Origin of the sequence: Burkholderia sp. MS455, from assembly GCF_016899445.1 — a bacterium.
Taxonomy (GTDB): Bacteria; Pseudomonadota; Gammaproteobacteria; order Burkholderiales; family Burkholderiaceae; genus Burkholderia; species Burkholderia pyrrocinia_C.
In genome coordinates this window covers 459622-574964 of the sequence record NZ_CP041777.1, presented here as the reverse complement: position 1 = coordinate 574964, position 115343 = coordinate 459622, and the positions used below count along the sequence as shown (strand labels likewise).

Sequence of the window (115343 nt, the reverse complement as noted above, 5' to 3'; positions counted from 1 at the left end):
GAGCGCGGCCAACGCGCCGAGCAGGCGGCGCCGTGCCGGCGACATGCAGCAGGTGCAATTCAACATGGTGTCTCCCACGAGATATCGATTTTTTCGGGGCGTGCGGCTCAGCCGCGTTGCGTCATGCCCATTTCGCAGGCGACGAGCTGCGTGTCGAACTGCTCGCGTTCTCGTTGCGCACGGGCCGAGCGGTCGGTGACGGAGAACAGGACGACGCCGGCGAATGCCGCCGCCATCGAGAACAGCGCCGGATATTCGTACGGATAGACCGCATGCGCATGACCGAGCACCTGGACCCAGACGGTCGGGCTCAGCACGGTGAGCGTCACGGCGGTGGCGAGCCCGGTCAGGCCGCCCAGCACCGCGCCGCGCGTCGTCAGGCCGCGCCAGTAGATCGAGAGCAGCAGCACGGGAAAGTTCGAGCTTGCCGCGATCGAGAACGTGAGGCTGACGATGAACGCGATGTTCTGCTTTTCGAACGCGATGCCGAGCAGGATCGCGAGCACGCCGAGCACCAGGGTCGTCCCGCGCGCCACGCGCATTTCCTCTTGATCCGAAGCGCGGCCGCGACGCAGCACGTTCGCATACAGGTCGTGCGAGATCGCCGACGAACCCGCGAGCGTCAGTCCGGCGACCACGGCCAGGATGGTCGAGAATGCGACCGCGCAGATGAAGCCGAGGAACACGTCGCCGCCGACCGCATGCGCGAGATGAATCGCCACCATGTTCGCGCCGCCCGCGATGGCGCCGGATGCGTCGCGGTACTGCGGGTCCGACGCGACGAGCGCGATGGTGCCGAAGCCGATGATGACGATCAGCACATAGCCGGCGCCGACGATGCCGGTCGCATAGAGGATGCTCTTGCGGGCCGCGTTGACGTCGCCGACCGTGAAGAAGCGCATCAGGATGTGCGGCAGGCCTGCCGTACCGAAGATCAGCGCGAGACCGAGCGACACGGCCGAGACCGGATCGGATACCAGGCCGCCGGGGCGCATGATCGCCGCATGTTTCGGATGCACGAGAATCGCCTGCGCGAACAGCGCATCGAGGCTGAAGCCGAAACGGCCCAGCACCATGATCGCCATGAAGGCCGCGCCGGCGAGCAGCAGCGCGGCCTTGATGATCTGGATCCAGGTCGTCGCCAGCATCCCGCCGAAGAACACGTAGACGACCATCAGCACGCCGACGATCAGCACCGCGACCGTGTAGTTCAGGCCGAACAGCAGCTCGACCAGCTTGCCCGCGCCGACCATCTGCGACACGAGGTACAGCAGCACGATGACGATCGAGCTCGACGCCGCGAACGCGCGGATCGGCCGTTGCCGGAGGCGATAGGACACGACGTCGGCGAGCGTGTACCTGCCGAGGTTGCGCAGCGGCTCGGCGATTAGGAACAGGATGATCGGCCAGCTCGCGAGAAAGCCGACCGAATAGATCAGGCCGTCGTAGCCGCTCGTGAACACCAGCGCGGAGATGCCGAGCAGCGACGCCGCCGACATGTAGTCGCCGGCGATCGCCCAGCCGTTCTGGAACGCGGTGATCTTGCCGCCCGCGGCGTAGTGGTCGGCCACGCTGTTGTTCTTGCGCGCGGCCCAGCGCGTGATGAAAAGCGTCGACGCGACGAACAGCAGGAACATGCCGATCGCGACCGGATTGTGCCCGTGCGCCAGCGCCGCCGCGGGGCCGGCCGCGAACGCCGGTGCCGGGCCGACGGCGGCGACGGCGGCGATCGATGCGATGAGCAGGCGTTTCATTGATCGCCTCCGTGACGAATCGACGCGACGATCGTGTCGTGCACCAAATTGGCCCGATACACGTAGAGCGCGACCAGCGCGAACGTGACGACGAACATGCCGAAACCGACCGGGATGCCCCACGGGGTAGGCCGGCCCTGCACGATCGGCTGTCCGAGCAGCGTCGGCGAAAACGCCAGCGTGAGGATGAACGCGAAATAGAGGGCGAGCATGACGAGCGTCAGCGACCAGGCGAACAGCCTTCTGCGCCTGACGAGATCGCGAAAGCGGGCATCGCGCAGCAGCGGGTGCGTGGCCTGTGCCGGCGCGTCCAGGTCGGATGCGGTGCCGGCGGCAGCCGGAATCGGGTGGTTCACGGTGTCTCCTTCTGGTTTGGGTATCCGGGCCGGGCAACGGGCGCCGCGCGTCTCGCACGCGGCGCCCGCCCGCGCTCAGAAATGCGGCGGAACGGCGGTTTCCCGCATCACGACTTCCGGCGTGCGATAGCGTTCGGCCATTGCGCGCTCGGTGTCGTCCTTCAGTTGCGCCTGCATGTAGGCGCCGAGATGGCGCGCGTGCTGCACGATCGCGGCACCGAACGCGGTGCGCGTTTCGCTGTATTCGCACAGTGCGTCGAGCGGGTCGGTGCGCGTGGCGAGTGCCGTGACAAGCGCGAGCGCATCGCCGGCGGCTTTCGTGACGCCCATCCCGCAATGCGGCCGCGCGACGAACGCGGCGTCGCCGAGCAGCGCGATCCGGCCGAACGCCATGTTCGGCACTTCGAGGTCGTAGATCGGCTGGAACAGCGGTTGCGTCGCACGCGCCACAACCTCGGCGAACTGCGGCGCAAGCAGCGCGTGCGCCGCGTCTTCCATGTCGTCGAGGACGTCGCGGCGGATCAGCGTCGGCGGAATGCCGCCCGCCCACAGCTTGCCGGTCTCGTCGGTCAGCAGGTTCGGCAGGTCGGTGTCTTCGCGGGTCGCGCGATACCAGACGAAGTTGTAGCGGCGTTCGCCCGGCTTCGTGCTGTTGCCCTGGCCGGCGACCGGATAGCCGAGGATCTGCTCGTGCGGCGGCAGCCCGAACGCGAATTTGCCGAACAGCGTCGCGTGGGTCGCGTCCGACAGGCCGGCTTCGTCGACCAGCCCGCGCCAGGCGACGTAGCCCGCGTACTGCAACCGTGCGTCCGGCAGGAATTTATCGCGGATCGCGGAGCGGAATCCGTCGGCCGCGATCACGAGATCGGCGTGCACGACCGAGCCGTCGGACAGCGTGACCGATGCGCGATCAGGCCCGTCCGCGACATCTGCGACGACGGCGCCCGAGTGGTAATGCTGGTCGGGCAGTGCCGCGCGAAGCACGTGGTACATCTTGCTCCACGCGGTCAGCGTCTGCGGCAGCCCGCGTTCCGACGCCACGGTGCCGTCCCTGGCCAGCGTGATGCGCGATTCGACCTTCACGCCGATCGATTCGTCGATGCGCACGCCCGCCGCGAGCATCACGTCGAACAGTTCCGGATGCGTGACGATGCCGGCGCCGCGGCCCGAGAGCGCCTCGGGCACGCGTTCGAACACGTCCACGTCCCAGCCATTGCGCAGCAGGAGATTCGCGGCGAACAGGCCGCCCAGCGAGCCGCCGATGATGGCGGCCTTGCGGTTCGTCGAAGTGCTGTCGTTCATGTCAGTCTCCGTGGGGGGCGCCGGCCGATCCGGCCGCGGCGGGAAGCGCCAGGCCGGCGACCTCGGCGGCAGGGTAGTTGAGCTCGATCGTCACGCCGGACGGATCCTCGATGAAGACCTGGTGCAGCCCGAGGCTCGGCACCGTGCGGTCGCGCCACGCGATGCCTTGCGCGCGCAGCGTGTTCCACATCGCTTCGACGCCGGTCGCGAGGAACGCGATGTGGTCGACGGTGCCGGTGCCCGTCGTGGGCAGGTCCTTGTCGCCGAGATAGGCCGCGAGCCCGTCGGGGTTGGCCGGATCGACGCCGATGATGTGGACCGTGCCGTAATCGGCTTCGTCGCCGCCCTTGTAGAGCCATGCGCCGGGAAAGTCGAACGGCGGCCGGTAGCCGCGCTTGAAGCCGAGCACACGTTCGTAGAAGCGACACGATTTCTCGAGATCGAGCGTGCGGATCGAGTAGTGCGCGAGTCTGGATACGGGCATGGGAGACTCCTTGTTTATCGATAGATAAGTTATCGTTCGATAAACTATAGCCGAAAAGATCGGCATGACAAAGGCGCGATCGAACGGTGTTAACCCGCGGTCCGGAAAGGTGCCGGATCGATGTCGGCAGGTGGGGGCGACGGGCGGCCCGTCGTGGGACACGGGCGCGCGCGGGCGCCGGATCCCGGCGCGCGGCGCGTTACGACGCGATCTCGCCGGCCATCACGTCGTCCGCATAACACCAGACCCAGCGCTCGCCGGGTTCGATCGAACGCGCGAGCGGGTGGCCGGTTTCATGAAAATGCCGGCTGGCGTGGCGATTCGGCGACGAGTCGCAACAGCCGACGTGCCCGCATGTCAGGCACAGGCGCAAATGCACCCACTGGCTGCCGGACTTCACGCATTCCTCGCAGTAGTCCTTGTCGGTGGTCAGGATGCGCGCTTCGCCGAGATGGGTGCAGGTCGTGGTCATCTTCCGCTCCGATGCCGGCGCCGGAGATCGCTCGCAGCGCGGCCGGCGCGAAGCTGCAAGCGGGGTTGGATACGGTGCATTGTGGACGGTCGTGTCGCGCGCGGACCTTAATTCTTATTAAGCATGTCAACCCGGGCGGCAAGCGGACGTACAGTCGCAAGTGCGCCCGGCGCGAGGTCCGGGCGAGATCCGACACGACGGTCACCGGGAGACGTTCATGACTCAGCCGCAGCATGTCAAGGTAATCGGTTTGCCGAACAGCAAGGAGGCCTACGCAATCCGCGACTTCCTGAAGCGCGGCGTGATCGAGTACGAATGGTGCGAGTTGACGTCCGACACCGATTGCGCGCGCGAGCTGGGCATCGCGCCGCTGCGCGATATCCGCTTGCCGGTCGTCATCTTTCCGGACGGCTCGCGCATCTACCAGCCGACGCTGCCGGAGATTGCCGCGAAGCTCGGCTGGGTTGCACGGCCGCGCTTCATCGAGTACGACGTATCGATTTACGGCGCCGGTCCCGCCGGCCTGTCGGCGGCCGTCTACGCGGCGTCGGAAGGGCTGCGCGCCGTCGTGATCGAACGCGATGCGATCGGCGGGCAGGCGGGAACGAGTTCGCTGATCGAGAATTACATGGGGTTCCCGGAGGGCATTCCGGGCGCCGAGCTGGCCGAGCGCGCGCGCCGGCAGGCGGTCAAGTTCGGCGTCGAGCTGCTGATGATGCGCGAGGGCGTGCACGCGACGTTCGTCGACGGCAAGATTCGCGTCGACCTGGCCGACGGCTCGATCCTGACCGCACGCTCGAACATCTGCGCGACCGGGATCGAATACCGCAGTCTCGGCCTGCCCGACGAACGGAAGTTTCTCAACGCCGGCCTGTTCTACGGCGCGGGATCGAGCGAAGCGCCGATGTGCGAAGGCAAGCACGTGTTCATCGTCGGCGGCGGCAATTCGGCGGGCCAGGCCGCGATGAACTTCGCGCGGCACGCGCGCGAAGTCACGATGATCGTCAGGGGCGCGTCGCTGGCAGCGACGCTGTCGCGCTACCTGATCGACCGGATCGAGCGCACGCCGAACGTGACGGTGCGGTACGGCACGACCGTCGATGCGCTGCACGGCGACGGCCGGCTCGAAGCGATCGTGCTGCGTTCGGAAGACGGCGCGCGCGACGTGCTGCCGGCCACGCACCTGTTCGTCTGCATCGGCGGTGCGCCGAACACCGATTGGGCCCGGGATACGAACATCATTCGCAATCCGGGCGGTTATCTGGTGACCGGCAGCGACCTGTACGACTGCCCGGCATTCGAGCGCGTGTGGCCGCTCGAGCGCCGGCCCTACTATCTGGAAACGAGCGTGCCCGGCTCGTTCGCGGCGGGCGACGTGCGGTCGGGTTCGGTCAAGCGGGTGGCGTCGGCGGTCGGCGAAGGGGCGATGGCCGTGACGTTCGTGCACCGGTTCCTCGGCGAAGACGCGCATCGGCCGAGCGGCACCCGAGCCTGAGCCGAGCCCGAGCCTGAGCCGAGCCCGAGCCCGAGCCGCGCGCCGGTTCCGCCGCGCGCTCGACCCGTGCGTCAGCGTGCCGTCGAAATCGGCAGCCGGAACGTCAGCACGGTGCCGTTCCCGTCGCGCATGGCGGCTTCGAGCGTGCCGCCATGCGCTTCGACGATCGAGCGGCAGATCGCCAGGCCCATCCCCATGCCGTGCGATTTCGTCGTGAAGAACGGATCGAAGATCCGGTTCGCGATGTCGGCATCGATGCCGGCGCCGCGGTCGGCAACGGAGACGACCGCGTAATCGTCGCCGACCTGCGACGCGATCTCGAGTTCGCGCGCCGCGGCCAGTCCGTCCATCGCGTCGAGCGCGTTGGTGACCAGGTTCAGGATCACCTGCTGGAGCTGCGTGCGATCCGCCATCACGCGGATGTCGCTGCAATGCAGGTCGACGCGCAGCGCGACCTGCTTCGCGTCGATTTCGGTCGCGGTGAGATGCAGCATGTCGCGAATCAGGTCGTCGATCGCGAGCGGCGCCAGCGCGGGCGGTGCCTGGCGTGCGAGCGATCGCAGCGCGCGGACGATGTCGGCCGCCCGCACGCCGGACGCACGGATGTCCTCGAGGCTCGCGAGCGCTTCGCCGAGATCGGGCTGCGCGCCGCGCAGCCAGCGCATGCACGCGCCGACGCTCGACACGATGCTCGTCAGCGGCTGATTGATCTCGTGCGCGATCGATGCGGCCAGTTCTCCCATCACCGTCATGTGCGCGGTGCGCGCGAGCTCGGTCCGTGCATGCCGCAGCGCGGCCTCGGTCTCGAGCCGGCGCGTGTTTTCGTCGATCAGTTCCGCATAGAGCCGCGCGGATTCGAGCGCATTGGCCGCCTGCGGCGCGAGCACTTCCAGCATCGCGATGCGCCGCGGCGAAAACACGCCGTTGGACAATGCATTCTCGAGATACAGCACGCCGATCAGCGCACCCTGCTTCAACAGCGGCAGGCAGAACAGCGAGCGCGTCGGGTGCGCGCGCAGGCTGTCGGCGTGGTCGGGAACGCCCTCGCGCTGCGCGTTCGCGAGCACGACCGGCTTGCGGGTCCGGGCGACGGTGTTCAGGATCGACAGCGGGACATCCTGCTCGGTGGGTTCGCTGCGGGCAATGTCGACGATCACGTCGCTGCCGACTGTCCGCGCGGCGGCCTCGATCGTCAGCCGGTCGTGCCGGGCGAGCAGCAGCAGGCCATAACGCGCGCCGGCATACACGATCATGTTGCGCATCAGCGTCTGGATCAGGCGCTCCAGCACGATTTCCTCGGACAGCGAATGGGCCGCGCGCATCGCGAGCGAGAAATCGAGATCTTCGCGCGCGGGCATGGCCGGGCCGCCCGGCGACGGGTCCATCACGAGGAACGGATGCTGCGCTTCCAGCGCCTGCGCCTTGCCGGCCGCACCCCAGCGCCGGTAGCACGCATGGGCGAGCCGCAGCTGATGGCGGGCGGGGCCGGCGAGCCCGAGCGACGTGGCGTGATGCGCGGCCAGTTCGTGCGCGAGCGCCTGTTCGTGCACGAAACCGTGTTCCGCCGCGAGGCTGGCCGAGGCCTCGTACTGCTGCATCGCGACGATATGTTCGCCGCGCACGCGTGCGAATTCGGCATCGATCAGCGCGAGCTTGTTGCGGAACGTGCCCGGGTTGCGTTCGCTCCACGCGGCGAAGCGGGCGCGTTGCGGCGCATGGCGTTCGAGCAGCCGCTCGGGCGGCGTGGCGCCGCGGTCGCTCGCGATGCCGGCCAGCACGCCGAACAGGTGGAAGTCGGACAGCATGATGTGCGCGGGAGTGGACCACGCGCTCGATGCGGCTGCGTCGAGCGCCGCGCGCGCCGCGTCCGCGTCGCCGAAAATGAAGGCCGCCTGGCCGGCGAGCACGTCGGTCCAGAACTGCAGGACCGACATCGGCGTCTTCGTCGACGCACGGGCACGCCAGGTGCCGATCGGCCGGTGGTAGCCGAGCTGCAGCGCATCGACGAATTCCGACTGGGTGGAAACGAGGTCGACGATGTCGTCGTAACGCGCACCGCGTGCGATCTGCAGCAGCGGATCGATCTCGTCGCGGATCGCCGGCAGTGCTTCGCCCATCGCGAGCAGATCGCTGACGATGTGGTTGCAGCTGTAGCACATCCAGCGCAGCTCGGCGCTCGCATTGCCCGCCGCCTTCGCATCGCGCGCGCGCTCGAGCGCGTACGACAGCGGCCGGGTCCAGACGCTCACCTGGTCGAGCGCGATCAGCGTCGCGGAGCGGTAGCGCTCGAAGCCGTGGCGATCGACTAGCGCGAGCGCGACCTTCGCGAATTCGAGGCCGTCCTCATACGCGTCGTGATGCCCGGCAATGCTGACGCCGTACCACGCGAGCCCCTGCACCGACGCGGCGGTGACGCCGTGGCGCAGGGTCAGCCGGACCATCGTCGCGAAATGCAGCAGCATCAGCCCGCCGCTCGGATAGAACATCGCGGCTTCGAGTGCGGTCAGCAGCGCCATCTCGGCTTCGACGCGCGTGTCCGTCATCACGGGCAGGTCGACGAGTTCGCCGATGGCGCGGCCATCGAGCGCATCGCGCACGGCGTTGCACGCCGCGGCGAGATCGGCCTCGACCGGCTCGGCCGGCAGTACGACGCCGAGCAGCGCGAGCCCGGCCAGCGCGACGTCGACGGCCTGCCGGTAGCGCGACTCCACCGTGAGCTGCGCGGCCTTCAGCCGGTGGGCCTCGGCGCGATCGGCCGGCGTGCGCGTCCGCGCCATGAGCTCGTCGATCGCATCGGATGCCTGCGCGGTTTCGCCGGTCGCGAGCAGCAGGCCGCTGCGCAGGATGCCGATCCGGCTCGCGAGACCGTAGTGTTGCGACCATGCGTGAGGACCGAGCAGCGATTGCGCGGTCGCGAGAAACGACAGCGCGCGATCGCGCGCGGCGACGATCGCCGCGGCCTCGGCAGCCGCGACCAGGGCATCCGCGAAGGCGAGTGCCAGCGCGCCGTCGAGCGGTGCGGTTTTCGCCTGCTCGATCTGGGCGGCGAGTTCCAGCCGGGATTCGGTCGACTGCGCGTCCGCGCGCCCGAGCATCGCGGCGGCGATCCGGGCATGGCACAGCGCGCGCTCCGCCCGCCCGACGACCGCGTAGATGGCCTCGAGGATGCGGTCGTGAACGAAGCGCCAGCGGTTGCCGGAGAGCGACACGAGGCCCGCCTGGCGCGCGGGGTCCAGCCAGAAGCGGAGTTCGGCCCACGTCTTGCCGGCGGCGGCGCACAACAGCGCGTCGTCCGCGTCGGTGCCGATACAGGCCAGCAGCGACAGCAGCGTTCTCGATTCGTGCGGCAGCCGCTGCATCCGGATCGCGAGCAGGCTCACGACATTCTCGGTCGGGCGGCGGGCGTCGATGTCGGCCGCATCCCATTGCCACGTTTGTCGCACCGGGTCGTAGCCGAGGAGCCGCTCGTCGATCAGCGTGCGCAGCAACTGCTGGATGTGGAACGGATTGCCGCCCGTCCTGCGGTGAACGATGTCGCCGAGCCCGGACAGCCGGTCCGGCGCCTCGCCGAGCAGGCCGGCCAGCATGCGCGTGACGTCGGGTGCGTCGAGCGGCGCCAGCGTCAGGGCCGACAGGCGGGTGGGGTCGAGCTGGCGCAGGAAGCGGCGGAATGCCGGCGGGTGGTCGTGCTGCGGCCCGCTTCGATAACCGGCAACGACGCAGATATTGGCCGGCGGATCGACGGCGATCGACGCGAGAAACGCGAGCGTCGCGTCGTCGGCCCACTGGATGTCGTCCAGCGCCATGACGAGCGGTTCGGCCGGTGCCGCGAACGCACGGAACGCATTCACGACGATCTGGTATAGGTGAAATTCCGGAATCGCACCGGTATGGTCGAACGCGACGGGCTCGACATCGAGCAACCACCCGATCTCCGGGAAGATGCCTGACAGCAGGTTGGCCTGCCGGCCCACGCAGTCGCGCAGCCGCGCGGCAATCGCCGCGATTTCGTCGTCGCGCCTGGCCAGCGCGCTGCCGAACAGCGCGCGCAGGGCCTGCAGCACGGGCGCGTAGGGCCGCGCGGGCTGGAACTGATCGACCTTCGCCGACGTGCACCAGGCCGTGCGCGACGCCGCCCGCGCATGGCGCATGAAGTCCTCGGCCAGCGCGGTCTTGCCGACGCCGGCCGGCCCGTCGATCAGCACGATGGCCGTCTCGCCGGTTTGCGATACGGCCGCCAGCACCGCCTCGAGCCGGCGGGATTCGGCTTCACGGCCGACCAGCAGGTCGGGCGCGTGCAACCCGGCGAGCGGATCGCTGCCGCCGAGCGCGAACGGCTCGACGCGGCCTGCCGCCAGCCAGTCGCGCCGGATACGTTCGAGATCGTGCTGCACCGCTTCGCAGGACGGGTAGCGATCGGCGGGCTCCTTGGCGATCAGTTTCAGGATCAGGTCGTTCAGGATCGCAGGCAGGTCGTCGCGAAAGGTCGTGGCCGGCGACGGCTGCATCGCGACGTGCGCGTGGATCCATTCGGACGTCGACGTGGCCTTGTAAGGCATCGCGCCCGTCAGCAGGCGGAACAGCGTGATGCCGAACGCGTACAGGTCGGAGCGCTCGTCGACGCATGAGCCTTCGGATACTTCGGGCGCCGCGTAGGCGGCGAAATCCGTGCGCATCGCACTTGCCGCGGCGCGTTCCGTCCGACGATTCCACGCATGGGCGAACGAGCGGAGCATGACCGTACCGTCCGGCGCGATGGCGAAACTGGCCGGTTGCAGATCGCCATGCAGCCAGCCGCGCCGATGAAGCTGCCCGAGCGTGCGCGTGGCCTGGATCGCGGCGTCGAGAAAGACGTCGAGCGGCAGCCGCCCGTCCGCCAGCGTGTCGAACGCACGCACGTCCGGGCGAGGATAGACGAGCACCGGGCCGTCCGCGGCGCGGATCAGCGCAACCGGCATGATCGCCCACGCCGGTTCCAGCGCTTCGTTCAATGCGTATTCGTGCTCGAATTGCCGGCAGCGCTGGTCGGATTCCCACCCGGTCTGGCACGCGGACCATACGCGCCGCGTCCCGGCGTCGGTGAGGTCGAACCAGAGCACGTCGCCCGAACGGACCGCATTCGACATGCGGGTGCGCGCCAGCCAGTCGGCATCCATTCGCTTCGTGTCGTCCGAGTCTCGCAAGGGTTGGTTCACGGTGGGGTCAGGCTGGGTGAGCAGGGCGAAACCGGCGCGTAAAACCGGGGCGGCCGGGCTGGGTTGCGCGCGTCTGGGCGGCGCCGTGCATTGTCCGCCAGCCTGAGGAAATTTGCAGTACCCCCCGGCACACGCCGTTCCCGACGACCGGGCAGGCCGGTACCCGACTAAACCTATAGATAATGGTCGGCGCGCCTGTCGCGCCATACCATGGGTTCAGGCCTTCCGACACGCATCGCTGCGACTGGGCGGCCGGGACAGAGGGCGTCGCCTCGCGAGGCGGCGCAAGGTGCGGAGCAGCATAAGCGAGTGCGGATCATGTACACGTTCGGGCGGGTGACGGTTTCCCTTGAGTGCCGCGAAGTCTGCGTCGACGGGCAGCCCCGGTATATCGGCGCCCGGGCATTCGAGATTCTCGAGCTGCTGGTGAAGGCGGCCGGCAGGCTCGTGTCGAAGGACGAGATCATGCAAGCCGTGTGGCCGAACACGATCGTGGTCGAGAACAACATCCAGGTGCACATCTCGACGCTGCGCAAGCTGTTCGGCGGCAAGCACGGGTGGATACGGACCGAATCGGGCCGCGGTTATCGGCTCGCTCCGCCGGTCGACCCGGACCACGCCGAGCGCCTGCCGGCCGGATTCGAGCCGGCAGGCGGCGTCCGTGCGGGCGCGGTGCCGCGCAAATGTCCGCTGATCGGCCGGGAGCAGGAAGCGGCCGAGTTGCACGTGCTGCTCGAGCGAGAGGCGCTCGTCACGCTGGTCGGCCCCGGCGGCGTCGGCAAGACGCATCTCGCGCTGGATGTCGCCACGGCCTGGTCGGCGGTGCGCGGCATCGAGATGGTCCGGATCGATCTCGCCGGCTGGCAGGGCGACGCGACGGTGGCGTCGGCGGTGCTGGACGCGCTCGACCTGCCGGGCAGCCCCGGCGCCGAACCCGCCGACGTCGTGCGTGCGATCGGCGAGCAGCGCGTCATGCTGGTGCTCGACAATGCCGAGCAGCACGTCGACGATCTGGCGGACCTCTGCGAAGCGATCGCGGAGGCGAATGCCGGCGCGACACTCGTCGTGACCAGCCGCGAACCCTTGCGTGTCGCGGGCGAACGCGTTTATCGCGTCGGCCCGCTGCCGGCGCCGCCGGCCGGCGCGAACGACGGCGAGATCGTCGCGTGCGGCGCCGTCCGCATGTTTCTGGCGCGGGCTCGCGCGATGGGCACCGACATGCCCGCGGACACGAAGACGCTGGACGCGATCGCGACCATCTGCCGCCGCCTGAGCGGCCTGCCGCTCGCGCTCGAGCTCGGCGCGGCCCGGGTCGCGTTGCTCGGGATCCAGGGGCTGGCAGCCGATCTCGACAAGTCCGTCCTGTCATTGTCCGGCGGCCTGCGTACGGCCCATCCGCGCCAGCAGACCCTCAGGGCCACGATCGAATGGAGCTATCGGCTGCTCGACGATGCGGAGCGCACCGTGCTGTGCCGCATCGCGGTGTTTCCGGATGCGTTCCGGCTCGATGCGGCGTGCGCGCTGGCTGCCTGCGACGAACTGGGCGCCGCCCGGGTGCTCGACTGCCTGGCCAGTCTTGCATCGAAATCGCTGCTGGTCGTTCATTCGGTCGGGCTCTCGAAGCGCTATTCGCTGCTGGAGGTCGTGCGCGCGTATGCGCTCGAGAAGCTGGCGGAGTCGGGCGAGGCCGGCCGCGTCCATGCCCGGTGTGCGTCCTTCGTCGGCGAGGAACGCGCGGATACACTGCCGCCGACGCCGGCAGCGCCCGCGCAACCGCTGCTGGTGGCAGGACCGTGGGCATGACACACGGGTTGTGCGGGCGTCGCGCGCGGCGGTGACGCCTGTCGATGCGGCGCAAGCCGCGTCGCGATGTTCTGGATTGACAAAATTCTCAGGTTCTCATTTCATGGCCATTGTTTGCATCATCGATGACGATGCGTCGGTCCGTAAGAGTCTTGCCAGCTTGCTGAAATCGGCTGGCCATACCGCACTGCCATTCGCGTCGGGCGAGGAATTCCTCGCGGCCGGCCCGCTGGACGGCGCGGCTTGCGTACTGGTCGATCTGAAGATGAAGGGTATGAGCGGTCTCGACGTTCAACGCCTGCTGGTTCAGCGCAAGGCGACGCTTCCGGTCATCTTGATGTCGGCGCACGGCGACGACGAGTCGGTGCGCCGCGCGCTCGCGCAAGGCGCGGTCGCGTTCCTGCGCAAGCCGTTTCCATCGGACGATATGCTCAACCTGATCGATCAGGTCGCATCCGGCGCGCCTCCCGTGTGAGCGGCGGCCCGTCGACCGGCCGCGCCGCATGAGGCGTGGCGGTTCCGCTCGGCTTTTTCTTAGTTTATCATTCGATAATGAAGCGGATGCATACACAGGGAATGCAATGACGAGCACGCTGGACATGACGTCGACCGGCAACCGGGGCGCGGGCGATTCCGCGCCGATCGTCTATGTGGTCGACGACGACGAAACGCTGCGGCGCGCGTTGAGCGCACTGTTGCGTTCGGCGGGGTTTCGCGTCGAGACGTTCGCGTCGTCGCGGGCTTTTCTCGCGTTCGAGCGGCCCGACGTGCCGAGCTGCCTGATTCTCGACGTGCGTCTTGTCGACGAGAGCGGGCTGGCCGTTCAGGAGGAAGCGGTGCGTGCGGGCCTGAACGTGCCGATCCTGTTCATGACCGGTTACGGCGACGTGGCCACGACGGTCAAGGCGATGAAGGGCGGCGCGCTCGACTTCCTGACGAAGCCGTTCGACGACGAAGCGATGCTCGATGCCGTCGGCCATGCGCTGGCCCGCGACGGCGAGCGCCTCGCGCGCGAGCGCGCGCTGGACGCGGTGCGCCAGGCCTATGCGTCGTTGACGCCGCGCGAACGCGAAGTGATGAGCCAGGTGGTCGCGGGCCTGATGAACAAGCAGATCGCGGCGAATCTCGGCCTGCAGGAAATCACGGTGAAGGTGCATCGGGCCCAGGTGATGAAGAAGATGCAGGTTCGCACGCTGCCGGATCTCGTGCGGCAAGCCGAAGCGCTGGGCGTGCGCCCGGCCGGCGCACGCGACTGAGCGGGCGTGCCGGCGCGTTCGACGTAACGGCGCCGGCTTCGGCGGGCAGGGCCGCGATGACGCGGGCGACGGCGTTCATGCGGCCACTTCGCTGTCGGCATCCGCGGCGTGCGTGACGACGTGCGCGTCGCGCCGTGCTGCCGGCCGGGCGTCGGGGCTGCCGTCGAACGCGGCGACGAGATGTTCGGCAAGCGTTCTGATGCGCACGGGCAGGTTCCGGCGCGAGTGATAGAGCAGCGACGCGCCGAGGTCGCCGACCTGCCAGTCGGGCAGCAGGCGAACGAGTTCGCCGTCGCGCTCGAGCGGCCGCGCGAGATGCTCCGGAAGCACGGCGAAGCCGGTGCCGCGCGTCGTCGCGAGAATCAGCGTATCGAGGCAGTTCGAGCGGATCGCGCCGGCCAGCCGTATCTCGGCGGTCGCGCCGGTACGCCGGTGCCGCAGCGGCCATGCAGAACCGCCGCTACCCGGTTTGCTGCCGTGCGCATCCATGCGTTCGAGCGCCTGCGGCGTGTCCGCTGCGCCGCCTGCGGCCCGATACCGCGGGCTTGCGTAAAGGCCCATCGGGATGCGCCCGAGGCCCCGCTCGACGCACGTCAGACTCGACGTTCGTTCGGTGACGATCGACAGATCCGTTGCGCCGCTCAGGGCCGCGCTCGGGTGATCGACCCAGTCGACGCGGATTCGCACGAGCGGATGCTGCCGATTGAACTCGGCCAGGACGGGCACCAGGCGATCTACGCCGAACAGGTTCGAGACCTCGATCGAGATATCGCCTTGCATCTCGCTTGCATTGGCGTGACAGCATACGGAAAAGTGCTCGTACTGCTGCAGCAACGCGAGCGCCTGCTCGAGCACGTCCTGACCCACGCGCGTCAGCGTCACTTTGCGCGTCGTGCGGTGAAACAGCAGCACGCCGAGCGACGTCTCGAGGCACCGGATCGCGCGGCTGATGCAGGGGACGCCGAGCCGGTGGGCCTCGGCGGCTTTCGTGAAGCTGCCTTGTTCGGCAACCGTCTTGAGTATCTCGAGTGTTTTCAGGCGATCCATGACAGGTCTCGCTTCCGTGGATTCGTATGTGACCAATCTATGCGGCACACCGGTACCGGGCAACACAAAAAACGTTAGGTAAGCTTAAGAGCGATATGAAAATACGTGAGACCGTTTGAACGGAGGCCGGGGGCGCGTTGATGTTTTTTTCAGAACCGGTCCGCGCGATTCGCGACGTCCGCCGGTCTCGCCGCAGGCGGCGTCCACCCGCCGCCCAGCGCGCGCACGAGATTGACGGTCGCGATCGCGAGTGCCTGGCGGCTATGAATCAGCTGGCGTCGCGCATTCAGTGCGTCCCGGTCCGCGTCGATGACCTCGAGATAACTGACGTAGCCGTGCCCGTAACGGCTCAGCGACAATCGCGCCGCCGCTTCGGTGGCGCGCGCCGCGCTGTCGTAGCGAACGATCCGCTCTTTCTGCGCGGCGATGTCGTTGAGTGCGTCCTGAACCTCGCGCAGCGCGCCCAGCGCGGTCGCGCGATAGTTCGCGTCGGCGAGTTCCGCGCCTGCCTTCGCGGCGGCCACCGCGGCTTCGCGCTTGCCGCCGTCGAATACCGTTTCGGCCACGCTCGCGCCGAGGCCCCATAGCGAACTGTTGCGGTCGAGAAACGTGCCGAGGTCGCGGCTGGCGAACCCGCCCTGGGCGGTCAGCGTCAAGGTCGGAAGCCACGCGGTGCGGGCGACGCCGATTTCGAGCGATGCCGCGTCGACGCGGCGCGCCGCCGCATAGACGTCCGGCCGTTGCGCGAGCAGCGCGGACGGCAGGCCGGGCGGCACCTCCGGCACGCGCATGGCGGAGGCGGTCGGCGCGACCGAGAATGCGCTCGGCGAGACGCCGGTCAGCACGGCGAGCGCGTCGACGAGGTTTTCGCGCAGCCGCCGGCTGTCCGCGAGATCGGCGCGAGCCGTATCGAGATCGGCCGCCGCGCGCAGCGCGTCGAGATCGCTTGCCGCGCCGGCCCGCACGCGCGCGGCGATCACGTCGAGTGCGGTGCGTCGCAGTTCGATCGCGCGGGCCAGCGTCGCGAGATCCTGCTCGACGAAATGGAGCGTCAGGTAATCGCTCGCGACGTCGGTCGCGACGCGCAGGCGAACGGCCGCGCGATCCGCGTCTGCCTGCAGCACGTTCTGCCGGCCGATCTCCGCATCGCCGCGCAGGCGCCCCCACAGATCGACTTCATAGCTGGCGTTGAACGGCACCGACCAGTTGTGCATCGTGCGTTTCGGCAACGCGTTGTCGACCGTGCCGGATACGCGCGAGCGGCTGAACGACGGATCGACGCCGACGGTCGGCGCCAGTGCGGCTTCGCGCACGCCGAGCAGCGCCTGCGCCTGGTCGACGCGCGCCGCGGCGGCGCGGATGTCGTGGTTGCCGGCGAGCGCGGCATCGACGAGCGCGACGAGCGGCGGAGCGCCGAACGATGCGGGCCATTCGACGAGCGACGGTGCGGGTTCGTCGGGCCCGTCCGCATGGCGAAACCGGTCGGCTCCGACCGCGACGGGGGCGAGCGGCTGCGGCGCGATCGTGCACGCGCTCAGCAGGCCGGCGGCGAGCAGGGCGGCGATGCGGGTCATGGCTGTGTGCGGCCGCGTTGCAGCGAGACGACGACCGACAGGCCGGGCCGAATGCGCGGTTCGGCCGAGGCCGGGCCGTCCAGCAGGATCTTGACCGGCACCCGCTGCGTGACCTTCGTGAAGTTGCCGGTCGCGTTGTCGGGCGGCAACAGCGCAAATTGCCCGCCGGTCGCGGGCGACAGGCTGTCGACGTGCCCGCTGAAGGTCCGGTCCGGCAGCGCGTCGAAGCGCAACTGCACGACGTCGCCGGCGCGAACGTGCCGGAGCTGGGTTTCGCGGAAGTTCGCGACCACCCACGGGTGCGGTTCGACGAGCGTGAGCAGCGCCTGGCCGGGCGCGACATGCTCGCCGGTCTCGACGGTCTTCTTGCCGACGTAGCCGTCCGACGGCGCCACGACGGTCGTGTACTGGCGCTGGAGCTCCGCATCGCGCAACTCGGCGTCGTTCTGGTTCGACACGGCATCGGCGGCCTGCCGCGCGGCCTGCGCGCTGCGCCGCTGCGCGTCGGCCGCCTCGATGCGTGCGCGGGCGGACTTGCGCGCCGCGTTGGCGGCGTCGAATTCCTGCTGCGACAATCCGCGCGGGGTTTCGCGGGTCAGTTCGCGTGCCCGTGCGTAGTCGAGCTCGGCCTTTTCGGCGTCGGCATGCGCCGACACGAGCGTCGCTTCCGCTTGCTCGACCAGCGCCTTCGCGCGGCTCGCATCGGAGCGCGCCTGCGCGACGCGGGCCCGCTGCAGCGCGACGCGCACGTCGAAATCGCGAGGGTCGAGCCGCACGAGCGGGTCGCCCGCGTGCACGAACTGGTTGTCGTTCACCAGCACGCGCTCGACCGTGCCGGCCACGCGCGGCGAGATCACGTGCAGGTGGCCCGTCACGTACGCGTCGTCGGTGCCGCGATCATGCGCGTCGAATTCATAGACCAGCAGCGCGACGAGCAACAGCGCGCATCCGGCGATCGACACGATCGGCCATTTGCGCGAGCGCGCGGCGGAAGTGGGCGGCGTGTCCGGCGGGTTCGTGGTCACGATCGGGATACTCCATCGAAAAGACAGGGTTTGTCGCATCGCGCTATGCTTGCGCGAGCTTTTTGTGCGGGAGCCGCTCGACGATGAACACCACGTTCGCCCCCGGTGGCGCGACACCGGGGCCGGCCGCAGCGCCGGCCTCCGACATACCGACGTTTCGTTCGATCGCCGCGATCGCGGCCGTGCTGCTCGGCGCGATCATCGCGACCTTGACGTCGCGCATCACGTCGCTCGGGCTCGCCGACATACGCGGTGCGCTCGGCGTCGGGTTCGACGAGGGCGCGTGGATCAACACCGCGTTCATCGCGTCGCAGATGTTCGTCGGGCCGCTCGCGATCGCGGCGGCCTTCGTGTTCGGCACGCGTCGCGTGCTGCTGGCGGGCGCCGCGGTATTTCTGGTCGTCGAAAGCGTGCTGCCGCTGTGCACGAACTTCGGCACGTTCATCGTGTTCCAGAGCCTGGCCGGTTTCGCGTCCGGCGTGTTCGTGCCGCTGACCGTCGGGTTCGTCGTCCGCACGCTGCCGCCGCGGCTGATTCCGTTCGGCATCGCCGCGTATGCGATGAACCTCGAGATGTCGCTCAACCTGTCGGCGACGCTCGAAGGGTGGTACAGCGAACACCTGAGCTGGCGCTGGCTGTTCTGGCAGAACGCATTGCTGACCGTGCCGTTCATCGTCTGCCTGATGCTGTCGCTGTCCACCGAGCCGATCAAGCGCATCGCGTCCGGTATCGATACGCGCGGCATGCTGCTCGGCGCCGGCGGGTTCGCGTGCCTGTGCATCGCGCTCGATCAGGGCGAGCGGCTGTTCTGGTTCCAGTCGCCGCTGATCGTCGCGCTGCTGTGCATCGGCATCGTGATGGTGGCCGCGTTCCTGATCCACGAACTGACGTCGCGACGGGCCGGGCTCGATCTCGGCTACCTCGCGTTGCCCAACGTCGCGTTGCTGATCCTGCTCGTCGGCCTCGTGCGCTTTACCGTGCTCAACACGAGCTTCATTCCGTCGGCGTTTCTCGCGAGCACCTACGGGCTTCGACCGCTGCAGATCGGCGATACGCTGCGCTGGATCGCGATGCCGCAGCTGCTGTTCGCGCCGTGCGTGGCGTGGCTGCTGCAACGCGTCGATCCGCGCCGGCTGATCGTGGCCGGCTTCGCGATGGTGGCGGTCGCGTTCGCGCTCGGCGCGCGCCTCACGCCCGTCTGGGCCGAACCCGATTTCATCCCGTCGCAGCTGCTGCAGGCGCTGGGGCAGACGATGGCGCTCACGTCGGTCGTGTTCTTTTTCGGCAAGCACGCGACGGCCGAGCATGTACTGACGTTCGGCGCCGTCGTGCAGACGACGCGCCTGCTGAGCGGGCAGCTCGGCACGACGTCGATCGCGGTGATCCAGCGCATCATGGAGGCTACCCATTCGAATCTCGTCGGTCTGCATGTCACGCTGTCGGATCCGCAAACGCTGGAGCGCCTGCGGGCCGGCGCGGCGTTGCTCGTGTCGCACGGCGCGACCTTCGCGACCGGCGACCAGGCGGCTTATGCGCTGCTCGACCGGGCGGTTCGCATCCAGGCGACCACGCTCGCGCTGGCCGACAATTTTCGTGTCGCGACGGCTTTCGCGGTCGCGGGGGTGTTGATCGGCTTGCTGCTCAGGCCGGCGCGTGCGTCGTGAGCGTGCGGCGCCGGATCGGCGGATATGCCGCATCGACGATCCTGGCGATCGCGCCCGCCGCAACGCAACGGCGGCGACCTGAAAAATCCTGAAACGTGCTGAAGGGCGCGCCGGCCTGAAGGCCGGGCGGCCGGGCGCGCCGTGCCGCGATGCTTACGCCTTCAGGAACGCGAGCAGTTCGGCATTGATCCGGTCGGCATCGACGACGCACATCCCGTGCGCGCCGCCGGGGATCACCTTGAGTTGCGCGTGCTTCACGATCTTCGCGGACAGGCGGGCCGAATCATCGATCGGCACGATCTGGTCGTCGTCGCCGTGCAGGATCAGCGTCGGGACGTCGATCTTCTTCAGGTCTTCGGTGTAGTCGACCTCGGAGAATTCCTTGACGCACAGATACTGGCCATAGACACCGCCCATCATGCCCTGCGCCCAGAATGCGTCGATCGTGCCCTGCGACACCTTGGCGTCCGGACGGTTGAAGCCGAAGAACGGCACGGCGAGATCCTTGTAGAACTGCGAGCGGTTCTCGGCGACGTTCTTGCGGATCCCGTCGAATACGTCCATCGGCAGGCCGCCGGGATTGGACGCCGATTTCACCATCTGCGGCGGCACGGCGCCGATCAGCACGGCCTTCGACACGCGCTTCGTGCCGTGGCGCCCGATGCAGTGCGCGACTTCGCCGCCGCCGGTGGAATGGCCGACGAGCGTGGCTTCGCGCAGGTCGAGCGCATCCATCAGCGCCGCCAGATCGTCGGCATACGTGTCCATGTCGTTGCCGTGCGACGGCTGGCTCGAGCGGCCGTGACCGCGGCGATCGTGCGCGATCACGCGATAGCCGTGCTGCACGAGGAACAGCATCTGCGGGTCCCACGCGTCTGCGCACAGCGGCCAGCCGTGCGAGAAGACGACCGGGCGGCCGCTGCCCCAGTCCTTGAAGTAAATCTGCGTACCGTCTTTGGTGGTGATCGTGTTCATCGCATGAGCTCCTTGATGGGCGGAAGCGGCGTGTTTGGGGGCGGCAGCGGCGGCAGCAGCCGGCAGCGCGGCGGCTGCAACGGCGGTCGCGCCGGCAAGCAGCATGTCTCGGCGACGCGCCGAGGGAACGGCGTCGATATCTGCTGGACGCATTGGGACTCCTTGAACGTGCGGTGGAACGATGCCGCGTTGGATGGATGGTGCGGACCTGCCCGCATGCGGCAATCGCGCCGGCAGCCGGCGTGGGTTCGCGGTCGCGGGCCGGCAGGCGCGCAAGTGTTAGCGAACGAACGCCGACAGGAGCCTATCGCGGGGTCATGCAGCCTGTACTGAAATCGCGCTGAATTTTCATGAAGGCGGTCGCGGCGCAAGCCGCGCGAACGCACCGGCCAGAAAAATTAAGCCCGGAATCAAGACTCTTCAGCGGCGGCTCGCTATTGTCAGCATCAGGTCATCCCGTCGCGGGTCTTGCCAGTTCGTGCCGGCGGATGACGACCGCATTGCGGGCGGGTGCGATACATCCGCGCCCTTTGCCACTTGCCTGGGTACGCCGCCATGGACGAATTCAATCGCTGGGAACACGTGATGACGCTGCTCGACCCGTCGCCGGCTGCGAGCCGCTGTGCGCCGTCGCATCTTCGCGACCCGGAACCCGTACGCCGTTGCCATCGCGACGATGCGCCGCCCGCGTCGAGCGGCGGCGTGCGCCGCCGTTGCGCGATCGTCGCCGCCGAGCGGCAGACCGATTCGTCGGTGTTGATATCGTGGAGCGATCCGACCCGCTGCCGCTACGACGAGCAGCGCTGGATCAGCGCAAAATCCCGCGCCCTCGGCCGTTGCGCGCTGACCGGCATCACGATTCATACCGGCGATGCAATCTACAAGCCGCAGTGGCGCGGAGCGAAGCGCCCGGCGAACTACCGGGAGGTGATCCTCGCGTCCGAACTGGACCGGTTCATCGTCAGGCTGTCCCGTTCATGACACGGAACGGCGCACCCAATCCGTCGGCCACGTTCTGGCCGCCGCCGCATTTTCATTGCTGAGGAATCTTCATGAGCACGTTCACGACACGCGACGGCGTTTCGATCCACTACAAGGACTGGGGCGCAGGGCGCCCGGTCGTATTCATTCACGGCTGGCCGTTGAATGCGGACATGTGGGACGTCCAGATGCATCATCTCGCATCGAACGGCTTTCGCTGCATCGCCTACGACCGGCGCGGCTTCGGCCGGTCCGGCCAGCCGTGGACGGGATACGACTACGACACGCTGGCGGACGATCTCGCGACGCTGATCGAGACGCTCGGGCTGCGCGACGTGACGCTCGTCGGCTTTTCGATGGGCGGCGGCGAAGTGGCACGCTACATCGGCCGGCACGGCACGCGACACATCGCGAAGGCCGTGCTGGTCGGGTCGGTGACGCCGCTGGTCGCGCGGCGCGACGACCATCCGGACGGTGTCGACGTGGCCGTGTTCGACGGTATTCGCGCGGGCATCGTGGCCGACCGCGCGGCCTTCTTCGAGAACTTCTGGCCGCTGTTCACCGGTTCGAACCGGGCCGCTTCGACGATCTCGCGCGCCGCGCTCGACTGGACGTCGTTCATGGCGCTGCAGGGCGGATTGAAGGGGACGCTCGATTGCGTCGGCGCGTTTTCCGAAACCGATTTCAGGGCGGATCTCGACAAGTTCGACGTGCCGACGCTCGTGATTCACGGCGACGACGACCAGACGGTGCCGCTCGCGCTCACGGGCGCCGCCGCCGCGAAGCGCGTGCCGCACGCGACGCTGAGCGTCTACGAGGGCGGGCCGCATGCGCTGTATCTGACGCACGCGCAACGATTGAACGACGAACTGCTGGCGTTCGCCCGCGCATGACCTGGCGGCGGCCGTGACGTGGCGGAGCGGGCCCGGCCGACCGGACGGCTCACTCCGTCCATTTCGACCCGAGCACCAGGCCGCAGAAATTCGTCCGACGATAGTCCGGGTCGCAACGCTCGAGCACGTCGGCGCCGACGTTGCCGAACGCAGCGGCAGGGCGATGCGCGGTGCCCGCGGCGAGCGCCTCGAGGAACAGCTCCTTGAAACACGGGCCGCGAGGCCACGCGTTCACGATCTCGTCGCGTTCGGACCGGCTCACTTCGTCGAAATGACGCGCAAAGAGATCCGTCTCGATACCGGCGCCGAGCAACGCCGTCAACGGCGTCATGTACGGGTGAATGCCGAAGGTCGTATGCAGCGCGATCGCACGCCAGACCTCTTCCGCATCGCCGGCGGCGACACCGTATCCGCAGAGGAATGCGTGGGCGGCATTCGCGCCGTCGATTTCGAAGCGCCGGCGCGAATCCCGGTAGCGCTCCGTCAGCCCGAAGTCATGGAACAGCGCGGCGACGTACAGCAGTTCGGCGTCGAATGCGATGCCGCGACGCAGCCCGATGATCGACGCAAACGCGAACACGCGCATCGCGTGCCGGAACAGGAGTTCCGGTTCGCCGGCGCGCACGGTCGCGGCGGCCTCCCGTGCGATCGGGCCGTCGGGAATCCGGATGCCGGCGATACGGTTGCCCATGGTCGTGTTCCTCGCGGCGTGACGGCGGTCGCTCGACGCTGGCGCCATCGAACCATCGTCGCGCGCCGCACCGCTGAATGTCCTGAGCGGCGCCTGAATCGTTCTGAACGGAAAATCCGACCGGCGCTCGCACCCGGAATCGATTTCACCGCGCTTTGCACGTCGCTTTTGCCTGGTTTTTTCGCAAGTCATTCGAACTGCGATTTCAATTAACGAGATCACGAAATCGATTCCGGCCAATCGGCCGTTTTATCCGATAAATGAGTTCACGAATGAACGAATGTTTCGCACATTAAAAGTGCAGGATGTCATGGTGCGCCGTGCCGGACGGCGTGCATGTCCGGGAGGCGTCGCGGCGATCGCGGTTCTCGTCGATTCAAAAAATTTGCTCCTTCCGTTCTGATAATTTGAATCACCTCATTAGACAAATGCCGTAGCATGGCACCCAACCGGTGTCATTTCTGACAGGGCATCAATGAATGAAGTCGATTAAGAATTTCCATGATCAGGATTGGAACACTTCACGTTTTTCTCGACAGACGTGAAATTCGCTCGAACGGCAAACTGCTGCGCATCGGCAGCCGCGCATTCGAAATTCTCGAACTCCTGATTCGGGCGAATGGCGCATTGGTATCGAAAGACGAAATCATGCAGCGTGTGTGGCCGCACACGATCGTGGAGGAAAACAACCTGCAGGTGCATATCGCCGCGTTGCGCAAGGCGCTGGCCGGCGACCGGAACCTGATCGTCACGGTGCCGGGGCGCGGCTATCGGCTGGTCGGCGCCCAGGCCGAAGGCGCGGCGGCCGTGCGTCCCGCGGCGTCACGGCTGACCGCCGCGCCGACCGCGCTCGTCGGCCGCGAGCAGACCGTCGCCGACGTCCTCGCGGCGCTCGACACCGCGCGCGTCGTGACGCTGGTCGGGGCGGGCGGCATCGGCAAGACGCGGGTCGCGCTCGAAGCGGCCATGCGGGCCGAGGCGAGTTTTCCGGAGGGGGCCGCGTTCGTGTCGCTGGCCACGGTTGCGTGTCCGCAATTCGTGCCTGCCGCGCTGGCGGGTGCGTTCGGCATCGTGCAGCCGGCCGGATCGCTGACGCTCGAAGCCGTGCTGGCCAGCGTGGCGAACCGCCGGATGCTGCTGGTGCTCGACAATTGCGAACATCTGCTCGATGCCGCCGCGCAGATCGCGACTGCATTGACCGAGTCCGACGCCGGATTGTGCGTCCTCGCGACCAGCCGCGAGGCGCTGCGTATCCAGGGCGAGCGGCTGTGTCCGATTCCGCCGCTCGATGTGCCCTGCGAAGGCGCCGACGATGCCGAGATCCTGCGCGCAAGCGCGGTGCAACTGTTCTCGGCGCGCGCGCGCGCCGCCGACCCTCGCTTTCCGCTCCATGGACGCAGCGTGTCGCTGATGGCGTCGGTATGCCGGCGTCTCGACGGTCTCCCGCTCGCCATCGAACTGGCTGCGGCCCGAGCGGCCGTGCTCGGCATCGATGTGCTGGCCGCGCATCTCGACGATCACTTCAGGTTGCTGACCGGCGGTTTTCGTACGGCATTGCCGCGTCATCAGACGCTGCAGGCGATGTACGACTGGAGCTACCGCCTGCTCGGGGACGCGGAGCGCCTGCTGTTGCGGTGGCTCGGCGTGTTCCGCGACAGCTTCTCGATCGACGCGGTGCGGGAGATCGTCGGCACGAAGGGGCTGGTCGATGCGGACCTGCTCGACACGATCGCCGGCCTCGTCTCGAAGTCGCTCCTGAGCCTCGAGAGCGCGCACGGCGCGCCGCGCTACCGGCTGCTGACCACGACGCGCGCGTATGCGCTGCAGCAGCTCGCGAACAACGGCGAATGCGCGGCCGCGGCACTCGCGCATGCGAACTACTTCCATAGGTTGTTCAGGCTTGCGCCCGGTGGCGACGACGCGCCGCGGGCCGAATCGCGGCTCGACGTGATCCGGCGCGAACTCGGCAATCTGCGCGCGGCGCTCGACTGGGCGTTTTCGCCGAACGGCGATGCGGAGGTCGGCATCGCAATGGCGGCTGTCGCGGTCCCGTGCCTGTTCGACCTGTCACTGGTGGACGAATGTCGCGAACGGGCGCGCGCGGCGCTCGATGCAATGCGGAATATGGACGAGACGCGGGCGCGCGAGGATGCGCGCGTGCGCCTGCTGGCCGCCTATGCCGCCGCGCTTGCCCATACGTCGGGGCCGACGCGGGTCGTGCACGACGCCTGGTCAGAACTGCACGCGCTCGGGGGCGACGCGGACGAGGCCGGGTTGCCGGCGCGCGAACCGTAACGGTGCGCGCCGCTGCCGAATTCAGAACGTTTCAGCCTGAACTCAGGACTTGGCCGGCCGGTGCGTCTACATTGCATGCATGGAGACCGTCGGCGATTGGCGCGCGGGCAGCAGACCGGCTCGCACCGCCGCTAGTCGATATCCCGATGCCACTGAATGCCGGCGTGGGGCGGCGATCGGCACATGTCGTGCCGCGGCGACTTCGCGCGTCATCGAACGACTACCGCATGAAACCTGTCCAGTCCGACCTTTCACGCCACGATTCGCCGCGGGCGGCCGCTCGCCGGATCGGGTAGCGCGAGCCATGCGATCGCGCGGGTTTCCCGCCAGTCGCGCAGCGCGCACGCGGCCCGTTCCGGCATGCTGAACCTGTCCGTCACGGTCGCCTACGGCGCACCGATCGTCGTTGCCGACCTCGTTGCGTGGCGGTTGCTCGGGCCTGGCCGTTCGACGACGAAAGCGGTCTGGCGCTGCGCGTCGTTCGCCGCGCTGACCTATGTGCTGTTCGCCACCGGCGTGAGCCCGCTCGCGGTGCCACCGTCGCCCGACCGATTCGATCGGTTGGCCATCCAGGCGATCGGTGTCGCCTGGTGGCTGCAATGCGCGCTGGTGTTCAGCCTGATGCTCGATCATTTGCTGCTGCCGCGCGCATGGCGCAACCAGCGGCTGTTTCACGACATCGCCGCGGGCGCCGTGTTCGGTGCGGCCGCGGTGGCCGCGCTGGGCTACGTACTGGGCCTGCCGCTGAGCGGCCTGGTCGCGACCTCGGGCGCGGTGGCCGTGATCCTCGGCCTGGCCGTCCAGAACACGCTGAACGACGTGTTCTCGGGCCTCGTGCTGAATACCACCCAGCCGTTTCGCCTGGGCGATACGGTGGCCATCGGCGAACTGGAAGGGCGGATAGTCGAAAGCAACTGGCGCGCGACCAAGCTGATCAACAGCCTTGGCAACCTGGTCGTCGTGCCGAACAGCACGGCGGCGAAGGCGACGATCGTCAACCTGAGCGAACCCGCGAGCGTGCACGGCGTGACACTGACGATCGAGATCGATCCGGCGGTGCGGCCGGCCGTCGTCGTCGATGCGCTCGACCGCGCTGCCGCCAGTTCGCTGGACGTGCTGGCCAGTCCCGCGCCGATCTCGGTCGTCAAGGCCTTCAAGACCAATTCCGTCGAATACGAACTCGTCTGTTACGTCGACGCGCTGCAAAAAAAGGTGGCGGTGCGTAACCGGCTCTACGATCTGGCCCACCGGCATCTCGCCGCCGCGGACATCGCGCTGCGCCCGCTCGGCGGGACGGCCGAGGCGCACCGGCCGGCTTCGAGCGGTCAACGGCTGCTGCGCGCGGTCGAACTCTTCAGGCAACTCGGCGACGAGGATCTGGCGGTGCTGGCCGATGCGCTGGCGTCGCGCGTATTCCACAAAGGGGACGTGATCTACGCGTCGAATTCCGATACGCGCCTGCTGACGATCGTCGGGTCCGGTGTCGCGTCGGTGTTCGTGCCGGGCGCGACGGGCGACATCGAGGTCAGGCGGATGGTGCCCGGCGACGCGATCGGCCAGTCCGTCGTGCTGGCCGGCACGCAACTTCATGCGAGCGTCTACGCGGTGACGGCCGTGACGGCCTATCAGTTGAGCAGCCGCGACCTGTCGCCGCTGCTCGCGAGGAAACCGGAACTCGGACGGCTGATGTGCGAATCCCTTAACGAACACATCGCGACCGAGGAAAAGATGATGATCCCGCCGGCCGCGAAGGCGCATGCGTCGTTCAATCTGATCGAGTGGCTCGAGAAGGAGATGAAGCGCCTTCACGATTCGTTCGGCTGACGCGGCGGTGGCGGGAGATCGCGGGAAAAGGCCGATCGGGCGGTGCGGCCGGCGTGCGGCGGAATCAGGCGAGCGCGGTGAACCGGTCGACGAGATCGGGGCGGTCGAGCTGCTCGACCCACCAGTGCAGCGCGCGTCCGGCCTCGTCGTCGCGCCACGCGATATAGCAATGTGTCGTGTCGCGCATGCCGGTCACCTGGCGCGCGACGAGCTTGCCCTGCGAGATCGCGCGTGCCGCGACGCAATCCGGCAGCGTGCCCACCGCGAGTCCTTCGCACTGCGCGGCCAGTTTTGCGGCGAGCGTGGGGACCGCGAGATACGGCTGCCCGGCATCGACGTTGACCGAGCGCGGCTGCAGTTCGCGCGAGGTATCGCTGATGACGGCGCCGCGATACTCGACCACCGACGCCATCGACAGCGGTTCGGGCAACGCCGCGAGCGGATGGGTGGGGGCGACGGCGAACACGTGCCTGAGCGTGCCGATCGGCCGCGCGACGATGTTCGGCAGCTCCGGCGGCTCGCCCACCGCGCCGACGACGAGATCCGCGCGGCGCGAAATCAGCGCATCCCAGGTGCCGCCGAGCACTTCGGTGGACAGGCGCAGCCGCGTGTTCATCTCGAGTCCGTAGAACGTATGCACGTACGGCCACAACGCGTCGAACGGCAGGATCTCGTCGATACAGATGCGAACCTCGGTTTCCCAGCCTTGCTGTGCACGCAGTGCCTTGAGTTCGATCTGTTGGGCGGCATGCAGCAGCCGGCGGCCCTCTTCGACGACCACGCGGCCCGCGTGCGTGAGCTTCGCACGGCGCCCGCTGCGGTCGAACAGTGCGACGTCGAGGTCGCTTTCGAGTTTTTGTACGAGATAGGTCAGCGCGGACGGTACGCGGTGCAGGAGCTCCGCGGCTTCGGCGAACGTGCCGGTGCGATCGATCGCGTCCAGTGCTTCGAGCGCTTCGAATGACAGCTTCATGATGGAATCCACGCGGGCGTCGGGCTGTCATGTTATCGCCAAGCGCCGCGGAGACCAATACGATTCAGAACAATTAATCCGGTTGCCGGAGCCGGGGGCGCTATCCTTTTTCGGGCAGGATTGCCTCGCGCGAATTCAGCGTCCGATCGGTATTGGCGATGTGCGCCATTTCCGCGGCGTCAGCGCACGGGGGAGCCGTGCCGAATGGGCCCGGGTTTCGCGGCTGCTTCGCGTTCCGGCTTGCCTGCGCGTGGTCGGCGTCGGGAGATTGGCCGGCACGCCGGTCGGCCTCCCCGAATCCGGTCAGTCAACGTGGGTCACGACGGTGTCGATTAACGTTTCTTCGCGGTGGCATCGGATGCCTGGGCGCCGGGCAGGGAGCCGAACATGTGCTGGCTGCACTTTGCTTCGTTCCACGCGGTTCTCAGATGAATTCCAGCGAGCATTCTCCGTGCGATCGGCAGGATCTGTTCGCCGGCAAGAATGCCCAGCAGGCCGGCCAGCGCGATCGTGGGCGGAGCGGGCGATTGCACGCCGATCAGGAAGTAGACGACGCCGGCGAGAATCCCGGCAAGCAGCGATGAAATATACGGCTTCATGATTCGGATGTAAGTGAATGACAACCGTGTGAAAAATACGGATAACTACTGATCCGCGGACGATCCCGAATTCATTCGATAGCGTAGCAGGTCTTTTTTGATGTGATCATTCAATTCGATGGTTTTAAGATCTTTTAAGGCCTGTTTTTAGGGATTTTATTAATCGATTTGATTAAGTGGCGTTACCATGAAATTGCGTGTTGAATGACACCGGCTGGCAGGAAAGCCTGCCGGCACAGCGCATTGGGCGCCTCCCGGCTTGCCGGCGAGACAGGCAATTTTTTCTCCGCGTCAAAGGACATGACTACCATGAGCAATCCGAAGCTTGAAGTACTCACCCCCCATAACAGCCAGCTGATCTTCATCGACCAGCAGCCGCAGATGGCGTTCGGCGTGCAGTCGATCGATCGTCAGGTTCTGAAGAACAACGTCGTCGGGCTCGCGAAGGCCGCGAAGGTATTCAACATCCCGACCACGATCACGACGGTTGAAAGCGACAGCTTCTCGGGGCACACCTATCCCGAGCTGCTCGACGTGTTCCCGAACCAGAAGACGCTCGAACGCACGTCGATGAACTCGTGGGACGACCAGAAGGTGCGCGATGCGCTGGCCGCGAACGGCCGCAAGAAGGTGGTCGTGTCGGGCCTGTGGACGGAGGTCTGCAATACGACGTTCGCGCTGTGCGCGATGCTCGAAGGTGACTACGAAATCTACATGGTCGCCGACGCATCGGGCGGCACGTCGAAGGACGCGCACGACTTCGCGATGCAGCGGATGGTGCAGGCCGGCGTGGTGCCCGTGACGTGGCAGCAGGTCCTGCTCGAGTGGCAGCGCGACTGGGCACACCGCGAGACTTACGACGCCGTGATGGCGATCGCGAAGGAGCACTCGGGTGCGTACGGGATGGGTGTCGATTACGCGTACACGATGGTCCACAAGGCCGCGCAGCGTACCGCGACGCCGCACGAGTCGATCCCGCCCGTGCCGGCGAAGTGACCGAAGGCAGTCGCGACTGTCGATGCTGATGCGGCGTGTTCCCCGCGAACACGCGGCATCGGCAATATGAAATCGCGGGCGGCGTACGTGGTCGATTCACGGATGCCGCCCGCAGCGTGTTTGCCAGGACGTTACGACCTGCATTCCAACCTGTCCGAGAAATTGATCGTATGGAACCTTATCTGGTTTCCCTTGGTGCGGGCTTGCTGATCGGTGTCATTTACAGCGCAATCAAGGTCCGTTCTCCGGCGCCGCCGCTGATCGCGCTTGTCGGGCTGCTCGGCATGTTGATCGGCGTGCAGGCCATCCCCACCCTCAAACAGCTCTTTGGCTTCTGATCGAAACGAGGTGACGTATATGACCGCAACCGAGTCCCAACCGGATCTGATCCTTCACAACGGAAGGTTCACGACCCTCGACCGCGCCAACCCCACCGCGACGGCGGTGGCGATAGCCGCCGGCCGCTTCGTTGCGGTCGGCAATGAAGCGGACGTCATGCGGCTCGCCGGGCGCGCGACGAAGGTCGTCGACCTCGGCGGCCGCGCCGTGCTGCCGGGCCTGATCGACAACCACTGCCACGTGATTCGCGGTGGCCTGAACTACAACATGGAACTGCGCTGGGACGGTGTGCCGTCGCTCGCGGTCGCGATGGACATGCTCAGGCGGCAGGTCGCGATCACGCCCGCGCCGCAATGGGTGCGCGTGGTCGGCGGCTTCACCGAGCACCAGTTCGCCGAGAAGCGCCTGCCGACGATCGAGGAGCTCAACGCCGCCGCGCCCGATACGCCGGTGTTCATCCTGCACCTGTACGACCGTGCGCTGCTGAACGCGGCCGCGCTGCGCGTGGTCGGCTACACGAAGGACACGCCCGAGCCGCCGGGCGGCACGATCCTGCGCGACGCCGCGGGCAACCCGACCGGGCTGCTGCTCGCGAACCCGAACGCGACGATCCTCTACGCGACGCTCGCGAAGGGGCCGAAGCTGCCGTTCGAATACCAGTACAACTCGACGCGCCACTTCATGCGCGAACTGAACCGTCTCGGCGTGACGGGCGTGATCGATGCGGGCGGCGGTTCGCAGAATTATCCCGACGATTACGAAGTGATCCGCAAGCTGCACGACGCGGGCGAGATGACGATCCGGATCGCGTACAACCTGTTCACGCAGAAGCCGAACGCCGAGAAGGAAGACTTCGTGAACTGGACCAAGAGCGTCAAGTATCACGACGGCACCGACTATTTCCGCAACAACGGCGCGGGCGAGATGCTGGTGTTCTCGGCGGCCGACTTCGAGGATTTCCGCGTCGCGCGGCCGGACCTGCCGGCGCAGATGGAGGACGATCTCGAAGGCGTCGTGCGCGTGCTCGCGCAGAACCGCTGGCCGTGGCGCATGCATGCGACCTACGATGAAACGATCGACCGCGCGCTCGACGTGTTCGAGAAGGTCAACAAGGACATCCCACTCGAAGGCCTGAACTGGTTCTTCGATCACGCGGAAACCATTACCGAAAAATCGATGGACCGTATTGCGGCGCTGGGCGGCGGCATCGCGGTGCAGCACCGGATGGCGTACCAGGGCGAATACTTCGTCGAGCGTTATGGCGCGCAGGCGGCCGAAGCGACGCCGCCCGTCGCGAAGATGCTCTCGAAGGGCATCAAGGTGTCGGCCGGCACCGACGCAACGCGCGTCGCGTCGTACAACCCGTGGGTGTCGCTCGCGTGGCTCGTGACGGGCAAGACGGTCGGCGGCTTGCGGATGTATCCGCAACGCAACCTGCTCGATCGCGAGACCGCGCTGCGGATGTGGACCGAATACGTGACCTGGTTCTCGAACGAGGAAGGGAAGAAAGGGCGTGTAGCGGTCGGGCAGCTCGCCGACCTGGTGGTCCCGGATCGCGATTTCTTCGCATGCGCGGAGGACGATATCGCGGGCACGACCGCGTTGCTGACGGTGGTCGGCGGCAAGATCGTGTGGGGCGCGGGGCCGTTCGCGTCGCACGACGCGCCGATTCCGCCCGCGATGCCGGACTGGTCGCCCGTGCGCGAGTACGGCGGCTACGGCGGCTGGGGCGCGACGCAGCGCAACGGCGCACCGCTGCAGCGTGCGGCGGCCGCCGCGATGTGCGGCTGCGCGAGTGCGTGCAACGTGCACGCCCATGCGCATGCGAGCGCGTGGGGCAGTGCATTGCCGACGTCGGACGCGAAGGGCTTCTGGGGCGCGTTCGGTTGTTCGTGCTGGGCGATCTGACATGTCGACGACAACCGGCCGGTACAGCCCAGGGTGGATTCGCGTCCTGCTGGCGCAGCCGTGGGTCGGCGCGCTGGTGCGGCTTGCGCTGGTTTCCGCTTTCCTGATCGGAGGCGTCGACAAGGCACTGCACTTTGACGATGCGATCGCGGAGCAGGCGCATTTCGGCCTGCATCCGCCCGCGTTCTGGGCTGCACTGGCGGTTGTGGTCGAGATCGGCGGTTCGCTGTGCGTGGTATTTCGCCGGTTCACCTGGATTGGCGCGGGTGGACTCGGCGTGCTGACCGTCGTCGCGATGCTGGTGGCGAACGACTTCTGGAACCGCACGGGCGTGGCGCGCTTCATGGCGCTCAACAGCTTCTTCGAGCACCTGGGGCTGATCGCCGCGCTCGTCCTCGTCACCATGCTTGGCGATGTTCAACGCGGGGAAGGGGACAGCCGCGCCTGATCGTTTGTCCGGCAGGTTGAAACAGGAAGGAAATTCAACCGCGGAGAACGTTCGCACTGAACTGCATTGCTTGCGCTGATGCTGGCGGACGGCTTCGCTGCCGCTCCCGCTTCGTTCGCAACGCCTCCCGGACCTGCCGCTACGCATGCACGTGCGCTCGCGGCAGGTCTGCAATACGACACGATGCTCGTGTCAGTCGCCCCCGGCGATTTCAACCGTTTCACCGACAGCTTTGTCGCGAGGTCTGGCGGCAGCAAGTCGAATCAGGTGTCTTCCAGGTGACGCCGACACCCGGTCGGCCCCTGTCTCAGCTCGTCCTTGCGCCGTCCGGCACGATTTCCTCGTTCTGCTTCAAGACACCGATCCCCTGGCCGCCCGCGGCGGCGCGCACGGGCTATCTCGTGGCCGACATCGAAACGTCCATGAAGGTGGCGCGCAAGCATGGCGCGGATGGGGGGCGTCGACATGTTCCCCGATCCGATCGGTCGCGCTCGCGTCGACTTCCGGAGAGCGCGAACGCGCGGCCATACCGGGCGCGCGCGATGTCGACGCGCGGCCCGGAATACTCGATCGAGCATCGACCGGATATCCAATCCTCAGACCTTATTCCGGTCAGTCCGACCTGCCTGTCTCCGCGCGTCGAATGGTCGGCACCCAGCCGATCGAATTCAAAATTTGTCTAGTCATCCTTGGGATTTGTCCACGTCCGCTGCACCAAATCCGTGCCCGGAATCCCCGCGATGACGCGCACTGGAGCCCTGTATTTAGGGGATTTCCCGCGTTTACGCGGTTTTTTTTGATCAGCGCTTGTCCCGCGGTTTTTCTTCTTGCATGCTTGTATAGACAAATTCCTGAGGCGGCTTGAATGACCGAGGGGATGACGAACTTCAACGCAAGGAGAAATCTCGTGAACGGCAAGCGCATCAAGTGGGCAATCAGGACGATCGGCGTCATCGCGGCTGCAGCGGCAACGCTTGCCGCGCCGGTTCAGGCAAAGGAATGGAAGACGGTGACGGTGGCGCTCGAAGGCGGCTACGCACCGTGGAACCTCACGCTGCCGGGCGGCAAGCTCGGCGGCTTCGAACCGGAACTGCTCGCCAACGTGTGCGGCCGGATCAAGATCCAGTGCAACATGGTCGCGCAGGACTGGGACGGGATGATTCCCGGCCTGCAGGCCGGCAAGTTCGATGTCCTGATGGATGCGATCTCGATCACGCCGGAGCGCGAGAAGATCCTGCTGTTCTCGCGCCCCTATGCGGCCACGCCGGCGACGTTCGCCGTCACCGACACGAAGATCCTGCCGAAGGCCGCGCCCGGCGCACCGGCCGTCAAGCTGACCGGCGACGCGAACGCCGACAAGCCGACCGTCGACGCGCTGCGCAAGCAGTTGAAGGGCAAGACGATCGGCATCCAGTCGGGCACCGTCTATACGAAATTCATCAACGACAGCTTCAAGGACATCGCGTCGATCCGCGTGTACAAGACCTCGCCCGAGCGCGATCTCGACCTCGTCGCCGGGCGCATCGATGCGTCGTTCGACGACGTCACGTACTACGCGGCGAACACCGAGAAGAAGGAAAACGCGTCGATCGTGCTCGCGGGCCCGAAGCTCGGCGGGCCGATCTGGGGGCCGGGCGAAGGTCTCGCGTTCCGCAAGCAGGATCCCGACCTGAAGACCAAGTTCGATGCGGCGATCGGCGCGGCACTCGCGGACGGCACCGTGAAGAAGCTTGCCGACAAGTGGTTCAAGACCGACGTCACGCCGTAAGCGCGCGTCCGGCCGCCGCCGCGTAGTTGACGTCACGACGCAACGACACGGCGACGCGCGGCGGCGCGCATCCTGCAGATTCACTCAACGCATGCCGGGAGACACGCATGGCGATTCTTGAAATGCTCGGCTTCGGAACCGAAGGCTGGGGCGGCGTGTTGCTGCTCGCCGCACTGATGACGGTCGCGCTGACGCTCGCCGCGCTCGCGGTCGGCGCCGGGATCGGCGCCGCGATCGCGGCCGCGAAACTGTCGCGCCACCGCAGCGCACGCCTGCTCGGCGATCTCTACACGACGGTGTTTCGCGGCGTGCCCGAACTGCTCGTCATCTACCTGTTCTATTTCGGCGGCTCGACGCTCGTCACGACCATCGGCCAGTGGTTCGGCGCGGAAGGCTTCATCGGCGTGCCGCCGTTCGTGATCGGCGCGCTGGCGGTCGGCATGATCTCGGGCGCGTATCAGGCGGAGGTGTACCGCGCGGCCGTGCTGGCCGTGTCGAAGGGCGAGCTCGAAGCGGCGCGCTCGATCGGCATGCCGCGCGGCATGGTGCTGCGCCGCATCCTGATTCCGCAGGTGCTGCGCTTCGCGCTGCCCGGCATCGGCAACGTGTGGCAACTGAGCCTGAAGGATTCGGCGCTGATCTCGGTCACCGGGCTCGCCGAACTGCTGCGTACGAGCCAGATCGCCGCGAACTCGACGCACCAGTACTTCGTGTTCTTCGTCGCGGGCGGCGCGCTCTACCTCGTGATGACGGGCCTGTCGAACCGCGTGTTCAACCGGGCGGAAGCGATCGTCGGCCGCTCGTTCCGCCGCAATTTCGCGCGCAACTGACGGAGAGCACGCATGTCCATCGATTTCGACTTCCTCATCGACACGCTGCGACAGCTGCTCGCGGCCGTGCCGACCACGCTCGGCCTGTTCTTCGCGTCGCTCGTGCTCGGCGGCCTGCTGTCGCTCGTGATCGTCACGATGCGCGTGTCGCCGCGCTGGCTGCCGAACCGCTTCGCGCGCGCGTACATCCTGGTGTTTCGCGGTTCGCCGCTGCTGATCCAGATGTTTCTCGTGTACTACGGGCTCGGCCAGTTCGGCGTGATTCGCGAGAGCTTCATGTGGCCGCTGCTGCGCGAACCGTATGCGTGCGCGGTGCTGTCGCTGGCGTTGTGCACGGCCGGCTATACGGCCGAGATCGTGCGCGGCGGGCTGATGGCCGTGCCGGTCGGGCAGATCGAGGCCGGTTATTCGATCGGCCTGTCGGGCTTCGCGCTGCTGCGGCGCGTGATCGGCCCGATCGCGTTGCGCCAGTGCCTGCCCGCGTATTCGACCGAAGCCGTGCTGCTCGTCAAGTCGACCGCGCTGGCCAGCCTCGTCACGGTGTGGGAAGTGACGGGCGTCGCGCAGCAGATCATCCAGCAGACCTACCGCACGACCGAGGTGTTCGTGTGCGCGGCCCTCATCTACCTCGGCCTGAACTTCATCGTCGTACGCGTGCTCGGCGCGCTCGAATGGCGGCTGTCGGCCCACCTGCGCGCGCCGAAGCCGGCCGGCACGCCCGCCGCGGCGGCGCGCAATGCCCGGCGCGTCGCGCCCTGAGCGTATCCATCCTTCCCGGAGAATCCGATGAACACCGCTGCTCCCGTTGCCCTGTCGGTCAGGAACATCCACAAGTCGTTCGGCGATCACCATGTGCTGAAGGGCATTTCGCTCGATGCGCACGAGGGCGACGTGATCTCGATCCTCGGCGCGAGCGGCTCGGGCAAGAGCACGTTCCTGCGCTGCCTGAACCTGCTCGAGACGCCCGACGACGGCACCGTCGCGCTCGCGGGCGAGGAACTGAAGATGAAGCGCACGCGCGACGGTAAGCTGCATCCGGGCGACCGGCGTCAGGTCGACCGGATCCGTTCGCAGCTCGGCATGGTGTTCCAGAACTTCAACCTGTGGTCGCACATGACGGTGCTCGACAACCTCGTCGAAGGCCCGCTGCGCGTGCAGAAGCGCAGCCGCGCGGAAGCGGTCGAGGAAGCCGAGGCGCTGCTCGCGCGCGTCGGCCTCGCGGACAAGCGCGGCTACTATCCGGCGCACCTGTCGGGCGGCCAGCAGCAGCGCGTCGCGATTGCGCGTGCACTTGCGATGCATCCGAAGGTGATGCTGTTCGACGAACCGACGTCGGCGCTCGATCCGGAACTGGTCGGCGAGGTGCTGCGCGTGATGCGCTCGCTCGCGGAGGAAGGGCGCACGATGCTGGTCGTCACGCACGAGATGGGTTTTGCGCGTCACGTGTCGAACCGCGTGATGTTCCTGCATCAGGGCGAAGTCGATTCGGACGGCACGCCCGGCGATCTGTTCGGCGGCCAGTGCTCGGAGCGCTTCCGGCAGTTCGTGTCGAGCCATCACGACCGTTCCGCGAACTGAGGCTGCCATGACCGTATTCCGTTCGGCAAGGCCGCTCGACTGGCGGCAGGTCGCGGCAGTGGCAGCCGGCGAGCCGCTCGCGCTGGCCGACGATGCGCGCGTACGCGTCGTCGCGGCGCGCGAGCTCGTCGACGAAATCGTCGCGCGCGGCATCCGCGCGTACGGCGTCAATACGGGCGTCGGCGCGCTGTGCGACGTGATCGTGTCGCCGGCGCAGCAGAGCACGCTGTCGCGCAACATCCTGATGAGCCATGCGGTCGGCGTGGGCGCACCGCTCGGCGCGCCGGAAACGCGCGCGATCGTCGCGGCGGCGATCAACAACTACGCGCACGGGCATTCGGGCGTGCGCGCCGACGTCGTCGACCAGCTCGTCGCGTTGCTGGAACACGATTGCCTGCCGGAAGTGCCGGCGCACGGCTCGGTCGGCTATCTGACCCATATGGCGCACGTCGCGCTGGTCTGCATCGGCCATGGCCATGCGCGCCACCGCGGCGAGCGGATTCGCGGCGACGAGGCGTTGCGCCGCATCGGCCGCGCGCCGCTCGTGCTCGGCGCGAAGGAAGGGCTGAGTCTCGTCAACGGCACGCCGTGCGTGACGGGGCTGGCCGCGCTCGCGCTCGCGCGCGCGGAGCGGCTGCTCGACTGGGCCGACTGGGTGGCGGCGACGAGCTTCGAGAACCTCGGCGGGCAGCTCGCCGCCTTCGATCCGGCGTCGCTTGCGTTGCGGATTTCGCCCGGCATCGGGCACGTCGGCGCGCGGTTGCGTGCGCTGCTTGCCGACAGCGGGATGCTCGCGGCGGCAAGCGGCCGGCATACGCAGGATCCGCTCAGCCTGCGCACGATTCCGCACGTGCACGGTGCGGCGCGCGACGTGTTCGACGTGACGGCGGAGGTGGTCGATCGCGAACTGGCGTCGGTGACCGACAATCCGATCGTGGCCGGCACGCGCGACGCGCCGACCGTCCATTCGCAGGCGCATGCGGTCGGCGCAGGCATCGCGCTGGCGATGGACAGCCTAGCGGCGGCGATGGCACAGGTCGCGGCAATCGCCGAACGGCGTCTCGACCGGCTCGTCAATCCGCTCGTGAGCGGGCTGCCGGCGTTTCTCGCGACGCCTGGCGGCACCTGTTCGGGCTTCATGATCGCGCAGTACACGGCAGTCGCGCTCGTTGCGCAGAACCAGCGGCTCGCGGCGCCGGCGAGCCTCGACGGCGGCATCACGTCGGGCCTGCAGGAAGATCACTTGTGCCATGCGACGCCGGCGGCGCTGAAAGCGCTCGACATCATCGAGAACACGACGCGCGTGCTGGCGATCGAGCTGCTGGCCGCCGCACAGGCCTACGATCTGCAGGCGGACGGTGCATCGCGGGCCGCACCCACCGACGCGCTGTGGCGGCATGTGCGCGAACGCGTGCCGGTGTACCGGGACGATCGACCGCTCGCGGACGACATCGCGATCGCCGCCGGCATCGTCGCGAGCGTGCCGCCGCCCGTGATGTAACGGCCGGAGGCCGGCCGCCGAGCGACGCGACGGCCGGCGGACGATCCATCATTCATTCGATCGAGGGCGCATGAACGAAACGCAACGACAACTTGCCGGCCGGCTGGCGGGCGCACCGGGCGACGGCGTGCCGGCGCGCGCATTGCCGGCCTACCAGCAGATCAAGCGCTACGTCGTCGAGCGGATCGCGAACGGCGACTGGAAGCCCGGCGGCGCGATTCCGACCGAGGCCGAACTGGTCAAGGAATTCGGCGTCGCGCGGATGACGGTGTCGCGCGCACTGCGCGAGCTGACCGCCGAGCGCGTGCTGACCCGGATCCAGGGCGCGGGCACGTTCGTCGAACGGCGGCATTACGAATCGACGGTGCTGGAAATCCGCAACATCGCGGACGAGATCGCGGAGCGCGGCCACCGGCACAGCGCGCGCGTATTGCTGATCGAAAGCAGCGACGATCAGGAGGCGGTCGAAGCGCTCGGGCTGCGTTCGGGGCCCGTGTTCCATTCGCGCATCGTGCATTACGAGGAAGACGAGCCGATCCAGTTCGAGGATCGCTACGTCAATCCGGCGCTGTTTCCCGCGTATCTGGAACAGGACTTCACGATCGAGACGCCGAATCACTACATGGTGCGGCTTGCGCCGATCCAGCGCGCCGAGTTCCGGATCTACGCGGAAAAACCCAATGCGCAGGTGCGCCGGCATCTCGTGATGGAAATCGGCGAGCCGTGTCTGTTGTTGAGCCGCCGCACGTGGGTCGGCGAGCACATCGCAACGTCGGTGCGGTTGTGGCATCCGGCGTCGCGGTTTCATCTGGCGGGGCGGGTGTAGGGAGCGTTGATTCATCCCGGAACTCGCCGTTGAAACTTTCGTCCACGCCGGCGCCGTTCAGCCAGGGCTTGCCCGGCTCGTCGAGTGCCATCTCCATGCCGTTGCGCGCGCCCATCTCAGGGCACATCCCGCCGGCATCTTCTTCAGCCCTGCGTGCTTCTGCTCGAGTTGCTTGAGCCGCTTGACGTCGTCCGCCGCCAGGCCGCCGAAACGCTGCCGCCGGTTCCGAAAATTCCAGGGCAGGTCACCCGGGCGAGATTGATCCGTTTGATGCGCGTCGGCGCTCAGCCGCAACAGCCGGGATCGCAAGACATCGAGGAAGAGCGATGGATTTAGCGGTTGATGCACCCGTTGTCAACTGACTGGAGGGCCCTGTCTAACCGTCTGCGCAGTCTTGCTTAACGTGATTCACTTCGCCTGCCGGTGCGAAAACGTTCGTTTGTGTTCGTTTTTATTCGTTTTCGGGCATCGGTGTGTGTCGCGCCAAGCCGTCGAGGCCGGTATGGCCGACATCCCGCGCCCGGGCGACGCTTCAGTGCCGGAAGCGTCGCTGCATCGGCGAATCTCGCGTCCTCATCCTCAAGCAACCGACATGCACGTAAAAAATGGAGAACAAGATGAGCAGATCGATACGAGCGAAGACAGCGGCGGCCGTGGTCGCATTCGCAATGAACGCGGCTCCCGCCGCGAGTGTTGGAACCATTCTGTCGCTGGCCGGCGCGCAGGCCGCTTCCGCCGCGACGACCGCCGTCGACGATTATGCGGCGACCCGGTACCCGATCATTCTCGTGCACGGGCTGACCGGCACCGACAAGTATGGCGGCGTCGTCGAGTACTGGTATCACATTCCGGCGGATCTGCAGGCGCACGGCGCGAAGGTATACGTTGCCAATCTGTCCGGCTATCAGGGCGACGATGGCCCGAACGGGCGCGGCGAGCAATTGCTTGCCTACGTGAAGCAGGTCCTCGCGGCGACGGGCGCGCAGAAAGTGAATCTGATCGGCCATAGCCAGGGCGGCCTGACGTCGCGTTATGTTGCGTCTGTTGCGCCGGAACTGGTCGCGTCGGTGACGACGATCAGCACGCCGCACTGGGGTTCGCAATTCGCGGACTTCGTCCAGCAACTGTTGCAGGCGGATCCGACCGGCCTGTCGTCGGTCGTGCTCGGCGCGTTCGCGAATGCGCTCGGCACGTTGACGAGCAGCAACTTCAATACGAACCAGAATGCGATCCAGGCGCTGTCGGTGCTGACGACGGCGAAGGCCGCCGAATACAACCGGAAATTTCCGAGCGCGGGTCTCGGTGCGCCGGGCTCGTGTCGGACGGGCGCGTCGACCGAGACGGTCAACGGCAACACGCACCTGCTTTATTCGTGGGGCGGCACGGCGATCCAGCCGACAACGACGGTGGCCGGCGTGACGGGGGCTGTCGATACGAGCGTGAGCGGGGCCACCGATCCGGCGAACGTGCTCGATCCGGCCACGCTGGCGCTGCTCGGCAGCGGCACGGTGATGATCAATCGTGGCTCCGGTCCGAACGACGGCGTCGTATCGCAATGCAGCGCGCTGTTCGGCCAGGTGCTCGGCACGTATCACTGGGATCACACCGATGCGATCAACCAGATTCTCGGCGTGCTTGGCGCGAATGTGGAGGATCCGGTTGCGGTGATCCGCACGCACGCGAACCGGCTGAAAACGCAAGGCGTGTAAGCGATGACAGGTAGCAAGAGCGGCATCGCGCGACGCGTCGCGCTTTACGGGGCAGCGGGCGTCGTTGCGGCCGGCGCGCTCTGGTATGGGCTCGACGCCCGGAAGACGCGCGACGCCGGCATGTCCGGCGTCGCGCCCGCCGGGGCCGTGTCGTCCGCGTCGGCGGGCGGCACGGCGGCGAGCACCGTGCCCGGTTTCGGCGCAAGCGGGCTGCCCCCGGCACTCGCCGGCTCGACTGCGCCGCGCCTGCCGCTCGATGCGCACGGCCATCTCGCAAAGGTCGTTGCCGTGCGCGGCTTCTTCGACTATTTCCTGACCGCGCAAAACCAGTTGCGCGCCGCGGAACTCGATGCGCTCGTCGCGCGCGCGGTTGCCGCGCAGCTCGACGGCACGGTTGCGCAACGCGAGGCGCTCGACGTCTGGCAGCGCTACCGCGCGTATTTCGCCGAACTCGCGAAGCTGCCGGGCGGCGGCGCCGTGGACAACAAGGTCGACCTCCCGGCACTGCAGCTCGCGCTCGACCGGCGCGCGTCGATCGCGAGCCGCACGCTTGGCGACTGGAGCGAGCCGTTCGTCGGCGCCGAGCAGACGCTGCAGCGTGACGATCTCGCACGATTGAAGATCGTCCGCGATCCGTCGCTGACCGAGGACCAGAAGGCGGCAGGTCTTGCCGCGCTCGAGCAGCAACTGCCGCCCGATCGGCGCGCCGGGCTGGAGCGCCAGAAGGAGCAGGACAACGCGATCGCGCAAATCGACAAAGTGCAGAAATCAAACGCGACGCCCGATGAAATGCGCGCGCAGCTCGCGCAAACGCTCGGGCCGGAGGCTGCCGAGCGAGTCGTGAAGATGCAGCAGGCGGACAACGCGTGGCGTGCGAAGTACAACGAATATGCGGCGCAGCGCGCGCAGATCGATGCGCAGAACCTGTCGACACAGGATCGCGATGCGCAGATCGCGCAGTTGCGGCAGCGCTACTTTACGGAGCCGGGGGAGGCGCTGCGTGCGGCGTCGCTCGATCACGGCAGCGTGTCGACGCGCACGCAATAGATCCGACCTCGATCGAGCGGATCGTCGTATATCGAGCGATTTCCGCAACGCGTTGTCGATAACGGTCGACAGCGCGTGGTTTATCGGTACTTCAGCGCGGTCAAGACGAGCCTCATTGCAGAACCGGCATGCCGCTCTAGAGCCCTCGCTCTGAATCCCCATTGCACCGCCGCATGAAACAGTCGTCGGCCGATGGAAGCACACGGCGCAAATAATTTCGTACGCACTCGGCAAGATCCGCCGCGCTCCCGGGATATGCCCGTCCGGCAAGGGACGCGGTCTGTTTGCCGACGTCATTCCCGGCTAGCCGGGGCCGCTTTCGAGCATTCGGCTCGCGATCTGCATTCAAGCGACGAATGTGTGCATCGCAACAATCCATTTCATTCGCGGCAATCGTAACGGTAAGGTGAACGCACGTTCGAATTTGATCGGGCGATGCGAATTCACCACGTGACGACGCCATGAAAACGAATCACGATCGACCTGCGCAAGCAACATCCTCGTCCCCGGGCGGCAATGGGCGCGCGACGGGCCTGCGCCTGCCGGGCAGGCTGGTGGGACCGATCGTGCTGGGCACGCTGCTCAATGCGCTGAACTCGTCGATGATCGCGGTCGCGCTCGTCAGCATCCAGCAGGCGTTCAACCCGCAGGGTGCCGCGCATGAACGCATCGACACGATGTGGCTCGTGTCGGGCCTCTATCTCGCGACGGCGGTCGGCCAGCCGACGATGGGGCGTCTCGCCGACCGGTTCGGCGCGAAGCGGATCTTCTGCCTCGGCCTCGCGATCGTATTGATCGCGTCCGCGCTCGCGCCGTTCGCGCCGTCGCTCGGGTGGCTGATCGCGTCGCGCGTCGCGCTCGGCATCGGCACGTCCGCCGCGTATCCGGCGGGCATGGCGATGATCCGCACGTGGTCGCAGCAGCATGCGAACGGCGCGACGCCGACGGGCGGCCTCGGCGCGATCTCGGTCGCGGCGCAGGTGGCCGTCGCGTTCGGGCCGCCGCTCGGCGGCGCGCTCGTGCAGTTCGCCGGCTGGCGCGCGATCTTCTGGATCAACGTGCCGATCGTGCTGCTGGCCTTCGTGCTCGCGTGGCTGTGGATTCCGGCCGACGTCGTCCCGCGCGGCGCGCGGCAACGCCGCACGCTGCGGGGCACGCTGAAGGAGCTGGACCTGCCGGGCGTCGTGCTGTTCGTCCTGACGCTCACGAGCCTGCTGCTGTTCCTGCAATCGGTGTCGCGCGAGCCCGACTGGCTGCTGCTCGTCGCGACGCTGGTGCTGTGCCCGTTGCTGGTCCGGCGCGAGCGGCTGGCCGCGACGCCGCTGATCGACATCCGCATGCTCAGCGACAACCGTGCGCTCACGAGCACGTACCTGCGCTGCGTCGGCACCTACGCGGTGTTCTACGCGATCTTCTATGCGCTGCCGATGTGGCTGCAGGAGGCCAAGCGCCTGTCCGCCGCCGACGCCGGCCTCGTGATGCTGCCGGTCGCCGGGATCGGCACGATCGCGACGATGCTCGCGACCCGCGTCGCGCACCGTCACGGCTCGCGGCCGGTGCTGATCATCGGCTCCGCGATGCTGTGCATCGGCAGCGTCGTGATGAGCCTCCTCACCAGCGCGATGCCGGTCTGGTCGATCGTGCTGCTGTCGATCGTGTTCGGCGTGCCGAACGGCTTCAACAATCTCGGCAACCAGGCGGCGCTCTACCAGAGCGCGCCGCACGACCGGATCGGCACGGCCTCGGGGCTGTACCGCACCGCGCAGTATGTCGGCGGCAGCCTGTCGTTTGCGCTCGTCGGGCTGGCGCTCGGCCATCCGGCGAGCGATCGCGGCCTGCGCGAGCTGGCCATCGTCCTGGCGGTCGTCAGCGTGCTGCTGCTGCTCAACGCGGCGTCGAGCCGGCACCTGGATGCCGCCGCTTCTTCCATCTCCCAACAGAAGTGAGGTTTCACCATGTCCATTCCGACGCTCAATCGCACGGTCGCGCTGGTCGCAATCGATCTGCAGAACGGCATCGTGTCGCTGCCGGTCGTGCCCTACACCGGCGCGCAGGTCGTGGCGAAGACGGTCGAGCTCGCGACCGCGTTCCGCGCGCTGCAGCTGCCCGTCATCTACGTGCACACGAGCTACCAGCCGGACGGCGGCGTGGCGCTGAAGGTCAGGACGGATGCGCCGTCGGCGCCGCCGAATCTCGATCCCGAATGGAGCGCGTTCGCGCCGGCGCTCGGCGTGGGGCCGTCGGACATCGTCGTGACGAAGCACCAGTGGGGCGCGTTCACCGGCACCGACCTCGACGTGCAGCTGCGCCGGCGCGGCATCACGGACATCGTGCTGACCGGGATCGCGACCAACATCGGCGTCGAATCGACGGCGCGCCAGGCATACGAGAACAACTACAACGTCGTCGTCGTCAGCGACGCGGTCAGCACGTCGTCCGCCGACGCGCAGCACTTCGCGCTGACGCAGATTTTCCCGAAGCTCGGGCAGGTCGCCGCGACGGCCGACGTGGAGGCGGCACTGGAGCAGGCGTATTCGCGCTGAACGAAGCGGCGTGTTCGGCGTGCACATTCATACAGAGTCATTTACCGAGGCATGACGATGATCAAGACCGATGCATGGGTTCTCTACGCAGGACCGGAACCGAGCAGGAAGCAGGCGCCCGTGGCGGGCGAGCTGCGTCGCGAGACCTTCGAATTCTCCGATCTGGAAGCCGACGAGGTGCTGGTCGAGCCGCTGTACGGATCGTGGGAAGCGAACCTCGACCACGCGCTGTCGCGCAATCCGGTCGACATCTGCCGGCAGCGCCGCGAGGACAAGATCGTGCTCGGCAACGGTGCGCTGGTGCGCATCGTCGAGCGCGGCAGCGGCGTGAAGACGCTGAAGGAAGGCGAGATCTGCATGGTGATGCCGTTCGGCAAGCGCGACGAATACGGGTTCGCCGAGCTCGTCTATGCGTACGACGCGCCGGGCACGATCGGCGTGATGGCGCAGCGGACCAAGATGCGCGCCGACAACCTCGTGGCGGTGCCGACCGACAGCCGGCATTCGCTGCTGCAATGGGCGACGTACGGCCGCTACTTCACCGCGTGGGACAACTGGAAGGTGGCGTCGGCGTGCTGGCGCTCGCAGCTGCCGGACGTCGATCCGGCCGACTATCTGGTGTTCGGCTGGGGCGGCGGCACGACGCTCGCCGAGCTGCAGCTCGCGAAACGCGAGGGTTTTCGCGTCGCGATGACGGCGAGCAACGACCGGCGCCTCGAGGAGCTCGCGAAGCTCGGCATCACGCCGGTCGATCGGCGCAAGTTCCCGAATCTCGCCTATGACGACGAGCGCTACAAGACCGATCCCGAGTACCAGGCGAGCTATCGCGAGTCGGAGCGCGTGTTCGCGGAGACGATCGCGGAACTGAGCGGCGGCCGCGGCGTCGCGATCTTCCTCGACAACCTTGGCGGCGCGCTGTATCGCGCGACGATGCGCGTGGTCGGCCGCACCGGCATCGTCACGACGGTCGGCTGGAAGACCGGGATGCGCCTGTGGAACCTGCGCGCGACGGAATGCATCAACCGCCGCCTGCACATCCACACGCATGCGTGGCGCTACGACGACAGCATCACGATCCGCGACTTCCAGGAAACGAGCGGCTGGATCGGCCAGGAGCCGACCGAGATCTTCGATTTCGACGAGGTGCCGAAGCTCGCGTCCGACTACCTGAACGGGAAGATCCAGACGTATTTCCCGATCTACCGGATCAATGCCGTCTGAGCGGCAGGTCGCGCGCCGCGCCCGCACCGCTGCACGACGATTAGTCATGCAGACGATGTCGGCGCACGGCGCGCCGTGCAATCCATCTGACTGGAGAACGGCATGGCCACTGTGGAAATCGGGGATGTCGACGCCGGCGCGGCGTCGGACGCCTCCAGACCGGCGCCGCTCGACGGCATTCGCGTGATCGACGCCGCGACGCTGTTCGCGGGCCCGCTCGCCGCGACGATGCTCGCGGACTACGGCGCCGACGTGATCAAGGTCGAGCATCCGGACGGCGATCCGGCGCGCAAGTACGGCGCGCGCCGCGACGACGTGCCGTTGTGGTGGAAGGTGCTCGCGCGCAACAAGCGGGCGGTCACGCTGAATCTCGGCACGGCCGACGGCCAGCGGATCTTCCGCGAACTGGCGGCGCAGGCGGACGTGGTCGTCGAGAATTTCCGGCCCGGCACGCTCGAACGCTGGGGGCTCGGCTACGACGTGCTGTCCGCGCTCAACCCGCGGCTCGTGCTCGTGCGGGTGACGGGCTTCGGCCAGTTCGGCCCGTATGCGAGCCGCCCGGGCTTCGGCACGCTGGCCGAGGCGATGAGCGGGCTCGCGTCGATCACCGGCGAGGCGGACGGGCCGCCGCTGCTGCCGTCGTTTCCGCTTGCCGACACGGTCGCGGGGCTGACCGCCGCGTTCGCGATCATGACCGCGCTGAAGGCGCGCGAGCGCACCGGGCGCGGCCAGGTCGTCGATCTCGCGATCATCGAGACGATGCTCGCGGCGATGGGCGCGCAGGTCGCGAGCTACGACCAGACGGGCCGGGTGCCCGAGCGCACCGGCAATCGTTCGCCGAACAATTCGCCGCGCGGCGTCTACCGCACGTCGGACGGCAAGTGGGTCGCGCTGTCGACGTCGGCGCACAGCATCGCCGAGCGCGTGATGCGTCTCGTCGGCCGCGCGGACCTGATCGACGAACCGTGGTTCGCGAACGGCGCCGAGCGCGCGAAGCATGCGGACGAGCTGGATGCGGCGGTCGGCGGCTGGATCGGGCAGCGCACGCGCGACGACGTGATCGCCGAATTCGAGCGCGCGCAGGCGGCGGTCGCGCCGATCTACGACGTCGCCGACGTGCTGCGCGATCCGCAGTACGCGGCGCTCGGCTCGATCGTGTCGGTGCCCGACGCGGAGCTCGGCGCGTTCCGCACGCACAACGTGCCGTTCCGGCTGTCCGACACGCCCGGCGCGATCCGCTGGGGCGGGCCTGCGCGCGGCACGCACAACGACGAAGTATTCGGCGCATTGGGACTGGAGCGGCGCGAGATCGCCGATTTGACCGAACGGGGCATTCTATGAAAACCAGCGCAACTTACCGCAGTTACCTCTACGTGCCCGCGCACAAGGCGCAGGTGGTCGAGAAGGCGTATGCAAGCGAAGCCGACGCCGTCGTGCTCGACCTCGAGGATGCCGTGCCGGCCAGCCACAAGGCCGAAGCACGCGAGGCGGCCGCCGCGATTCTCGCGGAAGGTCCGCCGAAGCCGACGTACGTGCGGATCAACCCGATCGGCAGCCCGTGGTGCCGCGACGACGTCGACGCGATCGCGCAGCCCGCGCTGCAGGCGCTGCGCCTGCCGAAATGCGACCTGCCGCAGCATATCCAGGAAGTGGCGGGCTGGCTCGACGCGCTCGGCTGCGAGGCGGGCATCCAGATCCTGATCGAGTCGGCGTATGGCGTCGAGACGGCTTACCAGCTCGCGACCGCGTCGCCGCGGCTCGATCGGATCGGGCTCGGTGAGAGCGACCTGCGTGCGGACCTGCAGATCGGCGTCGACAACTTCACGCTCGAGGTGTGCCGCGCGCGCTGCGTGGTCGCGTCGCGTGCGGCGGGGCTGAACGGGCCGATCCAGACCGTCTATCACACGCTGCCCGATCTCGACGGGCTGAAGGAATCGACGCTGCGCGCGAAATCGATGGGGTTCGTCGGCCGCTTCGCGATTCATCCGTCGCAGCTTTCGGTGATCAACGAGGTGTTCACGCCGTCGGACGACGAGATCCGCGCGGCCGAGCGCGTGCTCGAGGCGGTCGATGCGGCGGCGGGCAAGGCCTCGGCGTCGTCGGTGTTCGTGCTGCCGGACGGCCGCGTGGTCGCGCCGCCGCTGATCGCCAACGCGCGCGTGACGCTCGCGCTCGCGAACAATCTTCGACTCAGTGGAGCACTGGCATGAGCACACCCGAGACGCTTTCCGCGCAGGCGGCGGCCGCCGATACGACTGCACCGAACCGGCCCGCGCCGCCCGACGGCATCGTCGGCGCGCTCGGCCGATTCGCGGTGGCGGTGCGCGCCGAAGGGCTGGATCGCAGGCTGCGCGTCGAGGCCGCCGCGCGCGTGCTCGACGTGCTCGGCAACAGCCTGATCGCGCACGACGAACCGGTCGCGCAGTCGGTGCTGCAGGTCGCGCGGCGCTGGGCCGGCACCGGTCCGGCGAGCGTGATCGGCGCGCCCGACCGGCTGCCGGCCGCGAGCGCCGCGCTCGTCAACGGCACGCTCGCGCATGCGATGGACTTCGACGATTCGCACATGCTGTCGGTGCTGCACCCGAGCGCGTCCGTGATTCCGGCCGCGCTCGCCGCCGCGCAGGCGAGCGGCGCGTCGGGCGCGGCGCTGCTCGATGCGATCACGGTCGGCACCGAGGTATGCATCCGGCTCGGGGTCGCCGCGTACAACGAGCGGCTCGGCAATTCGGTGTTCTTCGAGCGCGGCCAGCATGCGACGTCGATCTGCGGCACGGTCGGCGCGGCGGCGGCCGCGGCGATGCTGTTCGGGCTCGACGCCGCGCAGATCGCGGCGGCGCTCGGCATTGCTGCGAGCATGGGCGCGGGCCTGCTCGAAGCGAACCGCACCGGCGGCTCGGTGAAGCGGATCCACTGCGGCTGGGCGGCGCACGCGGGCGTGAGCGCGGCGGAACTGGCAGGCGCGGGCGTGACTGCGCCGCCGACCGCGCTCGAAGGCCGCTTCGGCTTCTTCCACGCGTGGTGCGGCGACCTCGCCGACGTCGACGCGGTGCTGCGCGACCTGGGCGACGAATGGGAGACGAGCCGGATCATCTTCAAGCCGTATCCGTGCAACCACTTCACGCATCCGGGCATCGACGCGGCGCTGCAACTGAAGGCCCAAGGCGTGACGGCGGACGACGTGGTGTCGGCCGAGCTGCGGGTCGCGACGTCGACGCTGCGCACGATCGGCGAGCCGGCGGAGCTGAAGGCGAATCCGCCGAACGGTTATGCGGCCGCGTTCTCGGGGCCGTACACGGTCGCGGCGGCGCTGCTCGGCGGCGGCGGGCTCGGCGTCTGGTTCGACGATTTCGGCGATGCGCTTGCGCAGGACCCCGCACGGCGCGCGCTGGCCGCGAAGGTGCGCTGCGTGGCCGATCCGTGGTGCGACGCACGCTTCCCGACTTTCCTGCCGGCCGTGCTGCGCGTCGAGCTGCGCGACGGGCAGGTGCGCGAGGCGCGGATCGAGTCGAGCAAGGGCACGAATTCGCGGCCGCTGACCGAACAGGAGCTCACCGCGAAATTCGTGCTGGCGGCGAGTTCGGCGCTCGGCACGGCGCGCGCGCTCGCACTGCGCGACGCGGTGCAGGCGCTCGCCGACGATGCGCCGCTCGACGCGCTTGCGGCGCTGACGTCAGGGTCTGAAGGAGGACACCGATCTTGAATGCACCCCGCTGGAAAAAGCGGCCGCCCGGCTCGAACTGGGGCGATTTCGGTCCCGACGACCAGAAGGGGCGGCTGAACTGGCTGACGCCGGACAAGGTGCGGCAGGGCGCAGCCGAGGTTCGGGAAGGGCTGTCGTTCTCGCTGAGCCTGCCGCTCGACGTGCCGCGCGGCGGCGGGCTGAACGCGCGGCGCCGGCCGCCGGCGATCATGCCGGCGCTGCTCGGCGGCAAGCCGTACTTCGGCTATCGCGCGGACGAACAGGTTGCGAACGCAACCGATGTGGTTTGCGACGATTCATTCTGCATGCACTCGCAGTTCTCGACGCAGTGGGACGGCCTGTCGCACGTGGGCGGCCTGTTCGATGCGGACGACGACGGCGTGCCTGAAATCGTGTTCTACAACGGTTTCCGGATGGGCGAGCATCTGCGGGTGCCGCAGGAAGGCGACGCGACGGGCGGCGCGCGCGCGCTCGGCATCGAGGTGATGGCGCAGACGGGCGTGCAGGGGCGCGGCGTGCTGATCGACCTGCGGCGTCATTTCGGCGACGCGCGCACGAAGGTCGGCTTCGCGCAACTGATGCAGGTGATGGACGCGGACCGCGTGCAGGTCGAGCGCGGCGACATCGTCTGCCTTCACACCGGCTTCGCGGATCTGCTGCTGAACGACGACGGCGGATCGCCGGCGACGGTCGCGAGCGCGTGCGTGCTGGACAGCAGCGATGTGCGGCTGCTGCAATGGATCGACGAATCGGGGCTGGCCGCGCTCGTGGCCGACAACCACGCGATCGAGGAACGTCCGCAGCATGCGCAGCCGCTCGCGCAACCGGCCGCACTGATGCCGTTGCACGAGCTGTGCCTGTTCAAGCTCGGCATTCACCTCGGCGAGCTGTGGCACCTGACGCCGCTCGCGAACTGGCTGCATGCGCACGACCGGAACCGGTTTCTGCTGACCGCGCCGCCGCTTCATATCCGCGGGCTGGTCGGCGCGCCGGTGAATCCTGTCGCGACCGTTTGAGCGCGCGGGCGGCCGTGGCGGCGGCCGCCCGCACTTTTTTGGCAGCGCGACCGGCTTGCGCAAAATGCGAATTAAATTGCCGATTGACAAGGTATTCAGAAGAATCCACGCGAAATGGGAAATTTAATTTAAAACCATAAATAATATCGCCCGTTATCCAAAAAATATCGACAAGTCAAGATTGGACTATTCTTGTGCATTGCACTAAATATCAGGGGATTGCTCCGATTGCGGAATTTCGCAATCGTGATCGGAGGCGGTGATTAACCTGTTTAGTGGATGGTCGCAAACATGAATCTACGTTCGATCGATTTGAACCTGCTGGTCATACTCGATGCGCTGCTGACGGAGAAACAGGTCACGCGGGCCGGCCAGAAGGTCGGCCTCACGCAGCCGGCCGTCAGCAACGCGCTGGCGCGGCTGCGGTTCGTGTTCAAGGACGAGATCCTCGCGCGCACCGCGGTCGGCATGGAATTGACACCGCGCGCGCAGGCGCTGGCCATGCCGATTCGACAAATCATGCAACAAATCGAGGAATTATTTGAATCGGATTATCAATTCAATCCTTTTACGTCCGAGCGCCATTTTACGGTGCGCATGTCGGATCTCACCGAATTGCTTTTGCTGCCGGCCCTGCTGCGCTGCATGCGCCTGACCAGCCCGAATATCGGCATGGACGTCGTGCACATGAGCGCCGCCAAGACCGCCGACGCGCTCGAATCGGGGCTGCTCGACCTGGCGGTCAGCGCGGGCCTCGAACATTCGGGCACGCTGTCGTCGCAAACCGTGTTTCATGACCGGATGGTCTGCGTGATGAGCCGCAGCCATCCGGACGCGGGCAGGCCGCTGACGCTCGAACGGTTCCTCGCGCTCGACTTCCTCAACGTGACGATCAACCCGGTCGACCACAGCCTGGTCGACAACCTGCTCGCGAACATGAACTGCACGCGGCGCATCGCGCTCAACGTGCCGCACTGGCTCGTCGTGCCGAACATGCTGGATGCGCTGCCGTACGCGGTGATCATGTCGGAGCGGCATGCGGTGAGCCTCGACGATGCGCGGCTCGTGATCCGCGAGCTGCCGCTCGCGATGGAGCCCGTCGCTTGGTCGCTGTACTGGCACCGCCGCTATGACGGCAGCAACGCGCACGCGTGGCTGCGCGGCCGCATCGTCGAGGTCGCGGAAGCGCTCGAGCGGCACGGTGTCGCGGCGGAGGCTTAGCGTGAGCCGCCCCAGGGCCGTTCACACGGGGCGGCCGACGACGAGCAGTGGCGGCAGCGCGGCGACGTCGGGCTGCGCGTCGAGCCGCCACAGGTAATCGAGCGCCGCGCGGACCTGCGTCGGGCTCCAGTGCCGCCGGCAGTTCTTCGTGAACTTCGCGTCGTAGTCGTCGCGCCGCATCGGCCGAGTCGGCGAGCCGGGCAGGTCGTCCACCTGCTTCGTGCAGGTCGTGCCGTCTTCGCACACGGCCGTCACCCGGTTCGGCGCCTGCGCCGGATAGCGGGCGGTCAGCGCCGGGTCTTCGTGCACCGTGATCCGCTCGATCAGCGCGCGCAGCGCCGGATCGCGCAGCGCGTCGTGCCGGTAGCTCTCGGTCGTGATGTCGCCGTCGAGCATCGCACGCGCAACGATGTACGGCAGGCTGTGATCGGCGGTCTCGTGGGTCGACGGCGCCCATTTTTCGCGGTCGCGGCCGGCCGTCACGTAGCCCACTTCGGTCGTGTGGATCTCGATGCGCCGGATGCGGCGCAGGTCGCCGACCTGCGCGGCGACGTCGAGCGCGGCCGGAATCGCGGTTTGCGTGAGCCCTTGCGCGGGATAGAACTTCACGAAGCACTTGCCGATCCGGAACGCGCCGCCGCGCCCGCCGAATTCGCGCGTGTCGACGGCGAACGGCCCGGACACCTGCGGGAAAAAACCCGCCATGCCTTCGAAGATCGGTGACGGGCCGGTCAACCCGGCGCGCGCGAGCTGCGTCGAGAACACCGCGTTGCGCGCCGCGTCCGCATCGGCGAGCGCCTTCCAGTTAGACAGTTGCTGGACGCGCGTCTGGTTCAGCGCGAGATGGCTGTTGATCGACAGGTTCACCGCCTGCACCAGCTGCGGCGCGGGCATGCGCATCAGCTTGCCGGCGGCGAGCGCGACGGCGGGCAGGCTGTAGCACGTGTGGTCCCAGCCGCGCGGGCTGATCGCGGCGGCGTCCATCAGCCGGCACGCGATCTCGTACGCGATCGCGATCGACAGGATCAGGTCGCGGCCGGTCGCATGCTGTGCTTCGGCGACGGCGAGGCACGCGGACATGTTGTCGCTCGGATGGCCGGTCTCCTTGCCGGCGTACGCGTCGTTGAAATCGTAGTAGCGCAGCGCGGTGCCGGTCGCGAACGCGGCGAGATCGGGGCTCGTGCGCCGGTTCGTGCCGACGATCGTCGATACGCCGCCCGGCGATGCGAGCGCCGCATCGCGCGCGATCCGCACCGGGCGTTCGTCGTGCGCGGCGATCGCGCAGCCGAGCGCATCGATCAGGTGCGCCTTGATCGTCTCGATGGTCGCGGCGTCGAGGTCGCGATACTGCAGCCCGGCCGCGTAGTCGGCGAGCTGTTGCGCGAGATCCGGGCTGTCGGCGGTGATGCCGGCGGCCGGCAGCGCGCCGGCGCGGGCATGGGCGAGCGGCAGCGCGAGCGCGGCGCCGGTCAGCGTGGAAAGAAAGTGGCGGCGGTTCATGGTGCGATGACTCCGAAGGTTCCTGAAACTGGGGGAGAGGCGAGCTCAGAACAGCTTGCGCAGGCCGAGTGCGGCGCCCGCGCTACCGGCGCGGTCGGCGGCCAGCGAGTAGTGGAGGAAGTTGTAGTTGTAATTGTCGAAATCGAGCGCGGCGCGGCGCGCGTAGCCGCCCGCCAGGTACAGCGTGACGGCTTTCGACAGGAAGTAGTTCAGCTGCAGCGTGACCTGCTGCGGGTTGGCCGGGTGCGGCGCGGGCGTCTGCGCGTTCGGCGGATTCTGCGCACGGATGTCCTCGTAATAGAACGCGCCGATCGCCTGCAGGTAAGGCGTGATCATGTAGCGCACGCCGGCCCACCAGAACGTGTAGTTCGTCACGACCGACGGCGTGGCGACGCCGCTCTGGCCGTGCGTGACGCCGGCCAGCAGCTGCGCGCGGTCGACGGACACGATCGCGGCGGCGGCGTAGCGGCGGAAATGCGCGAAGCCGCCCGGCTGCGGCGTGTTGACGTTGTCGAACGCGGCGGCGAACGAGAAGGCGCCGCCGGCATAGTCGAAGCCGGCGCCGTAGGCGGCGTTCGACTGGAACGCGCCGGGTGTGCCGCCGAACGAATAGTGCGTTTCGAGCGTCAGCGAGCCGATCTTCGCCAGGTACTTGGCGACGTTGTTCTCGCGGAAGTTGACGCCGACGATCGCGCCGGCCGGCTCGTACAGCGTCGAGTACGCGCCCGTCGGCGAATAGCGTTCCATGACGTCGAACAGCGTCGAGTACTGGTGGCCGAGCCGCAGCGCGCCCCAGCGCTCGTGCTGCAGCCCGACCCACGCGGAGCGGTCGAAGCCGCCCGCGCCGGTGCCGGTGCCGTTGTTCAGGTTGATGCCGTTTTCGAGCCGGAACGCGGCCTGCCAGCCGCCGCCGAGTTCCTCGACGCCCTTCAGGCCCCAGCGCGAGCCGCTCTTGCCGCCCGACGCCATCCGCACGAGCGATGCCGACGACTTGTCGCCGGGCGCGGCCTGGTGGGTGAGGAATTCCGTATAGATGTCGGCCACGCCATACAGCGTGATCGTGCTCTGCGCGCAGGCGCCGGCCGATACGAGGCCCAGTCCGCACAGTGCGGACATCCGCTTGCCCATGGCTTGTCTCCTTCCAGGGTTTGTTATTTATTCGAATGCGGCGCCGCGCCGGTCGAGCGGTGCGGCGGTGCTGCGGGGCGACGCTATCCGGGCTGGGCGGCGAACGGGCAGCGGCGCGGTGAAACGCACGCGTGCACCGTGCGACGCGCGCGTGCGCAGGGGTGAAGCACGGTGATGAAGGGCGGCGCGCGCATCACCGGGGCGCGCCGTCGGCACGCGCCTGCACGGCCGCGTGACGTGCGAGCACGCGCTTCGCGCGGGCGACGCCGGGCGCGTCGACCATCCTGCCGTCGACGCGCAGCGCGCCGCGCCCGTTCGCGCGCGCGTCGTCGTAGGCGGCCAGCACGGCGTTCGCGTCGCGCACCGCGTCGTCGTCGGGCCGGAACGCGCGGTTGAGCGCGCCGACCTGCCGTGGATGGATGCAGGTCGCGCCCGCATAGCCGAGCTCCGCGGACGCGCGCGCGAGGCGCTCGAATGCGTCGAGATCGCGCAGTTCGTCGAGGCCGCCGATGAGGCCGAGCGGCAGGATGCCGGCGGCGCGCGCGGCGATGATCAGCAGTTGCTTCGGCACGCGCAGCACGTCGGCGCCCGCGCCGCTTTCGCAGTTCAGCGCGAAGTCGCCGCCGCCCAGCATCATCGCGACGACGCGCGGCGATGCCCGCGCGATCCGGTCCATCGACTGGAACGCGCGCGGCGTTTCGACGATCGCGACGATCCGCGTGCCGCCGGGCGGCACGCCGGTTTCCTCCTCGAGCGTGGCCAGCAGTTCGTCGATCGCCTCGACGTGCGAGCCGCCGCGCACCTTCGGCAGCACGACGCCGTCCACGCCGGCCCGGACGGCCGCGCGCAGGTCGGGCACCAGCAGGTCGAGCGGGCCGTTGGCGCGCGCCAGCACGTCGCGGCCCGGCGCGCGCAGCGCCGGCACGGTGTCGGCCAGCCCGTCGCGGGCGGCCTCCTTGCACGCGGGCGGGACGCTGTCCTCGAGATCGAGGATCAGTGCATCGGCGTCGCTCGCGGAGGCCGATGCGACGAAGCGGGGGACGTGGGCGGGGACGTACAGCAGCGAACGCCAGACGGGTTGAGGCGACGAATTCATCGTTGATCTCTAAAAATGAAAGTCACTTTCATTTTTGTGATGGATGAGGGCATTCGTCAAGATTATCGTTAACGCCTAGTTTCAAAGGCGGTTGCAAGAAGATGAGCGACCGAAGCCGCGCGGATTCATGTTGATGTCATCGATGATCTGCGTATAATGAAAGTGACTTTCATTTTTCGGATGCCGGCCGCCGCGTCGCCTCGTGACGCTGCCGGCATCGCACGAGGTGGACATGAGCAAGGTGGAGACAAGCAATCAGGCAGAGGGCGGCGTGGCCGCGGTCAACCGCGCGCTGACCGCGTTGCTGGCGTTCGGCAACGCGCCCGGCGGGCTGATGCTCGCGCAGGTCAGCGAAGAGACGGGGCTCAACATGAGCACGCTGTTGCGGATGTTCGAGTCGCTCGAGCAGTTCCGCTTCATCAAGCGCCTGCCGGACGGGCGCTACGTGCTGGGGCCCGCCGTGTTCCAGCTCGGGATGATGTATCGCGAGTCGTTCCAGCTGCGCGAGTACGTGATGCCGATCCTGTCGAAGCTGTCGGCGGAAACCGGCGAGACGGCCGCGTTCTACGTGCGCGAAGGCGACCAGCGCGTGTGCCTGTTCCGCATCCAGGCGCAGCGCTCGGTGCGCACGCATCTGCGCGAGGGCGACCGCTTCCCGCTCGACGTCGGCGCGGCCGGGCGCGTACTGCTCGCGTTCAGCGGCACGCGCGGCGGCGACTACGAGAAGACGGCCGGGCAGGGCTACGCGGTGTCGATCGCCGAGCGCGACCCGGAAAGCGCGGCGATCGCGTGCCCGGCGTTCGGCGTCGGCCGCGTGCTGAGCGGCGCGATCTCGCTCGGCGTGCCGCGCTATCGCTTCAACAAGAAGGTGCTGGCCGATTACCTGCCGCGCGTGCAGGCGGCCGCCGCCGAGCTGACGCATGCGCTGGGCGGCGATCTGCCCGCCGCGAGCGCGGCGTTCCGCGCGGCCGACCAGCTCGGCGTGCTGCTCGAGTAGCGTCGTGCGCGACCGAGCGCGCGCACTTCGAAGTCCGCATCGAACGACACACACACCAACCAGGAGACAAGCATGTTCGTTCCCGACCCGCAGGCCGCTCACGCGGCCGGCGCGCGCCGTCGCGCGTCCACCGGCCCGATCCATCCGAAACCGTTCGACGCCGGCGCGCAGGGGCCGCTCGCGGGCGTGCGCGTCGTCGACCTGTCGCGCCTGATGGCAGGCAACATGCTGAGCGTGCAGCTCGCCGATTTCGGCGCGGACGTCGTGAAGGTCGAGAGCGAGCGCGGCGATACGCTGCGCGCGGTCGGCGCGGGCGGGATCAGCACGAACTGGAAGGTGTACGGGCGCAACAAGCGCAGCGTATGCGTCGACCTGCGCGCGCCCGAGGGGATCGACATCGTCCGCCGGCTGGTGCGCGACGCGGACGTGTTCGTCGAGAGCTTCAAGCCCGGTGTCGCCGAGAAGATGGGGCTCGGCCCGGACGACCTGCTCGCGATCCGTCCCGAGCTGGTGATCGCGCGGATCTCCGGCTGGGGGCAGACGGGGCCGTACCGCCACAAGCCGGGCTTCGGCACGCTCGCGGAAGGGTATGCGGGATTCGCGGCGATCAACGGCTTCGCCGATCGCGAGCCGGTGCTGCCGCCGATGTTCCTCGGCGACATGACGGCCGGGCTGTCCGGCGCGATCGCCGTGCTGGTCGCGCTGCATGCGCGCGACGCGCACGGCGCGGCGGGGCAGGTGATCGACGTGTCGCTGTTCGAGCCGCTGCTGTCGATCCTCGGGCCGGCCGCCGCGAACTACGTGATAACCGGCGAGATCAAGGCGCGCACCGGCAGCCGCTCGTCGAACACCGCGCCGCGCAACGCATATCGCACCCGCGACGGCAAGTGGCTGTGCCTGTCGAGCTCGACGCAGGCGATGGCCGAGCGGCTGTTCCGCGCGATCGGCCGCGCGGACCTGATCGACGATCCGCGCTATGCGACCAACGTGCAGCGCGTGCAGCACGCGGAGGCGCTCGATGCGATCGTCGGCGAATTCATCGCCGCGCGCGATCTCGACGCCAATCTCGCGTTCTTCGAGGATGCCGGCGTGACGGTCGGGCCGATCCAGGACATCGCGCAGATCGTTGAGGATCACTACGTGATCGAGCGCGAGGCGCTCGTCGAGCTGCCGGACGACGACGTCGGCAGCCTGCCGATGCACAACATCACGCCGCGCCTGTCGGCCACGCCCGGCACGTTCCGCCGGCCGGCCCCCGCGCTCGGCGAGAACAATCGCGAGATTCTGCTGCCGCTGCTCGGCGAACGCGAATACGAGCGGCTCGCCGGGCTGGGCGTGATCCGCACGCGCTAGGCGCGACCTGCGACGCGGCCGCGAAGGACGGCCGCCGCACCCTGGACATTGCATGGAGGAGACACCATGAAGCCACGCTGGACCCATCGGCCGCCCGGTTCGAACTGGGGGGATTTCGGCCCGGACGATCAGAAAGGGCGCTTGAACTGGCTGACGGTCGACGCGGTGCTGCGCGGCGTCGCGGAGGTGCGCGAAGGCCGCGTGTTTTCGCTGAGCCTGCCGCTCGACGTGCCGCGCGGCGGCGGGCTGAACGCGCGGCGCCGGCCGCCGGCGATCATGCCGGCGCTGCTCGGCGACCAGCCGTACTTCGGCTATCGGGTGGACGAACAGGTTGCGAATGCAACCGACGTGGTCTGCGACGATTCGTTCTGCATGCACTCGCAGTTCTCGACGCAATGGGATGCGCTGTCGCACGTCGGCTCGCTGTTCGATCCGGCGGGCGACGGCGAGCGAGCCCGCGTGTTCTACAACGGCTACCGGATGGACGAGCACATCCAGATGCCCGAAGCGGGCGCGCCGCGCGGCGGCGCGCGCGCGCTCGGCATCGAGGTGATGGCGCAAACCGGCGTGCAGGGGCGCGGCGTGCTGGTCGACCTGCGCCGCCACTTCGGCGACGAGCGGCGCAAGATCGGCTACGCGGAATGGATGGCGGTGCTGCGCGAGGACGACGTGGTCGTCGAGCGCGGCGACATCGTGTGCGTGCATACGGGCTTCGCCGATCGCCTGCTCGACGCCGACGCGCGCGGCGAGCAGGCCGCGCCGGACGTGTGCTGCGTGCTGGACGGCAACGACCCGCGCCTGCTCGAATGGATCGACGCATCGGGGCTCGCCGCGCTCGCAGCGGACAACCACGCGGTCGAGGAGCGCCCGCGCCATGCGTCGGCGCGCGAGCGGCCCGGCGCGCTGATGCCGCTGCACGAGCTGTGCCTGTTCAAGCTCGGCATTCATCTCGGCGAGCTGTGGCACCTGACGCCGCTCGCCGACTGGTTGCGCGCGCACCGGCGCAACCGCTTCCTGCTGACCGCGCCGCCGCTGCACCTGCGCGGGCTTGTCGGGTCGCCGGTCAATCCGGTCGCCACCGTATGAACGCCGGCGCCGCGCGCACCCCGCGCCGGCGCTCGGTCCGCCGCTTCGCGCAGGCCGCGCGGGCGGATCATCGAGGAGTCGCCATGTCCCATTCCCATGCGGCGTCGATTGCCGCGCGCATCGACCGCCTGCCCGCAACGGCCAGCATCTGGATGCTCGTGCTGTTCCTGAGCGTCGGCGGGTTTTTCGAGGTCTACGACCTGTTCCAGATGACCTACCTGCCGCCGGGGCTGATCCGCGACGGCATCTTTCACGCGGGCTCGCACGGCGTGCTCGGCATGTCGGACCAGGGCGCGCTCGGCGCGGCGACGTTCGCCGGGCTGTTCGTCGGCGAGATGTTCGTGTCGCGCCTCGCGGACCGCTTCGGGCGGCGCGCGCTGTTCACCGGCGCGCTGCTGCTCTACACGGCGGGGAGCCTTGCGATGTGCGTGCAGACCCACGCGCTCGGCATTCTCGTGTGCCGCTTCATCGCGGGCTGCGGCATCGGCGCGGAGCTGATCACGATCGGCGCGTTCCTGACCGAGCTGGTGCCGAAGGCCGTGCGCGGCCGTGCGTTCGCGCTGTGCTTCGCGGTCGGCTATCTCGCGATGCCGGTGCTCGCGCTGGTGTCGTGGCTGTGGGTGCCGCACGATCCGCTGGGCATGTCCGGGTGGCGCTGGGTCGTGCTGCTCGGCGGCAGCGGCGCGGTCGTCGTCTGGTGGCTGCAGTCGCGGCTGCCGGAGTCGCCGCGCTGGCTCGCCCGCACCGGCCGCGAGGCCGAGGCCGAAGCCGTGCTGCAGCGGCTCGAGCAGGCGGTCGAGCGGGAATCCGGCCGGCCGCTGCCCGCGGTCCGGATGCCAGCCGTCGCAACACCGGCCGCGCGGCGCGCGCCGTCGATGTGGGATACGCAGCATCGCGGCCGCACGGCGATGTTGATCGTGTTCAATGCATTCCTGAGCATCGGCTTCTTCGGCTTCAGCCAGTGGCTGCCGACGCTGCTCGCCGCGCAGGGCGCGACCGTCACGAAGAGCCTCTGGTATGCGTTCGTGATCGCGTTCGCGTATCCGGTGTCGCCGTTCGTCGCCGGCCTGCTCGCCGACCGGATCGAGCGCAAGTGGCTGATCGTCGCGTCGGCGTTCGGCGTCGCGCTGTTCGGCACCGCGTTTGCGATGTCGGCGCAGGCGCCGTTCGTGATCGCGTTCGGCCTGCTTGTCACGCTGTCCAACACGGTACTCGCGAGCAACGGCACCGCGTATCAGTCGGAAGTGTTTCCGACCGAGATCCGCGGGCGCGCGCTCGGTTTCGTGCATTCGATCGGCCGCCTGACGGGAATCGCGAGCAGTTTCATCGTCGCGCTGCTGCTCGAACGCGCCGGGGTGTCCGCGGTGTTCGTGCTGATCGGCGGCAGCATGCTGATCGTGATGGTGTCGATAGGGGTGTTCGGGCCGTACACCAACAACCGGGCGCTGGACGAAATCACCGGCCACAGCGAGGACGGCGCCGAGAACACGGCGGCGGTGCGCGGGCTCGCCGCATTGCCGACCCGGCATGTCGATGGGCGGCGTAAAGGAGCCGGGGATGGGGCGGTGTAACGGGGGTGACTTCAGAAAACGGAAAATACTGCACGCTAAGGCCTGTCGGGTTGTGCTGCACGGCCTTGCAGAGAGCTTGTGCCGACGGAGCCCCGGCACGGAATCGGATTCTCGCTGCCGACAGCCGGATGTGCATCGCCTCCCAGAAACAGCAAGGGCCGCTGTCGCGGCCTCTGCTTCAATCCGGCTTCGGCCGATAACCTGGGTCTTTGTTGGCCTCTTTGCGAACACCAGTTCCAAGATGCCGGTGCCAGTTCTTGCCGCTCGCTAGCGCAGCATCCGTCCAGTAGTAGTTAGCGGAAATCCGCCCGCTATTGCCCTCGACGTTAACTACACCTTTATGCGAATGCCTGCGCAACAGCTTGTTAAGTTCGCGATTGACCCATTTTTCTGTATCCGACGTATCGGCGGCGTACCATGTCGCTCCAATAGCGTGATCGTCTTCGCCACCGAACCGCACATTCACAAAGGCAACGCGTAACGCACGCGTAACGTCCGGCTGCTTTGGCCCGACGATTCTTGAATCATCAGACCGATGACCAATCAGTAAAGCCATTGCGCGCAGTCCGCTATCACTCCACGCATTAGCATTGATCCGCTCAACATGCACAAACGGATGGTCATAGCTTTCGGAGCGATACAGCGCCAGCCCTGTTCTTTCGAGTTTATCGCTATTACGGACCTTCGGCCTCGTCCCATTGCGCTAGAAGGTCGGCAGGGATTGCCTTGACCGCTTCCGCGTAGCGCTTACCGACAAACTGCTCGGCGCGCTTGAGCAATACCGGAACCGGGCTGCTGGGCTCATGTGTCTCGAACCAGTGACGTGCCGCACTGATCAATGCCAGCGCCGCTTGTCGGTCGGCGGGCGCGCCATCCGTGCGCGCCGCGGTGGATGGCGGGTCGGCAGTGGCGAGCCGCTCGCCGCTGTGTCGCACCGGCGGGGATTCGGTCGCATGCGTTCCTTCTGTCATGCTGCCATCGTGATCGGCGGCGTCGAAGTGAGATGTGTCAGCCGGTGCGGATTCGATGTGTTGGTCGCCGTGCTGCAGCAACTGGAGGAGGCGGATCAGGGACGAGAAGTCGGGCAGGTACGACTCCAGATGGGCGGCGCACCACATGTTGATCGCAGCGAGGTTCGAGATCGTCTCGTCAAAGGCGGCCATGGTCGCCGGCTGCTGCAGACGTAGATCCTGCAACTGCTGCTCGACCGAGTCGGGTGCGATGGCGTCGGCCGGGCGTGGATGCGCGAAGGCGCGCTCGACATCCCGCACCTGCAGCCGCGTGGCGGTCGACTTCATCAGCACGATTTCCCGCACGTCGGCTAGCAGCCCATCGGGGTCCGCAAGCCCCTGCAACGCATTCATCCGCATGTCCAGCGCGGCCTCGCGATCATTGTCAACGCCTGCCTGTGGATGGATGTTGTCCGGAAACGTCTGCAGCCATGTCGCGAGCAGTCCCGTACCTTCCGCGAGTCCGACCGCACCGCCCAAGCGGGTGCGGCAACGCGTGTAGAGCGCTGCCACACGCATGTCCTTCGTGCGCAGCATCAGGCGCCGGCAGTCGCGTTCGATCTCGCTCCAGTTGAGCGGATCGGGCCCACCGACGAATGCGCCGTATTGCACGTCCTGCCTGGGTGCCGCGCCCGCGAAGAGGACCACGAAATCGTGGTCGTATTCGAGATCCGGGCCGCAAGGCGCGCCGTCGCTCACGGGTGTGAGCCAGTCGAAGTGCGACGCGCCCGTGACAGGCGCGTGGCCGGGTTTGCCGTGCGTGGCGGATTGCTTCTTGCTCATGTTCAATTTTTGGAGTCAGTGGCACTGCGATCGAAATGGCGCACGTAACGCTCGGGCTCGAAACGCATGCCGGTAATGGGTTTATGCGGGTCCGGACGTCCCAGCCATCCGGACCAGCCCATGCGCTGCCGGCCACCCATCACTGCCGGTGGCGCACTCTCAGGCTTGATGCGCAGCTCGAGCTCCCATTCCAGCTCGTATCCCACGAATGCTCGGACCCATTCGACAAGCCGCGGCAGATCCTCGCCCTGGGGCGTAAAGCGCAGATAGGCGTCAAGATCGACTGGCCCAATGACGATCCGAAACCGATGCTGACGATCCGGGGCGACGCGGCCGAGCATCGCGCCTTGTCCCATCGTCGCCGCCGCGCCAGGACGTCCCATGCGGCCACGGTCGGCTGCATCGATTTCGATCCAGTGAAACACGTGCTCCTCGATCGCGACCGGCACGCCAAAGTAGCGTTCGAGCGTTGCGCGCAAACCGTCCGGATTGCGCGACTCGCGCACGAGGTGCGGCGCCGCGGCCAGACGCGCGTGTGACGGAAGGGGGCGCCGGCGACACTCACCAACGTCCTGTCCGGTGAGGCTTGCAACGTAAAACGAAAAGTGCTCTTCGTCTGGTCGGTCAAGTCCGGCGGCCGACTGGGCCGACGCCCATGCGCGATAGAACAGCGTGAAGAAGCGGTGATGGAAGATGTCGAAAAAATCGACCGTCGTCATGTCCCGCCGACTGTCTTCACGATCCTTCGCGATCTCGGTGACGTGGATCGGCAGTGGACCATTGGGGCCGAGCATGCCGAGACCGAACAGGCGCACTTTCAGTCGCCCGTCGGCTTCTTGTGCACTCGCGACTTCACGCGGTGCAAAGGCAAGGCTCGGCTGCTGGCCGAGCCGGAACGGCTCGGAGCGCGGCCGGCGTGCGGTGCCGATCGGATCGATCGCCGGGTTCGCGCCGATACGTCGCAATAGAGACAGGAACCCGAAGCGCCACGGTTCGGCCTGCAGCCGTTCGAGCAGCTCAGGCGACAGCGTGCTATCGCGTAGCAGCGCGGGTAGCGTGGCGCGCTTCATCACAGGACTCCACGCGTACCGGTGCGCACGGGCCAGCGCGCAATATAGCCGCGCTGCATCGAATGCAATTCGGTTTGCGTAAAGCTGTTGATCGAGACGTGCCGTGCGAGCCAGTGCTCGAGAATGACCCCAAAGAGATAGGGGCTCACGCCGGAGAAGCCTGTTTCGTCGACCGTCAGCGCGCACTCGATGCCGCGTCCAAACGTCATTGGGCCGGCCCCCGGAAGTTTGCGCGTCACCGGGCGCGTCTTTACGCCGACGAGGCTTTCCACTTGCCGGCCTTGTCCGGAGTCGCCGTCCGCAAGGTATAGGCGAAGCAGATCACGCAGACCCTGACCACCTTCACGGTGATCAAGATCGTCGAGCGGCAGGTAGTTGAAATTGAGTTGGCGGATCAGACGCCAGGCCATCTCGCGCTCGGCACACGGCGGCAACGGCGGACTCGGTGCTCGGATAAGGCCAATGCTCTCGACCGGGGCGGACTCGGCGGTCTCCAGGTCGTGTACCCCATCGCGCGGCACGAGCGTGGCGAGATCGCGGTTAGTCAGGAGCGCGTCGACCGACAAAAAGCGGATGTTCTCGTTATAGGGCGCCTCGTTCTGGTCGACAAGCGAGAGAAATACCTCGGTGCCGACGTAGGGCGTGCGCGTACCGTAGCGGCGCGCCGAATCGGACACGAGCCTTCGTTCGCGACGGGTCGAAAAGTAGCGCCCGTGGTTGCCTTCATCGTTGTTCAGCGTCTGGTAGAGCGGACGGAACTCGAGCTCGGCGGACGTCGCGGCCACGCGGCCGTACACGGTCTCCACCGAGAACACCTCGTAGTCGAGGGGCGCAAGCCGCGCCGGCACCAGATGAAACTCGGTTTCGCGCGGCGAGAGCTCGATCCGGTCGGTATGCTTGCTGAAGAGATTGATGACGGGTGTGCAGAACAAGGCGAAGCGTGATGCGTCGACGAGGTTGGCGAGCTCGGCCGGTGCGCGGTCGAGCAGCACGACGATCTCCACCTCGCGACCATCCACCCTCGAAAAGCCCTCGGCCAGTCCGGTCAGCGCGAAGAACCAGAACCGTGCAGGGCACGCGAAGTACTCGTGCAGCAGGTTGTGCCCGTGAAATTTCGTCCACGTCAGCGGCAAGAGGTTCTGATCGGTGCGCAGGCCTTCGTGCTCCACCGCGTTTTGGGTGACCGCCGCGGGCGGACGGCCCGGTGCGCCGAACTCCCCGGGCGCGCCAATCACGGAGGCGATTGCGCCGACATGCAGCAGCTCGAACAGGTGGGAAGCGACCTGCTCATCACCGGCCAGATAGACCGGGAGCCGGTCGAGTCCCTGCAGATCAGCGATCCGGACGTCACCCGTCGTCGCCAGCCGGAGTCGCAAGGCGCCGCGCACCTGTGTATCGGGCGGGACGTACCGCGCGAGTCCCGGAATGTCCGGAGGGATACCGGTCAGACGCGCTTCGGTGATCGTGAGCGGCCACAGCGTCACGTCCTGTCCGCTCGTGAACTGGCACGCCGTTCTCTCTCCGTCGGGAATGCGTGCGGTGAACGAAGTGCCGCGCGCAATGCGATACCCTTTGGCGAGGTTACCTTCGGTCCGGCCGGGATACAGGCGCGCAACGGCAATCGACGGTGTGGGCGCAACGTAGTTCGGGTAGATCACCTCGAGCAGTCGCTCGGTAAAGCGCGGAAACTCCGCGTCGAGCTTGATCTGCATGCGTGCAGCCATGAAGCTGAACGACTCGATCAGGCGCTCGACGTAGGGATCGGCCACTTCGCCGGCCTGCATGCCCAGGCGCCGCGCGATCTTCGGGTGAGCATGCGCGAATTCAGCGGCGAGCTCGCGCATGTAGATGAGTTCTTGGTTGTAGTAGTCGAGCAGTCGCGGGTCCATCGGAGTGTTCTCGTTGTTGTCGTTGTGCCGCGCCGCGCTCAGCTGGTGCGCATGCCGGTGATTCGAATCTCGCTCGTTTCGAGATCCAGCGAGCTTTGCACCATGAATTCGAGCGGATACGGATCCATGTGAATCAGCCCGCGAACTTCGAATGCGAGGACGTTGTGATGTTCGCCGGCGGCGTCATTGCCGGGGCGAGGGGACACCACAAGGGAATCAGGAATCAACCGTGGCTCGAAATCCGTGATGGCCTGCCGGATCATGCGCTCGACGTCGTTCCACTGGCGCGACGCGATAAAGGCTCCCGCGAGCGGCGGCACGCCAAAGTTCACGGTCGAGGCCGCCGCATGCGGATGGCGTGCGCGATCGATCTGGTCCTCGATGCTCGTCGTGTTGAGCAGATAGGCGAGGTCTCGCTGCACAATGTCCCGCATCTGTTTGCGCGTGACCGTGTATTCCTCTGGCGCTTCGACCTGCCGATGCGGTGCGTCGTCGCGCAGCCGGTCGAGCAGGGTGGGCATCAGGTGCGCGTTGACCCGCCGAGGTGTCCGGACCGCGATCGCATCCATCGTCGAGAGCTTTTTGCGCTCAGTCATCGACGCGCTCGCCAATGGTCGCGCCGTCAGCAATACGCGAGCCGAACTCGGTGTTCGCCAGCTCGAACAGACTGAAGTCGCCTTGATCCGTTGTCCAGGTCTTTTGCCCAAGTGCAGTGATGCCGGTTCGCCCGTTCTCCAGCCAGACCGTTTCGCGCCCAAGGCGCATGGCGTCGTCCCCCGTTTCGGAACCCGGATACCGTGCCGGCATGAAGCCGTGGACGAGCGCGCCGTCGACGAGCGTGAGCGTACAGGGTGCCCACACCAAGTCGACAAGCTTTGCCGGTGGCGACACGCGCCATGCTGCGAGATCGCTGAACGGTACCCATCGGTAGTGTCCGGCGGTGATGACTTCGCAGACGGGACCGAAACCGGAATCGCTATCGACAATCCAGGCGGCCTTTCCTTGAGGAATCCTGACCGAGACGCGCGGTGCGGCGTCGAGCGCGGTCTCGCGCGCGTCGTCGGCTAGTTCAATCTGTCCGCCGGTATTCAAGTGGAGCGCATTCAGTAACCCATCGACCCACGCTGGCGGCTCGAGCACAAAGCCCGGGCGCTCGCTTCCCTCGACTACGAGCTTTCGCCAGCGCTCGGCCCGGATCAAGTCGCGATAAACCTGCGCGGTTGACGCCTGGCCGGGCTCGAGCTTCGCCCACGTCTGCAATTGCTGGATCGCGCGCGCCCACTCACCGATGACGCACAACAGCTGAAACAGCGCCCAACGATGGGAGGCGGTGGTCGGCTGAGCCCGCAGGCGTGCCGAGACGCGCTCGATTTGCTCGCAGAGGGGAGCGTCACCCAAACGATGGGTGTAGGGCGTGTCGGAGGCGGTGAGCCGGGTCATCATTCGTCCTTGCGTGAGGGGGCGGATAGCGGACTGTCCACGGTCAGCGCGTGGTGTTCGCGCCGGGTGAGCGCGGGCGGTAGAGCTGGCCCACGCCGTGCGGCCGCTGCTTGATATTCGGGCGGGGCAAAGAGCCGCAGGATTTCCGGAATGGGTTCATCGTCGAGCGCGGTCTCGGCGTGCCCATCCAGTCGCTCGAACACGTCCTCTAGCGTGCGATTGCCAAACAGCAACGTTTCGATCGAATCGGAACCTCCGAGGTTGCCATGCGCGTGAAGGACGTCATGCGGGTCCGGGCTGGCGGTATGCGCGGCGGGTTCATCTGCCATATGCGCCCACTCGGTGCTGACCGCCGCATGGGGATCGGTCAGCGCGCGCCAATATTGGGCGTGCAATGTCTCAACCAGGGCGTCGGGACTGTCAGCGGCGGCAGTGGGCGCGCGAGCCGAAGTGCGCATATGCGCCGAGGCACTGTCGATGCCCCCGATGCCGAGTTGTTCAAGTACGTCGTCGCTGGTGCGCAGATCTCCGCCCATTTCGTCTGCCGCAAGGCCGGAGTCGATCACGTCGGGACTGTGCGAGGCCAGCCCGTCGCCAAGCACGGGCTCGGTCTGCGAGAGGTTCGGTTGACGGCGCCAGGGTAGGCGAAGGGAGCGCATCTTGGTGTCCGATGACGAGAGTTCCGCATTTTAAACACGAGTGCCGGTGGCTCGTCCATCGCGGCATCGATAATCCAGATGTCGAGTGGGGTGGTAAGCGGTTTTAAGGGTTGGTAAATAAATGTCAGAGACTGTCAATTGTTAAGATGGAGGTTGTTGAAAATCAACGTGTTACGAAAATATGTGAAAATGTTTAAACATATAATTCTAAAATTATCTCGAAAAACAAAGACTTGGATTATCTCCAATCTCATCATGACTCGTCGGCGTGGCCCGGCTAGGCGTGCGGGATTGCGATTTAGGCAGGAAGGAGAGTGAGCGGATTGGCCGCGATTCTTTCTTAATGCTACTGATGTCGAGAATGCGTTGACGCCGTTTCGATTTCATGCGGATAATGCAGCACTGATCCGAGTAGGCCGTTTGACTCGGATCGGAGAGAGAGCGATATGTCGAGTGTTTTCGGTTCCATCAGGTAAGGCTTCTGCATAGTAGTCCTGATAGGTCTGACGGGGTGCTCGGGGCATCGTAGCCAACAAAAAAGACCATCATGACCATTTCACGGCAAGCACTGTTCGGTAAGCTCGGGGTCCAGCTTTACCGTGGCATCGAATCCGCAACGAACTTCTGCAAGTTGCGCGGAAACCCGTTCGTTGAGCTCATCCACTGGCTGCACCAGCTACTGCAGCAGCCGGATGGCGACCTCCACCGGATCGTGCGCCACGCGGGCATCGACCGGGATGCGCTTGAGCGCGATTTCGCGCGGGCACTGGCCGCATTGCCCGCCGGCGCAAGCTCGATCAGCGATTTTTCATGGCATATCGAAACGGCGATCGAGCGCGCTTGGGTGCTTGCGACGCTCGAATACGATGACCGCCGTGTGCGCGGCGGGTGGTTGATTGCGGCCCTCGTGTCCACACCCGACCTGCGGCGTGTGCTGCTTTCCATCTCTCCCGCGTTCGGCAAGATCCCGGTCGACGCGCTTGACGGCGTGCTGCCTGCGTGGATCGCCGGCTCACAGGAAGCGGCCGACGCGCCTTACGACCATAGCGATTTGTCGCCCGCCACGCCGGGTGAGGCGTCTGGTGCGATGCCGGGCGCGCAAAAAAACGGATCACTCGAGCAGTACTGCACGGATCTGACGGCGCGCGCTCGAGCGGGCGAGATCGATCCGGTCATCGGCCGCGAACTCGAGATCCGCACGATGATCGATGTGCTGCTGCGCCGCCGGCAGAACAATCCGCTGCTGACCGGTGAGGCGGGTGTTGGCAAGACGGCAGTGGTAGAGGGCCTTGCCCGGGCGATCGCGTCGGGCAACGTGCCGCCGAACCTCGCTGACGTGCGCCTGCTGAGCCTCGACGTTGGTGCGCTGCTCGCCGGCGCCAGCATGAAGGGGGAATTCGAGGCCCGCTTGAAGGGGCTGCTCGAAGCGGCTGCCAAGTCGCCATTGCCGGTGATCCTGTTCATAGACGAGATTCACACGCTGATCGGTGCGGGTGGTCAGGCCGGCACGGGCGACGCCGCCAACCTGCTGAAGCCGGCCTTGGCGCGCGGCACGATCCGCACGATCGGCGCGACCACATGGGCCGAGTACAAGCGGCATATCGAGAAAGACCCCGCATTAACCCGGCGCTTTCAGGTACTGCAGGTCGCGGAGCCGTCCGAGGCCGCCGCCATCGATATGGTCCGGGGGCTCGTGCAAACGTTTTCGACGCATCACGGTGTGTTGGTACGTGATGAGGCGATCCGCGGCGCCGTGACGTTGTCGCATCGCTACATTCCGGCGCGCCAGTTGCCGGACAAGGCGATCAGCCTGCTCGATACCGCCTGCGCGCGGGTGGCGCTGTCGCAACACGCGACCCCGCGCGAGCTCGACGACGTGCGTCAGCGGCTCGCTGCCGCGCGGACTGAAGAGGCGCTGCTCGTGCAGGAGGCACGTATCGGTCTCGAGGCTGACACAGCGTTGGCCAGCGTACGCGTGCGTATCGACACGCTGGCGACGGACGAGGCCGCGGTCGAAATGCGTTGGCGTGAGCAAGCCACGGCCGCGCAAGCGCTGCTTGCCGCGCGTGAGGGAACTGCGGGAGAGCCCGACGATTTACCGATGCGACTTGAGCGGCTCCGCGAGCTTGAGCGCACGCTGGCTAACCTGCAGGGCGATGCGCCGCTCGTGTTTCCGGAGGTCGACGAGGCGATCGTGGCAGAGATCGTGTCGGATTGGACCGGCATTCCCGTCGGTCGCATGGTCACGGACGAGGTCGCGGCCGTGCGCCGGCTGCCCGAAACGCTGGAAGCCCGTGTGATCGGCCAGCCCGATGCGCTGCGCTTGATCGGCGAGCGCGTGCAGACCGCGCGTGCCGGCCTGACCGACCCGAAGAAGCCGCTCGGCGTGTTTCTGCTCGCCGGGCCGTCCGGCGTCGGCAAGACCGAAACGGCGCTGGCGCTCGCGGAGGCGTTGTACGGCGGCGAGCAAAACCTGATCACGATCAACATGAGTGAGTATCAGGAAGCCCACACCGTATCGGGCCTGAAGGGCGCTCCGCCGGGATACGTCGGTTACGGCGAGGGCGGGGTGCTGACCGAAGCCGTGCGCCGCCGTCCGTACTCGGTCGTCCTTCTCGACGAGGTTGAGAAGGCCCATCGCGACGTCCATGAAATGTTCTTCCAGGTGTTCGACAAGGGCTACATGGAAGACGGCGACGGTCGCCACATCGATTTCCGCAACACCACCATCCTGCTGACCAGCAATGTCGGCTCCGACCTGACTGCGAGCCTGTGCGCCGATCCGGCGCTCGCGCCGGATATGGACGGGTTGCGGGTCGCACTTGCGCCCGAACTGCTCAAAGCCTTTCCGGCGGCCTTTCTCGGTCGGGTGGCCGTGGTGCCATACCGGCCGCTGGCCGACGATGGGCTCGCCCGCATTGTCCGATTGCATCTGGGCCGCGTCGTGAAGCGCATGGCCGACAGCCACGATATCGCGTTGACCTTCGATGACACGGTGGTCGACTACATCGTCGGCCGCTGTCTCGTACAGGAGACCGGTGCACGCGTTCTGATCGGGTTTATCGAGCAACACATCCTGCCGCGCCTGTCTGCCCTTTGGCTCGACGCCTTCACGTCGAAGGCTGCGATCGCGCGCATTTCGATCGGTGTTGCCGATCCCGCTGCAGCTCCGCTGCGGGCGCTGACGTTCGATGCATTGCCTATCCATTTGGACGCGTCGTTCAGTTGAGCGCCCAGTCCACTTCCCACCGTCCAGGAGAGCCTGTCCATGTCCGCTTCCAGCAGTTCGCAGAAATTCATCGCGCGCAATCGTGCGCCGCGCGTGCAAATCGAGTACGACGTCGAGGTCTACGGGTCGGAGAAGAAGGTTGAGCTGCCGTTCGTGATGGGCGTGCTCGCCGACCTGTCCGGCAAGCATCCGTCCGAGCCGCTGCCGGCCGTGACGGATCGACGATTCTTGGAAATCGATATCGATAATTTCGATGAGCGCATGAAGGCCATCCGACCGCGCGTCGCGTTCGCGGTGCCGAACACCCTGACGGGCGAAGGCCAGATGATGGTCGACATGACCTTCGAGAGCATGGAGGACTTCTCGCCTGCCGCGATCGCACGCAAGGTCGAGCCGCTGCGCCAACTGCTCGAGGCGCGCACGCAACTCGCGAACCTGCAGACCTACATGGACGGCAAGTCGGGCGCCGAAGCGCTCGTTACGCAATTGCTGCAGGATCCGGCGCTGCTCAAGTCGCTGGCCGCGGCGCCGAAGCCCGAGCGTCACGACGACGGTGCAGCCGACCACAGCGAAGCGAACTGACCGACGAACCGATCGAGGAAGACCATCATGGCGAAACAGCAAGCACAGGCCGCCCAGGCGCAGGTGGCCACCCAGTCCGATTTTACGCAACTGCTCGAGAAGGAATTCCGTCCGAAGACCGAGCAGGCACGTGAAGCAGTTGAATTTGCGGTTCAGACGCTCGCGGAACAGGCGCTGAGCCAGTCGATCACGATCAGTGACGATGCGTACAAGAGCATTGCGGCCATCATCGCGCAGATCGATCACAAGCTCTCCGAGCAGATCAATCTGATTCTGCATCACGAGGACTACCAGGCGCTGGAGTCGGCATGGCGCGGTCTGAACCATCTTGTCTCGAACACGGAGACCGATGAGCACCTGAAGATCCGTGTTCTGGACGTCTCGAAGACCGAACTGCATCGCACGATGCGCCGGTACAAGGGGCTGGCGTGGGATCAAAGCCCGCTCTTCAAGCAGATCTACGAGCAAGAGTACGGCCAGCTTGGCGGCGAACCGTACGGGTGTCTTGTCGCCGACTACTATTTCGACCATACGCCGCCCGATGTCGACCTGCTGGGCTCGATCGCGAAGGTCGCCGCGGCGTCGCATACGCCGTTCATCACGGGTGCGGCGCCGTCCGTGCTGCAGATGGAGTCGTGGCAGGAGTTGGCGAACCCGCGCGACCTGACGAAGATCTTCACGCAGAACCTCGAATATGCCGCGTGGAATTCGCTGCGTAACACCGAGGATGCGCGTTACGTCGGTCTCGCGATGCCGCGGTTCCTCGCGCGTCTGCCCTATGGGGCGAAGACCAATCCGGTTGACGAGTTCGATTTCGAAGAAGACACGAACGGCGCGAACCATAGCCGCTACGGTTGGGCGAACGCAGCGTACGCGATGGGCGTCAACATCAACCGCTCGTTCAAGCAGTACGGCTGGTGCTCGTTGATCCGCGGCGTCGAGTCCGGCGGCACGGTCGAGAACCTGCCGTGTCATACGTTCCCGACCGACGACGGCGGCGTCGACATGAAGTGCCCGACCGAGATCGCCATCTCGGATCGCCGTGAGGCCGAACTGTCGAAGAACGGTTTCATTCCGCTCGTGCATCGCAAGAACACCGACCACGCAACCTTCATTGGTGCGCAGTCGCTGCAAAAGCCGGCCGAGTATCACGACGCGGATGCGACCGCCAACGCGAACCTCTCCGCCCGTCTGCCATACCTGTTCGCGTGCTCGCGTTTCGCGCACTACCTGAAGTGCATCGTGCGCGACAAGATCGGCGCGTTCAAGGAACGTGAGGATATGCAGCGCTGGCTCAACGAATGGGTCATGCACTACGTCGATGCCGATCCCGTCAACTCGTCGCAGGACACCAAGGCCCGCAGGCCGCTTGCAGCTGCCGAGGTGCTCGTCGAGGATGTCGAAGGCAATCCGGGCTACTACCAGGCGAAATTCTTCCTGCGTCCGCACTTTCAGCTCGAAGGGCTGACGGTTTCGCTGCGGCTTGTGACCAAGCTGCCTTCGATCAAGGAAGCGGCTTAATTCTGAAGGTTGGCCCTCTTTGGCCGGACGTTAAACCATCTTCTCTCGTGGTGTCCGGCCTTTTTTACTCACTGAAGGAGCATTGGCATGGCACAAGACATTTTCCTGAAGATCGATGGCATCAATGGCGAATCGCTCGACGACAAGCACAAGGACGAAATCGAAGTCCTGAGCTGGGACTGGGAAATCCTGCAGGAGTCGACGATGCACGCCGGCAGCGGCGGCGGCGCAGGCAAGGCGACGGTCAAGGATCTGACGTTCGAGCACAACATCGATCGCGCGAGCCCGAACCTGATGAAGTACGCGCTGACGGGCAAGCATATCGACCAGGCCACGCTCGTGATGCGCAAGGCCGGCGGCAACCCGCTCGAGTACCTGAAGCTCACGATGAGCGACGTGATCGTCACGCGCGTGAAGCCGTCGGGCAGCAAGCTGGACGCCGAAAAGAGCCGCGAGACGGTGTCGCTGTCGTTCGCGAAGGTGAAACAGGAGTATGTCGTGCAGAACGCGCAGGGCGGCAGCGGCGGTGCCGTCACGGCCAGCTTCGACATCAAGGGCAACAAGGAAGCGTAAGCAGGCGTCACGCTGCGCGTCGGCACAATTGTCTTGCCGCACGCGCAGCGCCTGCCTGCGTATCTCAAGGTGAATTCTGCATGCGTTCGATTCTGACTGCCGCCTCGCTCGCCAGCTTAACGATTCTCTCGGCCTGCGCGAGCGGCGAGCCGAAGCCCAAGGAACCGATCCGGCTTGAGCTGACCGTCAACGCCCGGGCCGACGTCAACCCGGATGATCGCGGCCGGGCAGCGCCGATAGTCGTACGCCTCTATGAGCTGAAGAACGATAACGCCTTCAAGGCAGCAGATTTCTTTACGTTGCAGACGCAGGACAAGACGGTGCTGGCCGACGATGTCGTCAAGCGTGACGAGCTGCAGTTGCGCCCCGGCGAGCACCAAACGATTGTGCGGCGACCCGCGGCGGACACGACCGCCATTGGCGTGATTGCGGCGTATCGCGACCTGCCGAATTCCGTCTGGCGGACGGTCTACACGATGCCTGCGTCGCCCGATAAGGCGTGGTACCGCATCTCCACGCCGAAGCTGAAACTCACTATCGATCTTGAGGCCAAGGCCGTCACGATCGAGGAAGCCAAGAAATGAATCACGTCGCTCAACGAAACGGACGATACGCATGAGCTGGTACGCCAAGGTCGCCTGGCAGGAAGGGCTGTTTTTCCGTCCGCAACTGTTCCAGCAACAGGATCGCTACTTCGAGAAGTACGCGCACATGCGTGCGGCGCCGCTGTCGCCGTTCTTCTTTGGCTTTGCACACTACGCGCTCGACGTGGAGTCGCTGGCGCTGGGTAAAGTGATCGTTAAGTCCGCCGCTGGCGTGTTCGCCGACGGCTCGCCGTTCGATGCGCCGGGCAACACGCCGTTGCCGCCGCCGCTGACGATCCGGCCGGAGCATCTCGATCAGGTGATCTATCTGGCGGTGCCGGTCCGTCTGCCGAACTGCGAGGAGACGACGTTCGAGAACACGCCGGATTCGCTGGCGCGCTACCTCGTGTTCGATACCGAGTTGCGAGACACGAATTCGATCGGCCTTGCGCCCGAGCCGGTGCAACTGTCGAACCTGCGCTTGCGCCTGATGCCCGAGAAAGAGCTCGGCGATGCGTGGATCGGCCTTGCGCTCACGCGCGTGAAGACCATTCGCGCGGACGACAGCATCGAGCTCGACGACACGCTTGTTCCTCCGGTGTCGGGCTATGGTGCGAGCGGCTTGCTGACCAGCTGGGTCACGAAGATTCACGATCTCGCACGCCTGCGCGCGAATGCGCTCGCGCAACGGCTGGCGGGCACCGACGACACCACGGCGAGCGCCGCGACGGTCACCGACTACCTGCTGCTGCAGATCCTGAACCGGTATGAGCCGCTGCTGCAGCACATGCTGCGCGTGCCGACCACGTCGCCGGCCGACGTCTATGCGCTTTTGATCGGCATGGCAGGCGAGCTGTCGACCCATCTGCGTACGGATACGCGGCGGCCGCTCGACACGCATCCGCCTTATCAGCACACGACGCCGCACCTTTGCCTGAAGCCGATTGTCGACGATACGCATCGACTGCTCAACGCCGTGCTGGTGCGCAGCGCGCAAAGCATTGCACTCGAAGACCGCGGCCACGGCATGCGAAACGCCGTGGTCGATCCGGTCGACATGCAGGGGTTTACCGCCGTCGTGCTGGCCGTGCATGCGGCCATGCCGCCGGACGTACTGCAGCAGCAATTCCTTGCGCAAGCGAAAGCGGGGCCATCCGACAAGCTGCCGAGCCTCGTGCGCAGTCACCTTCCGGGCATTGGCCTGCAGGCGCTACCGGTGCCGCCGCGGCAGATCCCGTTCAATGCGGGCTATATCTATTACGAACTGACTCAGGGCGGACCGCTCTGGGATGAAGTCGTACGCCACGGCGGGCTCGCGTTGCACGTGGCGGGCGATTTCCCGTCGATCAAGCTCGAACTGTGGGGCGTGCGTGCGTAAGCACGAAACGGCAACCATGAATTCACGAAACGCGATCCGCTACGTCTGTCCATGAGCAATTCATCTACCGGTACCGGTGTGTCCGAGGAACGAACAGCGCCTGCATCCGCGCTCCAGCAGTCCGCTTCTTCGAGCGGGACCGTCGTCCCATTTCGGGAGCGGCTCATTGCGGTCGAGCAGGCGTCCAATCCTTTGCGGGAAGCGGCACGGCCGCTCCTGCGCGCGCTCGCGGACATGCCGGACCGTCTCGCCCCCGAGGAGACCTTCGCGCTTCGAGACCTTCTCGAACAGGAGGTGCGCACCTTTCAGAAGCTGTGCGAGCAGGCGAACATTCGCCGCGACCACACGATCGGCGCGCGCTACTGCCTGTGCACGGCGCTCGATGAGGCGGCGACTCAGACCGCATGGGGGAAGGGGGGATCGTCCGGGATCGAATGGATCAGCAACGGCCTCGCCACCACGTTCCATGAGGACCGTCAGGGGGGCGAGAAGGTCTATCTGCTGATCGGCCGACTGCTAGCCGAACCGCGCGAGCATCGCGACTTGCTGGAAGTCATCTACGAGATTCTCAGCTTGGGCTTTGAGGGGCGCTATCGACACGAGGCGAACGGAAAGCGCAAGCACGATGCGATTCGCCAACGGCTCTACAACGAGATCACCTCGCAACGCGGGATCGCACCCACGGCGCTTTCGCCTCACTGGCAGTCGGATGTGAAAGGCAGGCGGATGTCTTTCTATGATTTTCCGGTCTGGATCACCGTCACGTTGCTGTCGGTGATTCTGCTGGGTCTGTTCGGCTGGTTCAAATACGAACTCATGAGCCGCAGTGCCGCCGTGGAAAAGCAGATTGCCGATATCGGCCGGATGACGCCCCCACCCGCACCGCCGCAATTGCATTTGAAGCAGCTGCTCAAGGACGAAATCGCGGCCGGCACTGTCAGCGTCGACGAGGATGCACGTCACAGCGCAGTAACGTTCCGGGGCGATGCAATGTTCCCGCCCGGCGGCGTCACGATCAAGAGTGCGATGGCGCCGCTCATCGCGAAGATCGCGGGAGAAATCGTGAAGGTGCCGGGCAAGGTCACCGTCCTGGGGTATACGGACAACCTGCCGATCCGTAGCCGCCAGTTTCCGTCAAATGAAGCGCTGTCGGAGGAGCGGGCGACGCAGGTGCTGCAGATGCTGCAAGCAGCCGGTGTGCCGGCCAACCGTCTTGAAGCCGTCGGCAAGGGCGATGCCGATCCGATTGGCGATAACCGCACCGCCCAGGGCCGCGCGCAGAACCGGCGCGTCGAGATTGTCGTCGCGCAATAGGCCAGATCCGCTTCCGGAATAGACCATGAAGAAGTTTTTGTCATTTCTCGCATCGCGCCAGTTTCTCGCGTTTCTCGCGCTGATCGTTGTCGCGCTGGTGATCTGGTTCGTCGGACCGTTTTTCGCATTCGGTGGACTCAAGCCGCTAGCCGGTGCCGGCATGCGCGTGCTGCTGATTGCCCTGGTGCTCGTGGGCATGTTGCTCTGGCTCGGGGGCTGGTCGACGAGCATCGTGTTCGTCGCGCTGTTGTGTCTGCTGATCTGGTATGCGGCACCCTTGCTGTCGTTTGGCCACACTTCGCCGTTCGAACCGGTGTCGGCTCGGGTCGGCGCGATTGCGCTGGTGGTAGTGGTGTTCGCCCTGTTCTGGATGTTTCGGCTTTGGCAGAAGATGCGCGAGGACGATGCATTCCTGAAAAAAGTGCTGCGATTCGGCGGCAAGACGGAGGAATCCCCCGCTGCGCCGCGTCTGAAAAAGGTCGAAGCAATCGTCGCGAGCGCACTGGCGCGGCTGAAGTCGATGCGCACGGGTGCGCGAGGACCGGGCAAGTTGTTCCAGGGCAAGCGCTACCTGTACGAATTGCCGTGGTACATCACACTCGGTTCGCGAGGGACAGGCAAGACGAGCGCGCTGCTCAACGGTGGCTTGGCGTTTCCGATTGCCGAGCAAATGCAGCGGGCGGCCGGGACTTCGGCGGGTGACGCCGCGGCCGTGGACTGGTGGCTGACCAACGATGCGGTTCTGATCGACACGGCCGGCTATTACACGCGCCATGGCACCTCGACGGCAAAGGAAGGTGAAGGGCTGGCCCCACTCTCGGACCGACCAACAATGGCCGCATCGGGTGAGGGTAAGGCAGGCAGCGAGGCAACGACGGCCGATGCGTCCGGCGACACCCAGCCGGCGGCCGTCGCCAAGTCGAGCGCCAACATTGTGCCGATTCGTGCCGATTCGACTGAGCAACGCGAGGCGTTGGATCGCGCGGAATGGCTGGGTTTCCTCGGCATGCTGCGCCGCCACCGCCCCCGTGCCCCCATCAATGGCGCGCTGCTGGCGGTCGATCTTGAGTCGCTGGTCGGAGCCGACGAGCAGAAACGCCTCGCGGAGGCGTCGGCGCTGCGTGCGCGACTGGGCGAACTGCGCAGTGAGCTCGGCATCCGTTTCCCGGTCTACGTGCTCATCACGAAAATGGACCGGCTGACGGGGTTTGCCGAGTATTTCAGCGGCCTGACGGCCGAGAGCCGCGCGCAAGCGTGGGGTTTCACGTTGCCGTACGGCAAGGAAACGGTTGCGAAGGAAGGCTTGCGCGCGCGTTGCCGTGATGAGCTGATGCAGATGGCGGGCCGGCTGTCCGGCATGATTCACACGCGCCTGCAGGATGAGGACGAGACGCACAAGCGGCGGCAGCTCGCCGCGTTGCCGGAGGAGTTCACCGCCCTGGTCGGACCACTCGTCGACCTGATCGACCGTGTGTTTCTCGATTCCCGTTACGACGATACCCAGCTTCATTCGACGCTGCGCGGCGTCTATTTCACGAGCGCGCAGCAAGGCGGCGGCCCGGTCGTTGCCGAGCGCGACACGGTCGTGCAACGCCTTGCGCCGAAGCAAGGGCAGGCAGGTGCCGCCGCAGACAATGAGGGCAACCGGAGCTTCTTCCTGCACGACGTCCTGACCCGGGTCGTGTTTCCGGAATCGCATCTCGTCAGTCCCAACTTGCGCTGGGAATACCGTTATCGGCTGCTGCGTCTGGTTGGCCATGCGCTCGCCTTGCTGCTGTTCGTCTGGCTCGCACTCGGACTGCGCGTGAGCTTTGGCAACAACAGCGACTATCTCGATGTCATCGGCCGCAAGGTCCAGGCATTGGCGGCCCGCGTGACACAGCTGTACAAGGAGCCCAAGCCGGAGGCCGTGCCCGACACGCTGACCGACGCGCGCTATTTGCCGACCTTTCCGAATCTCGACCTGTCCGATCCCGGTAGTGCATGGCGTTATGGCCTCTATACGCCACCGAACATCGTGACGGAGAGCGGCCACACCTACGATGCGCTGGAGGATAACCTGCTGGTGCCGCAGATCGTCCGCCGGATCGAAAACGTGATTTCCGGGGCGATCGCCAGCAAGGATCCGAAGGCCGCTTACGATGCGCTGCGCGTGTACTTGATGCTTTACGACAAGGCGAAATTCAATGCCAACGACGTGAAGACATGGGTGCTCGACGACTGGGCGAAAAACGACAGCGCAGCGATTTTTGGCGGTCGCGCGTCGATGATCGATCACGTGCAGCAGCTCTTTTCGGGCGACCGTGTTGTGAAATCGCCCCTCATCCGTAACGATGCACTGATCCAGCAGGCACGGGCTTTTCTCGACGGCAGCAACGCGACGGATCGCCTCTATCAGCGCGCGAAGGCCGCGATGCTGAAGGAGGCACCGGACGAGTTCACATTGCTGCGTGCGGTCGGGCCGCAGGCCGGTACCGTGTTCACGCGGGCGAGCGGCCAGCCGCTCTCGCGCGGCGTGCCGGGCCTCTTCTCGTTCGATGGTTACCGGAACCTGTTCGACAAGCGCCTTCCTGAGTTCATCCAGATCGCGCGCGACGATGATGCATGGGTGATGGGTCGCTCGTATCTGGACGAGGCTCAAAAAAAAACGGCTGAGATTGTGAGCACGGTAACCGGTGCGGATGATGCACTGACGGACGCGGTCCGCCGCGAGTATCTGATGGAGTACGCGCAACAATGGGACGCGTTTCTCAACGATATCCGGACGGTGAGCGGCACGAGCCTCGCGTTCAACCTTCAGGTGCTGCGCAGCTTCGCGGCACCCGACTCGCCGCTCGGCCGACTTGCCCGCGCGGCCGTGCATGAAACGACGCTGACGGCACCGGTTACCGGATCGGACGGGTCTTTTTTCCAGAAGGCAGCCGACCAGCTCAACCAGAAGGCCGACAAGGCGCCTGGCATCCGCGCGTCGGAGCGTGTCGAGCGCGAGCTCGTCGACAACCATTTCGCCGCACTGCGCGAGGTCGTGACGGGCAATGCCGATTCTCAGGCCGGCTCCCAAGCGGTGGCCGCCCAGGCCGGAAAGACCGGTCTCGACGGCGTGACGAACTTGTTGAACGACTACTACACGGCGCTCACGGTCTCCGACAACGCTTTGTCGAATAACAGCATGCCGCCGGCGAGTGACACGGCCGCGAAGCTCAAGATGACGGCCAACACGATGCCGGCGCCGTTCCGTGCGGTGCTGCTGCAGCTTGCCGCGGACGGTTCGCACGAGGTCAATCAGGGAATCGGTCAGCTACTGTCGCGCCAGATGCAGGCAGTCGTCGGCGACACATGCCGGCTCACCATCGAAGGAAACTATCCGTTCTCGCCCGACAGCAAGCGCGATGTCAGCATCGACGACTTCACCCGCGTGTTCGCGCAGGGTGGCGTGATCGATGACTTCTTCGCGAAGACGTTGGCGCCGTTCGTCGATACCTCGGCGAAGCCGTGGCGCTACAAGACCCTGTCGGGCGCAACGGAACCTGTTCAGGGGCCGGATCTTGAGCCGTTCGAGCATGCGAAAGCGATCCGCGATGTCTTCTTCAACGACCCGGGCCATAAACAGCTGACGTGGAAGGCCGATATCCGCATTCCCGAACTGGATCCGACGATCACCAGCCTGTCGCTCGACATCGATGGGCAAACGACCCTCTATCAGCACGGTCCGGTTGCGCCGTTTGCGATGACGTGGCCCGGGCCGCGTGGTGGCGTTCATACGGAAATCACCGCCAATCCTCGCATCCGTCCCGATACGTCGACGAGCGCGGCCGATGGGCCATGGGCGCTGATGCGCTTGCTCCAGAAGGGGCAGGTGATTGAAACCGCCACGCCCGGCCGTACCCGCGTCGCCTTTGATTTTGATGGGCGCAAGGCAGTGCTCGACATTGCGAGTACCGGAAGCGTGGCGAACCCGTTGACGAGCGATGTGCTGAAGACCTTCCGCTGTCCGAGTTCGATGCCGGTGTTCAACCTGTCGGATAGCGGTCCGCCCCCTGGGCTGCCGCGCGGTACGACGCCGGCGAGCCCTGCAAATGTCACTCAATAACGGCGAGGGACAGGCACGGTGACGATTTCGACAGTCGACTCGCGAAACTACGCCGGCGCTCTGGTGTCGCCGCCGCTCAGCGCGCGACTCAAGGCGTCGGTGCAATCGGTCAATCCGTTGCTTGAATCTGCGCGCGTCTTGCTGCTCGCGCTGGCGGATACGCCAGCCGCACTGGAACCCGACGCCGTCTTGCAGCGGCGCAAATGGCTCGAGCAGGAACTGCGGATGTTTTTGCGGGTTTGTCGTGAGCTGCAGTTGCCGTCGGACCAGGTTGTGCGGGCGAGCTACTGCCTGAGCGCCGCGCTTGACGAGGCCGCGATGCAAACCCGCTGGGGCAGAGGCGAGGGGACCGGCGCCGAGTGGCAGGCCAGCAGCCTCGCCGTGGCGATGGGCCATGATCGACAAGGCGGCGATCGCGTCTTCCATGTGATCGACGAGGTGCTGAACGACCCGCGCGGTCAACTCGACCTGCTTGAACTGTTCCAGAACGTCCTCGATCTTGGCTTTCGTGGGCGATACCGCTTTGAGCGCGATGGTGCGCGACGTCTGCTGAACATTCGCGAGCGCGTGCACGGCGTGGCGATGGCAGGAGAACAACGCACGGAACCTGTCGACGCGCCAAATGCAACGGTGGATCGCATTGCCCCCGAACATCGAGGCGGCCAGTCGGTCGCATTGTCGCGACGGGTGGTCGATCCATGGGTACGCCCGGCTCGCGCGCGTCGGTCACGCTGGTGGATTGTCGTCGGTGCCGCGGTAGCGCTGCTGGTGGGTGCGGGAGGCTACGCCGCAGTCAGCGAATGGTTGCACACGGAGCCATCTACGCAGGCGCCGTTATCGATCGATCGGTTGCGGGAGGTGTTGCGCGAGCAACTGCGCGACGAAATCGCCGCCGGGAATGCCGAGCTGATCCAGGACCAGAAGGCCAACGCGCTGACGCTCAGATTCAACGGAATGTACGCGCCAGGCGATGTGACGGCGGCCCCGTGGTGGGCATCCATGATGGCATCGGTCGGACGGGCCATCGCGGCCTCGCCGTCCACGATGCACGTACTCGTCACCGGATACACCGACAACCTGCCGGCGAGATCCGCCCATCAGGGTTCGAATTACGCGCTGTCCAAAGCCCGTGCCGAGCAGGTCGCGCAGATTCTCGCGGCGGCCGGTGTGCCGAAGGACCGCATCAGCGTGGTTGGGCAGAGCGATGCCGATCCGCTGGCCGATAACGTGTCGAAGGAAGGGCGGTCGAGAAACCGTCGCGTCGAAGTGACCGTGTCGAATTGATGCATGTAACTGAATCACCTATTTACACCGGAGCTGGATATGCAGGATGCGCAAGGAAGAAACATGGTGCGTCTGGGCGACGCGACCGATCACGGCGGCAAGGTCGTCGAGGCGACTGACGAGTTGAAGCATCACGGCATCTCTGTCGCGCTGGACCAGCACGGGGTGATGTGTCCGAAATGTGGCGGCATTTTTCCGTTGCTGGCGACGGGCCCGCGCACGCATCGAGGTCGTCTTGTCGGCTACATCGGCGACAAAACGGGCTGTGGCGCGACCGTGATCGGTTCGTGACCGAGGGAGACGCCGCATCATGGTGACATTCGCCCAAGCCCGCACGCTGTCGATTTCGGGCGCGGCGCTGCCCACTTACTCGACCGGAGGGCTGCCGGTGTTCGCGCCGGTGCGGCTGCAGGGCAGCGAGGCGATCGGTCGCCTCGAGGCTTGCCGCTACCTCGTCACGCTGCGTACCGACGACGCGTTCGCGTTCTCGCCGAGCGTCACCGCCAATCTCGACCTGGACAAACTCGTCGGCACCGAGGTGACGGTGTCGATCCAGCTCGAAGGCAAGGGCCAGTTCGTCCCCGGCCTCGCCGGCAACGCGGGGCTCGGCAACATCGGCGCGGGCACGCGCGAGATCACGGGGCTGGTGACCGCGGCGCGCGTGGCCGGCGAGGACCGGCACTCGATCCTGTACGAGCTCGAGCTGCGCCCGTGGCTGTACCGCGCGACGCTCACGCAGGACTGCCGGATCTTCCAGGACATGAGCGTGGTGGAGATCACCGACGCGGTGCTCGCGAAGTATCCGTACCCGGTGGACAAGCGCCTGGCCGGCGCGTTCCGCGGCATCTACCCGAAGCGCGACGTGCAGCGTCAGGCGTTCGAGACCGACTGGGCGTTCCTACAGCGGCTGTGGGAGGAATGGGGCATCTGGTGGTGGTTCGAGCATGAGAGCGGCCATCAGCGCCTCGTGCTGTGCGACACGACGGGCGGCCACCACCCGCACGGCGCGGCGTACGAGACGGTGCGCTACCTGTCGCCGGACGGCAAGCGGATCGACGAGGAGCACATCCACGCGCTGTCGGTGACGAGCCGGCTCACGTCGGGCAGCGTGACGGTGGTGGACTACGACTACACGCGGCCGCGCGCGAACCTGACGGTCACCGAGGAGAATCCGCGCAAGACGGCGAGCGCGGACGGCGCGGTCTACGACTGGGGCGACTACAGCCAGCCGCTGGCGGGCGCGCAAGGGGTGGCAGGGCAACCGAACGACACCGAGCAGGAGTCCCGGCACCTGGCGCGCGTGCAGCTGGAGGCGCGGCGCGGCGCGGGCCTGCGCGCGAACGGCCGCGGCAACCTGCGCGGGCTGACGGTGGGCCGCACGTTCGCGCTGACGGGTTACCCGCAGCAGGCGGCCAACCGGGAATACGTAGTGCTGTCGTCGGCGCTCGACATCGAGGAGGTCGGCGACCGCACGGGTGCGGGATTGGCGTACCGCTGCGAAGCACAGTTCGAGCTGCTGCCGGCGAACGAGCCGTTCCGGCTCGAGCGCAGCGTGGCGAAGCCGGTGCTGAGCGGTCCCGAGAAGGCGATCGTGGTGGGCCCGGCCGGTCAGGAGGTCTGGACCGACAAATATGGCCGCGTGAAGGTGCAGTTCGGCTGGGACCGGCAGGGCAAGCTCGACGAGCATTCCGGGATCTGGTTGCGGGTGGTGTCGCCGTGGCAGGGCGCGGACATGGGGGCGACGTTCCTGCCGCGCATCGGCCACGAAGTGGCGGTGATGCACTACTACGGCGACCCGGACCTGCCGGTGATCACGGGCAGCCCGGTGAACGAGTTCCGTCAGCCGACGCTGGAGCTGCCGGCGAACCAGGCGGTGGCGGTGCTGCGCGGCCGGGAGTTCCAGGGCACGGCGTCCGGGCACGTGGCGATCGACGATACGCAGGGGCAGATCCAGACGCAGATTGCGAGCGACGCGGGCAGCTCGCTGCTGGCGCTGGGGAACATCCGTCGGATCGTGAAGAAGACGGGCCGGGCGGACGCGCGCGGCAAGGGCTTCGACCTGCGCACCGACGACTGGGGCGTGGTGCGGGCGCTGCGGGGGCTGTTCGTGTCGACGGACGGCCAGCCGAACGGCGCGGGCCAGGCGAAGGAAGCGAAGGCGGCGGTGGGCCGGCTGACGCGGGCGCGGGAGCTGCAGGAGAGCCTGTCGGGGCTGGCGCAGCAGCACGAGGCGCAGCAGCGGGACGCGGACCAAAGCGAGGTGGCGAAGGCGATCAAGGCGCGCAACGACGCGATCCGGGGCGACGCGCCGGCGGGCGAGAACGACTTCCCGGAGCTGAAGGAAGCGGATCTGGTGCTGGCGAGCGCGGCGGGCGTGAGCGTGGCGGCCGAGCGCAACTTGCACGTGGCGAGCAATGAGGACGTCGCGGTGACGAGCGGGCGGCACGTGGGGCTCGCGGTGGGGCATTCGCTGTTCGCGAGCGTGTCGAATGCGTTCTCGCTGTTCGTGCACAAGGCGGGGATGAAGTTGATAGCGGCTACGGGCAAGGTGCGCATCGAGGCGCAGACCGACGGCATCGACGTGAAAGCGAAGCAGTCGGTTGGTGTGATGAGCACCACGGACAGCATTGAGTTCCACGCTGCCAAGGAGATCGTGCTGCACGCGGGTAGCACGGAGGTACGCATCAGCGACCAGGGCTACACGGTGCACACCGCGGGCGAGCATACGATTCACGCGGGTAGCCATCAGACGGACGGGCCACAGGGACAAGGTGGGGGATTTCCGCCGTTCCCCAAATCCGGACCCGGCCAGTTGGAAGTACTGCGCCACTACGTAACGGATGCGCCGGTCGACAAGAACACCATTGTTGTGAAAGATAGCCTCGGCGCGGTGCACAAGGGAACGCTCGATGCATCCGGCCGCGCGATTGTGAGCGGGTTGGCGCCCGGCGCGGTCAGCGTGCAATACGGGCACGACCCGCACGATTCCTGGGTCACGAGTAGCTACCTGAAACAGTCCGGGTGGCAACCGGCAGGTGCCGCCTGACACGAATCGGCCAGTCCCTCTATCCATTCCACAGTCCGAACAAGAACATGGCTGACAAACAGCAGTCCCTTCCGTCCGTCGACGCGGCGATCGTGCCGCTCAATCAGGTTCACATCGCCGATCTCGAGGCCGGGGCATCGCATTTCGACAACTGGCTGCGAACGGCGAGCGGCGGCTACGTGACGCTCGAGCGCATCAAGGAGGTGTCGGCCGCGATGCCCGTTTTGGGGAACATCATTGCTGCGGTCGACGTGTGCGGCGATGTCTCGAAGCTGATCGAGCATCGGAACGTTCAGCCCCGATCCGAAGCCGAAAAGATCGACCGGGTGCTCGATTGGGCGAACCTGGCGATCAATCTGATCGGGGTGCTGCCGATTCCACCCGGGACAGCTGCGGCTCGCATGTCGTTGCGCCCGACGCTCGGTTTGGTGCGCCAGGCTGTCAAGGCCGGTGAAAAGGATCTCGCCACTGCGGCGGTTGCCGTGATCGCTGGGCATTTCACGGCCACCCTGATGGGTGAATTGAAGCCGTTTGTCGAGCAGGCAAAGGCGAGGCTGACCGAGCTACTGAAGGAAGCGGGGAGCGAGGCCGAGAAGCGTCTGCATCAGTTGGCCGACGGGCTGGATGCATTGGCCTCTGGGCGCTTGACCGATCCGAATGCAAATCTCGCGGCGGCACGCCAGAAAGCATCGCGCGTTTCAGCGAGTTCGCTGATCCACGACCCGACCAGAACGCTCGGAGACCTGTTCGGCGCCGTGTGGGAAGTATACAAGGCGGGCGCGAAGGCAGAGGTGAATTTCGTCGTTTCGCTGACCCCCGATGAGGCAAGGTCGACCGTGCGGCATCTTGCCGCCGATATTCGTGCCAGCATTCCGGACGTCAAGAAGCGGATCCAGAGTCTGTCCAGCGAAGATGTTGGTACGGTGATGTACATGCTGAACATCTTGATTCGCGCGATTCAGGTGTACGAAGACAAGAAGCATCATCTTGCCGCGACGGTCGACAGCAATAAGAGAAACCAGGCGAAGCGTAAGGAAGGTGGCGAGCAGGTTACCAATGTCGGCAAGGAGGCCAAGGTCCAGAAGCCTGGGCCCGGTTGTCTTTGCGGGGTCCAGCCGCCGGCGCGCGTGGGCGGATCGATCGGCCTGGGGCTGGGAGACGAGTCGTTCACGCATACGGATTTTGTATTGCCCGGCGTCATTCCGGTTGAATGGGCGCGGACGTATCGCTCGAACTTCGATGCGCATGACGAGCAGGGGCCGCTTGGACCGCGATGGACGACGCCGTATCACGTCGCATTCGAGGCGAAGGGCGACGGGTTCGTGTTTCACGACGCGTCCGGAAGAAGTCTCACCTATCCGGCGCTGCAATTGGGCCAACCGCATCGCGATCCAATCGAGTCTTGCACACTCACGCGTGAATCGGACGATCGCATTCGGCTCGTGCGCGGCGAAACGCTGACCGAGACTTACGAGCGGCACGGAACGCGTTTCGTGCTCTCGAAGATCGAGGACCGCTCCGGCAACGAGGTGACGCTGGCGTGGGTGGAAGGCTTGCTTGCACGGATCGAGGTGGCAGACATCGTCGCGGCGGTGACGCACGACAACGTCGGCCGCATCATGCGCGTCGCGTTGGTCGACAAGACCGGGGCGGCGATCCGAACGCTTGCGTGGTATCGCTATGACGAGTCAGGCGATCTGGTGGAGGCAAACGACGAGAATGCGGCGTCGTGGAGTTACGCGTACGAGCATCACCTCGTGACGCGGTACACCGACCGCACTGGACGTGGAATGAATTTGGAGTGGGACGGGACGCACCTGGACGCGAAGGCGATTCACGAATGGGCTGACGACGGCACATTCGACACCCGTCTGACCTGGCACGATCAACTGCGCTTGACCTTCGTGACCGACGCGCTTGGCAATACGACCCAGCAGTACTACGACATCGACGGCTATGTGTACCGGATCGTCTATCCGGACCACACCGAAGAGTGGTTCATGCGTAACGCGGACAAAAACGTGACGCGACACGTGTTCCCTGACGGAACCGAGGAATCGTTCACGTGGGACGAGGCAGGCCAGATGACTTCGCACACGCAGCGTGACGGACGCATCGCGTATTACGTGTACGACCGGCACGGCAATTTGACGGGGTTGCAGGATCCGGAAGGTCATCGCTGGGAGCGGTACTACGACAGCAAGGGCCGCGTGACCGAGGCGCTTGACCCGCTCGGGCGCGTAACGAAGTATGAATACGATCGTGCCGGACTGCCGGTCGCGATCACTGATCCGAAGGGCGGCACGACGAAGATCGCATGGAGGACCGACGGACAGGTCGCGAGCTACACCGACTGTTCGGGCAAGACCGCCACGTGGAAATACGACGACCGCGGTCGGCTTGTTCAGCAGCAGAACGCGGTCGGCGAAATCACGCGCTATGGTTATGAGGCCGGTCAGCTTGCGTGGGTAACTCGGCCAGTGGGTTTGCGCGACACATTTGCGCGCGATGCGGAGGGCCGGCTGCTCGAACACGTGGATGCGCTGAACCGATCGACGCGTTATACCTATACCGCGGCTGGCTTGCTGGCTAAGCGACTGAACGCCCGCGGCGATTCAGTGGAGTATGGCTGGAACCGGCTCGGACAAATCGCGACGCTGCGCAACGAAAACGGACGGGAGTATCGGTTCGGCTACGACACGGCGGGTCGTCTCACCAGCGAAACGGATTTCGACGGACGCGAGACGCGGTATTACCGTGCGGCGGGCAGCGGACTCGTGACGAACCGACTGTACGGCGGCGTTATGCATGCGTTCGAATACGACGCGATGGGTCGGCTTGAATCCCGACGCGGCTGGCCGGCACAGTTCACGGACCGTGGGCAAGTCTTCTTGAATCCGCAAGGTGAGGTCACTGTCGAGAGGGAGTCGTTCAAGTACGACGGTCTCGGTCGGCTGGCGCTCGCGGTCAATGATCAATCGCGCGTGCAGTGCTTCCACGATCCAGTGGGAAATCTGGCGCGCGAGCACATGCTCATGCGGGTCGAAGGAAGCGAATACGAATTCGTGTGGCGGCACGAGTATGACGAAGTCGGGGCGCGAGTTGCGACCATTCGGCCGGATGGTCATCGGTTGGACTGGCTTACCTACGGTTCCGGTCACGTGCATGGCGTCATGCTCGACGGGCGGACAGTTGCAAACTTCGAGCGCGACGACTCACACCGTGAGACGCAGCGCGAGCTCGGTAACGGACTGACGCAAACGACGCATTATGACGAGGCTGGCCGACTCGCGCGGCAACTGCTGCAAGGCACGGGCCGCAAGGTGATGGAACGCCGCTACCAGTATGACGCCGCAGGCCAGCTGACCCAGATCACGGACCTGCGGCGCGGCGAGATGCAGTACGCGTACGATCCGATAGGCCGGCTGACACGCGCGCAATCATCGCTTGGGGTCGAGACGTTCTCGTTCGACCCGGCGAGCAACATCGCCGAGGCGAAGGAGCGCGACGAACACGGCATCGGCGTGTTGGGTGGGGCACGATCCGCACCTCTGCTGGACAATCTGCTGAAGGACTATGCGGGAATCCATTTCGCTTACGATGAAATGGGCAACCTGAAGCAGCGCACGCGAAACGGCGAGCGCACGGACTTCGAGTGGAGCAGCCTTGGCCGGATGGTGTCGGCACGCGATCGGCACATGCACGCGACGTATACGTACGACGCGCTCGGCCGGCGCATTGCGAAGCTGACGGAGCCTCAGGTGCCCTATCTCGCGGGCGCCGGTAGTGGCTGGCGGGATGCGGAACGTCAACGTCTGAAGCAGGAGCGTGGCTACGGTTTCACGTTGTACGGTTGGGACGGTGACACTCTGGCCTATGAGACAGCGTGGGAGAGACGGGAGACGACGCACTACGTGTATGAGCCGGGGAGTTTCACGCCGCTTGCTCAGGCGACGGGGGCGGCGATGCTGCATGATGGCGCCGCCGAAGTCTCCCGGTTAGCGGGCATCGCTTACTACCACTGCGATCAAATCGGCACGCCACAGGAGGTCACTGACGAGACGGGAGAGGTCGCCTGGTCCGCGAGCTACAAGGCGTGGGGCGAGGCAAGGGAGGTGATCAGCGAAGCGGCACGCAAGGCAGGAATCAGCAACCCGCTGCGCTTTGCTGGCCAGTATTTTGATTCCGAGACGGGTCTTCACTACAACCGGCACAGGTACTATGATCCGAGTAGCGGCCGGTTCGTATCGAAAGACCCGATCGGGTTGGCCGGCGGCATCAACGTCTATCAGTACGCGCCTAATCCGGTGCAGTGGATTGACCCGCTCGGTCTTGTTCGCTGCCCTTGCGATCCATGTGATAAGTCTCGCCGGTCAAGCCTGAGAGACATTCGTCGGCAGCTCGGCATCCCGTTGTCGCAGCAGCCGATCAGCCAGAAAATGGTCCCGCTGACAGATTCCAGCGGAAATTGGCTTCTCGGCGAGGACAACAAGCCCGTCATGACGCGGGAGTTGACCTATCAGGTTGGTGGTAAAAATGTGATCATCCAAGACCATTCCGCGGGCCACATATTTGGAGAAGGGGGGATTGGCGATCAACCGTCACACCACAACGTGCGCCCCGAAGAAAACACACGCACAGGAAAGATCCAAGGAATGGATGATCACTATTACTTCGACTGCCGGAACAAGAAATGAGCCTGATACAGCGGATCATGAATCCACAAGCCCTCGCCGCACTTTATGGGAGCGACGCACCGCTTGATGGTGCCGAGATCGTCGAGGTTCAGCTCAAGCGGGACGAGCCTCGACTGTCGGTGAAAATAACGACCACTCAGAAACCATTGTCTCCGCCGAGCCGATGGCCAAAAGATTACGACGTCGTCTATCTGAACTTGTCCTTTATCGGTGTTTGCGACCTCTCGATTGGGGGATGGGGACATGACAACATTGTTGCAACGTTTATATCGACTGTTGCTGATAATGTCGCGTCGATAACGATCAATTGTAACGAAGGCGCGTCGATTGCGTTCAAGTTCGACTGGGTTCGCGTGGAGGGAATCACATACGGAAATCTAGGTAGCGCCTAACGTCTATCAGTACGCACCCAATCCGGTTGAGTGGGTCGATCCTGTTGGCTTGGCGCGCATGCCTGGCGACGCAGGGAGGAAACCGGCATCGAATAAGCCGAACCAGAACGCGAAATGTCCCTGCAGGAAGGAGTGGGAAGTTAATCGCTTTGACCGAATCTGTGAGGCGATGCTCAACGGAACGCGCGTCAAGTACTTTCGCGATCCCACCACGAAACAATGGTCTGCCGATACGGAGGGGCACGGTGGATCCGCATGGAAAGTCATGGAGCAGCAAGGCGGGAATCTTGTTCATTTCCGCGATGCAGACGTCTATGGCGACTTTATGGGTAAGCACAAAGGCGAGACAGGAAAGGTGATGTCTATGAACGGCATGAAGTGTCGGGATGCCAAGGGAGAGAGCCAATGAAAATTCAATCCGTCGAAGAATTCAAAAGATATGCGGAAAGTGGCGATGATGAAGAGTTTGCGAAGACTCAATGGGAGGCGTCTGACGACTTGTGGTTCGCAGTGCTAGAGGAGTACCCAGAGCTGTCACGTAGCGTTGCCTTCAATAATACGATCTCCATAAATGTGTTAGAACGATTGTCAGCAAGTAACGACTGGATGACACGTTGCGACGTGGCAATGAAGCGAAGAATAAGTCGCAGTATTTTTGACAGATTGTCGCTAGATAATGAGCCCGCCGTTAGAAGAAGAATTGCTCTTAATCCAAAGGTGCCGCGAGACATATTGACGCGGCTTGCCACAGATGAAGATGAATCGGTCGCGGGGGCTGCAAAGGAGCGATTGGGATCATAGATGAATGGGCCAGATTTCGCGGCCCGTCGTTATTGCAATTCTATAGGTACGATCGAGTACCCGGCCCCTTTGGTCAACTGCCGAGCAATGTCTGAATGCCTTGCTGTACAAGGCTCGACGGCAGATCGGTAAACGAGACATACCGCTACGACGAGGGATACGACCTTCAGGGGTACACGTGATCTTGGCCACAGATAGGTCGGGCTAGTATCGGGTAGCTGGGGCTACGTTATAACCGCAATCGGTATTACGATCCGCAGACGGGCAGGTTCATCAGCAAGGACCCGATCGGGCTCGCGGGCGGCATCAACGTCTACCAGTACGCGCCTAACTCGACAGGCTGGATCGATCCGTTAGGGCTAAAATGTCGACCCGACGTCTCGTCTCGAGCTGCTCGCCGCGAAGCGATGAGGCAAGCTGGAATTCCGACAAGCCAGCAACCGATTGCTCAGTCAAGGAATGCCTCCGGAATATGAAGTTCCGCAAGCCGGAGGTGGGACAGTACAGGCCACTGTGCAGCAGCAAACGATGGACGTAAGTCACTTGGACGAGCACCATTGGGAGGCGGGCAAGGTTAAGGTGGATCCGATCACCGGCGAGGCTAGAATGAACGATTATGGTAGACCCAAAATCGCCAATCCGAAAGGAAAGGCATATTACGGGGGCTGCGATGATTGATCCCAAAGCAGACAGGTATAAAAAGGAGCTTTTGTACCGAAGGGTTCGTGGGAAAACGATTCTCAATGAATATCTTCGCAAGGTCGCTGCGCTGTTTTCAGTTGGTGCTCAAAAAGAAATTATTCCATTGGATAAAACGGACGCCATATTTGAAAAGTTTAAAGAGGGGAGTGCGCGCCTTCGCGCGAGGAAGCGACGCATTTCTTTGCGTGGAGTTGGGGTGGCTCTATCTAAAATAAAGAAAAGCAATCTTGATTCATTTTACGTTTTAATTGACGATGACTGGAAATACTGTGGAGCTCTTCTTGTTAAAAACATGGGGGGTATAGATATTTCACTCCGATTTGGGGAGGTCGTACTTAACGATCTTTTATTCATTTCCGATGATCTGTCAAAGGCAATGAGTCTTGATTTTTTTGAGATGGATGGAATATCTCTGGTGGATGTTACTGAGTGGCGACGATAGACGGGGCTGCCCTATAGCCGCGCAATGTAACTATGTTCGGCGGTGGCGGCATAATCAACGACGCCATTTGCGCCCGCCCCGTGCGGGCGTCCTTTTATGCGCAAGGTGAGGTGACTGTCGAGAGGGAGTCGTTCAAGTACGACGGTCTGGGCCGGCTGGCGCTCGCGGTCAATGATCAATCGCGCGTGCAGTGCTTCTACGATCCAGTGGGAAATCTGGCGCGCGAGCACATGCTCATGCGGGTCGAAGGAAGCGAATACGAATTCGTGTGGCGGCACGAGTATGACGAAGTCGGGGCGCGAGTTGCGACCATTCGGCCGGATGGTCATCGGTTGGACTGGCTTACCTACGGTTCCGGTCACGTGCATGGTGTGATGCTCGACGGGCGGACCGTTGCAAACTTCGAGCGCGACGACGCACACCGTGAGACGCAGCGCGAGCTCGGTAACGGACTGACGCAAACGACGCATTATGACGAGGCTGGCCGACTCGCGCGGCAACTGCTGCAAGGCACGGGCCGCAAGGTGATGGAGCGTCGCTACCAGTACAACGCGGCAGGCCAGCTGACCCAGATCACGGACCTGCGTCTCGGCGAAATCCAGTACGCGTACGACCCGATCAGTCGACTGACGCGCGCGCAGTCGTCGCTTGGAGTCGAGACGTTCTCGTTCGACCCGGCGAGCAACATCGCCGAGGCGAAGGAGCGCGACGAACACGGCATCGGCGTGTTGGGTGGGTCGCGATCCGCACCGCTACTGGACAATCTGCTGAAGGACTTTGCGGGAATCCACTTCGCTTACGATGAAATGGGCAACCTGAAGCGGCGCACGCGAAACGGCGAGCGCACGGACTTCGAGTGGAGCAGTCTTGGCCGGATGGTGTCGGCACGCGACCGGCACATGCACGCGACGTATACGTACGACGCGCTCGGCCGGCGCATTGCGAAGCTAACCGAACCGTTGGTGCCGTATCTCGCGGGCGCTGGCAGTGGCTGGCGGGATGCGGAACGGCAACGTCTGAAGCAGGAGCGTGGCTACGGTTTCACGTTGTACGGTTGGGACGGTGACACTCTGGCCTATGAGACAGCGTGGGAGAGACGGGAGACGACGCACTACGTGTATGAGCCGGGGAGTTTCACGCCGCTTGCGCTGGCCACAGGGCCGGCGATGTTGGACGACGGCGATGTCGCCGCGTCGGCGTTTGCGCGCATCGCTTACTACCATTGCGATCAGATTGGCACGCCGCAGGAGGTCAGTGACGAATCGGGGGAGGTCGCCTGGTCCGTCCGCTACAAGGCGTGGGGCGAGGCAAGGGAGGTTATCAGCGGCGCGGCACGTAAGGCTGGCATTACGAACCCGCTGCGCTTCGCTGGCCAGTATTTTGATTCCGAGACGGGTCTTCACTATAACCGGCACAGGTACTATGATCCGAGTAGTGGACGGTTTGTATCGAAAGACCCGATTGGGCTCGCGGGTGGCATCAACGTCTATCAGTACGCGCCAAATCCGGTCGGCTGGATTGATCCGTTGGGGCTGTCGAAGCAATGTGCGAAATGCTTGCCAAGTTGCAATGACTATACGTCCCGTGGGCCGAAAAATGAGGAGGAGATGGCTCGTGAGCTTTCCGGACAAATCGACCAGAATTCAGTGACATTCTCTACACCGACGACACAGGGCCACATCGATTTGCAAGGGGCATCACATTTCGACAAAGCTACTGGTGTCGATATTCCGACCCCGCACGTCCAGACTCGGAAAATAAATGTCGGGCCAAACGGTCAGGTGACTACGTCGAAAAAGACAGAGGTTACAAGGGCGGCGACCAAGCAAGATGTTCGAGTGGCGAGGGAGCTGGCAAGGCGAAAAGGGTTGTGCAAATGAGCGATTTAATAGCTGCGTTGCAGCGCTGGTATACATCCCAATGCAATGATGTTTGGGAGCACTCTTATGGTGTGGAGATTGTCAATATCGACAACCCGGGCTGGAGGGTCAAGATAAATGGTGCTTCAGTCAGGAGACCGACCGATATCAACATTGAGCGTGACGACGAGGATTGGATCAGGATAAGCGCCACCGAAACGGAGTTCATCGGATACGGCGGTCCTGGTAATTTGCAGGAAATTCTGAAGCTTGCTATGGATTGGCTTCAGTAACAACAAGGGCCGCGGTTGCGGCCCTTGTTGTTATCGAGGTTGGCGGAGATCCGGGGAGATGGTGATCTGCTCCGCTTGTTCTACTGCGGGAGCGATCTGTGCGGCGGTAATGGTGAACTTGCCGTGTTCGACGTGAACGTGGAGCTTCTGTCCGGCGTGGAAGCCGACATCGTGTATCAGCCAGCGGCCGGCGATCTTGAGCCAGAGGTGTAGGGGCTCGCAACTCTCGTCATAGATGGCCCTCATTCCGTAACGACCGATGTCTCGCTTGCGCTGCATGGTGATGAAACGTTCCGTGATGGGTGGACGTGCTTTAAGATTGGCGTCAGCCATGATCAACTCCTGGAGTGAGTTGGTGGTGGTCAGCGGGCCGTAACCGAACCGTTGGTGCCTTATCTCGCGGGCGCCGGTAGTGGCTGGCGGGATGCGGAACGTCAACGGCTGAAGCAGGAACGTGGCTACGGCTTCACGTTGTACGGTTGGGATGGCGACACGCTGGCGTATGAGACGTCGTGGGAGAAACGCGAGACGACGCACTACGTGTATGAGCCGGGGAGTTTCACGCCGCTTGCGCTGGCCACAGGGCCGGCGATGTTGGACGACGGCGATGTCGCCGCGTCGGCGTTTGCGCGCATCGCTTACTACCATTGCGATCAGATTGGCACGCCACAGGAGGTCAGTGACGAATCGGGGGAGGTCGCCTGGTCTGTCCGCTACAAGGCGTGGGGCGAAGCAAGCGAGGTTATCAGCGAAGCAGCACGCAAGGCAGGAATCAGCAACCCGCTGCGCTTCGCGGGCCAGTATTTTGATTCCGAGACGGGTCTTCACTATAACCGGCACAGGTACTATGATCCGCTGACGGGCCGCTTCATCTCGAAAGACCCCATCGGCCTGCATGGAGGGATCAATGTCTATCAGTACGCGCCCAATCCGACGGGGTGGGTTGATCCGCTAGGGTTAACCGGTTTTGAACCTATTGATTCGAAACATTTGATCTTGAAATTGGAAAATAAGCCCTCACGTTTTGAGCATGGAAAAACGAGACATGAGATCGCTTCCACGCGAAGCGCGCGAAGAACGGCGTCGACAGGTGATCGCCCTCCGGGAAGGCGGGATGACCTACGACGAGATCGCCCAACTTACCGATCTGTCGCGAACGGGTGTGTTCGATATATGCAAGCGTTACGTGCAGGAAGGCACGGCAGCCTTGCGTGACAAGCCGAGCGGGCGTGCCGTCACCCAGAAGCGCGCCCTGACGGAGCAACAGGAGATCGAGGTGCGTGTGTTGATGCGCGATCAAATGCCGGATCAGTTGAAGATGCCGTTTGCGCTGTGGACCCGCCACGCCGTGCGGGAGTTGATTCGACAACGTACGGGTCGCACGCTCACGCTGCAGGGCGTCGGTCTGTACTTGGCACGCTGGGGCTTTACGCCGCAAAAGCCGCTGAAGCGGGCGTACGAACAAAAGCCGCAGGCGGTTCAGACGTGGTTGAACGAGACGTATCCGGAGATTGCGCGCCGTGCGCAGACCGAAGGTGCGGAAATCCAGTGGGGCGACGAGACGGGCTTGCGTTCCGACGATGTGCGCGGGCGCTCCTACGCGCCGATCGGCAAGACACCCGAGCGGCGTGTCATGAGCAAACGCGAAGGGCTGTCGATCATGTCGACCGTGACGAACCGCGGCCAGGTGCGCTGGAAAGTGTTCGAAGGCGCGATGAACGCCGACATCCTGATCGACTTCTTGAAGCGACTGATCAAAGACATGCGGAGCAAAAAGGTGTTTCTGATCCTCGACAACCTGAAGGTTCATCACGCCAAGCTGGTCAAGGCGTGGCTGGCTGAACATGCCGACAAGATCGAAGTGTTCTACCTGCCCTCGTACAGCCCGGAGCTCAATCCCGACGAGATGCTCAACGCCGATTTGAAGGCCAGCATCACACGCCAGGCTCCCGCTCGGACCAAGGGGCATCTGAAGAAAGCCGCTATCAGCCATTTGCGACGGCTTCAGAAGTCGCCGCAACGGGTTACTCGTTATTTCATGCATAAACCCATCCGCTATGCAGCTTGATTCAAGATCAAATATTTCTGATCAATAAGGTTCTAACTAGCGGAACTGTCTTTAGAAATGCATCGGGGACCCCCGATAGCCTGACTCCAAGCTTAGGAAAAGACACGACCCGAGTCGATGGGAAAGAGCCGGGCTTGTCGGCAGCCACTTCGGAAGCGGGATTGGACAGCGGGAAATATGTCGAGCTGGACGTCGGCAAGCTTTGTTCGTGCGGGCTTCAAGCGACGCATGATAAGCCGAATGGTCACGTGACCATTCGACCGATAAACGATCCGACCGATTCCAAATTAACAGACTGGGCGAAGTCCAGAGGAGGCGGCTCGACGTATTCTCTGACAGAAGGTATATTGGGAGCAGTCACCGGTCGGGGGAAAAAGTGATGGCGACTTATATCCAATCCTATTTTTCAGACTATGTGGCAAGGGTAAAATGTGCCATTGAAAAGAGGGTCAAAATTGAGTCATCGAATTCAGGATTTTACCAAAACTCTCTCGGCGGCACGGCATACGTAAGCTTCTACCCAAAGGAGATCGATCTAACACTTGATCTGACAGGTGTAGGTGATAAATATAGGGTAACCGCCGATCTGACGGATCAAGAGGGAAAAGTGATTTCTGGGGATATCTTTAAATTCGACGGGAATCCAGAGTATTTGTGCATGGAGCTTGACGCGTTCTTCGCTGATTTGGTTAAGTTGGTTTCGGATTGCCTTTAAATGAATGAGATGGCCGCGTTAGCGGCCCCTCGTTCGTCTATAACCGGCATCGGTATTATGATCCGAGTAGCGGACGGTTCGTATCGAAAGACCCGATCGGGTTAGCCGGCGGCATCAACGTCTATCAGTACGCGTCCAATCCGACAGGATGGGTTGATCCTCTAGGCCTTGCTCGTTGTCCTTGCAAGCCTTGTGGCAACTCATGTCGAGTAAGCCTCAGAGAGATACGGAGGCAGCTCGGTATTCCGATGTCGGAACAACCAATAAGTCAGAAGATGGCTCCGCTAACGGATTCCAATGCCAATTGGATCCTTGGTCAGGACAAAAGCCAGCCATGACACGGGAGCTGACTTATCAGATTGGTGGTAAAAATGTGATCGCAAGGAAGCCGAACTGTTGATCTTGTGGGCGATCGTCGAACGCGGCCGGGCTTTGTCATCGCTCACGACTGATGACGCGATCGCGTACCGGGCATTCATCCGAGGTCCAGCGCGCGTGAACGGTGGGGCGGCCCGCCGCGACCGCGCGATTCAGTGGAGTGGTGACCGTTCTCGGGGGGCTGTCGGCTCGCTCGGCAGCCTATGCGCTGACCGTACTCTCAGCGCTGTTTCGCTGGCTGATCGAGCAACGCTACGTGCTGGCTAATCCGTTCGCCGGAGTCAAGGTTCGCGGACATGCATTGCGCCCGGCGCTCGACACGACGCGCGGCTTCACGGAAGGCGAATGGTTGCTGCTGCGCTCAATCGCGGACGGCCTGGAGTGGTCATACGGCTGGTCGGAACCGGCCGCACAACGGCTACGCTTCCTGCTCGACTTCGGGTACGCGACGGGCCTGCGTGCCAACGAACTCGTCGGGGCAACACTTGGCGACGTGCGCGTCGACGAGCGCGGTGACCAATGGCTCCATGTGACCGGCAAAGGAGGCAAACGCGCCCGAGTGGCATTGCCACCGCTCGCACGCGACGCACTCGATCAGTGTCTCGTACAGCGCCGATTACCAATTATGCCTGAGCAGTGGCAGCCCAGAACTTCATTGGTGGCGAGTCTCGGCGAAGACGGTGGCGCCGGCATTGCCGGCGCGCGACTATGGCACGTCATGCGCCGGTTCTTTCTGCAGGCTGCCGATATCATCAGGTCGGCTCACCCCGCGCTCGCCGAAAAGCTGCAGCGGGCAAGTCCCCACTGGATGCGTCATAGCCATGCCAGCCACGCCCTCGCTCGTGGCGCTGGATTGACGACGGTTCGCGACAACTTGCGCCACGCCTCGATCGCGACAACTTCAATGTACCTGCACGGCGACGATATCCTGCGCGCACGAGAGATCAATCAGGCGTTCGGACGACGGTAGCACCGACCCCGGCCGGCCTTAGCGTGCAATATTTTCCGTTTTCTGAAGTCACCCCTAATGGTGCCGGCAGCAACGTGGCAAGACGCGGATTCGAACGGTGTCAAGACGGCAGGCGCCGTCGCGCAGTCGATCGAGCGTCGTCGCGTCGCGACAAGATTGCCCGGTTTAAAAACTCATCGGGCCGCAGACCCGCTACCATGAGCCGTTCCTTACACGCCTGAAAGGATATCGTTGGTTATCGGTAACTACGATAATTTCTATTGCAGATACGTCTCTACTCGCAAAACCGGCCTTCGACTACTGTAGCTGTCACGTTACTACCGAGGCCATACATGTCCAAACTCAATCTCAAACTACTGGGTCCATGCCTGCTCGCCATTGCGATCGACGCGATGGGGTTCGGGCTCGTGTACCCGATCATGGCGGCGATCTTCTCCGATCCCCAATCCGGCATCATCGGCGCCGATACGAGTCCGCAACTCCGCAATTTCTACCTGGGGCTCGGGTACGGCGTCTATCCGTTCTGCATGTTCTTCGGCTCCTCGCTGATGGGTGAGCTGTCCGACGGCTACGGCCGGCGGAAGATCATGCTGCTGTGCGTGTTCGGGCTGGCTCTCAGCTACTTGCTGATGGCGCTCGGCGCGCTGCTGCCGAGTATCGCGCTGTTGCTGGTCGGACGCGGCCTGAGCGGCCTGATGGCCGGTTGCCAAGGGATCGCGCAGGCCGCGATCACGGACATGAGCACGCCGGAAACCAAGGCGTACAACATGAGCATCATGTCGATCGCGTTCAGCGCGGGCGTCATCGTCGGCCCCGTGCTCGGCGGCGTCACGTCGGACCGCACGATCGCACCGTTCTTCAACTACGGCACGCCGTTCCTGCTGGTCGCCGCGCTGTCGGTCGTCTGCGGGCTCTGGACGTTCTGGTCATATCGCAACGCGGTCGCGCCGACCGGCAACACGCGTGTGGACCTGCTGATGCCGCTGCGGATCATCTACCAGGCCGGCACGCACCGCCGCATCGCGTTCCTGTCGATCGTGTTCTTCCTGATGCAGGTCGGCTACGGGCTGTATCTGCAGACGATCATGCTGGTGCTGCAGACGAAATTCCAGTACACGAGCTCGCAGCTCGGCCTGTTCAGCGGCCTGATCGGCATGTCCTTCGTGTTCGGGCTGATGGTGATCGTGCGGCTGATGCTGAAAATCTGGAACGTGGTCGACATCGCGAAGACGGGCCTGCTGATCGCGGGCGTCGGGCAAGTGCTGTCGGCGCTGTTTCCGCACGAAAACACGCTCTGGGTGCTCGGCATGGTGGTCGGCTGCTTCGACATGGTTGCATACACCACCATGTACACCGCGTATTCGGACGCGGTGACCGAGGACCGCCAGGGCTGGGCGCTCGGCGTCGCCGGCTCCGTGATGGCGATCGCCTGGGTCGTGACGGGCTTCCTCACCAACCTGTTGCCCGTGCTCGGCGAACTCGGCCTGCTGATGGTCGGCGGCCTGAGTTTCGTCCTCAGCTTCGTGATGATGCTGGCTTATGGCCGAAAGTGGTCCGCGCCAACCGTGTCCGTCGGCTCGCGCGCCTACGACTGATGTGTCTTCTCCCGGCGCGCGCATCGCTGCCGCGATGCCGCCCGGGCGCCAGCCGGATTCCAGGCCGGCGCATGCTCTCCCTGTATCGAAACGGAAGTACCCGATCAATCCAGCAACACGTTCATATTGAAGGACTGACATGGTGAATATCGCATCAAGAGACGAGGACGCCGCATTCGATATGGTCATCGTCGGCGCCGGCGTAGCCGGCCTGTACATGCTGCATCGGGCCAAGGAAGCCGGTCTGTCCGTACGGCTCGTCGACGCGGCGGACGGCATCGGCGGTACCTGGTTCTGGAATCGCTATCCCGGCGCACGCGTCGACATCGAGAGCTTCGAGTATTCGTACTCGTTCTCGCGCGAACTCGAACAGGAATGGCGCTGGACCGAACGCTATGCATCGCAGCCCGAACTGCTGCGCTATTTCGATCACGTCGCGCACCGCTTCGGGCTCTATGAACACATCCAGCTCGGCACGCGGATCGATGCCGCGACGTTCGACGAATCGCGCGCCCGCTGGACGCTCGTCACTCAGGCCGGCGAACGACTGCACGCCCGCTACTGCGTGATGGCGACCGGCTGCCTGTCTGCGCCGAAGGTGCCGGACGTCCCCGGATACGGCAGCTTCGCCGGCGAAACCTACTTCACGTCGCGCTGGCCGACCGGCACGGTCGACCTTGCCGGCAAGCGCATCGGCGTGATCGGCACCGGCTCGTCGGCGATTCAATTCATCCCGGTCGCCGCGCAATCGGCCGCGCACGTCACCGTGTTCCAGCGCACGCCGAACTACAGCATCCCGCTGCGCAACCGTCCAATGGACGCGGAATACGAGCAGCAAATGAAGGCGAACTACGCGGAACTGCGCCGCATGGAATGGCAATCGCCCGGTGGCTTCGTCTGTGTCGGCGGCGAACCGCGTCAACCGCTGCGGATTTCCGCGCTGTCCGTCACGCCGGAAGAGCGCCTGCGCGAATACGAAGCGCGCTGGGCCGCGGGCGGGCTGTGCTTCTACACGTCGTACAACGATCTGCTGACGAACAAGGAGGCGAACGACACGCTCACGGCATTCGTCCGCGCGAAGATCCGGGAGAAGATCGACGATCCCGTGCTGGCCGACAAGCTTACGCCGAGCGGCCATCCGATCCTGACGAAGCGCCTGTGCGCCGACAGCGGCTATTTCGAAACCTTCAATCGCGACAACGTATCGCTGATCGACCTGAAGGAAACGCCGATCGAGTCGATCACCCGCAACGGCATCGTCGCGGACGGCCGCGAGATCGAACTCGACATGATCGTATTCGCAACCGGCTTCGATGCGGTGACGGGCGCGCTGCTGAACGTGGACATTCGCGGGCGTCACGGCGAATCGCTGCGCACCGCGTGGAAGAACGGCCCGCAGACGTATCTGGGGCTCATGAGCGCGGCGTTCCCCAACCTCTTCAACATCGCGGGTCCCGGCAGCACCGCCTCGCTGAGCAGCGCGGTGCCGTGCGACGAGCACCAGGTCGAACTCGTGATGAAGCTGATCGAGCGCGCCGCACACCACGATGCGGCTACCGTCGAGCCGACTCGCGCGGCGCAGGAAGCGTGGACGGCACGCATCCAGGCGATCGCGGAGAAGACGCTGATCCATCAGAGCAACTCCTGGTACGTCGGCGCAAACGTGCCCGGCAAGCCGCGTGCCGTCCTGCTCGATCTCGAGGGATTCGATTCCTACATCGCCGTATGCGAAGGCATCATCGAACGCGATTACGAAGGATTCCTGTTCAACACCGAAACTTCCGATCATTCACTTCCTGAAAGTGTGGCCGAAGTCTGACCCCGCGACATCCTCCCGCTGAATCGGTTTCCTACACCGGCGATTCGCGTCCGACGGGCGCGAATATCAATAAGGATTACGTATGAATAAACTTCATTCGAGCGCTGCTTCAGCGCTCCGGGACATCGTGCGCGACGGCCAGACCTTCGCGATCGGCGGCTTCGGCCTGTGCGGGATTCCCGAGGCGCTGATCGGCGCGTTGCGCGATTCGGGCGTCAAGGGCATCACCTGCATCAGCAACAACGCGGGCGTCGACGGTTTCGGTCTCGGCCTGCTGCTGGAAACGCGCCAGATCAAGAAGATGATCTCGTCGTACGTCGGTGAGAACAAGGAGTTCGAGCGCCAGTACCTGGCCGGCGAACTCGAGCTCGAATTCACGCCGCAGGGCACGCTGGCCGAGAAGCTGCGCGCGGGCGGCGCGGGCATCCCCGCGTTCTTCACCAATACCGGCTACGGCACCGTGATCGCGGAAGGCAAGGAGACGCGCCAGTTCGGCGATCGCCACTACGTGCTCGAGCCGTCGCTGACGGCCGATGTCGCGCTCGTGAAGGCCTGGAAGGCCGACAAGTCCGGCAACCTGATCTATCGCCGCACCGCGCGCAATTTCAACCCGATGTGCGCGATGGCCGGCAAGATCACCGTGGTGGAGGTCGAGGAGATCGTCGAGAACGGCACGCTCGATCCGGACCAGGTTCATACGCCGGGGATTTTCGTGCAGCGCATCGTGCTGAACGCGACGCCGGAAAAACGCATCGAACAACGCGTCGTACGCGCGAAAGGAGACTGACATGGCCTGGAATCGTGACCAGATGGCCGCGCGCGCGGCGCAGGAACTGCAGGACGGCTTCTACGTGAACCTCGGCATCGGCCTGCCGACGCTCGTCGCGAACCACGTGCCGGAAGGCGTCGAGGTGTGGCTGCAGTCGGAGAACGGGCTGCTCGGCATCGGCCCGTCGCCGACCGAGGACGAAGTCGACGCCGATCTCATCAACGCCGGCAAGCAGACCGTCACGACGCTGCCGGGTTCGTCGATCTTCTCGTCGGCCGACGCGTTCGCGATGATCCGCGGCGGCCACATCAACCTCGCGATCCTCGGTGCGATGCAGGTCAGCAAGCAGGGCGACCTCGCGAACTGGATGATCCCGGGCAAGATGATCAAGGGGATGGGCGGCGCGATGGACCTCGTCGCGGGCGTGAAGCGCGTCGTCGTGCTGATGGAGCACGTCGCGAAGGGCGACCAGCACAAGATCCTCGACGAATGCAACCTGCCGTTGACGGGTGTCGGCGTGGTCGACCTGATCATCACCGATCTCGGCGTGATCGAAGTGACGCCGGCCGGCCTCAGGGTCGTCGAGCTCGCCGACGGTGTGAGCGTCGGCGAGATCAAGGCGAAGACCAGCGCGCCGCTCGATGTAAGCGCCGTGTCCTGAGCATCGGCGGCGAACGGCAAAGCAACACGCCGTTCCATCGATTTCGATTTGCATTAGTCGTTTCGCTGTACTTAACGCATCACATTTATCACCAGGAAGTTGATTCAGATGTCGTCACATTCATAAATCTAATCTGCTGGAGAGGGCCGTCATGAGTCAGGATCAGATGTGGAAGTTCAAGCCGTATACGAGGCACACCGTTTCCCAATCGCCGCAATGGCAGCTATTGCCGGGCGAGCTTCGGGAAGCCGTCGACGTCGTTTCGCGCGTGCTGCCGTTTCGAGTCAATCCCTATGTGCTGAATGAACTGATCGATTGGGACAAGGTTCCCGACGACCCGATCTACCGGCTCACGTTCCCGCATCGCGACATGCTGAAGGACGACGAGTATGCGGCGATCCGCGATCTCATCCAGGAAGGTGCCGACGAAGCGCGCATCGAAGCCGTCGTCCGCCAGATCCGCCTGCGGATGAACCCGCACCCCGCCGGGCAGCTGACCCACAACGTGCCCTATCTCGACGGCGTGCCGTTAAGCGGCCTGCAGCACAAGTATCGCGAGACGGTGCTGTTCTTTCCGAGTGCGGGGCAATCCTGCCACGCGTATTGCACGTTCTGCTTTCGCTGGCCGCAGTTCGTCGGCATGGACGAGCTCAAGTTCGACGCTCGCTCGTCGCAGGAGCTCACCGCCTATCTGCGGCGTCATCCGGAAGTCACCGACATTCTCGTGACGGGCGGCGATCCGCTCGTGATGAGTGCCCGCGCGCTCGGAGAATACCTCGAGCCGCTGCTCGCGCCGGAGTTCGACCATCTGCAGAACATCCGGATCGGCACGAAGTCGGTCGCCTATTGGCCGCAGCGCTTCGTGAGCGACAAGGACTCGGACGACCTGCTGCGCGTGTTCGAAAAGGTGGTGGCGTCCGGGCGCAATCTCGCGATCATGGGCCATTACAACCATCCGCGCGAACTGCAGCATCCGATCGCGCAGCGGGCCATGCGGCGCATCATCGGCACCGGCGCGAGCGTGCGCATCCAGGCACCGCTGATCCGGCACATCAACGAGGATCCGGCCGCCTGGGCCGAGCTGTGGACGACGGGCGTGCGGCTCGGAGCGATCCCGTACTACATGTTCGTCGAGCGCGACACCGGGCCGAGCGATTATTTCAAGCTGCCGCTCGCACGCGCCTACGAGATTTTCCAGGCCGCCTACCGCTCGATATCGGGCCTCGCCCGCACCGTGCGCGGCCCGTCGATGAGCGCGTTCCCGGGCAAGGTGATGGTCGACGGCATCGTCGAGCTGGCCGGCGAGAAGGTGTTCGCGCTGCAACTGCTGCAGGCCCGCAACCCCGAATGGGTGCGCCGGCCGTTCTATGCGAAGTTCGATCCGAAAGCGACCTGGTTCGACGAGCTCGTCCCCGCATTCGGCGAAAAAACCTTCTTCTTCCAGGACGAACTGGCCGCGATGGAGCATGGCGCTGGCGGATCGGGCCGGACCATCGCCGTGGCCCGTCACGACGCCGTGCGCCCCGATTTGCTGGAGGCCGTGGAATGAGCAGCCTTCTCGATCAGGAAAGCGCGGAGTACGAAGTCTTTGCGCTGCGTTACGCGACGCACGACGATCGGCGCAGTGGCGAGAACTATCTCGGCGACGATCCGCACGACGACATCTCCATGCCGCTCGACTTCTATGTCTGGGTGATTCGCGGCATGGGCCGCACGGTGCTGGTCGACACAGGGTTCGACGCGCCGACGGCCGCCCGGCGCAAGCGCCGCTATCTGCATTCGCCGGTGGCGCTGCTGGGCGAGCTCGGCATCGACGCGGCCGACGTGGACGACGTGATCATCACGCACATGCACTACGACCACGCGGGGAACATCCGCGCGTTTCCCGGGGCGACGCTGCATATCCAGGATGCGGAGATGGCGTACTGCACCGGGCGCTGCATGTGTCACGAAGCGATTCGCAAGCCGTTCGAGGCGCATGACGTGTGCGCGGCGATCGAACGGTTGCACGCGGGCCGCGTGCGATTCGCCGACGGCGATCACGCGGTGGCATCCGGCATCCACACGCACCTGATCGGCGGCCACACGGCCGGCCTGCAGGTGGTGCGGGTGCGCACGGCGCGAGGCCATGTCGTGCTGGCCAGCGACGCCGCGCACTACTGGGACCACATCCGCTCGAAGCGCCCGTTCCCGATCGTCTTCAACGTCGCGCGCATGCTCGACGGGCATGCGGCGATCGAAGCGCTGGCGGACGGCCCCGACCACATCATTCCCGGCCACGATCCGGCGGTGCGCCAGCGCTTCCCGCGCTGGAACGGGCATCCGGACATCGTGGCGCTGCACGCGCCGCCCTTGAGCGACGCGCACCTCGCCGCCGACGCGTCGCGCGCGGCGGTATCGAACCCGGCGACAGCAGCGGCCGACGTTCAACTCGAAACGGGAGAAACGCAATGACGAACACGATTTCGATTGCGATCATTGGCTTGGGGCCGCGCGGCGTCACCGTGCTCGAGCGCCTCGTCGAGCATGCGCGCAGTATTCCGGCGGGCGTCGCGCTGGACATCACGGTGTTCGACGCCGGCGAGTGCGGGCAGGGCGCTCATCCGTCGAGCCAGCCGGATCACTTGATGATCAACACCGTCGCTTCGCAAGTGACGATGTTCGCGCCGTCTAGCGAGCTGGGCCGGCACGGCGCGCCGTCGCTCGTCGAATGGGCGCATGACAGCGGATATCGCTACGTCGACGGCACGTTCCGGAAGACGGCGGTCGATGCGGGCCGCCCGCTCAACGATGCCGACCATCTGCCGCGCAGCCTGCTCGGCGAATACCTGTCCTGGGTTTATGCACGGATCGTCGCCGCGCTGCCGCGCAGCGTCGCGGTGACGCATCGCCGCGCCCGCGTAGTCGATCTCGTGCCGGCCAAGCGCGGCTACGAACTGCAAGTCGACGACAGCGCGCCGGCCTTTGCGCACTACGTGTTCCTGACGACGGGCCACGGCACGCGCCGCCCCACCGAGAGCGACCAGCGCCTCGCGCAGTTCGCGGAGCGGCATCGGGTCAACAACGGGCAGCTCGCATACGTGCCGTCGCCATACCCGATCGAGACGCTGAACGATATCGCCCCCACCGCGACCGTCGCCGTACAGGGGTTCGGCCTAACCGCACACGATGTCGTGTCCGCGCTGACGATCGGCCGTGGCGGACGCTACGTCGAACGCGACGGCGAACTCGAATACCAGAAGTCCGGGCTCGAACCGCAGATCCTGCTGTTCTCCCGCAACTGCCTGCCGTTCGCCGCGCGCGGGATCAACCAGAAGGGGTTGACGGGGCGCCACCGCCCGCGCTTCTTCACGCCGGACGCGGTGGCGGCATTGCGTGCGGCCGCGCTGGACACCACGGGCAGCAGCCTGATCGATTTCCGCGCTGACGTGCTGCCGCTGATTATCAAGGAAATGGCTTACGCGTACCGGCTCGCGCTGCAAGGCGGCAACGTCGATGCCGACGGGTTCGAGCCGCGCCCGGATGAGCTGCACGCGATCGGCCAGATTCTGTGGCCGCTCGAGGGCAGGACGTTCGAATCCTTCGACGCGTTCCGCACGTTCTTTTTCGCGCTCATGCGCGACGACCTGCATCACGCGCTGCTCGGCAACCTGACGAGCCCGGTCAAGGCGGCGACCGACGTGCTGCGCGATACGCGCGACGCGTTGCGCGCGGCCGTTGAATACGGCGGGCTGACGCCCGATTCGCATCGCTACTTCGTCGACGAATTCAACGCCATCACCAACCGCGTGTCGTTCGGCCCGCCGCTGCGGCGCAATCGCGAGCACCTCGCACTGCACCGCGCCGGCTTGCTCGACATCGCCGGCGGCCCAGGCGCGCGGCTTGTCGCCGACGAGACGTGCGCGCATTTCCGCATCGAGGCGCAATACGGCGAGCGGGTGGAGCGCCGCTACGCGGACGTGCTCGTCGTCGCGCGGCTCGATCCGTATTCGCCGGCCACCGACGGTTCGCCGCTCTCGACCGCGCTGCTCGGCCGCGGCATCGTCCGCCCGTACCGGAACGGCGACTACCACCCGGGCGGACTCGACGTCGATACGGGTATGCATCCGCTCGGCCGCGACGGCGAAGCGCAGTCGCGCCTCTGGGCCATCGGCTTTCCCATCGAGGGCGCGCACTTCTACACGCATGCGCTGCCGCGTCCGGGCATCGCGTCGCGGCAGACGCGCGACGCCGAGCGCTGCGTGCTCGAACTGCTCGACATGATCGCGGCCGAACAGGCCACCGGCCCGGCCCGCATCGGCGTGCCGGGCGACGACACCACCGCGGCGCGCGATTCGCTCGCAGCCGCGCCTGAAGCCGCCTTGACAGCGGCGCTGGAGGGTAACTAAACATGCTGACCCTGCACGATTTCCACCGCTCGTCCGCATCGTTCCGGGTGCGTATCGCGCTCAATCTGAAGGGCGTCGCCTACACGACGGTCGTTCAGGATCTCGATGCGCGCGCCCACCGCGCCGATCCGTATCTGTCGATCAATCCGCAAGGCCTGCTGCCCGCGCTGCGGATCGGCGACCGCGTGCTGACGCAGTCGTCGGCGATCGTCGAGTATCTCGACGACGAATACCCGGACCCGCCGCTGCTGCCTGCCGGCACGCAGGAACGCGCGCGCGTGCGCGCGTTGTTCCAGACGGTCGCGGCGGACACCCACCCGATCACGGCCATGCGTGTCGCCCAGTACCTGAAAGAGGCGACCGGCTGCGACGACGGCGTGGTGCTCCGCTGGAAGCAGCACTGGATCACCACGAGCCTGGGCGCGCTCGAGACGATGCTCGCCGGCAGTGCCGAGACAGGCCGGTTCTGTCACGGCGATCGCCCGTCGCTCGCGGACCTCGCGCTGGTGCCGCAAATCGTCGCGGCCCGCAACGTCAACATCGATATCGCGCCGTATCCGACCGTATCGCGCATTCATGACGCATGCATGCAGCTCGCGGCGTTCCGCGATGCCCATCCGGATACCTGTTCATCCCACCCTGCGTACAACAAGGAGTAACCATGCAGACGATCGAAGGCGACATTCTCTCGTTCTCGGAATATCTCGAACTGACGTCGAAACCCCCGGCCGACCCGGTGGTCTGGAAGTGGCAATCGATCGAGTCAATGACGCTCAGCCGCCCGCACAACCCGCAGGGCACGCTTGCGCTGTCCGGCGGCAGAGTCGATGAGCACGGGACAGTCGCTCCCGATCTGTCGCTCGTCATCCAGGTACTGAAGCCCGGCGAGATGACGGAGCGGCATCGCCATTCATTCTGGCATCTGTACATCGTTCAATCGGGCTCCGGAGAAATGGCGTTCGGCGAAGACCAGACGCGCGAGCGACTCGTGCCGGGCGACACGGTGTTCGTGCCCGCCTGGGGTTATCACGCCATCGGCAACCCGTCGGGCACCGAGCCGTTCGTGCTGTTCCGCCTGCAGAACCTTCCGCAGAACGCGAGTTCGGGCAATCTCATGCGCGAAATCCAGGGGGAGCTGCAAATCATCTATGCCGGCGCGGGTCTGGCATCCCATCGGTAAAACGACGCGCGGGCCGGCCGCACACGGCGGCCGGCCCGCGTACAGACGAAGGAGGTGTTCGTTGGCTTACACGTTCGAGAAGGGGCGCATCTATCGAATGCCCACGCACTTCGGACCGGCACCGGGCCCCCGGCAGGTGCCGAACGCGCTCGCAGTCGACCCGCACCGCAATCCGACGCGCATGACGGTGTCCGCGTCGTTTCTCACCGATGCCGCCCGGCTGGAACGGCATCTTCCGGAACGTTTCACGCTCGCCGGCGAGCCCGTCGTGACCGTCGAGTTCCACTACCTGACCGGCATCGACTGGCTCGCCGGACGCGGCTACACGATGGTTCACGTGAGCTGGCCCGCGATCTTTGCGGGGACGCGCGACCGCGCTGCCGGAAAGTTTCTCGCGGCGGTATGGGAAAACCTCGCGGATCCGATCATCACCGGCCGCGACGAGATCGGTCATCCGAAGCTCTATGCGGACGTCGCGGCGCCGCGGCAGTTCAACGGCGAACAGCATTGCGAAGCGAGCTGGATGGGCTTTCGCTTTCTCGAGCTCGGCGTGACGGGATTGCGGGAACCGGTTGCCGACACGCCGCCGGCCCGGTCCGACGGCACCTTGATGCTGAAGTACACGCCGCGCACCGGCGACTGGGGCGAGACCGAGCTGTGCCAGGTCACGCTGACGCCGGTCCACGACCCGTACGTCACGGTCGACCGGCGGCACGTCGGAGATGCGCGCGTGCGCTTCAACGTCGCGAGCTGGTCGGACCTGCCGACGATGGCGCACGTCGTCAATGCCCTCGCCGAGTTGCCGATCGTCGAGATGCGCGGCGGCTCGATCGTGCACGCGCACGGCGGGAAACCCTACCTCGACCAGTGCGTGCTGTCGTAGCGCATGCCCCGGCCCGTCCGGCATCGCGCCGCAAGCTTTCGCGCGATGCGCGGATGCCATCGGGCATTCAACGTTTGCTTGACCCGACCCGCCGGGCAGACCGGCGGGCACAACCTCAACCCACAGGTGCCAAGATGACCCGAGCCTTCACACAGAAATTCGACGTCACGTATCGCGACCAGGATCCCGCCGGCCACGTCAGCGCGACGATGTATTACGTGTACATGCTGAATGCATACATGGCTTACGCGCATGAACTGCTGGAGGTGCCGCTCGATCAGGGCATTCCGCAGATCATGCTGAAGACGTCGTGCGAATACGTCCGTTCCGCGAAATGGGGGGAATCGCTCGAATTGAGCGCGCGAATCACGCGCCTCGGCACGAAGAGCTTCGACCTCGAATACCTGATCACGCTCGCGGGCGACGCCGACACCGTGATCGCGCGAGGCGCGTCGACGCACGTCGCTTACGACTACGTGACGGAATCGACGGTGCCGCTTTCGGACACGTTTCGTGCGCGCGTCAGGCAATACCAGGAGGAGGAGGCGCCCGAATTGTCCGAAGTCGCTTGACAAACCGCGCCCTCGCAGCGCCCGGTCCGATGCCGGGCGTTGCGCCACGGTCGGCAGGGGAAAGCGGATTGCCGGGATCGAATGCCGGATTCACGGCGCGCGAGCGGTGTTGACTCATGCGAAGGCGCCCGGCTCACGACAGGTTGTACCGAAAAGGCTACGCTGGCGTGAAACCGGCCGGAACGGCACACGCGAGCGAGAAGATCAACGTTCAATACAGGGTGAACGTCGAAAGGTTGCGCAGTAATCGAGTGTGGTGACAAGCGAGGCAGGACCGGGGTTCGCCAAACCTGAATGCCTGCACCAGGAGAACAACGGGCGATATGGAGCGCTGCAACCCGTCCTGCCTGTCGAAACACATGAAAACTGTTGCAAACGGGACGCGTTCATATGGACTGGCATGTCCACTGTCGTCTCGATCCAGAATGGCGATCGCACGTCGGCGCTCTATCGCCGGCTCGACCGCCGCCTGCTTTCCTTTCTGCTCATCTGTTATTTGTTTGCATGCCTTGACCGGCTCAATGTTGGTTTCGCCCGGCTGCACATGCAGTCCGACATCGGCTTGACCGATGCGCAATACGGCCTGGCCGCCGGCATATTCTTCATCGGATACGCGCTCTTCGAGGTGCCGTCGAACCTGATGCTGCCGAAAATCGGCGCGCGCAAGGCCATCAGCAGGATCCTGGTGCTGTGGGGCCTGACGTCCGCAGCCATGGTCGCGACGCGCGATGCGACGACGTTCTATGTGCTGCGCTTTCTCCTGGGCGTCTTCGAGGCCGGATTCACGCCGGGCATCCTCTTCTATCTGACCTGCTGGTATCCCGAATCGCGCCGTGCGAAAGCCATCGCCGCGGTCATGATCGGCGGCCCCCTCGCGGGCGTGCTCGGCGGCCCGCTGTCGATGTGGATCATGACGACCTTCGCAGGCTTGGGCGGCCTGTCCGGCTGGCAGTGGATGTACCTGATCGAAGGGCTGCCGTGCGTCGCGCTCGGCATCATGGCCCGCGTGCTGCTTGCCGATCGCCCCGAGACGGCGTCGTGGCTGTCGCCCGAGGAACGGCAGGAACTCGTCGACATGGCCGCGAAGCCTCAACATGCGGAGCGGCACGGTTTCGCGGAAGTCGTGAAGGATCCGTACGTCTATTTGATGAGCGCCGCCTATTTCTGCGTCATTTGCGGCATCTACCTGATCAATTTCTGGCTGCCCGGCCTGCTGGCGGCCGGCGGCGTCACCGATCCGATGAAGATCGGCCTCTATTCGTCGATTCCGTTCGTTGCCGCGACCATCGGCATGGTCGTCGCCGGCCGTAGTTCCGATCGCCGCAACGAGCGGCGCTGGCACAGCGCGATTCCGGCGTTGGTCAGCGCGATTTCGCTCGCCGCTACTGCCGTGTCGAGCGACAGGCTCGATGTTTCGCTGATTTGCATCACGGTTGCGACGACCGCAATGTGGATGGCCTACACGGTATTCTGGACCATTCCATCCGCCTATCTGAAAGGGCCCGCCGCCGCGGGCGGCATCGCGCTGATCAATACGATCGGCGTGTTGGGCGGCTTTTTCAGTCCTGCGGCAATCGGCTGGCTGCGGACGTCGACCGGGAGCTTCCGCGCGTGCCTGCTGTTGATGGTGGCCATCATGGCCATCGGCGCCGCGCTGCTTGCGGCCACCCGACCCGCTGTCCGCCGATCCTGATGCAGGTCCCCGTTCATCCGCCAACTTTTGCCGACCGGCCGCTTGCGCGAGCGGAACGTCTTTTCCAGTTTCGGCAGCAGCTTCGGCACCCATCGATAGACCGTCGAATGGCCGACCGCGAGACGGCGCTCGGCCATTATCTCCTCAAGGTGACGCAGGCTACAGCGGGTAGGCCACGTACCAGCGCACGCACCGCAGCATCACATCGAAAGGATAATGCGGCGTTTGAACACCCGTCTCAGACTCGCATCCGGCATCGGCTTCATCGGCTCGCGCTCCGTTTGATGTCGTCAGCTTATCTGACCGTCCTGACTGCGGCACCTCCCCGGCGGAATCGCGGTCGGTGCCGTTGCCTGCCAGCCGCGCGTGATGCGCGGCCGATCGTTCCGGCGCGGCGCGCTACATGTCGAGCGCGCCGTCCGCAGCCCGCGCCATCGCCTTTGGCAGATATTCCTCGATGATCTTCACGACGACCTGTGTCTTCGAAGGGACGGGCCGCGTGACCGGCAGCAGCGCATGCAGGTCGAATCCCGGTACCGTGTAATCCGGCAGCAGCCTGACGAGCCGGCCGGATTCCAGGGCGTCGATGCAGACGTGTTCCTGAAGGACGCCGATACCCGCGCCGTTCAGCAGTAGCTCGTAGACCGGCCGCCAGTGGCTGGTGCTGATGACGACGTTGATCGGCGTCGGCCGCACCGATTTCGACGGGCACATCAGGCGAAGCTGGCCGTCGTTGAAGAGCCCCGTGACGCGAATGAATGGGTGCCCGACGATATCGGTCGGTTCCTCTGGCAGCCCGTGCTTTTCGATATAACGCGGCGACGCGACCAGTACGCGTCGTACGTAACCCAACCGACGCGCGACGAAATTGCCATCGCCGATCTGGCCGAGCCGCAATGAAATATCGACGCCCTCGGTGACGGGGTCGGTGATTTCGTCATTCAGGACGAGATCGATATAGAGCTGCGGATTATGTTCGCGGATTACCGTGAGGATTTCCGGCAGTACGACTTCGCCCAACCCATGCGGCGCGGCAATGCGAATGCGCCCACGCACGATCTTGTTGCCGAGCGTGACGACGGCCCGCGCCTCGTCGGCCGCGTCGAGCACGATCTTGCTTCGCTGATAGAACAGAATGCCTTCATCGGTGCACGACACCGCACGCGTGTTCCGGAGCAGCAATTTGACGCCGAGAAACCGTTCGAGCCGATCGACGCGGTCGCTAACGGTAGGTTGGCCCAGGCCGAGATCTTTCGCGGCCCTCGATAAATTGCCGCGCTCGACAACCCGCACGAATATTCGCATGGCCGCCAGCAAATCCATAGACCCTCGATAATCGGAAGAATTTAGTTATTCTGGAAGACGAAAAAACAGGTTCGTCCGTTGTTTTCCGGCCGGCGGCGAGCGACAGTGCCCATTTGGAATGTTGCGATCTCGTTACGTGGGGCGGATGCGTAACTATACCCAATCCTGTCAACTTAAGCTGAAACTTTTGACGCATAGGAAATTCATAAGTGCCGGAGGCGGTCGGTCTGGCGTGTTTTGTGCAGCAATCAAGAGGCTGAACAGCTGGGTCGCCACGTCACTATCTAACGACTTTCGCAAATCGGCAGCATTATCCGCAGCATTTATTGAGTCCATCGCTACTGAGCGAGCTTGGCCCAAGGGCCAAGTCCGACGAAGGCCAAGTTGATGAATTTTAATGGTAATTATTTCGAGGTGGTCAAAAGTGCTGTCCGGGGCGTGCGCAAGCAATGTTGGACACTTGTCGTGCGGACTAAGCAGTTCCATTCACTCGTTGGGCATGGAGAGCAATGTTGACGTCACGACGGAACGCGGGGGAAGTCCGGACGGCATGAATGGCGGCAATCTCGCGCTGTCGGTTCCGTCCGGCAACGGCGTGGCGGCGATCAATCGCCTGGTTGACGACTTCAAGCAGTGCACGGGAATCGAATGGTATTGCACCAACATCGACAAGAACTTCGAGGATCCGGATGACGAAACGCTCGTTGATTGGTGGGTGAGAAACTGAGTCTTCGGCCAGCCGGTGCCGCTGACATCGACGCGCGCCGCGATGCCGGCAGTCGCGCGGGCGCCGTCTCCACACGCAACCCCCCGCTACGCCACTGGCCATTACATCAGCGACAGCATCTCGCCCACTGCAGTGTCGCACCGCCGCGCATCGGCCAACGCCTGGCCGATAGCGTGCTGAACGACGGCCGGTTTCCAATAGATGGAAGTGCCCGCCGTCGAACTCGCGGAAGCTGACCGGGTGCTGCGACGCGCGCAACCAGTCACGCTGCCCGGCGGGGCTCGGCAACGTGTCGTCGCGGCCGGCAATCTATCGGTTCGCATATTTACGAAACAATGATCGAGATTATTGGCTATCGGCGCCGATGATTTATTCGGTTTCAATGTAATGAAAATGAAATTAATTTTAGATGGCTTCCGGCAAAGTCTGCTGGCTTCGATTTGAAAATAATTGAATCGTTGTCTGGCACGAACGGGCATGCAGTTCTTATCGAAATATCGAATCATGTGATGCGCGTGATCGACTATTGAAACGAGAGAGGCATGGAGGCCGAAACGCCGCAAAACGACGCCGTTTTCAAGGTGGTCGTCAATTACGAGGAGCAATACGCGATCTGGCTGCACGACATGACTGGCCGGCCCGTGAATATTATGAAGTCGATCGTCGATTTCGCATGGAGGCGGCGCTCCTCGCCGTAGGTGCCGAGAGTCCGCAACGCTTCGTTGCTGAGTGCGATCGCGCGTGGGGCGACGCGTATCTCGGCGCCTTGTTTCGCGGCTACCGACCGAATACCGGCGACGATCTCCGAAGCGATTTCTTCCAGCGCCCGACGGTGGCAACCGACGAGCGCATCGTTGCCGCCGGAGAAGTTTTCCCGGATCACGCTACGGCAAGTCAGCGTTTGATGGCCGTGTGCGCGGCGCACGCTCCATATCGCATCAATCGGGACGTGCGAACCTGGCCGCGACTCGAATCGCCGAATCTCGACGGCAATGCGATATACGGGAAGGTCGTCGTCGTGCGAATGCGTCAGTCAACGAAGCGGAGCATCGCCACGTTCGCGTGCGCGGCCGATACCCATGCATTGAAAGTCATCGTCGAAGTCGCCTAGCGCGAACAGGGGACGCTGCGCGTCGTCGACGGCGCCGCCGGGCAATCCGGGCGGTGCCGTTGTTTTTTTCGAGGGACAGTCGGAACCGCGCCGACGCTTGATAAAAGTCAACGCCGCGGAATCCGAAGCTTCGAAGATGAATGCATGGTTTCGTGCGGCAGGCGGCGCGGGCAGAGGCATGGTCCGACCTGCCGTCCCGGAGACGCGGCGGCATCCGGCGCGCGGCCGGGCAGTGTGGCCGAACGGTTCCTGCGCGTGGCCACGGTCCGGTGCCGATGATTTCCGCCGCGCGGGCAAACGATGCGGATGCCTGAAGCGTCGCAGTCGTCATCCCTTTCCAGGAGAGCGGCATGTTTCCCAACGTTTTTCGCCAGTGTTTTGCCACAGTCGCGATTTTCGCGTCGCAAGCCGGGCTCATCGCAACGGTGCACGCCATGCTGGTCCACGACGGCTCGGCGCTTTATGTGGGCCTGCTGTCCTGTTGTTCGGGCGTCGCGGGATTGGTCGCGATGCGGCAACCGGCACTCTCGCGAACCGTGCGGGTCCGGCGCGATCACCCGTAGCAGGATGCGTGATGGCGCCCTGGTCGAAGCCGCCCCGACGTCCGTGCGGGCCCAGCCTTGCGTGACGCCGAAAATTCAGTTGTCCGCCCCGCACACCGGGCGGTCGATGTGCGGGTGTTGCCGGTCATTTTCCGCGCCGCGCTCCATCCGGGCGGGCCCGCGGCTGTTCCCCGGGCAAACCGTCGACGTCTGCCTCGTCTCCAACCGGACGAACGGGCCGCCGTCGCCCGGCTGGCCGGCTGGATGGTCGGCGCCGGTTTCACGAAAC

96 protein-coding genes and 5 pseudogenes (1 of these 101 running past the window's edge) are annotated in these 115343 nt (G+C 65.3%); 74 read left to right on the top strand and 27 right to left on the bottom strand.

Translation table 11 applies throughout. From position 1 onward, the window contains the following. From FPJ27_RS02235 to FPJ27_RS02210, 6 genes are all read right to left on the bottom strand, one after another. Positions 1-66, bottom strand: the 5' end (the start) of a protein-coding gene (locus FPJ27_RS02235; protein WP_204420711.1) for an amidohydrolase family protein. Its footprint begins 1068 nt before the window's first position; the window shows 66 of its 1134 coding nt (coding positions 1-66); its start codon is at positions 64-66; the stop codon falls past the left edge of the window. A gap of 41 nt (positions 67-107) precedes the next feature. Further along, complete coding sequence (locus FPJ27_RS02230) at positions 108-1754, bottom strand: cation acetate symporter (protein WP_204420710.1); 1647 nt, start codon at positions 1752-1754, stop codon at positions 108-110. Beyond that, the gene (locus FPJ27_RS02225; RefSeq protein WP_204420709.1) at positions 1751-2110 is read right to left on the bottom strand and encodes a DUF485 domain-containing protein; all 360 of its coding nucleotides are present in this window, start codon (positions 2108-2110) and stop codon (positions 1751-1753) included. The genes FPJ27_RS02230 and FPJ27_RS02225 overlap by 4 nt, the downstream gene beginning before the upstream one ends. A 75-nt stretch (positions 2111-2185) precedes the next feature. Further along, positions 2186-3412, bottom strand: a complete 1227-nt coding sequence (locus FPJ27_RS02220; protein WP_204420708.1) for an FAD binding domain-containing protein — start codon at positions 3410-3412, stop codon at positions 2186-2188. Between the two features lies 1 nt (position 3413). After that, positions 3414-3896 carry a VOC family protein gene (locus tag FPJ27_RS02215; RefSeq protein ID WP_204420707.1) on the bottom strand — a complete coding sequence of 161 codons (483 nt, stop codon included), beginning with the start codon at positions 3894-3896 and terminating at the stop codon, positions 3414-3416. A gap of 199 nt (positions 3897-4095) precedes the next feature. Then, positions 4096-4368 (bottom strand): UBP-type zinc finger domain-containing protein, encoded by a 273-nt coding sequence (locus tag FPJ27_RS02210; protein ID WP_034184373.1) that lies wholly within the window; start codon positions 4366-4368, stop codon positions 4096-4098. Between the two features lie 217 nt (positions 4369-4585). Here FPJ27_RS02210 and FPJ27_RS02205 point away from each other — a divergent pair, with 217 nt between their 5' ends. Then, entirely contained in the window at positions 4586-5863 is a 1278-nt protein-coding gene (locus FPJ27_RS02205; RefSeq protein ID WP_072437957.1) for an FAD-dependent oxidoreductase, read from the top strand. Positions 5864-5934: 71 nt separating this feature from the next. Here FPJ27_RS02205 and FPJ27_RS02200 read toward each other — a convergent pair whose 3' ends face one another. Further along, positions 5935-11265, bottom strand: coding sequence for an AAA family ATPase (locus FPJ27_RS02200; protein WP_204420706.1), 5331 nt, complete (start codon positions 11263-11265; stop codon positions 5935-5937). 111 nt (positions 11266-11376) lie between these two features. Here FPJ27_RS02200 and FPJ27_RS02195 point away from each other — a divergent pair, with 111 nt between their 5' ends. The 3 genes from FPJ27_RS02195 to FPJ27_RS02185 all read left to right on the top strand — a co-directional run bounded on the left by FPJ27_RS02195 (position 11377) and on the right by FPJ27_RS02185 (position 14117). Continuing rightward, positions 11377-12861: a winged helix-turn-helix domain-containing protein gene (locus tag FPJ27_RS02195; RefSeq protein WP_204420705.1), complete on the top strand. Its 1485-nt coding sequence runs from the start codon at positions 11377-11379 to the stop codon at positions 12859-12861. Between the two features lie 31 nt (positions 12862-12892). Next, a complete protein-coding gene (locus FPJ27_RS02190) occupies positions 12893-13336 on the top strand; it encodes a response regulator (protein WP_239483124.1) in 444 nt (147 codons plus the stop codon). A 106-nt stretch (positions 13337-13442) separates the two neighbouring features. Beyond that, positions 13443-14117 (top strand): response regulator, encoded by a 675-nt coding sequence (locus tag FPJ27_RS02185; RefSeq protein WP_204420704.1) that lies wholly within the window; start codon positions 13443-13445, stop codon positions 14115-14117. A gap of 75 nt (positions 14118-14192) precedes the next feature. On the opposite strand, the gene FPJ27_RS02180 is transcribed toward FPJ27_RS02185, so the two are convergent. The 3 genes from FPJ27_RS02180 to FPJ27_RS02170 all read right to left on the bottom strand — a co-directional run bounded on the left by FPJ27_RS02180 (position 14193) and on the right by FPJ27_RS02170 (position 17802). After that, positions 14193-15230 carry a LysR family transcriptional regulator gene (locus FPJ27_RS02180; protein ID WP_204420703.1) on the bottom strand — a complete coding sequence of 346 codons (1038 nt, stop codon included), beginning with the start codon at positions 15228-15230 and terminating at the stop codon, positions 14193-14195. 83 nt (positions 15231-15313) lie between these two features. Further along, a complete protein-coding gene (locus tag FPJ27_RS02175) occupies positions 15314-16738 on the bottom strand; it encodes an efflux transporter outer membrane subunit (protein ID WP_204420702.1) in 1425 nt (474 codons plus the stop codon). Further along, positions 16735-17802, bottom strand: a complete 1068-nt coding sequence (locus FPJ27_RS02170; protein WP_204420701.1) for an HlyD family secretion protein — start codon at positions 17800-17802, stop codon at positions 16735-16737. Before FPJ27_RS02170 ends, FPJ27_RS02175 begins: the two co-directional genes overlap by 4 nt. Positions 17803-17846: 44 nt before the next feature. Between FPJ27_RS02170 and FPJ27_RS02165 the strand changes: the two genes are divergently transcribed. Beyond that, entirely contained in the window at positions 17847-19427 is a 1581-nt protein-coding gene (locus FPJ27_RS02165; RefSeq protein ID WP_072437965.1) for an MFS transporter, read from the top strand. Between the two features lie 153 nt (positions 19428-19580). Here the strand turns inward: FPJ27_RS02165 and FPJ27_RS02160 are convergent, their stop codons facing one another. Beyond that, entirely contained in the window at positions 19581-20402 is an 822-nt protein-coding gene (locus tag FPJ27_RS02160) for an alpha/beta hydrolase (RefSeq protein ID WP_204420700.1), read from the bottom strand. 555 nt (positions 20403-20957) lie between these two features. Between FPJ27_RS02160 and FPJ27_RS02155 the strand changes: the two genes are divergently transcribed. After that, the gene (locus tag FPJ27_RS02155; protein ID WP_204420699.1) at positions 20958-21383 is read left to right on the top strand and encodes a DUF3331 domain-containing protein; all 426 of its coding nucleotides are present in this window, start codon (positions 20958-20960) and stop codon (positions 21381-21383) included. Between the two features lie 71 nt (positions 21384-21454). Then, complete coding sequence (locus FPJ27_RS02150) at positions 21455-22276, top strand: alpha/beta hydrolase (RefSeq protein WP_072437968.1); 822 nt, start codon at positions 21455-21457, stop codon at positions 22274-22276. A gap of 49 nt (positions 22277-22325) precedes the next feature. Here the strand turns inward: FPJ27_RS02150 and FPJ27_RS02145 are convergent, their stop codons facing one another. After that, complete coding sequence (locus FPJ27_RS02145; RefSeq protein WP_204420698.1) at positions 22326-22967, bottom strand: HD domain-containing protein; 642 nt, start codon at positions 22965-22967, stop codon at positions 22326-22328. Between the two features lie 501 nt (positions 22968-23468). Here FPJ27_RS02145 and FPJ27_RS02140 point away from each other — a divergent pair. Together FPJ27_RS02140 and FPJ27_RS02135 are read left to right on the top strand one after the other, a co-directional pair. Next, positions 23469-25262 carry a winged helix-turn-helix domain-containing protein gene (locus FPJ27_RS02140; RefSeq protein WP_204420697.1) on the top strand — a complete coding sequence of 598 codons (1794 nt, stop codon included), beginning with the start codon at positions 23469-23471 and terminating at the stop codon, positions 25260-25262. Between the two features lie 360 nt (positions 25263-25622). Beyond that, positions 25623-27086, top strand: coding sequence for a mechanosensitive ion channel family protein (locus tag FPJ27_RS02135; protein WP_204420696.1), 1464 nt, complete (start codon positions 25623-25625; stop codon positions 27084-27086). 64 nt (positions 27087-27150) lie between these two features. Here the strand turns inward: FPJ27_RS02135 and FPJ27_RS02130 are convergent, their stop codons facing one another. Together FPJ27_RS02130 and FPJ27_RS02125 are read right to left on the bottom strand one after the other, a co-directional pair. Then, positions 27151-28059 carry a LysR family transcriptional regulator gene (locus tag FPJ27_RS02130; RefSeq protein ID WP_204420695.1) on the bottom strand — a complete coding sequence of 303 codons (909 nt, stop codon included), beginning with the start codon at positions 28057-28059 and terminating at the stop codon, positions 27151-27153. A 332-nt stretch (positions 28060-28391) separates the two neighbouring features. Beyond that, positions 28392-28658 (bottom strand): XapX domain-containing protein, encoded by a 267-nt coding sequence (locus FPJ27_RS02125; RefSeq protein WP_204420694.1) that lies wholly within the window; start codon positions 28656-28658, stop codon positions 28392-28394. Between the two features lie 309 nt (positions 28659-28967). Here FPJ27_RS02125 and FPJ27_RS02120 point away from each other — a divergent pair, with 309 nt between their 5' ends. The 21 genes and pseudogenes from FPJ27_RS02120 (at position 28968) to FPJ27_RS02025 (ending at position 51309) form a co-directional block, all read left to right on the top strand. Further along, positions 28968-29654, top strand: coding sequence for a hydrolase (locus tag FPJ27_RS02120; RefSeq protein WP_072437974.1), 687 nt, complete (start codon positions 28968-28970; stop codon positions 29652-29654). 170 nt (positions 29655-29824) lie between these two features. Further along, on the top strand, positions 29825-29992 hold the full coding sequence (locus FPJ27_RS02115) for a DUF1427 family protein (RefSeq protein WP_034184358.1): 168 nt from the start codon (positions 29825-29827) through the stop codon (positions 29990-29992). 19 nt (positions 29993-30011) lie between these two features. Next, on the top strand, positions 30012-31901 hold the full coding sequence (locus tag FPJ27_RS02110; RefSeq protein ID WP_204420693.1) for an amidohydrolase: 1890 nt from the start codon (positions 30012-30014) through the stop codon (positions 31899-31901). A gap of 1 nt (position 31902) precedes the next feature. Next, positions 31903-32349 carry a DoxX family protein gene (locus FPJ27_RS02105; protein ID WP_204420692.1) on the top strand — a complete coding sequence of 149 codons (447 nt, stop codon included), beginning with the start codon at positions 31903-31905 and terminating at the stop codon, positions 32347-32349. A gap of 78 nt (positions 32350-32427) precedes the next feature. Next, positions 32428-32838, top strand: a pseudogene (locus FPJ27_RS36230) (glyoxalase); the annotation flags it as partial. A 418-nt stretch (positions 32839-33256) separates the two neighbouring features. Further along, positions 33257-34117: a transporter substrate-binding domain-containing protein gene (locus FPJ27_RS02100; protein WP_072445216.1), complete on the top strand. Its 861-nt coding sequence runs from the start codon at positions 33257-33259 to the stop codon at positions 34115-34117. A 107-nt stretch (positions 34118-34224) separates the two neighbouring features. Then, positions 34225-34947 (top strand): ABC transporter permease subunit, encoded by a 723-nt coding sequence (locus tag FPJ27_RS02095; RefSeq protein ID WP_204420691.1) that lies wholly within the window; start codon positions 34225-34227, stop codon positions 34945-34947. Positions 34948-34959: 12 nt separating this feature from the next. Next, complete coding sequence (locus tag FPJ27_RS02090; protein ID WP_072445198.1) at positions 34960-35706, top strand: ABC transporter permease subunit; 747 nt, start codon at positions 34960-34962, stop codon at positions 35704-35706. A 27-nt stretch (positions 35707-35733) separates the two neighbouring features. Continuing rightward, positions 35734-36525, top strand: coding sequence for an ATP-binding cassette domain-containing protein (locus FPJ27_RS02085; protein WP_034184353.1), 792 nt, complete (start codon positions 35734-35736; stop codon positions 36523-36525). 7 nt (positions 36526-36532) lie between these two features. Next, complete coding sequence (gene hutH, locus FPJ27_RS02080) at positions 36533-38026, top strand: histidine ammonia-lyase (protein ID WP_204420690.1); 1494 nt, start codon at positions 36533-36535, stop codon at positions 38024-38026. 70 nt (positions 38027-38096) lie between these two features. Next, positions 38097-38852 (top strand): histidine utilization repressor, encoded by a 756-nt coding sequence (gene hutC / locus FPJ27_RS02075; protein WP_072445201.1) that lies wholly within the window; start codon positions 38097-38099, stop codon positions 38850-38852. Between the two features lie 617 nt (positions 38853-39469). Further along, the gene (locus FPJ27_RS02070) at positions 39470-40561 is read left to right on the top strand and encodes a triacylglycerol lipase (protein WP_204420689.1); all 1092 of its coding nucleotides are present in this window, start codon (positions 39470-39472) and stop codon (positions 40559-40561) included. Positions 40562-40564: 3 nt separating this feature from the next. Further along, on the top strand, positions 40565-41608 hold the full coding sequence (locus FPJ27_RS02065) for a lipase secretion chaperone (protein ID WP_204420688.1): 1044 nt from the start codon (positions 40565-40567) through the stop codon (positions 41606-41608). A 461-nt stretch (positions 41609-42069) separates the two neighbouring features. After that, the gene (locus FPJ27_RS02060) at positions 42070-43554 is read left to right on the top strand and encodes an MFS transporter (protein WP_204420687.1); all 1485 of its coding nucleotides are present in this window, start codon (positions 42070-42072) and stop codon (positions 43552-43554) included. Between the two features lie 9 nt (positions 43555-43563). Further along, complete coding sequence (locus tag FPJ27_RS02055; protein WP_204420686.1) at positions 43564-44151, top strand: hydrolase; 588 nt, start codon at positions 43564-43566, stop codon at positions 44149-44151. A 57-nt stretch (positions 44152-44208) separates the two neighbouring features. Then, positions 44209-45372, top strand: a complete 1164-nt coding sequence (locus FPJ27_RS02050; protein WP_072445218.1) for a zinc-binding alcohol dehydrogenase family protein — start codon at positions 44209-44211, stop codon at positions 45370-45372. 102 nt (positions 45373-45474) lie between these two features. Beyond that, positions 45475-46713: a CoA transferase gene (locus FPJ27_RS02045; RefSeq protein ID WP_083534356.1), complete on the top strand. Its 1239-nt coding sequence runs from the start codon at positions 45475-45477 to the stop codon at positions 46711-46713. Further along, complete coding sequence (locus FPJ27_RS02040; RefSeq protein WP_072445206.1) at positions 46710-47582, top strand: CoA ester lyase; 873 nt, start codon at positions 46710-46712, stop codon at positions 47580-47582. Before FPJ27_RS02045 ends, FPJ27_RS02040 begins: the two co-directional genes overlap by 4 nt. Further along, entirely contained in the window at positions 47579-49072 is a 1494-nt protein-coding gene (locus FPJ27_RS02035; RefSeq protein WP_204420685.1) for an MmgE/PrpD family protein, read from the top strand. The genes FPJ27_RS02040 and FPJ27_RS02035 overlap by 4 nt, the downstream gene beginning before the upstream one ends. Next, positions 49069-50088 carry a cyclase family protein gene (locus tag FPJ27_RS02030; RefSeq protein ID WP_204420684.1) on the top strand — a complete coding sequence of 340 codons (1020 nt, stop codon included), beginning with the start codon at positions 49069-49071 and terminating at the stop codon, positions 50086-50088. Before FPJ27_RS02035 ends, FPJ27_RS02030 begins: the two co-directional genes overlap by 4 nt. A gap of 291 nt (positions 50089-50379) precedes the next feature. Then, a complete protein-coding gene (locus FPJ27_RS02025) occupies positions 50380-51309 on the top strand; it encodes a LysR family transcriptional regulator (RefSeq protein WP_072445219.1) in 930 nt (309 codons plus the stop codon). A 21-nt stretch (positions 51310-51330) separates the two neighbouring features. Here FPJ27_RS02025 and FPJ27_RS02020 read toward each other — a convergent pair whose 3' ends face one another. From FPJ27_RS02020 to FPJ27_RS02010, 3 genes are all read right to left on the bottom strand, one after another. Then, the gene (locus tag FPJ27_RS02020; RefSeq protein WP_204420683.1) at positions 51331-52809 is read right to left on the bottom strand and encodes an MmgE/PrpD family protein; all 1479 of its coding nucleotides are present in this window, start codon (positions 52807-52809) and stop codon (positions 51331-51333) included. Between the two features lie 45 nt (positions 52810-52854). After that, positions 52855-53937, bottom strand: coding sequence for a porin (locus FPJ27_RS02015; RefSeq protein WP_072445210.1), 1083 nt, complete (start codon positions 53935-53937; stop codon positions 52855-52857). Between the two features lie 193 nt (positions 53938-54130). After that, positions 54131-55033, bottom strand: coding sequence for a CoA ester lyase (locus tag FPJ27_RS02010; protein WP_204420682.1), 903 nt, complete (start codon positions 55031-55033; stop codon positions 54131-54133). A 232-nt stretch (positions 55034-55265) separates the two neighbouring features. Between FPJ27_RS02010 and FPJ27_RS02005 the strand changes: the two genes are divergently transcribed. The 4 genes from FPJ27_RS02005 to FPJ27_RS01990 all read left to right on the top strand — a co-directional run bounded on the left by FPJ27_RS02005 (position 55266) and on the right by FPJ27_RS01990 (position 60040). Then, entirely contained in the window at positions 55266-56030 is a 765-nt protein-coding gene (locus FPJ27_RS02005) for an IclR family transcriptional regulator (RefSeq protein ID WP_072445220.1), read from the top strand. Between the two features lie 72 nt (positions 56031-56102). After that, positions 56103-57383, top strand: coding sequence for a CoA transferase (locus FPJ27_RS02000; protein ID WP_204420681.1), 1281 nt, complete (start codon positions 56103-56105; stop codon positions 57381-57383). A gap of 66 nt (positions 57384-57449) precedes the next feature. Then, complete coding sequence (locus FPJ27_RS01995) at positions 57450-58469, top strand: cyclase family protein (protein ID WP_204420680.1); 1020 nt, start codon at positions 57450-57452, stop codon at positions 58467-58469. Positions 58470-58552: 83 nt separating this feature from the next. Then, positions 58553-60040 carry an MFS transporter gene (locus FPJ27_RS01990; RefSeq protein ID WP_204421223.1) on the top strand — a complete coding sequence of 496 codons (1488 nt, stop codon included), beginning with the start codon at positions 58553-58555 and terminating at the stop codon, positions 60038-60040. Positions 60041-60218: 178 nt separating this feature from the next. Here FPJ27_RS01990 and FPJ27_RS01985 read toward each other — a convergent pair whose 3' ends face one another. The 7 genes from FPJ27_RS01985 to FPJ27_RS01955 form a co-directional block, all read right to left on the bottom strand. After that, positions 60219-60596 carry a hypothetical protein gene (locus tag FPJ27_RS01985; RefSeq protein WP_204421222.1) on the bottom strand — a complete coding sequence of 126 codons (378 nt, stop codon included), beginning with the start codon at positions 60594-60596 and terminating at the stop codon, positions 60219-60221. 118 nt (positions 60597-60714) lie between these two features. Continuing rightward, a complete protein-coding gene (locus tag FPJ27_RS01980) occupies positions 60715-61833 on the bottom strand; it encodes a type VI secretion system ImpA family N-terminal domain-containing protein (RefSeq protein ID WP_204421221.1) in 1119 nt (372 codons plus the stop codon). A 2-nt stretch (positions 61834-61835) separates the two neighbouring features. Beyond that, positions 61836-62903, bottom strand: a complete 1068-nt coding sequence (gene tssG / locus FPJ27_RS01975; RefSeq protein WP_204421220.1) for a type VI secretion system baseplate subunit TssG — start codon at positions 62901-62903, stop codon at positions 61836-61838. Continuing rightward, entirely contained in the window at positions 62903-64792 is a 1890-nt protein-coding gene (gene tssF, locus FPJ27_RS01970; RefSeq protein ID WP_204421219.1) for a type VI secretion system baseplate subunit TssF, read from the bottom strand. Before tssF ends, tssG begins: the two co-directional genes overlap by 1 nt. 38 nt (positions 64793-64830) lie before the next feature. Beyond that, entirely contained in the window at positions 64831-65388 is a 558-nt protein-coding gene (gene tssE, locus FPJ27_RS01965) for a type VI secretion system baseplate subunit TssE (RefSeq protein ID WP_204421218.1), read from the bottom strand. After that, positions 65381-66232 (bottom strand): type VI secretion system accessory protein TagJ, encoded by an 852-nt coding sequence (locus tag FPJ27_RS01960; protein WP_204421247.1) that lies wholly within the window; start codon positions 66230-66232, stop codon positions 65381-65383. Before FPJ27_RS01960 ends, tssE begins: the two co-directional genes overlap by 8 nt. Continuing rightward, complete coding sequence (locus FPJ27_RS01955; protein ID WP_204421217.1) at positions 66232-66891, bottom strand: TagK domain-containing protein; 660 nt, start codon at positions 66889-66891, stop codon at positions 66232-66234. Before FPJ27_RS01955 ends, FPJ27_RS01960 begins: the two co-directional genes overlap by 1 nt. A 547-nt stretch (positions 66892-67438) precedes the next feature. Here FPJ27_RS01955 and tssH point away from each other — a divergent pair. The 19 genes from tssH (at position 67439) to FPJ27_RS01860 (ending at position 93678) form a co-directional block, all read left to right on the top strand. Continuing rightward, complete coding sequence (gene tssH, locus FPJ27_RS01950) at positions 67439-70120, top strand: type VI secretion system ATPase TssH (protein WP_204421216.1); 2682 nt, start codon at positions 67439-67441, stop codon at positions 70118-70120. A 39-nt stretch (positions 70121-70159) separates the two neighbouring features. After that, positions 70160-70702 carry a type VI secretion system contractile sheath small subunit gene (gene tssB / locus FPJ27_RS01945; RefSeq protein WP_204421215.1) on the top strand — a complete coding sequence of 181 codons (543 nt, stop codon included), beginning with the start codon at positions 70160-70162 and terminating at the stop codon, positions 70700-70702. A gap of 27 nt (positions 70703-70729) precedes the next feature. After that, on the top strand, positions 70730-72223 hold the full coding sequence (tssC, locus tag FPJ27_RS01940) for a type VI secretion system contractile sheath large subunit (protein ID WP_204421214.1): 1494 nt from the start codon (positions 70730-70732) through the stop codon (positions 72221-72223). Positions 72224-72310: 87 nt separating this feature from the next. After that, on the top strand, positions 72311-72796 hold the full coding sequence (locus tag FPJ27_RS01935) for an Hcp family type VI secretion system effector (RefSeq protein ID WP_204421213.1): 486 nt from the start codon (positions 72311-72313) through the stop codon (positions 72794-72796). 80 nt (positions 72797-72876) lie between these two features. Further along, positions 72877-73380, top strand: a complete 504-nt coding sequence (tssJ, locus tag FPJ27_RS01930) for a type VI secretion system lipoprotein TssJ (protein WP_204421212.1) — start codon at positions 72877-72879, stop codon at positions 73378-73380. Positions 73381-73411: 31 nt separating this feature from the next. After that, complete coding sequence (gene tssK / locus FPJ27_RS01925) at positions 73412-74758, top strand: type VI secretion system baseplate subunit TssK (protein ID WP_204421211.1); 1347 nt, start codon at positions 73412-73414, stop codon at positions 74756-74758. 51 nt (positions 74759-74809) lie between these two features. Next, positions 74810-76072 carry a type VI secretion system protein TssL, long form gene (tssL, locus tag FPJ27_RS01920; protein WP_204421210.1) on the top strand — a complete coding sequence of 421 codons (1263 nt, stop codon included), beginning with the start codon at positions 74810-74812 and terminating at the stop codon, positions 76070-76072. A gap of 25 nt (positions 76073-76097) precedes the next feature. Next, on the top strand, positions 76098-80162 hold the full coding sequence (gene tssM / locus FPJ27_RS01915; protein ID WP_204421209.1) for a type VI secretion system membrane subunit TssM: 4065 nt from the start codon (positions 76098-76100) through the stop codon (positions 80160-80162). A gap of 18 nt (positions 80163-80180) precedes the next feature. Beyond that, positions 80181-81446, top strand: a complete 1266-nt coding sequence (gene icmH, locus FPJ27_RS01910; RefSeq protein WP_204421208.1) for a type IVB secretion system protein IcmH/DotU — start codon at positions 80181-80183, stop codon at positions 81444-81446. A gap of 39 nt (positions 81447-81485) precedes the next feature. Next, positions 81486-81737, top strand: a complete 252-nt coding sequence (locus FPJ27_RS01905) for a PAAR domain-containing protein (protein ID WP_204421207.1) — start codon at positions 81486-81488, stop codon at positions 81735-81737. Positions 81738-81756: 19 nt separating this feature from the next. Then, a complete protein-coding gene (tssI, locus tag FPJ27_RS01900; RefSeq protein ID WP_204421206.1) occupies positions 81757-84492 on the top strand; it encodes a type VI secretion system Vgr family protein in 2736 nt (911 codons plus the stop codon). Between the two features lie 47 nt (positions 84493-84539). Then, positions 84540-89189 carry an RHS repeat-associated core domain-containing protein gene (locus FPJ27_RS01895; protein WP_204421205.1) on the top strand — a complete coding sequence of 1550 codons (4650 nt, stop codon included), beginning with the start codon at positions 84540-84542 and terminating at the stop codon, positions 89187-89189. Next, complete coding sequence (locus FPJ27_RS01890) at positions 89186-89581, top strand: immunity 50 family protein (RefSeq protein ID WP_204421204.1); 396 nt, start codon at positions 89186-89188, stop codon at positions 89579-89581. Before FPJ27_RS01895 ends, FPJ27_RS01890 begins: the two co-directional genes overlap by 4 nt. 169 nt (positions 89582-89750) lie before the next feature. Then, positions 89751-89990: a hypothetical protein gene (locus FPJ27_RS01885; RefSeq protein ID WP_204421203.1), complete on the top strand. Its 240-nt coding sequence runs from the start codon at positions 89751-89753 to the stop codon at positions 89988-89990. Further along, positions 89987-90382 (top strand): hypothetical protein, encoded by a 396-nt coding sequence (locus FPJ27_RS01880; RefSeq protein ID WP_204421202.1) that lies wholly within the window; start codon positions 89987-89989, stop codon positions 90380-90382. Before FPJ27_RS01885 ends, FPJ27_RS01880 begins: the two co-directional genes overlap by 4 nt. A 218-nt stretch (positions 90383-90600) precedes the next feature. Then, positions 90601-90858, top strand: coding sequence for an RHS repeat-associated core domain-containing protein (locus FPJ27_RS01875; RefSeq protein ID WP_204421246.1), 258 nt, complete (start codon positions 90601-90603; stop codon positions 90856-90858). A 194-nt stretch (positions 90859-91052) separates the two neighbouring features. Then, entirely contained in the window at positions 91053-91526 is a 474-nt protein-coding gene (locus FPJ27_RS01870) for a hypothetical protein (RefSeq protein ID WP_204421201.1), read from the top strand. Between the two features lie 32 nt (positions 91527-91558). After that, positions 91559-93406: an RHS repeat-associated core domain-containing protein gene (locus FPJ27_RS01865; protein ID WP_239483168.1), complete on the top strand. Its 1848-nt coding sequence runs from the start codon at positions 91559-91561 to the stop codon at positions 93404-93406. Continuing rightward, the gene (locus FPJ27_RS01860; protein WP_124613831.1) at positions 93403-93678 is read left to right on the top strand and encodes an immunity 53 family protein; all 276 of its coding nucleotides are present in this window, start codon (positions 93403-93405) and stop codon (positions 93676-93678) included. The genes FPJ27_RS01865 and FPJ27_RS01860 overlap by 4 nt, the downstream gene beginning before the upstream one ends. Positions 93679-93708: 30 nt before the next feature. Here the strand turns inward: FPJ27_RS01860 and FPJ27_RS01855 are convergent, their stop codons facing one another. After that, a complete protein-coding gene (locus tag FPJ27_RS01855) occupies positions 93709-94011 on the bottom strand; it encodes a SymE family type I addiction module toxin (RefSeq protein ID WP_204421200.1) in 303 nt (100 codons plus the stop codon). Positions 94012-94146: 135 nt separating this feature from the next. Here FPJ27_RS01855 and FPJ27_RS01850 point away from each other — a divergent pair. From FPJ27_RS01850 to FPJ27_RS01770, 17 genes and pseudogenes are all read left to right on the top strand, one after another. Next, a pseudogene (locus FPJ27_RS01850) lies at positions 94147-94638 on the top strand (RHS repeat-associated core domain-containing protein); the annotation flags it as partial. Between the two features lie 70 nt (positions 94639-94708). After that, complete coding sequence (locus FPJ27_RS01845) at positions 94709-95746, top strand: IS630 family transposase (RefSeq protein ID WP_204421199.1); 1038 nt, start codon at positions 94709-94711, stop codon at positions 95744-95746. 379 nt (positions 95747-96125) lie between these two features. Then, entirely contained in the window at positions 96126-96461 is a 336-nt protein-coding gene (locus FPJ27_RS01840; RefSeq protein ID WP_204421198.1) for a hypothetical protein, read from the top strand. 92 nt (positions 96462-96553) lie between these two features. Next, positions 96554-96799 (top strand): annotated as a pseudogene (locus tag FPJ27_RS01835) (hypothetical protein); the annotation flags it as partial. A 40-nt stretch (positions 96800-96839) separates the two neighbouring features. Beyond that, a pseudogene (locus FPJ27_RS01830) lies at positions 96840-97809 on the top strand (tyrosine-type recombinase/integrase); the annotation flags it as partial. Positions 97810-98141: 332 nt separating this feature from the next. Beyond that, a complete protein-coding gene (locus tag FPJ27_RS01825) occupies positions 98142-99404 on the top strand; it encodes an MFS transporter (protein ID WP_204421197.1) in 1263 nt (420 codons plus the stop codon). A 139-nt stretch (positions 99405-99543) separates the two neighbouring features. Beyond that, positions 99544-101223 carry an NAD(P)/FAD-dependent oxidoreductase gene (locus tag FPJ27_RS01820; protein WP_204421196.1) on the top strand — a complete coding sequence of 560 codons (1680 nt, stop codon included), beginning with the start codon at positions 99544-99546 and terminating at the stop codon, positions 101221-101223. Between the two features lie 82 nt (positions 101224-101305). Then, positions 101306-102010 (top strand): CoA transferase subunit A, encoded by a 705-nt coding sequence (locus FPJ27_RS01815; protein WP_204421195.1) that lies wholly within the window; start codon positions 101306-101308, stop codon positions 102008-102010. Between the two features lies 1 nt (position 102011). Next, positions 102012-102653, top strand: a complete 642-nt coding sequence (locus FPJ27_RS01810) for a CoA transferase subunit B (RefSeq protein ID WP_034184335.1) — start codon at positions 102012-102014, stop codon at positions 102651-102653. Between the two features lie 151 nt (positions 102654-102804). After that, positions 102805-104202 carry a lysine 2,3-aminomutase gene (locus FPJ27_RS01805; RefSeq protein WP_072439829.1) on the top strand — a complete coding sequence of 466 codons (1398 nt, stop codon included), beginning with the start codon at positions 102805-102807 and terminating at the stop codon, positions 104200-104202. After that, positions 104199-105107, top strand: coding sequence for an N-acyl homoserine lactonase family protein (locus FPJ27_RS01800; RefSeq protein ID WP_204421194.1), 909 nt, complete (start codon positions 104199-104201; stop codon positions 105105-105107). Before FPJ27_RS01805 ends, FPJ27_RS01800 begins: the two co-directional genes overlap by 4 nt. Continuing rightward, positions 105104-107041 carry an FAD/NAD(P)-binding protein gene (locus FPJ27_RS01795; protein ID WP_204421193.1) on the top strand — a complete coding sequence of 646 codons (1938 nt, stop codon included), beginning with the start codon at positions 105104-105106 and terminating at the stop codon, positions 107039-107041. The genes FPJ27_RS01800 and FPJ27_RS01795 overlap by 4 nt, the downstream gene beginning before the upstream one ends. Before the next feature lie 2 nt (positions 107042-107043). Then, a complete protein-coding gene (maiA, locus tag FPJ27_RS01790; protein ID WP_204421192.1) occupies positions 107044-107700 on the top strand; it encodes a maleylacetoacetate isomerase in 657 nt (218 codons plus the stop codon). A 2-nt stretch (positions 107701-107702) separates the two neighbouring features. Then, entirely contained in the window at positions 107703-108221 is a 519-nt protein-coding gene (locus tag FPJ27_RS01785) for a cupin domain-containing protein (RefSeq protein ID WP_072439821.1), read from the top strand. A gap of 61 nt (positions 108222-108282) precedes the next feature. Beyond that, entirely contained in the window at positions 108283-109104 is an 822-nt protein-coding gene (locus tag FPJ27_RS01780; protein WP_072439818.1) for an acetoacetate decarboxylase family protein, read from the top strand. 134 nt (positions 109105-109238) lie between these two features. Then, positions 109239-109676 carry a thioesterase family protein gene (locus tag FPJ27_RS01775; protein ID WP_204421191.1) on the top strand — a complete coding sequence of 146 codons (438 nt, stop codon included), beginning with the start codon at positions 109239-109241 and terminating at the stop codon, positions 109674-109676. Between the two features lie 400 nt (positions 109677-110076). Next, a complete protein-coding gene (locus FPJ27_RS01770) occupies positions 110077-111369 on the top strand; it encodes an MFS transporter (protein WP_072439815.1) in 1293 nt (430 codons plus the stop codon). Positions 111370-111380: 11 nt separating this feature from the next. On the opposite strand, the pseudogene FPJ27_RS01765 reads toward FPJ27_RS01770, so the two are convergent. Together FPJ27_RS01765 and FPJ27_RS01760 are read right to left on the bottom strand one after the other, a co-directional pair. After that, positions 111381-111635 (bottom strand): annotated as a pseudogene (locus FPJ27_RS01765) (IS6 family transposase); the annotation flags it as partial. 133 nt (positions 111636-111768) lie between these two features. Continuing rightward, a complete protein-coding gene (locus FPJ27_RS01760; RefSeq protein ID WP_072439813.1) occupies positions 111769-112692 on the bottom strand; it encodes a LysR family transcriptional regulator in 924 nt (307 codons plus the stop codon). 481 nt (positions 112693-113173) lie between these two features. Between FPJ27_RS01760 and FPJ27_RS01755 the strand changes: the two genes are divergently transcribed. The 4 genes from FPJ27_RS01755 to FPJ27_RS01740 all read left to right on the top strand — a co-directional run bounded on the left by FPJ27_RS01755 (position 113174) and on the right by FPJ27_RS01740 (position 115075). Continuing rightward, the gene (locus FPJ27_RS01755) at positions 113174-113401 is read left to right on the top strand and encodes a hypothetical protein (protein ID WP_204421190.1); all 228 of its coding nucleotides are present in this window, start codon (positions 113174-113176) and stop codon (positions 113399-113401) included. Between the two features lie 542 nt (positions 113402-113943). Beyond that, positions 113944-114099: an MbtH family NRPS accessory protein gene (locus FPJ27_RS36220; RefSeq protein ID WP_239483167.1), complete on the top strand. Its 156-nt coding sequence runs from the start codon at positions 113944-113946 to the stop codon at positions 114097-114099. Beyond that, positions 114075-114512 carry a hypothetical protein gene (locus FPJ27_RS36215; protein WP_239483166.1) on the top strand — a complete coding sequence of 146 codons (438 nt, stop codon included), beginning with the start codon at positions 114075-114077 and terminating at the stop codon, positions 114510-114512. The genes FPJ27_RS36220 and FPJ27_RS36215 overlap by 25 nt, the downstream gene beginning before the upstream one ends. A 350-nt stretch (positions 114513-114862) precedes the next feature. After that, positions 114863-115075 carry a DUF2964 family protein gene (locus FPJ27_RS01740; RefSeq protein WP_204421189.1) on the top strand — a complete coding sequence of 71 codons (213 nt, stop codon included), beginning with the start codon at positions 114863-114865 and terminating at the stop codon, positions 115073-115075. The last annotated feature ends 268 nt before the right edge of the window (positions 115076-115343 follow it).

Bases quoted from the DNA above. Each gene is read 5' to 3' on its own strand.
- FPJ27_RS02230 (WP_204420710.1), bottom strand. From the start codon at position 1,754: ATGAAACGCCTGCTCATCGCATCGATCGCCGCCGTCGCCGCCGTCGGC.
- FPJ27_RS02220 (WP_204420708.1), bottom strand. From the start codon at position 3,412: ATGAACGACAGCACTTCGACGAACCGCAAGGCCGCCATCATCGGCGGC.
- FPJ27_RS02215 (WP_204420707.1), bottom strand. From the start codon at position 3,896: ATGCCCGTATCCAGACTCGCGCACTACTCGATCCGCACGCTCGATCTC.
- FPJ27_RS02210 (WP_034184373.1), bottom strand. From the start codon at position 4,368: ATGACCACGACCTGCACCCATCTCGGCGAAGCGCGCATCCTGACCACC.
- FPJ27_RS02205 (WP_072437957.1), top strand. From the start codon at position 4,586: ATGACTCAGCCGCAGCATGTCAAGGTAATCGGTTTGCCGAACAGCAAG.
- FPJ27_RS02200 (WP_204420706.1), bottom strand. From the start codon at position 11,265: ATGGCGCGACAGGCGCGCCGACCATTATCTATAGGTTTAGTCGGGTAC.
- FPJ27_RS02195 (WP_204420705.1), top strand. From the start codon at position 11,377: ATGTACACGTTCGGGCGGGTGACGGTTTCCCTTGAGTGCCGCGAAGTC.
- FPJ27_RS02185 (WP_204420704.1), top strand. From the start codon at position 13,443: ATGACGAGCACGCTGGACATGACGTCGACCGGCAACCGGGGCGCGGGC.
- FPJ27_RS02175 (WP_204420702.1), bottom strand. From the start codon at position 16,738: ATGACCCGCATCGCCGCCCTGCTCGCCGCCGGCCTGCTGAGCGCGTGC.
- FPJ27_RS02170 (WP_204420701.1), bottom strand. From the start codon at position 17,802: ATGCGACAAACCCTGTCTTTTCGATGGAGTATCCCGATCGTGACCACG.
- FPJ27_RS02165 (WP_072437965.1), top strand. From the start codon at position 17,847: ATGAACACCACGTTCGCCCCCGGTGGCGCGACACCGGGGCCGGCCGCA.
- FPJ27_RS02160 (WP_204420700.1), bottom strand. From the start codon at position 20,402: ATGAACACGATCACCACCAAAGACGGTACGCAGATTTACTTCAAGGAC.
- FPJ27_RS02155 (WP_204420699.1), top strand. From the start codon at position 20,958: ATGGACGAATTCAATCGCTGGGAACACGTGATGACGCTGCTCGACCCG.
- FPJ27_RS02150 (WP_072437968.1), top strand. From the start codon at position 21,455: ATGAGCACGTTCACGACACGCGACGGCGTTTCGATCCACTACAAGGAC.
- FPJ27_RS02145 (WP_204420698.1), bottom strand. From the start codon at position 22,967: ATGGGCAACCGTATCGCCGGCATCCGGATTCCCGACGGCCCGATCGCA.
- FPJ27_RS02140 (WP_204420697.1), top strand. From the start codon at position 23,469: ATGATCAGGATTGGAACACTTCACGTTTTTCTCGACAGACGTGAAATT.
- FPJ27_RS02135 (WP_204420696.1), top strand. From the start codon at position 25,623: ATGCTGAACCTGTCCGTCACGGTCGCCTACGGCGCACCGATCGTCGTT.
- FPJ27_RS02130 (WP_204420695.1), bottom strand. From the start codon at position 28,059: ATGAAGCTGTCATTCGAAGCGCTCGAAGCACTGGACGCGATCGATCGC.
- FPJ27_RS02125 (WP_204420694.1), bottom strand. From the start codon at position 28,658: ATGAAGCCGTATATTTCATCGCTGCTTGCCGGGATTCTCGCCGGCGTC.
- FPJ27_RS02120 (WP_072437974.1), top strand. From the start codon at position 28,968: ATGAGCAATCCGAAGCTTGAAGTACTCACCCCCCATAACAGCCAGCTG.
- FPJ27_RS02115 (WP_034184358.1), top strand. From the start codon at position 29,825: ATGGAACCTTATCTGGTTTCCCTTGGTGCGGGCTTGCTGATCGGTGTC.
- FPJ27_RS02110 (WP_204420693.1), top strand. From the start codon at position 30,012: ATGACCGCAACCGAGTCCCAACCGGATCTGATCCTTCACAACGGAAGG.
- FPJ27_RS02105 (WP_204420692.1), top strand. From the start codon at position 31,903: ATGTCGACGACAACCGGCCGGTACAGCCCAGGGTGGATTCGCGTCCTG.
- FPJ27_RS02095 (WP_204420691.1), top strand. From the start codon at position 34,225: ATGGCGATTCTTGAAATGCTCGGCTTCGGAACCGAAGGCTGGGGCGGC.
- FPJ27_RS02090 (WP_072445198.1), top strand. From the start codon at position 34,960: ATGTCCATCGATTTCGACTTCCTCATCGACACGCTGCGACAGCTGCTC.
- FPJ27_RS02085 (WP_034184353.1), top strand. From the start codon at position 35,734: ATGAACACCGCTGCTCCCGTTGCCCTGTCGGTCAGGAACATCCACAAG.
- hutH (WP_204420690.1), top strand. From the start codon at position 36,533: ATGACCGTATTCCGTTCGGCAAGGCCGCTCGACTGGCGGCAGGTCGCG.
- hutC (WP_072445201.1), top strand. From the start codon at position 38,097: ATGAACGAAACGCAACGACAACTTGCCGGCCGGCTGGCGGGCGCACCG.
- FPJ27_RS02070 (WP_204420689.1), top strand. From the start codon at position 39,470: ATGAGCAGATCGATACGAGCGAAGACAGCGGCGGCCGTGGTCGCATTC.
- FPJ27_RS02065 (WP_204420688.1), top strand. From the start codon at position 40,565: ATGACAGGTAGCAAGAGCGGCATCGCGCGACGCGTCGCGCTTTACGGG.
- FPJ27_RS02060 (WP_204420687.1), top strand. From the start codon at position 42,070: ATGAAAACGAATCACGATCGACCTGCGCAAGCAACATCCTCGTCCCCG.
- FPJ27_RS02055 (WP_204420686.1), top strand. From the start codon at position 43,564: ATGTCCATTCCGACGCTCAATCGCACGGTCGCGCTGGTCGCAATCGAT.
- FPJ27_RS02050 (WP_072445218.1), top strand. From the start codon at position 44,209: ATGATCAAGACCGATGCATGGGTTCTCTACGCAGGACCGGAACCGAGC.
- FPJ27_RS02045 (WP_083534356.1), top strand. From the start codon at position 45,475: ATGGCCACTGTGGAAATCGGGGATGTCGACGCCGGCGCGGCGTCGGAC.
- FPJ27_RS02040 (WP_072445206.1), top strand. From the start codon at position 46,710: ATGAAAACCAGCGCAACTTACCGCAGTTACCTCTACGTGCCCGCGCAC.
- FPJ27_RS02035 (WP_204420685.1), top strand. From the start codon at position 47,579: ATGAGCACACCCGAGACGCTTTCCGCGCAGGCGGCGGCCGCCGATACG.
- FPJ27_RS02025 (WP_072445219.1), top strand. From the start codon at position 50,380: ATGAATCTACGTTCGATCGATTTGAACCTGCTGGTCATACTCGATGCG.
- FPJ27_RS02020 (WP_204420683.1), bottom strand. From the start codon at position 52,809: ATGAACCGCCGCCACTTTCTTTCCACGCTGACCGGCGCCGCGCTCGCG.
- FPJ27_RS02015 (WP_072445210.1), bottom strand. From the start codon at position 53,937: ATGGGCAAGCGGATGTCCGCACTGTGCGGACTGGGCCTCGTATCGGCC.
- FPJ27_RS02010 (WP_204420682.1), bottom strand. From the start codon at position 55,033: ATGAATTCGTCGCCTCAACCCGTCTGGCGTTCGCTGCTGTACGTCCCC.
- FPJ27_RS02005 (WP_072445220.1), top strand. From the start codon at position 55,266: ATGAGCAAGGTGGAGACAAGCAATCAGGCAGAGGGCGGCGTGGCCGCG.
- FPJ27_RS02000 (WP_204420681.1), top strand. From the start codon at position 56,103: ATGTTCGTTCCCGACCCGCAGGCCGCTCACGCGGCCGGCGCGCGCCGT.
- FPJ27_RS01995 (WP_204420680.1), top strand. From the start codon at position 57,450: ATGAAGCCACGCTGGACCCATCGGCCGCCCGGTTCGAACTGGGGGGAT.
- FPJ27_RS01990 (WP_204421223.1), top strand. From the start codon at position 58,553: ATGTCCCATTCCCATGCGGCGTCGATTGCCGCGCGCATCGACCGCCTG.
- FPJ27_RS01985 (WP_204421222.1), bottom strand. From the start codon at position 60,596: ATGGCTTTACTGATTGGTCATCGGTCTGATGATTCAAGAATCGTCGGG.
- FPJ27_RS01980 (WP_204421221.1), bottom strand. From the start codon at position 61,833: ATGAGCAAGAAGCAATCCGCCACGCACGGCAAACCCGGCCACGCGCCT.
- tssG (WP_204421220.1), bottom strand. From the start codon at position 62,903: ATGAAGCGCGCCACGCTACCCGCGCTGCTACGCGATAGCACGCTGTCG.
- tssF (WP_204421219.1), bottom strand. From the start codon at position 64,792: ATGGACCCGCGACTGCTCGACTACTACAACCAAGAACTCATCTACATG.
- tssE (WP_204421218.1), bottom strand. From the start codon at position 65,388: ATGACTGAGCGCAAAAAGCTCTCGACGATGGATGCGATCGCGGTCCGG.
- FPJ27_RS01960 (WP_204421247.1), bottom strand. From the start codon at position 66,232: ATGACCCGGCTCACCGCCTCCGACACGCCCTACACCCATCGTTTGGGT.
- FPJ27_RS01955 (WP_204421217.1), bottom strand. From the start codon at position 66,891: ATGCGCTCCCTTCGCCTACCCTGGCGCCGTCAACCGAACCTCTCGCAG.
- tssH (WP_204421216.1), top strand. From the start codon at position 67,439: ATGACCATTTCACGGCAAGCACTGTTCGGTAAGCTCGGGGTCCAGCTT.
- tssB (WP_204421215.1), top strand. From the start codon at position 70,160: ATGTCCGCTTCCAGCAGTTCGCAGAAATTCATCGCGCGCAATCGTGCG.
- tssC (WP_204421214.1), top strand. From the start codon at position 70,730: ATGGCGAAACAGCAAGCACAGGCCGCCCAGGCGCAGGTGGCCACCCAG.
- FPJ27_RS01935 (WP_204421213.1), top strand. From the start codon at position 72,311: ATGGCACAAGACATTTTCCTGAAGATCGATGGCATCAATGGCGAATCG.
- tssJ (WP_204421212.1), top strand. From the start codon at position 72,877: ATGCGTTCGATTCTGACTGCCGCCTCGCTCGCCAGCTTAACGATTCTC.
- tssK (WP_204421211.1), top strand. From the start codon at position 73,412: ATGAGCTGGTACGCCAAGGTCGCCTGGCAGGAAGGGCTGTTTTTCCGT.
- tssL (WP_204421210.1), top strand. From the start codon at position 74,810: ATGAGCAATTCATCTACCGGTACCGGTGTGTCCGAGGAACGAACAGCG.
- tssM (WP_204421209.1), top strand. From the start codon at position 76,098: ATGAAGAAGTTTTTGTCATTTCTCGCATCGCGCCAGTTTCTCGCGTTT.
- FPJ27_RS01905 (WP_204421207.1), top strand. From the start codon at position 81,486: ATGCAGGATGCGCAAGGAAGAAACATGGTGCGTCTGGGCGACGCGACC.
- tssI (WP_204421206.1), top strand. From the start codon at position 81,757: ATGGTGACATTCGCCCAAGCCCGCACGCTGTCGATTTCGGGCGCGGCG.
- FPJ27_RS01895 (WP_204421205.1), top strand. From the start codon at position 84,540: ATGGCTGACAAACAGCAGTCCCTTCCGTCCGTCGACGCGGCGATCGTG.
- FPJ27_RS01890 (WP_204421204.1), top strand. From the start codon at position 89,186: ATGAGCCTGATACAGCGGATCATGAATCCACAAGCCCTCGCCGCACTT.
- FPJ27_RS01885 (WP_204421203.1), top strand. From the start codon at position 89,751: ATGCTCAACGGAACGCGCGTCAAGTACTTTCGCGATCCCACCACGAAA.
- FPJ27_RS01880 (WP_204421202.1), top strand. From the start codon at position 89,987: ATGAAAATTCAATCCGTCGAAGAATTCAAAAGATATGCGGAAAGTGGC.
- FPJ27_RS01870 (WP_204421201.1), top strand. From the start codon at position 91,053: ATGATTGATCCCAAAGCAGACAGGTATAAAAAGGAGCTTTTGTACCGA.
- FPJ27_RS01865 (WP_239483168.1), top strand. From the start codon at position 91,559: ATGTTCGGCGGTGGCGGCATAATCAACGACGCCATTTGCGCCCGCCCC.
- FPJ27_RS01860 (WP_124613831.1), top strand. From the start codon at position 93,403: ATGAGCGATTTAATAGCTGCGTTGCAGCGCTGGTATACATCCCAATGC.
- FPJ27_RS01855 (WP_204421200.1), bottom strand. From the start codon at position 94,011: ATGGCTGACGCCAATCTTAAAGCACGTCCACCCATCACGGAACGTTTC.
- FPJ27_RS01845 (WP_204421199.1), top strand. From the start codon at position 94,709: ATGGAAAAACGAGACATGAGATCGCTTCCACGCGAAGCGCGCGAAGAA.
- FPJ27_RS01840 (WP_204421198.1), top strand. From the start codon at position 96,126: ATGGCGACTTATATCCAATCCTATTTTTCAGACTATGTGGCAAGGGTA.
- FPJ27_RS01825 (WP_204421197.1), top strand. From the start codon at position 98,142: ATGTCCAAACTCAATCTCAAACTACTGGGTCCATGCCTGCTCGCCATT.
- FPJ27_RS01820 (WP_204421196.1), top strand. From the start codon at position 99,544: ATGGTGAATATCGCATCAAGAGACGAGGACGCCGCATTCGATATGGTC.
- FPJ27_RS01815 (WP_204421195.1), top strand. From the start codon at position 101,306: ATGAATAAACTTCATTCGAGCGCTGCTTCAGCGCTCCGGGACATCGTG.
- FPJ27_RS01810 (WP_034184335.1), top strand. From the start codon at position 102,012: ATGGCCTGGAATCGTGACCAGATGGCCGCGCGCGCGGCGCAGGAACTG.
- FPJ27_RS01805 (WP_072439829.1), top strand. From the start codon at position 102,805: ATGAGTCAGGATCAGATGTGGAAGTTCAAGCCGTATACGAGGCACACC.
- FPJ27_RS01800 (WP_204421194.1), top strand. From the start codon at position 104,199: ATGAGCAGCCTTCTCGATCAGGAAAGCGCGGAGTACGAAGTCTTTGCG.
- FPJ27_RS01795 (WP_204421193.1), top strand. From the start codon at position 105,104: ATGACGAACACGATTTCGATTGCGATCATTGGCTTGGGGCCGCGCGGC.
- maiA (WP_204421192.1), top strand. From the start codon at position 107,044: ATGCTGACCCTGCACGATTTCCACCGCTCGTCCGCATCGTTCCGGGTG.
- FPJ27_RS01785 (WP_072439821.1), top strand. From the start codon at position 107,703: ATGCAGACGATCGAAGGCGACATTCTCTCGTTCTCGGAATATCTCGAA.
- FPJ27_RS01775 (WP_204421191.1), top strand. From the start codon at position 109,239: ATGACCCGAGCCTTCACACAGAAATTCGACGTCACGTATCGCGACCAG.
- FPJ27_RS01770 (WP_072439815.1), top strand. From the start codon at position 110,077: ATGTCCACTGTCGTCTCGATCCAGAATGGCGATCGCACGTCGGCGCTC.
- FPJ27_RS01760 (WP_072439813.1), bottom strand. From the start codon at position 112,692: ATGGATTTGCTGGCGGCCATGCGAATATTCGTGCGGGTTGTCGAGCGC.
- FPJ27_RS01755 (WP_204421190.1), top strand. From the start codon at position 113,174: ATGGAGAGCAATGTTGACGTCACGACGGAACGCGGGGGAAGTCCGGAC.
- FPJ27_RS36220 (WP_239483167.1), top strand. From the start codon at position 113,944: ATGGAGGCCGAAACGCCGCAAAACGACGCCGTTTTCAAGGTGGTCGTC.
- FPJ27_RS36215 (WP_239483166.1), top strand. From the start codon at position 114,075: ATGGAGGCGGCGCTCCTCGCCGTAGGTGCCGAGAGTCCGCAACGCTTC.
- FPJ27_RS01740 (WP_204421189.1), top strand. From the start codon at position 114,863: ATGTTTCCCAACGTTTTTCGCCAGTGTTTTGCCACAGTCGCGATTTTC.